Source organism: Ruegeria sp. BHSC043 (assembly GCF_059612985.1).
In genome coordinates, this window is sequence record NZ_JBXWRS010000002.1 from 1 (window position 1) to 112,288 (window position 112,288).

Sequence of the window (112,288 nt, forward strand, 5' to 3'; positions counted from 1 at the left end):
GTGGAACGGCGGCCGAGTGATGGGCATGGTCTTGCTGGCCTTCGGGCTGGTGTTGATTGTCGAGGGGCTGGCCTATGCGCTGGCCCCTTCGCTTGTGGTGCGAGTGCTCGAAGCGCTGCGCAGCCTGCCCGAACCGGCGCGGCGGCTGGTAGGGTTGCTGTGCGTGGTCAGCGGTTTCATTCTGCTCTGGGCCGCGTATCAGGCGGGGTTTTGACCCGCCGCGGTCACGCGCAGGTGAATTCCTGTGCTTACCGAGTTGCGGGGCGGTGCAAACTGACTACATTGTTTGCAAACAGGGCGCGCCAAGGCGGTCCTTATGGCGATTGTCGACAAGGAGAGACCAAGTGCAGGCATTAGCACGCAGTGTGGCCGTCCGCCGGGACGATATGGTAACGATGATGCGGTTGATGTGGCTGTCTTTTGCCACCGCGATCCTAGTGCTGGCCCAGACCGTGGCCGCGCAGGCCCGGCCCGAAAGCCTGGCGCCTCTGGTCGACAGGATCAGCCCCGCGGTGGTCAACATCACCACCACAACCCTGATCGAGGGGCAGGCCGGTCCGCGCGGCATCGTACCCGAAGGCTCTCCGTTCGAGGATTTCTTTCGCGAATTCCAGGACCGCAATGGCGGCGAGGAAAACCGTCCCCGCCGCAGCAACGCGCTGGGCTCGGGCTTCGTGATTTCCGAGGATGGATTTATCGTCACCAACAACCACGTCATCGCCGAGGCCGATGAAATCCTGATCGAATTCTTCCCGGGTGACGGACAGCCAAAGAAAGAGCTGCCGGCCAAGGTGATCGGCACCGACGAAAAAACCGATATCGCTGTGCTCAAGGTCGAGGCTTCGGGGCCGCTGAAGTACGTCACCTTCGGTGACAGCGATACGGCACGTGTCGGCGATTGGGTCATCGCGATGGGAAACCCGCTGGGGCAGGGATTTTCGGTCTCGGCCGGTATCGTGTCAGCGCGCAACCGTGAACTCAGCGGCAGCTATGACGACTACATCCAGACCGATGCGGCGATCAACCGAGGCAACTCGGGCGGGCCGCTGTTCAACATGGACGGTCAGGTGATCGGCGTGAACACCGCGATCCTGTCGCCCAATGGCGGCTCGATCGGCATCGGGTTTTCGATGGCATCGAACGTCGTGGTCAAGGTGGTCGACCAACTGCGCGAGTTCGGCGAAACCCGTCGCGGTTGGCTGGGTGTGCGCATCCAGGACGTGACCGAGGACATGGCCGAGGCGATGGGGCTGGACAAGCCCGGCGGGGCGCTGATCAGCGATGTGCCGGACGGCCCCGCGAAAGAGGCGGGCCTGCTACCGGGTGACGTGATCCTGAGCTTTGACGGGGTCGAAGTGCAGGATACGCGCGCATTGGTGCGCCAGGTCGGCGAAACCCCGGTCGGCAAGGCGGTGCGCGTCGTGGTGATGCGCGACGGGGCGACCAAGACCGTGGTGGTCACGCTGGGCCGCCGCGAAGACGCCGAGCGGGCCGAACAGGGCGTAGCTGAAGATTCTCAGGCGCCGGTCGAGGAGGACGCCACTGTTCTGGGCCTGACGATCGCACCGCTTACGGATGCGCTGCGCGAGGATCTGGGGCTGGATGCGGGTGGCGAGGGCCTTGTGGTCATGGATGTCGACGAGGCGTCCGAGGCCTTTGACAAGGGCCTGCGGGCCGGTGACATCATCACCGAGGCGGGCCAGCAGAAGGTCAGCACCATTGCCGAGTTCGAGGCCCGCATGGACGAGGCCCGCGAGGCCGGGCGCAAGTCGCTGTTGCTGCTGGTGCGGCGCGGCGGCGACCCACGGTTCGTGGCGCTGAGCCTCGAGGAGTAGGCGCTCCAAGAATGGACGGTATGGCCGGGGCTTCACGCTCCGGCCATTTTAATTTCGGTCCTGAACGCAAAAGAGCCACATGCCGGGGAGGCACATGGCTCTGGTGCAGGGAGAGGCCAGTGGACAGATATCGGGGATGATACGCTGGCCCCCTACGGTAACGTCTATCGGTGTAATGTATTGTCCGTGCCCTGTATGTGAAGCGGATCACATCGGCCGTGGTTTTCCGAAACCTCAGATCAGATCGGATTCCGCAAGCTGGCGCAGGGCATCGAAATCATGAATTTGTACCCCCCCGCGCGTTGCTTCGACCACTTTGCTGCGTTTCCAGGTGGCGATGGTCTTGGACACGGCCTCGCGTGTGGCACCGACGAATTCGGCCAGTTCGCTCTGCGACAGGGCAATTCGGGCGCTGGGTACCTCTTGCTGGTTTGCAAGGTGCAACAGCTTGCGCGCAAGGCGCACGGGCATGGGCAGGAAGACCTGCTCATTCAACTGTACCCCCATCCAGCGCATTCGCAGCCCGGCCAGCCGGATCATATCCACCGCAAGGTCCGGGTGTGCACGGATCTGGTTCATCACGTCATTGCGGCGCACGCGCAGCACCCGCGACGGCTCGGCCGCCGTGATGGTGGCGGTGCGGGGGCCGCTGTCGAACAGGGCAATCTCGCCAAACACCTCGCCCGGCCGCATCAGGCTGAGCGCCAGCTTGCGCCCGCTCATGGCCAGGAAGGAAACCTCGAGCATGCCTTCCATCAGGGCATAGAGCGCATCGCCCTCGTCGCCCTGTTCAAACAGAACCTCTCCCTGCGACAGGGATACGGGGGTTGCGAGGTTGGACAGCATGACGCGCAACCGTTCGGACGCTTCGGAAAGAAACCCGCTGTTGGGAAATGCTGTCATGGACGACACGAGGCCTCGGCCGGGAACTTGGTGGGTGGTGGTGTGTCAGCTTTCCACAGCTTGCGCGTCAAGCCAAGGATTTTGTGAGGTTTTCTACCGATGTTGGGCCCGCCGGTCGGTGTCTTAGTTCTGGTCCGGGTCGTCCATGTAGCTTTGCAGGATGCTGAATTGCAGCATCAGGAACCCCATCAAGGCGATCGGGAAGCCAAAGGTTTCGATCTTGACCCACAGATCGGTGGACAGGGTGCGCCAGACCAGTTCATTGGCCACGGCCAGCACGGCGAAACAGGCGCACAGGCGGCGGGTCAGGATCATCCAGCCCTCGTGGCGCATGGGCAGCATCTCGTCCAGCACATAGGCGAGGTAGGATTTCCCTTGCATCAGACCGATACCCAGCATCAGCGAGAAGAACCCGTAGACCAGCGTGGTTTTCATCTTGAAGAACCGCTCGTCGTTGAACCAGGCGGTCAGGCCGCCGAAAAAGATGACCATGATGGCGGTGAAGATCTGCATCCGGCTGAGTTTGCCGGTCAGGTACCACAGGATACCCATCGCCCCCAACATCAGCGGAACGAAGATGATGGTGGCCACGATGAAGCCGGAATATTCCGTGCCACCGATCAGAAAGCTGTCGTCGCGCAGGCGCAGGTAGATGAAGAAGAAGGCCAGCGGTGGTCCCAGTTCCAGCACCTGTTTCAGAAACGGATTGATCTCTTTCTTGTCTGCCATGCCTGTCGTCCTGCTGTTCACCCGCCCATTTCAACTATTACCGCGCCCAATGCAATCAATGCCATCAGGATTATGCGCCGAGGCCCCACGGTCTCTTTCAGGGCCAGCCAGCCGATCAGCGCGGCAAAGACGGTCGAGGTTTCGCGCAGCACCGCGGCTTCGCCGACCTTGTCCAGCCGGGTGGCCAGCATGATTGCTCCGAAAGACATGGGGGCGATCAGCCCGCCTGCAAGCCCCCGCAGCATCAACGGCCCGATCGCCGGGCGGTGAATCATCGCCCGCCAGCGCAGGAAGGCGTAGATCGGCATTGTCGCCCCGTCGATCATGAAGAACCAGGCCAGAAAGGTGAACGGATCGGCCGTGGCGCGGATGCCGTAGGCGTCATAGGTGGTGTAGAGCGCCACGAAGAGGCCGGTTGCAACCGCAAGGGCCAATGCGATGCCCAAAGTCTCGCGGTTGGTTTCCAGAAAGCGGAAATTGTAGGCAGCCAATCCGAAGATACCGGTCAGCAGCACGGCAACGCCCAGCCATTGGGTGGGCGAAAAGGTTTCGTTGAACAGCAGATAGGCACCGATGACGGTGAACAGCGGGCCGGTGCCGCGCACCACCGGGTAGACCACGGTGTAGGACCCCTTGGTATAGGCCATCGCCTGCAGCGTCTTGTAGGCGACATGGATCAGCCAGACCACGGCAAATATCGGCCACATGAAAGGTTCGGGCCAGGGCACGACGAAGAACGCAAAGGGCGCGGCCATCAGGCAATAGCAGGCGTCGATCGCCCCGCGCGACAGCCAGGGGTCATGCCGACCCTTCTGCAGCGCGCCGAAAACCGCGTGCAGGAAGGCCGCCATAAGGGCGAGGCCAAGGGCCAGCCTGTGTCCGGCCTCGGTGCCTTCGAGGGAGATCAGCCAGTCGCTCACGCTGCGGGTCTTTCGATGGTGGAGAGGCTGGGGGTTTTCCCCCCCAGACCCCCGAGGATATTTTGGCCCAGATGAAGGTCAGTTGGGGGCGAGTCCGGTCAGGGCGGCGGCGAATTCCTCGGGGTCGAAGGGGGCCAGATCGTCGATCTGTTCGCCGACGCCGATGGCGTGGATCGGCAGGCCGAACTTGTCGGCCAGCGCTACCAACACGCCGCCCTTGGCGGTGCCGTCGAGCTTGGTCATCACCAGGCCCGAGACATCGGCCAGCTTGCGGAAGGTTTCCACCTGGCTGAGCGCGTTCTGACCGGTAGTAGCGTCGAGCACCAGAAGCGTGTTGTGGGGCGCCGTCTCGTCGATCTTGCGGATGACGCGGACGATCTTGGCCAGTTCCTCCATCAGGTCGGCGCGGTTCTGCAGGCGACCGGCAGTGTCGATCATCAGCAGGTCGGCGCCTTCGGCTTGCGCCTTGGTCAGGGCGTCGAAGGCGAGCGAGGCGGGGTCGGAGCCTTCGGGCGCGGTCAGGACCGGTACACCGGCGCGATCGCCCCAGACCTGCAGCTGTTCCACGGCGGCGGCCCGGAAGGTGTCGCCCGCGGCGATGACCACCTTTTTGCCGGCGGCCTTGAACTGGCTGGCCAGCTTTCCGATCGTCGTGGTCTTGCCAGACCCGTTGACGCCCACCACCAGCACCACCTGCGGGCGCTTGGGGTAGATCGGCATCGGTTTGGCGACCGGCTCCATCACGCGGGCGATTTCCTGCGCCAGCAGTTGCTTGATTTCCTGCGTCGAGAGTTTCTTGCCATAGCGCCCCTCGGCCATGTTGGCGGTGACGCGCAGGGCGGTGTCGACGCCCATGTCCGAGGCGATCAGCAGTTCCTCGAGCTGTTCGAGCATGTCGTCGTCCAGCGTGCGGCGGACCACCGGCCCGGCATCGCCGCGACCGAAGAGACGCCCGATCAGGCCCTTGGACTGGGGCTGTTCCGGCAATTCCGGCGGCGGCGGGGCGGGCGTCGGATCGGCCGGCTCGGGCGACGGTGTCTCGACCGGCTGCGGTGTGGGTGCGGGTTCGGGGATTTCCGGGACGGGTTGCGGCTCGGGCTCGGGCTGGGGGATCATCGGATCGGGGGCGGTGGTTTCTTCGCCGCCGTCCTCGACGATTGCCTCAAGCCCCTGTTCGAGGCGGGACGAGGATTTGAACAGCCGGTCCTTGAGCTTGGTAAAAAACGCCATAGTGGTCTCCGCAGGTGTTCCCTTCACCTAATGCGGAATGGCGGCAGTTGCAAAGGGTCAGGTGAAGGCCAGGAAAAAGCCGAACTGTGCGCCCCAGTAGAGCGGCCAAACCAGATAGGGCGTCAGCCGCAGGGCCGGGTGGCTAGGCGGCAGCAGGAACCTTTCGGTTGCCAGGATCAGGTCCGAGGCGATGAAGGCCATCGCGGCTGGCAAAGCCCAGCGCAGCGCCCCGGCCTCGGGCAGGGTCAGAACAGTGATGCCCATGCCCAGAATGATCGGGATATAGGCAAGGACCGGTCCGCGCAGATCCCCGGCCCGAGTGGCCAGCAGCGTGGCCATCACGATCCCCAGAACGACCAGCGTCCAGGCGTATCCGGGTTTGTCCAGGATCAGCGCGGTGTCGCTTGCCGGATGGGTCAAGAACAGAGCGATGTAAACCAGATGCCCGGCGGCGAACGCCCCGATGCCGGCCATGAATGCGCCTTCTGTCTCGTGCGACAGAAGCGCGTCTCCTAAGGCGCAGAGAGAAAGCGCGAGGACCAGAAGCAGAGGGCCGGACTACACTGCGGCCTCGACGGCCAGCAGGGCGACGCTGGCGGTTTTCAGCGCCGTGCGTAGCAGACTGGCCGGACGAGCCGTCAAGGCCAGGTAGGCCAGGGCACAGGCCAGCGCTGCGAGTACGAGAATGGTCATCTTTGGCCTCCGGTTTCCGCCTGCGCCGGAAAGTTTCGCCGCAAGCGGGGCAAATCCTCAACCCGTAACGTGGGGGCATGGCATGCGGCGGCCAAACGGGCGATGGCACAGGGCGGCGGCATCTGCCAAGATACCCCCATGTTTACGCGAGCGGCGATTCTGTTTTTCGTGCTGGCCCCATCGGTGGTGGCCCAGCCCTTGTCGGGCGCCGAATTCGATGCCTACACCCGGGGCAAGACCCTGTTTTACGGGTTCGACGGCGTTGCCTACGGGGTCGAGCGGTACCTGCCGGACCGGCGGGTGATCTGGTCCTTTCTGGATGGCGACTGCAAGCAGGGCGTCTGGTATGAACAGGACGGCCAGATCTGTTTTGTCTACGAAGATCGCCCGGACCCGCAATGCTGGGTCTTTAGGCAATCGGGGGGCGGGCTGGTCGCTCAGTTCGAAGGCGACCCCGAGGCAACCGAGTTGTATGAAGCGGGCGACATCGACGAAGAGATGATCTGTTATGGCCCGGATGTCGGGGTTTGATCGCTCGGGTTTCTAGAACAGCGACCCTTGATCCGGGGCAGGTGGCTTGGATGGTTTCTTCGCGGCTGAGGCCGTTCCGGACAGCGGTGCTGCCTTCAACTTTCCATCCGCGAACTCAATAGTCAGAGTGGCGTGCTTGCTGGCCATTGCCTTTGTGGTGACCACGCCGCTTTCGGCATGCACCACGGCATAGCCGCGTTGAAGTGTGGCCTTGTAGCTGAGCGTTTCCCTAAGTCGGTCGGTCGCATCCAGTTGTTGGCGAAGCCGGTCCATCCGCAGAGTCTGCGCGGCCGTCATGCGCTGGGCCAGTTGGTTGACCCGGTCGCGCTGCTGCTGGATTTCGCGCTGGATCGGGCGGATCGACAGGCGCGAGGACAGGTTGCGCAGCGTGTCCCGCCGCGCGGCCACGAGGCTGCGCAGCGTTGACGGGCGCAGGTGCCCCGACAGTTCCACCACTTGCAGGCGGCGGTTCTGCACGCCGCGTTGCAACGCTGGAGCCAGACGATCGGCAATCAGGTCCAGCCGTTGGCGCGGACCATCCAGCAGAGTTTCGGGGCGCGGCAGTGCGCGCGACAGATCGCGAAGGCGTTGGGCGCGGCGCTGCACAGCGTCGGTGGCCGCGCGGGATAGGCGGGCGCCCTGTTCGCCGGTCCAGGCCAGCAGTTCCATCCGCACGGGCACGGCCAGTTCGGCGGCGGCTGTGGGCGTGGGCGCGCGGCGGTCCGAGACATAGTCGATTAGCGTGGTGTCGGTTTCGTGCCCAACGGCCGAGATCAGCGGGATCTCGGACGCGGCGGCGGCACGGGCCACTATTTCTTCGTTGAAACCCCACAGATCCTCGATCGAGCCGCCGCCACGGGCGACGATGATCAGGTCGGGCCGCGGCAGCGCGCCACCGGGCGTCAGGCGGTCGAAGCCTTGAATTGCGTTGGCGACCTCGGTCGCGCAGTTGGCGCCCTGCACGGCCACGGGCCAGATCAGCACCTTGCGCGGGAAACGGTCACGTAGGCGGTGCAGGATGTCACGGATCACCGCGCCCGAGGGTGAGGTGACGACGCCGATGATCTGCGGCAGGAAGGGCAAGGGTTTCTTGCGCTCGAGCGCGAAGAGCCCTTCGGATTCCAGCTGTTTCTTGCGCTTTTCCAGCAAGGCCATCAGCGCGCCCTGACCGGCCACGACGACCTCGTCGACGTTCATGTTGTATTTCGACTGCGCGCCGAATGCAGTGAGGCGGCCCGTGACCACGACCTCGAGCCCTTCCTCGGGGATCACCGCTAGGCCGGAGATCTGGCCTTTCCACGTGGTGCAGGCCAGCACGTTGCGGTCATCCTTGACGTCGTAATACAGGTGCCCCGAGCGCGCCTTGAATACGCGCCCGACCTCGCCGCGCACGCGGATTCGCCCGAAAGTGCCTTCCAGCGTGCGTTTCACCTCGCCCGAGATCTCGGACACGGTGTATTCGGGGGTATTCTGGCCGGGAATCGGATCGTCAAGCAGGTCGGACATTTCAGCGCCTTGTTTCGATTGCCCGCGCAGCTTAGAACGCCGCGCAGGCAAGGCCAAGCAGATCGGAGACTTTCATGAACATCCTCATTCTCGGCAGCGGCGGGCGCGAACACAGTCTGGCCTGGGCGGTGATGCAGAACCCCAAATGCGACCGCCTGATCGTGGCGCCGGGCAATGCCGGGATCGCGCAGATCGCCGATTGTGCGGCACTAGATATCGAGAATGGCGGCGCGGTGGTCAGTTTCGCCGAGGAAAACGCCATCGATTTCGTGATTGTCGGCCCCGAGGCGCCCTTGGCCGCCGGGGTTGCCGACCGGCTGCGCGAGGCGGGCATTCTGGTGTTCGGCCCCTCGGCCGAGGCGGCGCGGCTGGAGGCCTCAAAAAGCTTTACCAAGGAGATCTGCGATGCGGCCGGTGCGCCCACCGCCGCCTATGCCCGGTTCACCGAGGCCGAGCCGGCCAAGGCCTATATCCGCCAGCAGGGCGCGCCGATCGTGGTCAAGGCCGATGGTCTGGCCGCGGGCAAGGGCGTGATTGTGGCGATGGACGAGGCGACTGCGCTGGAGGCTGTGGACGACATGTTCGGCGGCGCGTTCGGCGGGGCCGGGGCCGAGGTGGTGATCGAGGAGTTCATGGACGGCGAAGAGGCCTCTCTGTTCGTGCTGTGCGACGGCGCGAACATCCTGTCGGTCGGCACCGCGCAGGACCACAAGCGCGTGGGCGAGGGCGATACCGGCCTGAACACCGGCGGCATGGGAGCCTATTCTCCGGCACCGGTTCTGAGCCCCGAGGTCGAGGAGCGTGCGATGGAACAGATCGTGCGCCCGACGATGGCCGAGATGGCCCGGCGCGGCACGCCGTTTCAGGGCGTGCTGTATGCCGGTCTGATGATCAAGGACGGGCAACCGAGGCTGGTGGAGTACAACGTGCGCTTTGGCGACCCGGAATGTCAGGTTCTGATGATGCGTCTGGGGGCGCAGGCGCTGGACCTGATGCATGCGGCGGCCGAGGGACGGCTGGACGAGGCGCGGGTCAACTGGGCCGACGATCACGCTTTGACCGTGGTGATGGCCGCGCAGGGCTATCCTGGGGAATATGAAAAAGGCAGCGTGATCAACGGGCTGGATGACTTGCCCGAGGACAGCAGCCATATGGTTTTTCATGCGGGTACCAAGGCGCAGGACGGACAGATTGTGGCCTCAGGGGGCCGGGTTTTGAACGTGACGGCGCGTGGAGCAACATTGCAGGAGGCGCGTGACAACGCTTATGCGATGGTCGAGGCCATCGATTGGCCGGGCGGCTTCTATCGGCGCGATATCGGGTGGCGGGCGCTTTGACCGTTTGAGGGCCTGCAGGGAAAGGGGGCTTTGCCCCCGCGGCCTGCGACCTCACCCCCAGGATATTTGAGGCCAGATGAAGCGTGCGGTCAGCAAGTGAGCGCGCGCGCGAGGGCTTTGTCGTCGGCCAGCGGGCCGAGGTCTCTGGTGCGCCAGCCGTCTTCGTGGTGGACGGCGATGATCCGTCGCCAGTCGGCGCTGGCGACGATCAGTTCGGGCCGTTCGTTGCAGGTGCGAAGGCCGCCCGAGATGAAATCCTCGCCGATCCGGTGGTTGGTCAGGCCGGGAAGCGCGGCGATTTCCGTCAGTTGGCCGTCGGCAAAGCGCCAGATGCGTAGGATTTTGGCCAAGTGGGGGCGATCGACATAGGCGATTTCGACATGTCCGTCGCCGTCGAGGTCAGCTGCGCTGACCGGGGCCAGCCAGCGGAAACGGGTGCCGATATGCGGTGTCGCCGCCATGCGGCCGTGCGGGCCGTAGATGGCAAGGCGCGCGCCGTGCTGCGCGTCACTCTCCACCGTAATGACTTCCGGAAGACCGTCGCCCGTGACGTCGACCACCCGGGGCGCGAGGTCTTCGAAGACGAGATGATCGGGCAGGGTGAAGGTGCGGTGCACGCCGTCCGAAAGCCTGAGTTCAAGCGTCCCCCATTCGATCCGGTCACCCAGAACGCCGTGTGGATAGCGGGTGGTCGGGTCGGTGTAGTGGGCGGTCGCTATGGTTTCGGCGGCCAAGGCAGGACCCGCCAGCCACAGGCATGCAGCCATCAGCGCGCCGCGCACGCGGCATGGCCAAAAGCGCACCGCCAGACGCGGCGCTTTGAAGCCGCAACGCATGCCGCCAGACGAGCGGGACATGCGCCGTCGCATCAGATCTGCTTTTCCGGCATCTGCACGATCAGCCCGTCCAGTTCGTCCGTCACCTTGATCTGGCAGGTCAGGCGCGAACGGGCCGGGTCGGGCTCGTAGGCGAAATCCAGCATGTCCTCTTCCATGTCGTCCTTGGCGGGCAGTTTCTCGACCCAGTCGGGGTGGACATAGACATGGCAGGTCGAGCAGGCGCAGGCCCCGCCGCAATCGGCTTCGATGCCGGGGATGTTGTTGTCGCGGGCGCCTTCCATCACGGTCAGGCCGTTGGCGACTTCGACGGTGTGCTCGGTGCCACCGTGCTCGATGTAAGTGATTTTTGCCATTGCTCGCGTCTTCCTCTTGCGATGTTTCGCATCTTCCTAATCAAGCCATCTAGGCGTTTCCACCCTCATTTGCGACTCGTCGTGGCGCGTCTGGACATTCGTAGCGTATGTTCTATTTTTGTTCTCATGATCGTTGCCCCGGCATCCCCCACGGTTTCAGGCCAGGACTGGCCGCGCCCGCCCGCCTGCCTGCCCGCCAACCGGCTGCAGGAGCCGCCCGAGGGCGCGCGGGTGATGGTCGCGGGGCTGGTGATCCTGCGGCAGAGGCCGGGGACGGCCAAGGGGGTGATCTTTGTCACGCTCGAGGACGAGACCGGCATCGTGAACGTAATCGTCTGGCGCAAGATCTACGAACGGTTCCGCCGGGCGGTGATCTCGGGACGGCTCTTGCGCGTCACCGGACGGATGCAGCGGGCCCATTCGGTGACCCATGTGATCGCGGAAGAGATCGAGGACATCTCGGGGATGCTGGATCTGCTGGTGCGGGGGGATGGGCAGGCCGGCTTGCCCTGATGCCTGACCTGATGCAAACTTTCCCGCGGAGGAGTTTGTCATGGCATCCAAAGCCGAAGGGTCCACGCCGGGCAACCCGGCGCCGCAGCAGGGGACTGCGCCCAAGGTCAACAAGGTTACGGCGGATGATATTGCCGAGTCGCTGAAAGCGGGGTTTTCCGACTTTCTGGCGCGCCCGGTCATGAGCGGCTTTTTCGGCCTGTTTTACGCGCTGTTCGGGATACTGTTCGTTTGGGCCCTGGTCTGGCTGGGCGCGGTCTGGATGGTCATTCCCGCCGCCGTCGGCTTTCCGCTGGTCGCGCCCTTTGCCGCCGCCGGGCTGTATGAAATGTCGCGCCGGATGCAGAAGGGCGAAGACTTTGGCTGGCGTGATATTCTCACGGTCATGGCCAATCAGCGCAAACGCGAAATGGGTTGGATGGCCTTTGTCACCCTGTTCATTTCTTGGGTGTGGTTCTATCAGTTCCGGACCGTGATGGTGATCGTCCTTCAACACTCATCCTTCTCGGATCTCGAAGGGTTCCTGAATACCGTGTTCTTTTCGCCCGAGGGCTGGATCTTTCTTGCGATCGGCACCTGTGTCGGCGCTTTTCTGTCGGCGGTGCTGTTCTCGGTGACCGTCGTCGCCATGCCCCTGCTGCTTGACCGCGAGGTGGATTTCATCACCGCGATGATCACATCCGTTCGGGTCGTCCGGGAAAACCCGGTGGTCATGCTGAGCTGGGCGGCGATCATCGCGGTCACCATGCTGCTGTCGCTGGTTCCGGCCTTTCTGGGCCTGATCTTTACCCTGCCGATCCTTGGCCACACCACTTGGCATCTGTATCAGCGAGCCGTGCAGCCGGCGGAGAGGTGATCTGGCCTGCAAATGAATGGTGTCGGTAGCGAAAGCCTCGGCCAAGACAACCCGGATACCAGCTTCACCTCTTGAACAGCACCCCCTGCGCCTCTTTGCTGCGGTGATCACCGCGCAGTTCGGCGTGCAAGCCCCGCCCCGCCTGCACCCCTGGACGGGTGGCCATGACCTTGAGCCAGCGGGCCATGTGCGGTTTGTCTTCCAGCGTCTGCTGCTGGCCCTCCCACAGGCTGGCCCAGGGCCAGATCGCCATGTCGGCGATGGAGTAGAAGTCTCCGGCGACGTATTCATTCTCCGCCAGCCGCCGGTCCAGCACGCCATAAAGACGGGCGACCTCGGTGCGGTAGCGATCCTTGGCATAGGGGATGTCCTGCGGCGGGTCGAAATATGGGGCGTATTTCAGGAAATGATGCGCCTGACCCGCCATCGGGCCGACGCCGCCCATCTGCCACATCAGCCATTCCTCAACCGCAATCCGCTGGCGCTCGGTCTGCCCATAGAACCGCCCGGTCTTGCGCGCCAGATACATCAGGATCGCGCCGCTTTCGAAAACCGAGATCGGTGCGCCGTCGGGGCCGTCGGGGTCGATGATGCCAGGCATTTTGTTGTTCGGGGCGATCTTGAGGAAATTCGGGTCGTACTGGTCGCCCTTGCCGATGTCGATCAGGTTGACGGTGTAGGGCAGCCCCATCTCTTCGAGCGCGATGGAGATTTTCCAGCCATTCGGCGTGGGCCAGTAGTAAAGCTCGATCGGGTTTGCCATCGTGTCCTCCGTGTCTCGGAGCGTGATCATGAGGCATTTGCGGCAAACGGCAAGGGGCAGGCCGCGCACCCGTTCAGGCTTGACGCAACGGGATGCGCGGCGTATGGGCAGCGCAGGAACCACGTGGCGATTTGTTACCGGATTGCGGGCCACGCTAAACAACACCGCTAAAAGGTCAGGATGAAAGCCCCCTTTCGCTTGACCGCGATTGGGGTTTTTTCTTTGCCCTCGGGTTCCGGGGCGGAAAGGGACGAGATGAGCGACAGCTGGAGCAAGCGCACAAAGGCCGTGCATGGTGGCATCCGCCGCAGTCAATACAAAGAGGTGAGCGAGGCGATCTTCCTGACACAGGGCTTCGTCTATGACACCGCCGAACAGGCCGAGGCGCGGTTCATCGAATCCGGGCCCGACGAGTTCATCTATGCCCGTTATGGCAACCCGACCGTCTCGATGTTCGAGCAGCGCATCGCGGCTCTGGAAGGGGCCGAGGACGCATTCGCCACCGCATCCGGCATGGCGGCGGTGAACGGGGCGCTGACCTCGATGCTCAAGGCCGGGGATCATGTGGTTTCGGCCAAGGCGCTGTTCGGGTCGTGCCTGTATATCCTGGAAAACATCCTTGGACGGTACGGGGTCGAGGTGACTTTCGTCGACGGCACCGACCTGGACCAGTGGAAGGCGGCGATCCGCCCCGACACCAAGGCGGTGTTCTTTGAATCCATGTCCAATCCGACGCTCGAGGTCATCGACATTCAGGCCGTGGCCGGGCTGGCCCACGCGGTCGGGGCCACGGTGATCGTGGACAACGTGTTCTCGACCCCGGTCTTTTCCAAGGCGATCGAGCAGGGTGCCGATGTGGTGGTCTATTCGGCGACCAAGCATATCGACGGGCAGGGGCGTGCGCTGGGCGGGGTGATCCTCGGCAGTCGCGAGTTCATCCGCGGCACGGTGGAGCCCTACCTGAAGCATACCGGCGGCGCGCTGAGCCCCTTCAACGCGTGGATCATGCTCAAGGGGCTGGAAACGTTGGCGCTGCGGGTCAATGCGCAGGCCGAGACGGCGCAGAAGCTGGCCGAGACGCTGGAAGGGCACCCGGCGCTGGCGCGGATCATGTATCCGGGTCTGACATCTCATGCCCAAAACGCTCTGGTGCAGAGCCAGCTGGGGGGTAAGGGCGGCACGGTTCTGTCGCTGGACATCAAAGGGGGCAAGGACGCGGCCTTCCGGTTCCTTAACGCGCTGACGATCCCGGTGATCTCGAACAATCTGGGCGACGCCAAGTCCATCGCTACCCATCCAGCGACGACCACGCACCAGCGGCTGAGCGAAGCCCAGAAAGACGAATTGGGCATCACGCCCGGTTTGATCCGCTTTTCCGTCGGGCTCGAGGATGCCGACGATCTGCTGGCGGATATACGACAGGCATTGTCGGCTGCTGCGGACTAATGGCGCAATTGGGCGGGTGAACACATCGGCATCGGCGAAAGGCAGATCGGGACAAGGGCGCAATCCGTTCGGAAGCGGCGGTTTTAAGATGGTTTTTTCAATCCGGGCTGCTATCTCAACCGTATTGGGTTAGATTGAGGCTTTCGCCGTGGTCACAGATGACCTGACGACACACTGAGGATATGCAGCCGATGAACATTCATTCGCGCGACATTGACGAAAAACCTGATCGGGACGCGGCCGCCGACGCGCTCAAGGTCCTGCGGAAATGGGCAAAGGGCGCAAGCGCTGCCGAGATCAGTCAGCTTGATCCGGCGGTGGCGCGTCTGGTGCCTGGGTTGATGCCGGAAAACTACCCTGCGATGTCGCGTGAATATCCCGCCGATTTCAAGGTCGACGACGCCTACAAATCTGCTTTGCCCGACCTTCAGAACGGTCCGTCCAGCCTGATCCGTGGTGCCAAACAGCAGATCCAGCATGTGGGCATCTCGAATTTCCGCCTGCCGATCCGGTTCCACAGCAAGAACGGTCCGGACCTGACGCTGGAGACCTCGGTCACCGGCACCGTCAGCCTCGAGGCCGACAAAAAGGGCATCAACATGTCCCGGATCATGCGGTCCTTCTACAAACATGCCGAGCGTACGTTCAGTTTCGAGGTGATGGAGGCCGCGCTGAGCGATTACCTGACCGATCTCGACAGCTTCGACGCGCGGCTGCAGATGCGCTTTTCCTATCCCGAACGGGTCAAGAGCCTGCGGTCGGGGCTGGAGGGATATCAGTATTATGACATCGCGCTGGAATTGGTTGAACAGGGCGGGGTCCGTCAAAAGATCATGCATCTGGACTATGTCTATTCTTCGACATGCCCGTGTTCGCTGGAACTCAGCGAACACGCCCGATCGGTGCGGGGGCAGTTGGCAACGCCGCATTCGCAACGGTCGGTGGCGCGGATCTCGGTCGTGGTCGACAGTGACGCCGATTGCCTTTGGTTCGAGGACCTGATCGCCTTGTGCCGCCGGGCCGTGCCCACCGAAACCCAGGTGATGGTCAAGCGCGAGGATGAACAGGCCTTTGCCGAACTGAATGCCGCCAATCCGATTTTCGTCGAAGATGCCGCGCGTTTGTTTTGCGCTGAGCTTCTGGCCGATCACCATATCGGTGACTTCCGCGTGATCGCCAGCCACCAGGAAAGCCTGCACAGCCATGACGCGGTCTCGATCCTGACCGAAGGGCCGACTTTCGCCGCATCCAGCCTAGACCCGCGCCTGTTCTCGACGCTGTTCCACGTGGGATGATCGGCGCAAGCTGCTGAAAAAATGCGCAGGAACTGTCGGTTCGGCGCCTTTTTGCCGCATCGCAGCAAATTTTGCTGCGCGTGCGGCATTTATGCGATACGATTCTTGTGAATGCAGCATCGGCGCATCCGCACGGGTGGGTGTGCCATCCCGAAAGGAAGCCGAGACGTGCATCGCCTTGGACTGCACCCCGCCTCTGATCGCCCGATGGTTCGGTGTAGCAAGGGTTTTGCCCCTCAGGTTTCCGGCTGCTTCGCATTTACAGGAGAGACATGTAATGAATCCGATTGCCCATCAGCTTGAGCTTCAAGCCGCTGCCATGCGCCTAGCGGGCCATGCCGTTGCCAGCCAGTTGAAACTTATGGAAATCGTAGCTCGTTCGGCATTCGAACTGCCATTGGCGCCGTTTGGCGTGCCAAGTGCAGGGACCAAGGCGACCGCGGCCGCACCGGCCAAGCGCCCCGCCCCGAAGCCTGTTCGCAAAGCGAAACCCGCAGCTAGTCCCAAGTTTGCCGCCAAAGTGGCCAAGCCCAAGCTGGCAGGTAAAGCCACCGCAGCGCAGGCGAAGCCCGCCGCGAAGCCGGCACCCGCGCGAAAGGCGGCCAAGCCATCGGTGGTAGCGACGCCGAAAGCCGCTGCTTCAAAAGCCACGACTCCCGCCATCGCGCCGAAAACCGACGCCGGGGCCAAGGTTTCCGAGCGGAACGCAGCGCCCAAAAGTGCGGTCTCGGAACCGGCTCGGCCTCAAAAGGTTACCGCGAAACCGGCATCGAACGTTCAGCCGAACAAGGTGCCCGCGCCGGCAGAGGTCGCCGCCCCGACCAAGCCGGTTGCCGCGACCGCCAATCCTGCGCCGCGCCGGACCCGGGCGCCGTCCAAGCCGCCGGCGATGCCGGAGCCAAAGGTCACAACCACGGACTGATCTCTCTCCGCTTGCTTGACAGTTCCGGGCGGGCGCGCCAACCCTGCGCCTCATGATTGATCTTCGCCCTGTCGGATATGTGATTGGATTGCTGGTCGCCATTCTCGGGGCGACCATGGCTCTGCCCATGCTTGCCGACGTCATCGAAGGCCGTGGCGAATGGACCGTTTTCTTTGAAAGCGGCGTCATCACGATTCTGACCGGGGTCGTTCTGGCAATGAGCTGCGCGAACGGCGTAGGTGAGGGGTTAACGATCCGCCAGACCTTTCTTCTGACCACGGCGGTTTGGGTCGCGCTGCCTGTGTTCGGCGCGATCCCCTTCATCTTCGGCGCGACCGAGCTGCGCTTCGTGGATGCCTATTTCGAGGCGATGTCCGGCCTGACCACCACCGGATCGACGGTCATTTCCGGGCTGGACGACCTGCCGCGCGGTTTGCTGCTGTGGCGTGGAATCCTGCAATGGCTGGGTGGGATCGGCATCATCGTCGTGGCCATGGTCTTCCTGCCCGAGCTCAAGGTCGGCGGTATGCAGATTTTCCGCTCGGAAGGGTTCGAGACCATGGGGAAGATCCTGCCCCGCGCGCAGGAGATCGCGGGCCAGATTTCCCTGATCTACGTCTTTCTGACCTTTGTCTGTGGCCTTGTTTATGCCGGGCTGGGGATGAGTTTCTTTGACGCGCTGGTACATGCGCTGACGACGATTTCGACCGGCGGATTTTCGAACTATGACGCGTCTTTTGGCACCTTTTCTGGGCCTGCAGAATATGCGGCATCCGTTTTCATGATCCTCGCGGCGCTGCCCTTCGTGCGCTATGTGCAATTCGTGAACGGCCGGACCACTTCCTTGTGGGAGGACAGTCAGATCCGCGTGTTCCTGGCCACGATCGCCGTGCTGGTGATGGTTATGGCGGTTTTCCTGACCTCGGTCTTTCCGCATCATTGGGAACAGGCGGTGCGCGAGTCGCTGTTCAACATCACCTCGATTATTTCCGGAACCGGCTATGCCAGCGTCGATTACATGGCCTGGGGCAGTTTTCCGATCATGATGTTCTTCATGATCGGGCTGATCGGCGGGTGTGCGGGCTCGACCGCCTGTTCGATCAAGGTGTTCCGGTATCAGTTGCTGTTTGCCTCGATCAAGGCGCAGATTCAACGCATCCGGTCACCGCATGGGGTGTTCATCCCCAAATATGACGGCCGCCCGATCAGCCGCGACGTGCTGACCTCGGTCATGAGCTTTTTCATGTTCTTCGCCCTGTCGCTGGGCGGGCTGTCATGGGCGCTGGCCCTGACCGGGTTGGATTTCATCACCGCCGTCTCGGGCGCGGCCACGGCGTTGGCCAATGTCGGCCCCGGTCTGGGCGATCAGATCGGCCCGGCCGGAAACTTTTCCGGGTTGAACGACACGGCCAAGTGGCTGCTGACCTTCGGCATGCTCACCGGGCGGCTGGAGTTGATGGCCGTCTATGTCCTGTTCACCATAAGGTTCTGGAGAGGCTGATGAAAAGACCGCTGGGCGCGCAGATTTCCCACATGCTCAGGGATCGGGGGGTCGAGGTCATCTTCGGCATCCCCGGCGTGCACAATCAGGAAATGTATCGCGGGATCGAAGAGGCAGGTATTGCCCATGTCCTGGCCCGGCACGAACAGGGCGCGGGGTTCATGGCCGACGGTTACGCACGCGCCACGGGCAAGCCGGGCGTGGCCTATGTGATCACAGGGCCGGGCCTGTGCAATATCCTGACGCCGATGGGGCAGGGGTACACGGACTCAGTGCCGATGCTTGTTTTGTCCTCGTGCCTGGACGAGTCCCAAGCCCAGCGGGGCCAGTTGCACCAGATGAAGGATCAGCGCGCCGCTGCGGGCTGCGTGGCGGACTGGTCATGCCAGGCCAACGACGCGCAAGCGGTTTATGGCCTGATCGAGCGCGCCTTCGAGGAATTCGCGCTTCAGCGTCCGCGTCCCAAGCATATCCAGGTGCCGATTGGCCGGCTCGAGGCCGAGGCCGATCCTGCGCCTTTTCCCAACCAGGACGCGCAACGGGTGCGCGCGCTGGCGCCCGACATCGCCCCGGTCCTGTCGCTTCTGAACATCGCGCGCCGGCCTTTGTTCATTTTGGGAGGCGGAGCCCGGTCGAACCTGTGGCGCCAGATCCTGATCAATCTGGGCGCGGCCTGTTTCACCACCTATGCCGGGCGGGGGCTGGTCGGCACGGGATACGCGCTGGATTTCGGCGCCATGCTGCCGCGTCCGGGCAGCGCCGAGGTCATCGGGTCCGCCGACCTGGTGATCGCAGTTGGGGCCGAGTTGGGAGAGGTGGATCTGTGGCGCGACGACCTGGGCCACAAGGCGACTCTGGTGCGGGTGGACCTTGACCCCGAGGTGCTGTCGGATCGCCACCGGGCCGCGGTCAAGCTGCAGGCCGATGCCGAGAGCTTTGCGCTGGCCCTGTGGGCGGCCACCGAAGCCGCCAAGCCCGCAACCGGCTGGAGCCCCGACGAGGTGGCCGAGGCGCGCGCGCGCTGGCGGGCCGAGGTCGATGCCGAGCGCCCGGGTATCGTGCCCGTGGCCGATGCCCTGCGCGCGGCGATGCCGGCCGACACGATGATCTATTCCGACATGACCCAGTTCGCCTATGCCGCGAAAGAGGTCTGGGACATGGCCTTTCCCCACCACTGGCATCATCCGACCGGGTTCGGCACCCTGGGCTATGCCCTGCCGGCGGGGATCGGTGGTGCGGTGGCGCGGCGCGGCAAGCCGACCGCCGTGATCGCGGGGGATTACGGTTTTCACTACACGATGCAGGAACTGGGCGTCGCAGTAGAGCTGGCTCTGTCGCTGCCGATCATCCTGTGGGACAACGGCAAGCTGAAAGAGATCGAGGACAGCATGGTCAGCAGCCAGATCGCCCCCAGCGCCGTGGTGGCGCACAACCCCGATTTCTGCAAACTGGCCGAGGCATTCGGTGCCTTGTCAGCGGCCCCTGCGTCACTGTCCGACATGCATAATGCGGTGCGGACGGCCTTTGAGGCGCCGCGGCCCACGCTGATACATGTGACGCCCGAAATCCTGAACGGTTGAACGCAAAAGGCGCCGCATGGAACTGCGGCGCCCTCGGTCGGTTCACAAGGCCCGGATCAGTCCCAGCAATTCACAAGGACCGTCATACCGATTGCCCGGCGGTTAAGTTCGTCCGGCGAGACCTGTCCGGTTTCCTGCGCGGTTTGGGCCGTGGCACCTGCTTTTGACAGAAGGTCATGCAGGTGGTCGGCGGCGGCCGCCAGGCTGACATCGCGTGGCAGGGTGCGGCCTTCGGCCCGGGTGGGCAGCAACATGCCCACGACATTGCCGTGATCGTCAAAGACCGGCCCGCCGGCGTCCCCCGGTTGCGCCGCAAGGTTCAGGCGGGTCATGCCGGTTTCGCCGTTCAGCCCGCGGATGTCTGCGACCTTGCCAAAGGTCAGCGTCGGGGCACCCAGCGCGCCTTCGTAGGAATACCCGGCCACGGCTACTTCGGACTGCAGCCGCGGAGGTGCGTCGTTCAGGGCCGCCACGGCCATCGGCGCAAGATTGCGAGCCGGTCGCAGCACCGCCGCACCAAGATCCGGGTCGCTGTGGGCCAACTCCAGGTCCTGATCGTCATCCAGGGTGATGCGGCTGCAGTTCTGGACGGCCTCGGCTACGGTCAGGACCAGCCCGCTCGGGTCGGCAAAGAAGCCCGACCGTGACAGGCGCGGCTTGCGGATGCGCAGGCCCGACATCAGATCGACGCTCTGGCTGGCCGTTGCACCGGCGGACGAGTCCAGCACTGCGTCGAGCGGGGCAAAGCTGTTGGTCATGGCGGACAGAACGCGGGTGCGGCGGGCCTCGTCCCCCTCGGGCCAGACCAGGGTGAAACCCTTGATCCGGCCATCCTTCAACTCGGCCTGGGTATGGGACACGATCCCTTTGCCCCGACCTTCGATCGAGAAGCGGTTTCGACTGATCTCGCGCGGGCCGTTCAGGGGGACGATTTCCAGCGACTGCATCACCTCGTAGAGGGCACGCAGGGTGTTGTTGTCGCCCTTTTGGCTGATCAACAGAACGCGGGCGTCCAGATCGCCCTTCGGGTTGAAATGGGCGAATGGAGCCTCGTACCGGTCAAAGGCCACGACACCCAGCGGCAGGTCCATCGAGATCCCGGCGCGGTCATCGACATGGCGCTGCATGCCAACGCTGATGAGCGGTGCGTTGTAGTCATCCATCAGCACCTTGCGCTGTGCGGTGGTCAGAACGCCGGTGGGCTCGAACCCGTTGAACCGCTGCCAGTCGGCCATCGACCGGCGGGTGCCCTGTCCGAATGCGCCGTCGATCGTGGCGTTGTAAAAGCCCGCGGCCTGCAGGGCGGTCTGCAGGTCTTTGCGCTCCTGCGCGCTCAGCCGCCGTTCGGACTGCAGAGCCTGGGCGCGGGTTTCGTCCGACGGTTGCTGGGTCAGGCTGGTCTGGGGCTGTTCGGGTTCGGGCTGGACGGGGGCCGTGATGGCGCCCCGGTTCAGGACATTCGCGCCGATGGGCCAGAACTGCTGTCCCAGCGCGGAGGAAAAGGTGATGAAACTGTCCGACGGGATCTGACGCTCGGCCCGATAGACGCGCAGTACCTGTTCGGCATCTGCACGAAGATAGGGGCCGATGACGATGGCGTACCAGCCGCTGTTCAGGCGAAACCCGTTCACGTCGGGTAGATCGCTGGCATAGGCCTGGGCGCGCTCCTGCGCCTCGCGCAGCGAGGGCTGCGCCTCGATCTGCACCCAGACGCCGGGGTCGGTGCCTTGCTGAGCGATCGCGGCCCGCAGACCGAAGGAAATCGTGAAAATAAATGCAACTAGAATACGTGTCATTTTCTGCCCGTTGGTGCGGTGTCTTGGTCAAGGAACAGGTTACGCGATTCACCAGGGCGAAAGCCATGGCCCGGCCACGGGGAATTTCCAGTGTGGCGGCACAGTGACAGCTAGCGGCCATTGGCCCGTTGACGCCCTTTGGCCCCTTGCATAGGAAGGGCCAAACCGACCGGAACCGGGCACATCCGCGCCCAAAGGGAATGTCATGACCGAACCGTCAAGCGCACCACGTTCATTTCAGGAAATCATCCTGCGGCTTCAAAACTACTGGGCCTCGAAGGGCTGCGCCATCCTGCAGCCCTACGACATGGAGGTCGGCGCCGGCACCTTCCACCCTGCAACCACATTGCGCGCACTTGGCGCCAAGCCCTGGGCTGCGGCCTATGTGCAGCCCTCGCGCCGCCCGACCGACGGCCGCTATGGCGAAAACCCCAACCGTCTGCAGCATTATTACCAGTACCAGGTGCTGATCAAACCCAGCCCGCCGGACCTTCAGGAGCTGTATCTGGGCAGCCTTCAGGCCATCGGCATCGACATGGACCTGCATGACATCCGATTTGTCGAGGATGACTGGGAAAGCCCCACCTTGGGCGCATGGGGCCTGGGCTGGGAGGTCTGGTGTGACGGGATGGAAGTCAGCCAGTTCACCTATTTCCAGCAGGTCGGCGGCCATGACTGCGCGCCGGTCTCGGGCGAATTGACCTATGGGCTGGAACGGCTGGCGATGTATGTGCTGGGCATCGATCACGTGATGGACATGCCCTTCAACGATCCACAATCGCCGATCCCGCTGACCTATGGCGACATCTTCAAGCAGACCGAGGAAGAATACGCCCGCTGGAATTTCGACGTGGCCAATACCGAGGTTCTGCTGCGCCATTTCGAAGAGGCCGAGGCCGAGTGCGCTGCGATCCTGAGCCAGGAGCATGCGGACCCCAAGACGGGCAAGCGCATCATCATGGCGCATCCCGCCTATGACCAGTGCATCAAGGCCAGCCACATCTTCAACCTTCTGGACGCGCGCGGCGTGATCTCGGTGACGGAACGGCAGGCCTATATCGGGCGGGTGCGGGCGCTGGCCAAGCAATGCGCCGATGCCTTCGTGCAGACCGAGGCGGCCGGGTACCAGGCCTGATGGGCCGCTCAGGCCAATCCCGGCAGCAGGGCCTTGAGGCCGTCCGCGATCATGCCGACCGCGATGGCCGACAGGATCATGCCCATCAGACGGCTCATGATGACGCGGGCGTTGTCCGACAGGCGCCGGCCGAGGGCCGCGGCATTCCAGAACGTGACCAGCAACAGCAGCGTCACGCCCAAAAACACCCCGGCATAAAGCATGGCATCGGCAACGTTGCTGACATGATGGGCAAACAGGATGACCGTGGTGATGGTGCCGGGCCCCACGAGAATGGGAAAGGTCAGCGGATAGAAGGCGACAGTCTCGGGCGCCGGGTAGGCCTGTTTTTCGCTGTCCGTCCCGTGATGCGCGCTGGTTTCGCCACCGTTCAGCATGTTCAGCCCGAACAGCAGAACCACCAGGCCGCCAGCGACCCGCAGATCATTGACGCTGATCCCGAACAGCCCCAGAATATGATTGCCGAGGATGGCGAAAAGACCCCCGAGAACAAGGCAGTACACGGCGGTCTTGACCGCAACCTTGCGCTGGTCGCCCAGGTCCAGGCCCTCGGTCACGGTCAGGAAAACGGGCAGGTTGGTGATCGGGTTCATGATCGCAAACAGCGCGCCGAAAAATCCGGTGGCCAGTGTCAGATCCATGCAAATAGCCTTACGATATCAGGTTCAGGTTCCGACACTGTCTCATTTTCGGACGACTTGAAAGACGCTGCGTGAACAGGAGGCGTGATCTATGACCGGAAAGCTGCTGGCAATTCTCATTGTGATCTGCGCGGTGATGGCGGGCGTGGCCATGTATTACCTGCAGGTCTACGGGTACTACTACACCGTCACGCCGACCCCCGGCCGGGATGTCGTTCTGACCGACCGGCAAAGCGGCGCGACGGTGCCCATTTCCTATGACGGGTTTCAAGCCATCGACGCCGACAGCTCTCCGATCCGGTACCGGGCCTGTTTCACGACGGATCTGACACCGGATCAACTGGCCCAGCAGTTCGAACCCGCCGAAAAGGCCGAGCCGCTGACGGCACCGGGCTGGTTCGACTGCTACGACGCCGAGGCGTTGGGAAAGGCGCTGGCAAGCGGTTCGGCCCGCGCGTTCATCGGCGTCAAGAACATCCACTATGGCGTGGACCGGGTGGTTGCGGTCACCCAGGACGGGCGCGGCTTTGCCTGGCACGTCCTGAACAACTGCGGCGAAAAGGCCTTTGACGGCACCGTGGTCGGCGAGGAATGTCCGCCCCGCCCGGAAAGCTGAGCGGCAGGATGGGGTTCACCTTGGATATCCCCGGTTTCGTGACGGCAACACTGGGTTTTGCAGTCTACCTGATGGGCGCCGAGATCAACGCCCGCGCCGAGGTTCTGCGTCGGTTCAACATTCCCGAACCTGTGACCGGAGGCCTGCTGGCCTCACTGGTGGTTCTTGCGCTGTATTTGCTGTTCGGGATCGAACTGGAGTTCGACCTGACCACGCGGGATTTCCTGCTGGTGCTGTTCTTTGCCGGGATCGGCCTGAACGCCCGGCTGTCCGACCTGATCGCAGGCGGAAAGCCCTTGCTGCTACTGCTGATCCTCACGCTGCTGACGATCGTGGCGCAGAACCTGATCGGCGCGGCGGGGGCGGCGGCCTTTGGTTATCCGGCGCAGTCCGGCGTTCTGTTCGGGTCGGCCGCCCTGATCGGCGGCCATGGCACTGCCATCGCTTGGGCGCCCGAGGTCGCGCAGGCCACCGGGCTTGAGGGCGCGACCGAGTTGGGGGTGGCCGTTGCGACCCTCGGGCTTGTTCTGGCCGCGCTGGTCGGTGGCCCCATCGCGCGTCTGTTGATCGAAGGGCGCGACCTGTCGCCAAACCGCCCGGACGAGGAACACACGATCGGCTTGCCCGACGAGCCGTCAGACGCTGCCGCGAAGATCGACCACCTGACGGTGATGCGGGTGCTGCTGTACCTGAACATGGCCATCATCGCGGGCTATGCTCTGTCCGAGGTGATCGTGGCCGCGGGTTTGAAACTGCCGTTGTTCGTGCCGTGCCTGATCATGGGCATCGTGATCGGCAACCTGCGTCCGCTGCTGGCCCCGCGCGCTGCGCCTGTGTCGCGCACGCCGTCGCTGGCGCTGATTTCGGAGTTTGCGCTGGGCGCGTTTCTGGCCATGTCGCTGATGAGCCTGCAGCTGTGGACCATCGCAGATTTGGGCCTGTCGATCGTGGTGATCATGACGGCGCAAACCTTGTTTGCAGTGGCTTTCGTGATCTGGGTTCTGTTCCCGGTCATGGGCGCCAACTACCGCGCGGCCGTGCTGGCGGCGGGGTTTGGCGGCTTCGCGCTGGGCGCGACACCGACCGCAATTGCCAATATGACCGCCGTAACCAAGCGATACGGGCCTTCGCCTATTGCCTTTATCGTGCTCCCCCTTGTATCCGCATTCTTCGTGGATATCGCCAATGCCATCGTCATCCAGACGATCGTCAATTTCTAAGGATCGAAAATGCCCGACCTGCTGATCGAACTGTTTTCCGAGGAAATCCCCGCGCGCATGCAGACCCGCGCCGGCGAGGATCTGAAAAAACGGATCACCGACGGTCTGGTAGAGGCCGGTCTGACCTATGCCCACGCCCACGCCCTGACCACGCCGCGCCGCCTGACGCTGGCGGTCGAGGGGCTGCTGGCCGAAAGCCCCACCATCCGCGAGGAGCGCAAGGGCCCCAAGGTTGGCGCGCCGGACAAGGCCATCGAAGGCTTCCTACGTGGCGCGGGGATCAGCCGCGACCAATTGGAAGAGCGCGAGACGCCCAAGGGCGCGGTCTATTTTGCCACCATCGAGAAATCGGGTCGCCCGGCGGCCGAGATCGTGGCCGAGGTTTTGGCCGACACGATCCGCAACTTCCCCTGGCCCAAGTCGATGCGCTGGGGCAGTTCCTCGCTGCGTTGGGTGCGCCCGCTGCATTCGATCCTGTGCATCCTCAGCGATGAAAGCGGTGCGCAGGTCGTGCCGATGGAGATCGACGGGATCACGGCTGGCGACACCACCGAGGGCCACCGCTTCATGGCGCCCGGCCGGTTTGCCGTGACCGGGTTCGAGGATTACGCCGCCAAGCTGAAGCGCGCCTTTGTCGTGCTGTCGCCCGAGGAACGGGCCGAGCACATCTGGAACGACGCACAGAACCTCGCCTTTGCTGCCGGTCTGGAGGTGGTCGAGGACAAGGGCCTGCTGGCCGAGGTGGCCGGGCTGGTCGAATGGCCGGTGGTGCTGATGGGGCAGATCGACGATGAATTCCTCGACCTGCCGCCCGAGGTGCTGCAGACCTCGATGAAAGAGCACCAGAAATTCTTCTCGGTCCGCAATCCCAAGACGGGGCGGATCGAGCGGTTCATCACCGTCGCCAACCGCGAGACCAGCGACAATGGCGCGACCATTCTGGCCGGAAACCAGAAGGTGCTGTCGGCCCGTCTGGCCGATGCAAAATTCTTTTGGGAAAATGATCTGCGCGTTGCCAAGGCAGACATCACGCAATGGACCCGCGCGCTTGAGAACGTGACCTTCCACAACAAGCTGGGCACCCAGGCCCAGCGGATCGACCGCATTGCCGCGCTGGCCCGCGAACTGGCCCCGGTGACGGGTGCCGACCCGGATCAGGCTGAAAAGGCCGCGCGGCTGGCCAAGGCCGATCTGAGTTCTGAAATGGTGTATGAATTCCCCGAACTTCAGGGGCTTATGGGCCGCTATTACATCGCGTCCGCCGGTGAAGACGCCGCCGTGGCCGCCGTGGCGCAGGAGCATTACTCGCCGCTGGGCCCGTCGGATGATGTTCCGGCGGCACCGCTGTCGATGACCGTGGCGCTGGCTGACAAGCTGGACACGCTGACCGGGTTCTGGGCGATTAATGAAAAGCCCACCGGCTCGAAAGACCCGTTCGCGCTGCGCCGCGCGGCGCTGGGGGTGATCCGGTTGATCCTAGAGAACGATCTGAGGCTGGATTTGAAAGAGGCCTGTGTCTGGGCCTACTTCCCGCACGCTCTCAAGCGTGAAACCTCGGCCGGTGAAACCATCGAGGAAAAGCGCGCGGAATACGCTCGGATCATGGGAGTCGAGGTCGACAAACTGCATGATCTGGGGATCGAGGCATTGGCGTCGATGATTGCCGAGCGTGGAATTCTCGGTACGTTGTGGGACACGCTGAATGACCGGAACTCCAGCTTCCGCGAAGATGCGGTGATCCTGGAAGATTTGCTTACCTTCGTCCACGACCGGCTCAAGGTCTTTCTGCGTGACGAAGGCATACGCCACGACGTGATCGACGCCTGTATCGCGATGGACGGTAATGATGACATCAACCTGCTGGTCAAACGCGCCCGCGCGTTGAATGTGGTGATCGCGACCGAGGATGGAGAGAATCTCGTGCAGGGATTCAAACGCGCCAACAACATCCTGACCCAGGCCGAGGAAAAGGACGGCGTGGAATATTCCTTCGGGGCCGATCCGAAATTTGCTGAAACCGACAGCGAAAAGGCCCTGTTCACCGCGCTGGAGGAGGCGCAGGCCAAGATCGCGCCGGCACTCGAGGCCGAGGATTTCCCGGCGGCGATGGCAGCGATGGCCGCGCTGCGCGGGCCGATCGACGCATTCTTCGAGGACGTTCAGGTCAATTCCGACAATGCCGTGCTGCGCCGCAACCGCCTGAACCTTCTCAGCCAGATCCGCCAGATCTGTTCCAGCGTCGCGGACCTGACGAAGATCGAAGGCTGAGGCCCACGGGCGCGCCGCGGCGCGCCCACTCGGCCCTTGCGCGACCGGCGCAGGCGCTTATGCTGCGGAGAAACCAAAAGGTGCCGCAGTGCAGAATAATCCAAATACAACGCTTGTCACACCCGATGCGCCCATCGCCGCGAATACGCATGGCGGGCGGGCGAAATGCCTGCAACGCTTGGTGCGGCTGAACCTGCCAGTGCCGCGGACCGTGGCGCTGTCTTTCGACGCCGTCCAGCGGATCGCCGATGGCGAGGTGCCCGACATCGAGGCGGTGCTGGAACAATTCGACGCTTCGGCGCTGCTGTGTGTTCGGCCCAGTTCCGAGGACCCCGATTGGGGTGGGCCGGGCGCGGTGTTGAACATCGGCATGAACGACGCGCGCTATGTCGAGCTGTCCGACAAGATGGGGGGCGAGGCCGCCGCCGCCCTGTATCTGCGGTTCGTGCAAAGCTATGCGATCCACGTCGCTCGGCTGGATCCGGATGTGTTCGACGATATCGAGGGCGACGGCCGCAGCGGGCTGCGCCAGACCCTGCGCGCCTACGAGGACGAGACCGACGAGGAGTTCCCACAGGACCGTGGCGAGCAGCTGATCGGGGTGCTGCGCTCGATGGCGCGGGCGTGGGACGGCACCTCGGCACGATTGCTGCGTCAGGCCAAGGGGGCGCCGGCTGATGCCGGGCTGGGTCTGGTGATCCAGGAGATGATTCCGGGCGTCGGGCAGGGCGAGTGCGGCTCGGGTGTTCTGCAACTGGTCGACCCCACGACGGGTCTGCCGCAGATCACGGGCCGCTATCTGAGCCAGAGCCAGGGCCGCGACGCGCTGGGCGAAGGCGTTTCCGCACTTTATCTGGAAAAAGACCCCCGCGGACCGTCGCTCGAGGATGTGGCGCCGCAAGCCTTTGCCGACCTCAAGGCACATGCCGCGTTGATGCGCAAAAAGCTGCGCGAGGAAATGCAGGTTGAATTCGTGATCGAGAACGGCAAGGTGCATATTCTGGACGGCGTGCGCGTACCGCGCAGCGCCCGCGCCGCGATGCGCATCGCCGTTCGGTTGGCTGAAGACGGAATCATCCCGCCGCAAGAGGCGGTGATGCGGATCGATCCGCATTCTCTTAACGAGTTGCTGCACCGGCAGGTCCATCCCGAGGCCAAGCGTGACGTGCTCACTACCGGCATCGGGGCCAGCCCGGGGGCGGCCAGTGGGCGTATCGTGTTCACCTCGGCCGAAGCGCAGGCCAGCGCCGCGCGTGGCGAGCCCTGCATCCTTGTGCGCCGCGAAACCTCGCCCGAGGATGTGCGGGGCATGCATGCGGCCGTGGCCGTTTTGACCGAAAAGGGCGGGATGACCAGCCACGCCGCCGTGATTGGCCGCGGTCTGGGGCTGCCCTGTATTGTCGGCGCGTCCGAGATGCGGTTCCAGACCAAGAAGAAACATCTGGTGGCGCCGGACGGTCGCGTGTTCAAGACCGGCGACACTCTGACTATCGACGGCACGTCCGGGCAGGTACTGGCGGGTGAGCCGGCAATGCTCGAGGCGGCGCTGGACGACTGTTTCCAGACCCTGATGGGCTGGGCCGATGCTGAACGCGACATCGCCATTCGCGCCAATGCCGACACGCCCGCCGATGCGCAGGTCGCGCGCCGGTTCCAGGCCGAGGGGATCGGCCTGTGCCGGACCGAGCACATGTTCTTCGACCCCGGTCGCCTGATCGTGATGCGCGAGATGATTTTCGCCGAGACCCCTGCCGGTCGCGCGGCGGTGCTTGCGCGGCTGTTGCCTATGCAACGCGCGGATTTCGTACAGCTTTTCGAAATCATGGAAGGGCAGCCCGTCTGCATCCGCCTGTTCGACCCACCGCTGCACGAATTCCTGCCCACGACCCGCAGCGGCCAGCGTGAACTGGCCGAGGCGCTGGACCTGCCGGTTTCGGATGTTGAGCGCCGGGTCGAGGCGATGAGCGAATACAACCCCATGCTGGGCCTGCGCGGCGTCCGCCTTGGCGTGACGGTGCCCGAAATCTATGACATGCAGGCCCGCGCGATTTTCGAGGCGACGCTCGAGGCCAGCAAGAACGGCGCCCCGGTGGTTCCCGAGGTGATGATCCCGCTGGTGTCGGCCAAGCGCGAGGTCGAGCTGGTCAAGGCCCGCATCGACTCGGTGGCCGCAGCCGTCGCGGCCGAGAGGGGGCAGGATTTTGAGTACCGCCTCGGCGTGATGGTCGAAACGCCGCGCGCCTGCCTGCGCGCGGAAGAGATCGCGCCCCATGTGTCGTTCCTGAGCTTTGGCACCAACGACCTGACCCAAATGACCTATGGCTTGTCGCGGGACGATGCCGGTCGGTTCATGTCGGCCTATGTCCGGCAGGGCGTATTTTCAGAGGATCCGTTTCATGTTCTGGATGCCGACGGGGTGGGGGAGCTGCTGAAGCTGGGCTCGGAACGCGGGCGTGCGGCCCGGCCGGATGTTACGCTTTCGGTTTGCGGTGAACATGGCGGTAACCCCGAATCAATCGCCCTGTGCCGGGACCTTGGGTTCGACTATGTGTCCTGTTCTCCGTTCCGGGTTCCGGTTGCTCGGCTGGCTTCCGCTCAATTGGCGATTGCGTCAAAACTTGGGGGTTGACCTGCCCTCCGAGCCCTAAGAATAGTGGGCTTGGGGTGGACCTGTGGCCAATTTTTTTGGCCCGACGGGCAAGATTTCTCTTGCCGAATCCTCAAAACTGGACGTTTCGCCCCGTCTGGGGTAAACCCCCCTCGCGCCCGCCGGGGGAGGGTATGGCGCGCGAAGTGCCTGTGCGAGGTTATCTGATGATACGTTACATACTGGCTGTTGCCATTGCGGCGGCAACCGTGCTGCCGAGTGCGTCCGTCGCCGAGAGAGAGACCACCGATTCCGCCAAGCGTGAACTGGTGTCCCGCAACGAGCTGCCGGGGCAAGGCTTCCGTGATTACCTGAAGCTTTTCCAACCACGCAAAGAGGTCAAGCCGGTTGAGGTTACCTACTCGAAAGGATGGCTCGATCAATTGCCCAAGGCGGCCGGCGGAGAGGACTGGAAATGCTTGGCCGAAGCGCTGTATTTCGAAGCGCGCGGTGAAAGCGTCCGCGGCCAGTTCGCGGTTGCCGAGGTGATTCTGAACCGGGTTGAAAGCAGCCGCTTCCCCAATTCGGTTTGCGGCGTGATCCGTCAGGGTACCGGCAAGAAGTATCAGTGCCAATTTACCTATACCTGCGACGGCCGCAAAGAGGTGATCCGTGAAAAGAAGGCCTATGAGCGTGTTGCCAAGGTGGCGCGTCTGGCCATGGATGGGGTTGGTAAACCGCTCACGTCGGGCGCAACGCACTATCACACCAAGGCTGTTCGCCCGTCATGGGCGCGGGTCTACAAAGAGACCGCGAGGATCGGCGTGCACATCTTTTATCGCCACAACTACCGGACAGCGAGCAACTAGCGCGAATTGACGCACCCGCGCTGTACGCTTGATGGCGCGGGGGTGAAGGCAGGCTATGTTGCGGGAAAGGAGACCCGTGATGAAACCAAGCCGCCGAGACCTATTGAAATCTGCTGCAGCGTTTGCGGCTTATCCGACGTTTGCCCAAGCTGCTCCGCCGACCCTGCAGGCGCGCGAGGGAACGCAGTTGATCGCGCCCGAGGGTTATCCGCAGACTGGTGTTTGGGGCTATGGCGGTCGGGTACCGGGCCTGCCGATACAGGTGAAACAGGGCGCGCGGGTCCAGCGCCGTCTGGTGAATGATTTGCCGCAGGCCACCTCGGTGCATTGGCACGGCATCCGCATTGCCAACGACATGGACGGTGTGCCCGGGCTGACGCAGGATGCGGTGCCGGCGGGCGGCGTTTTCGACTATGATTTCGTCGCGCCGGACGCGGGCACCTTTTGGTACCACGCCCACAATAAATCGGTCGAGCAGGTGGCGCGCGGGCTCTATGGCCCCTTGATCGTCGAAGAGCCCCAGGCGCCGGATGTTGATCAGGATCTGACCTTGATGCTGGACGACTGGCGGCTCGACCCAGAAACCGCGCAGATCACCGGTGATTTCGAAAATGGGCACGACCTCAGCCATGCCGGACGCCTTGGCAACCTTGTGACGGTCAATGGACGTTTCGACCCCTCCTACACCGTCAAGCGCCACGAACGCCTACGGTTGCGCCTGATCAACGCCGCGAACGCCCGCATTTTCGATCTGGGCCTTGATGGTTTGGCGGGGTGGATCGTCGCGCTGGACGGCATGCCGGTGTCGGATCCGATCGCGATCGAAGACACATTCCCGCTGGCCCCCGCGCAGAGGGCGGATGTGATCGTCGACGTCGTGGCCGAAGATGGCAGCCCGGCCGGCCTGTTCAGCCGAGAACGCGACGGCGCTTTTGGCGTCGTGCGCCTGGACGTTTCGGGGCAGGCCGCGTCGGTGCCCCGCAAAAGTGTTCAGCCGCTGCCGCCAAACTCTTTGCCCGAGATCAGGGGGCTGGATGGCGTTCCGCGTCACCGCATGACACTGCGGGGCGGGGCCATGCGCTGGTTGGATAGTGCCCGGCTGGGCGATACGGAATTGTCTGGCCGCGAACTGGCGCAGTTGGGCCGGTTCTGGGCGTTGAACGGTTATGCCGAACGCCCCGACGACCCGTTTCTGGATGCGTCCCTTGGCAGCCTTCACCGGATCGCCTTTGTCAACGAAACCGCCTTTCCGCACGCCATGCACTTGCATGGTCACCACTTTCGGCTGATCTTGCCGGACGGAACCCTTGGCCCGTGGCGTGACACGGTTCTGGTCGAACGCGGCGAGACTCGCGAGATCGCGCTGGTCACCGACAACCCGGGCAACTGGTTGCTGCATTGTCACATGCTGGGCCATGCCGCGTCTGGTATGATGAGCTGGTACCGCGTCACCTGACGCCGCTTTCGGCGGCTGGAATGGCGTTTGTTTGAGTGCTATAGCCGCACCCAACGAATAATTTGGGCAAACCTGTCCAAGCTGCCCGAAAAGGCCTGTGCCATGAGCTCTGAAATCCGCCTTGCCTTTGCGCATCCGTCCGAACGGTCTGAGGCGACCGCGCCACGCGGACCGCTGGATCGCATTTCCCTGCGCGATCACATCGTCGAGGTTGAGATCGGCGCCTTTCAGGCCGAGCGGGGCACCACCCAGCGTATCTGTTTCAACATCGTGGTCGAGGTGCGCCCGCTGACCGAGCAGATCGACGATGACGTCGACCGCATCCTGTCCTACGACCGGGTGACCGAGGCCATCGCCTACGAATTGGCGGCTGAGCGTCTGAACCTTCTGGAAACGCTGGCCGAACGGATCGCCGAGCGGATTCTGCTTGAACCTCAGGCGGTAAGAGCTTTTGTTCGAATCGAAAAATTGGATCGGGGCCCCGGCGCTTTGGGGGTCGAGATCGTGCGTGGCAAGGATGCCGTCCACCACGATGTCATCGAGGAAGAGCGTCCCCATCCCAGGCTGGTCTTTCTGTCGAACGCAGCGATTGAGTCCGACAATTTGTCGGGCTGGATCGACCAGTTGGAGAGCCGGCAGCGGCCGCTGATCCTGTGCGTCGGCGCGTCCGATCTGCCAGTGCCGCAGACCGGCCACGCCATGACCCAGCGCCGGATCGACCTGCTGGCGATCGAGCAGAACGCCTGGGTGCTGGCAGCGCGCGACCCGCGCTGTGTCGTCGTGTCGACCCGGACCGAGCTGAACTGGGCCATGAAGAACGGCCAGATCTGTGTCTGGGCACCGTCCAAGATCGTGCTGGATGCGGTCGATGGGCCTTCGGCGGCACCGTCCGATGCGGTGGCCTTGGCGGCCTGGTTCGCCGCCACTTTCGAAGCCAGCGAAATGCTGGTCATCGGTGGGCAACTGCCCGAGGCGCCCAAGACACCGCTGCGGGCGGTCCCGGTGGAGCAGGCGCAACTGTGACCAGTTACTATCGCCCACTGGTGCAACATGGGCCTGTGCGCCCGGACGGGGCCTCGCCGCTGGCGGGGCAGGGCTTGTGGTTCACCCATGCCGAATGCCTGCGGCGTGACGCGGCACCCCGGATCGTTGCAGCCGCCGACATCCCTGAAACGTGGCTCGACCGACTGACGCAACCGCGCGCCGCGATTGCCGGGCTGGATATGACGCAGCCGCAGATCATGGGCATCCTGAACGCCACGCCCGACAGCTTTTCCGATGGTGGCAAGCACAACACGCCTGATGCCGCGCGGGCGGCGGCCCGGGATATGGTCGCGCACGGAGCAACCATTCTGGACATCGGCGGTGAATCCACCCGCCCCGGTGCGGATTTCGTGCCCGAGGACGAAGAGATCGCCCGTACCCAGCCCTTGATCCGCGCGATCCGGGCTGAGACACCGGCGCTGATTTCGATCGACACGCGCAAATTCGCCGTGGCCAGGGCTGCGGTCGAGGCCGGTGCGGGGCTGATCAACGACGTTTCGGGCTTTACCTTCGATCCTGCACTTGGCGCTTTCTGCGCCGAGATCGATGCGCCGGTCTGCGTAATGCACATGCAGGGCGACCCGGCCACGATGCAGGACAACCCGACCTATGACGACGTTCTGCTGGACGTATACGATTTCCTGTCCGGGCAGGTGGCCTGGCTGGAAGGCCTCGGGCTGGATCGGGGCCGGATCATCGTTGATCCGGGTATCGGGTTCGGAAAGACCGAGGAACACAACCTGACCTTGCTGCGCAATCTCAGCCTGTTTCACGGGTTGGGCTGCCCGATCCTGCTGGGCGTGTCACGCAAAGGCTTCATCGGCCGGATCGGCAAGGAACCGCGCAAGGATGCCCGCGCACCGGGATCAATCGCCGTGGCGTTGGCTGGATTGTCGCAAGGTGTACAGATCATCAGGGTACATGACGTGGCCGAGACCGCTCAGGCCTTGCGCCTGTGGGCCGCTGTCCGGTAATCGGGTCGAAGTCAGGACCAACCGGAGAAAGCAGGAATGCGCAAGCTGTTCGGAACCGACGGGGTGCGGGGCACCGCCAACACCTATCCGATGACGGCCGAGATGGCGTTGCGGATCGGCGCGGCCGCGGGGCGCTACTTCCGCCGGGATGGCTCGGGCGTTCACCGGGTGGTGATCGGCAAGGACACGCGCCTGTCGGGCTATATGCTGGAAAGTGCGCTGACGGCGGGTCTTACATCGACCGGCATGAACGTGCTGCTGTTGGGGCCGGTGCCGACACCGGCGGTCGGGCTGATGACCCGGTCGATGCGGGCTGATCTGGGTGTGATGATTTCGGCCAGCCACAACCCGGCCGAGGACAACGGGATCAAGTTCTTCGGCCCCGATGGGTTCAAACTGTCCGACCAGGCCGAACTTGAGATCGAACAGCTTATCGAAGCGGGTGTCAAACCCGCGCGGGCGCAAAATATCGGGCGCGCCCGGCGTGTCGATGACGCGCGGTTCCGCTATGGCGAGCGGGTCAAGTCATCTCTGCCGCGCGATCTGCGGCTGGACGGTCTGAAGGTGGTGATTGACTGTGCCAACGGGGCCGCACACCGCACCGCGCCCGAGGTGCTGTGGGAATTGGGGGCCGAGGTGATCCCGGTGGGAACGGCGCCCAACGGCACGAACATCAATCTGGGCTGCGGCTCGACCCAGCCGCGCGTGGCGGCCGAGGCCGTCGTGGCGCATGGGGCGGATGTGGGCATCTGCCTCGACGGTGATGCCGACCGGGTGGTGATCGTGGATGAGACCGGACAGGTCGCCGATGGTGATCAGCTTATGGCCCTTCTGGCCACCGCCTGGGCCACTTCCGAACGGTTGAAAGGCGGCGCTCTTGTTGCGACCGTCATGTCGAACCTGGGTCTGGAGCGGTTACTGGGCGCGCGCGGGCTGCGGCTGGAACGGACGGCGGTCGGTGACCGCTATGTGGTCGAGCGTATGCGGGAAGGCGGGTTCAACCTTGGCGGCGAGCAATCCGGCCACATCGTCATGAGCGACTATGCCACCACCGGTGATGGCCTGATGGCGGGGCTGCATTTCCTGGCCGAGATGGTCATTTCCGGACGCAAAGCCTCGGATCTGGCGCAGCAGTTCGAGACCGTGCCGCAACTGTTGAAGAACGTGCGCTATGGCGAGGGGCAGGCCCCGCTGGAAACGGACACGGTCAAGGCCGCGATCGCCGAAGCCGAGGCGCGGCTGAACGGGCAAGGGCGGCTGCTGATCCGCAAGTCGGGTACCGAGCCGTTGATCCGTGTGATGGCTGAATGCGAGGATGACGCCCTTTTGGCGCAGGTGGTCGATGGGATCGTGGCCGAGGTCGAAGCTGCAGCGCGTCAGTAGCCCAAGAGCAATTTGCGCAGGCTGAACCATTGGCTGATCGCCATTCCGGTCAGGATCAGCGCCAACGCGATGTAGAACCGCAACGGCAGCGCCTCGGACAGGATCCACGCGCCGAAGATCATTGACCAGACCGGTACCTGATAGTTCACCAGCGTCATGAAGACCGACCCGGCGCTGCGAATGATCGACACCCGCAGCAGGGTGGCAAAGGCCGTGGGCACAAGCCCCAGTACGATCAGCGCAAGAGTTGGGCGCAAGCCCTGCGGGTCGGGCACGCCCTCGGTCGCCATCATGACCGGCAGCAGGATCACTGCGCCCACCGCCAATGTCAGCGCGGCCAGAACCACCGGGTCAATCGGCGGGCAGCGCCGGGTCAGGATCGACGCCACGGAATAGCAGAATGCCGCCCCGATGCAGGCCAGCTGTGCCAGCGGTTCGGCCCCGCTGCCTAGTTGCGCCAGCCCTGGGCCGATGAGCGTCAGCGCTCCGGTGAATCCCAGCGATACCCCCACGAACCGGCGTGCGTTCAGGGGTTCATCCGAAAAGAAATGCGCTAGCGGCAGCACCATCAGCGGAATTGCCGCCATGGACAGCCCGGCAAAAGCCGAAGGCACATATTGCTGCCCCCAGCTGAGCAGCACGAAAGGCAGCGCGGTGGACAGGATGCCGATCAGGATTACCGACCACGCCAGACTTGGTGTCAGGCTGGGGATGCGCCGCCCGGCCAGCCCCATCAAAGCCAGAAGCATCACCGCCCCCAGAGTCGTCCGCGCCGTGGCCACCGTGATCGGGCCATAGCCTTCCAACGCCATCGCGACAACCATGAAGGTGCCGCCCCAGATCAGGCCCAGGGCAATGACGCCGCTCCAGTCGCGTATGTCGGGTTGATGCACCATCGCTGGCCGTTCATCCGTTGTGCATGAAAAGGGCGGCCACTGTGGCCGCCCTTTGGTTTCAACCGTTCCGGCTCAGTTCTTTTCCTGATCGACCAGCTTGCCGGCCGAAATCCAGGGCATCATGCCCCGCAGCTTTTTGCCGACTTCTTCGATCTGGTGTTCGTCATTGGCCCGGCGCGAGGCCTTCAGGAAGGGTTGGCCCACCTGGTTTTCCAGCATGAAGTCACGCACGAACTTGCCCTGCTGGATGTCCGACAGAACCTCTTTCATCGCCTTCTTGGTCTGCTCATAGGGCAGGATGCGTGGCCCGGTGACGTATTGACCGTATTCCGCAGTGTTCGAGATCGAGTAGTCCATGTTGGCGATACCGCCTTCATAGATCAGGTCCACGATCAGCTTCACCTCGTGCAGACACTCGAAATAGGCCATCTCGGGCGCATAGCCGGCCTCGACCAGAGTTTCAAAACCGCAGCGGATCAGTTCGACCAGACCGCCGCACAGAACAGCCTGCTCGCCGAACAGGTCGGTCTCACACTCTTCGCGGAAGTTGGTCTCGATGATGCCCGAACGGCCGCCGCCGATGGCCGAGCAGTACGACAGGCCGATTTCCAGCGCCTTGCCGGTTGCGTCGGTGTGAACGGCCACCAGGCAGGGCACGCCGCCGCCTTTGACATATTCGCCGCGCACCGTGTGGCCGGGGCCTTTGGGCGCCATCATGATGACGTCCACGCCCTCTTTCGGCTCGATCAGGCCGAAATGCACGTTCAGGCCGTGAGCAAAGGCGATGGCCGCGCCGGGCTTGATGTTGTCATGCACGTATTTCTTGTAGGTCTCGGCCTGAAGCTCGTCGGGCATGGTGAACATGATGACGTCGCACCAGGCGGCGGCTTCGGCGATCCCCATCACCTGCAGGCCTTCGGCTTCGGCTTTCTTGGCCGAGGGCGAGCCTTCGCGCAGGGCGACGACCAGGTTCTTGGCACCCGAGTCGCGCAGGTTCAGCGCGTGGGCGTGGCCTTGGGAGCCATAGCCCAGGATGGCCACTTTCTTGTCCTTGATCAGGTTGATGTCGCAATCGCGATCGTAATAGACGCGCATTTTGCCGGTCCTTTCTGTTTCGATTGATGCGGTTCTATCTGTGACGATTGCTATTGGCGAGAGCGTTGGGATTGGATATTGACGAAAGATGTAAACAATAATTCTTGGAAATAAGAAAAAACAAAAAATTCATGCTTGACGATATCGACCGCCGCATCCTGCGCCATTTTCAGGCCGAGCCAAGCCTGAGCACCGCCGAACTGGCCGAGCGGTGCCGGATCAGCAATGGCGTGTGCTGGCGCCGGATCGAGAAGATGCAGGCCGCCGGGATCATTCATGGGCAGCAGGCCGTGATTGACTGGTCCGCCATGGGCTATGCGGTCGAGGTGTCGCTGCGGGTGACGCTGGACAAGACCCAGCCGCGCGCCTTCGACGAGTTTACCGCGGCGGCCCGAAAGGTACCCGAGGTGATCGAGATCCAGACCTTTCTGGGGCGGGTAGATGTCCGCCTGTCCGTCATCGCGCGGGACATGGCGCATTATCAGCTGGTCTATCGCGACCGTATCCTGACCTTGCCGCATATCGCCGACATCGAGGCCCTGATGCACATCGCGCGGGTCAAACGGGACGAGGTGCTGCCGGTATGATCGAACTGGACGATCTTGACCGCAAGCTGCTGCGCGCCTTGGCGCAGGACGCCACGCAGAGCGCGGGTGCGCTGGGGCGGCGTTTCGGGCTGTCGCAGCCCGCGACATGGCGCCGGATCCGGCGGCTGGAGCAGGCGGGCATCATCAAGGGGCGCAGACTGCGCCTGAACGCCGAGGCGCTGGGGTTCGGTGTCACCGTATTTCTGGGCGTCAAGCTGGCGCGCAAAGGGCAGGTCAGCCTCGAGGATTTCGAACGCGCCGTCAGCGCCATCCCCGAGGTGCAGACCGTGGAACACGTTCTGGGCCTGTATGATTATCGGCTGAGAGTGGTGGCGCGTGACCTGGCGGATTTCGAGCGTGTTCTGCGCCGCCGCATCATGACACTGCCCGGGGCCGGAGATGTCGAAGCCAACGTGCTTCTGAGCGAAGAACGCCGACCGGGGCCCATCGGCTAGGTTTCAGTACTGGGTGCGGATGCAGTATCCGGGGTGGAAGGTCATGCGCGCAAAGGACAATGGCACTCCGTCCTTCCAGGTGGTTCGCTCCAGTTGCATCATCGCCGCTGCGGTCGTTGTACCCATATAATCGGCAAGGCCGCTGTCGGCGGAAATTGCCCTGAAGGCGATTTCGGCAACCGAAAACGGCGCGGCGTCCAGCAACCATTCATGCGGCGATGTCCGCTCTAGGTCGGCCGCTTCAATTTCGGGGACGGCGGCGATGTTGACCCACCGTTCTTCGTGCTGAAAAGGACGGTTGTCTGCATAATGCATGCAGACCACGTGCAGCACCCGCGCATTTGCCTGCAGGCTGAGTTGCGAGCTGAGCCAACCGGGGCTGGGCACCACATTCCGTTCCACAAGTGAATAGCGATAGGCGGCATTCTGGTCTTCAACGACTTGCTTGACCACAGACAGCTCGAGCTTGGCCTGCTTGCTGGGCAATTTCTTGACCCGAGTGCCACTTTTGCGTTTGCGTTCGACAAAGCCCTGTTCGGCAAGTTCGCGCAGCGCCCGGTTCACGGTTGCCCGCGCGCAGTTAAATTCCTCGGCCAGCTGTGTCTCGGTCGGCAGCAATGCGCCTTGTGGCCAGACACGGGTTTCGATCCGCCTTTTGACTTCGTCACGAACAAACTGAAAACTGATACGCTTGTGAGCATTCACTGTCGGGAAATTCCTGTTCAGGTTCCGGCTGAGCGTATCTGTTCAGAAACACGCCAGAGTGTAAAGATCACCTGATACTGGTTGGCGTCATTTTTGCCGTTCCGGCCGATACTGTTGCATTCGAGAATATCAAAATGACATTTTCCTTGGGTCAATCGTTGATATTGGCCAGCCCATTCCCATAGTTTGTGTCTTATTTCTAAAAAATCAAAACTTGAAAGGAGCCTCCATGCCCGCATTGTTGGCAACCGTCGATCCACAGGGGCTTGAGGAGTTTTCGGTTGTGTTCACCGACCGCTCGCTCAATCACATGTCGCAGGCTTTTCAGCAGGTGATGCGCGACATCTCAGGGATGCTGCGGAGCGTCTATGGCGCGGATGGCGTGGCCATTGTGCCGGGTGGCGGAACCTACGCGATGGAGGCTGTGGCCCGCCAATTCGCCCGTGGCGCCAATGTGCTGGTGGTACGCAACGGCTGGTTCTCGTATCGCTGGAGCCAGATTATCGAAACCGGGGGCCTGACGGCGTCAGCCACCGTGTTGAAGGCCCGTCAAACGGGGAATTCCAGCCCGTCGCCCTTTGCGCCCGCGCCGATCGACGAGGTGGTCGAAACCATTCGCAGCCAGCGACCCGGCGTGGTGTTCGCGCCGCATGTGGAAACCTCGGCCGGGGTCATTCTGCCGGACGACTATGTCAGCGCGATGGCTGCCGCAGCGCACGAGGTCGGCGCGCTGATGGTGCTCGACTGCATCGCCTCGGGCTGTGCCTGGATCGACATGAAGGCCACCGGCGTGGACGTTCTGATCTCGGCCCCGCAAAAGGGTTGGAGCGCCTCGCCCTGTGCTGGTCTGGTCATGCTGTCTGAACGCGCCGAGGCGCGGCTGGCCGAGACCACCTCGGACAGTTTCGCGCTGGACCTGAAGAAATGGCGCCAGATCATGCAGGCCTATGAGGGCGGCGGCCATGCCTATCACGCCACCATGCCCACCGATGCGCTGCGGGCGTTCCGGGACACGATGCTGGAGACCCGTGACTATGGGTTCGACAAGCTGCGTGACGCGCAATGGCTGCTGGGGAATGCGGTGCGGGCGATGCTGCGCGACAAGGGGGTCGTTTCGGTCGCGGCCGAAGGCTTTGGGGCACCGGGGGTGGTGGTCAGTTATACCGACGACCCCGAGGTGCAGAACGGCAGGAAGTTCGCCGCGCTGGGCATGCAGATCGCGGTCGGGGTACCTTTGCAATGTGACGAGCCCGAAGGGTTCAGCACCTTCCGTCTAGGCCTGTTCGGGCTGGACAAGCTCTATGATGTCGATGGCACGGTGGCCCGGCTGAAGCGGGTGCTGGATCAGGTGCTTTAGGCCCGAACGGGCCTCAGCGCACGCCGAGGCCCATCTGCATCAGCGTCTTGCGCACCACCGGCATCGAATAAAGCGCGTTGAGCCCTGCGGCGCGCGCATCGCGCAACGGCCGTGCCTCGACCATCGAGGCGCGGTTCAGCAGGTCGATCCCCTTGACGCGCAGCTCGATCTCGGAATGACGGGCCTTGTGATAGGCGTCGAGCATTTGGGCATCTCCCAGACCCTCGGGCCGGGCCTTGGCCAGGTCCAGCAGGCTGCGCAGATCACTCAGTGACATGTTCAGCCCCTGCGCCCCGATCGGGGGCACCACATGGGCGGCCTCGGCCATCAGCGCCACGCGCTGGGCCGACAGGCGCTCGGCCGATTGGCTGATGATCGGCCAGATCGTCCGGCGTGAGGCCAGTTTCAGCGGTCCGAACAGGCCGCAGGACCGCTCGGTCATCGCGGCTTCGAACTCGGCCTCGGGCAGGTTTAGCAGTTCGACCGCGCGTGGGCCGCGCTCCATCCACACGATCGCCGACGAGGGCTGGCCCTGCCAGTCAGGCAGGGGGACCAGGGTGAACGGCCCGCCGGACCGGTGGATCTCGGTCGAGACGTTTTCATGGGCGATCGGATGGGTCACCGCAAAGGCCAATGCCTTTTGCCCGTATCGCGTGGTATGGACCTTGATCCCCGCAGCCTCTCGCATCGGCGAGTTGCGGCCGTCGGCGGCGATCACCAGCTTGGTGCGGATGCGCGTGCCGTCGGACAGACCCACACGCGCCTCGGCGGTGCGGGTGAGCAGGCTGACGGTGCCGGTGCCGGGGCGGAAATCGACATTCGGCAGTTCGTGCAGCCGGGCCACCATCTCGCGCCGTAGCAGCCAGTTGGGCAGGTTCCAGCCAAAGGGTTGATCCGAGATATCGGCGGCGTTGAAATCGCGCACCACGCGCGGCTCGGGGATGTCGCCGCCCGCGTCCACGATGCGCATGATCTGCAACGGCGCGGCGTAAGGTTCCAGCCGGTCCCACAATCCGCAGTGCTGCAGCAGGCCGTGCGCCGGCTGCAGAAACGCGGTGGTGCGTAGGTCGGACCCGTCGGCGTCTCGGTCGGTGACGGGTGGGGTCGGGTCCACGCAGATCACGTCGAACCCTGCGGCGCCGAATACGGCCGCCGCGGTCAGCCCGGCGATGCCGCCGCCGGAAATCAGGATGTCACAACTGTCGGTCATCGCGTCACTCTCCGTTGCCTGCGGACCCTAGTGCGGTTCTGGGGCCTGCGCCAAGTGACATCCTGTCCCGTGGTCTAGCCGCGTGAAATCAGGACCAGAATCAGGAACATCACCGGCACCATCGCCAAGGCCGGCAGATACAGGCCCGGCAGGCCGAACAACAGGGCGGAACAGCCCCACATGCTGACCAGCGCCGCAACGGTATAGCCCAGATCCTCGGGCTTTCCATTGGCCGCATCGCGGGCCAGCCAGCCAAACAGGGGAATTGCAAAAAGCAGGCGCTGCCAAAAGGGCAGGCGGCCGGGCATCTCGATTGCGGTCATCGGGGTCTCCATTTCTGTTCGTCGCTGAGCCTGATGTAGGAACGACTTTGCATCTGCAGAATGCGCGGATCGTCGCAGTTTCGGGCTGCGCGCAGGCGCATTTCGTCGCAATCTCGGGTGGTTCAGATCAGGCGCGCGAGAAAGGCGGTCAGGTCATCCGTGTGGTGGTGGATGTGATCCGCGTCATGAGGATCGGGCGCAACATGCACCGTACGCATGCCCATGTCGTGCGGGACCTTCAGGTTGCGCGGCTCGTCCTCGAACATGGCGGCGCGGTCGGGGTGGATGCCGTCGCGGGCAAAGACCGTTTCAAACGCGGCCTTGTCGGGTTTGGGGCGATACCCCGCATGTTCGACCCCATAGATCGCGTCGAACAGCCCATCCAACCCGCGTGAGGCCAGAACCCGCTCGGCGTAGGGCGCGCTGCCGTTGGTGTAGACGATGCGCCGCCCGGGCAGGGCCCGGATATGCGCGGCCAGCGCAGGGTCGGGCTCCATGTGGCTCAGGTCGACCTGATGAACCGCGTGCATATAGGGCTCGGGGTCCAGATCATGTTCGGCCATCAGCCCGGCCAGCGTGGTGCCGTGTTCACGCCAATAATGTTGACGCAGTCGGTCGGCCTCGGCCCGGTCGACGCGCAGGGCTTCGACCACGTATTCCGTCATCAGCACCTCGATCTGATCGAACAGGCGCATGTGCGGCGGATACAGGGTATTGTCCAGATCGAACACCCACTGAGTGACATGCGAAAACGCAGGCTTGACCATGGGGTTGGGTTTAGGCCGTGGCCACCGGGTTTTCAATGGCGCACTTGATTGCAGACCCATGGCCCGGATAGACAGGTCCGAACGAGGAGAGACCTGCCCCAATGAACCAGTCCCGACAGCCCCAGACCGATGCATACAGCCTGATCCTCGAAGCGATCGACGTAGGGGTGTACAAACCCGGTGACCGGCTGGTGGAAAGTGAACTGGCCGAGCGGTTCGGCGTGTCGCGCACCCCGATCCGCGAGGCGCTACAGCGGCTTGAGACGCAGTCGCTGCTTGAACGTGACGGGCGGTCGCTGATCGTGGCCTCGCTGGACCACAACCAGATGGCCGAGCTGTATGTCGTCCGGCGTGAATTGGAGGGGCTGGCGGCCCGGCTGGCCGCGCGGCATGCGACCGAGGAAGAAATCAAGGTATTGCAGGACATGGTCGCGGCCGACGACGCACTTGTGGGTGACCCGGTCGCCCTGTCGCGCGCCAATCGACGGTTCCACGAACAGATCCACCTGGCGTCGCACAACCGCTATCTCGTGCAGCAGCTGGATCTTGTGCATCGCACGATGGCGCTTATGGCCACCACGTCGCTGGCAGCGCAAGGTCGGGGCGAGATCGCCCAGAACGAGCACAAGGCGATCGTTGACGCCATCGCGGCCCGCGACGAGGAGGCCGCGGACCGGGCGCTGAAAGAGCATATCTCGGTCGCGTTCATGACCCGTCTGAAACAGGACGCAATCCGGCGCGAAAAGTAGGCTTGGGCAGGTTTTCTTCGGCTGCCTGGCCATGCTGGGTCTTGTCCCAGAAGAACGGGTTGGCCGCCAGTTCCCACAATGCCTTGTAGGCGGCTATCACGCCCAGCGGATAATACAGCGCCATGGTGGGTACCCATGGGATAAGGAACCGACGGCCGCCCGAGACCACGCCCAGTGTGCCCACGATGATGTTCGCGGCTTCGGCGGTCAGGAACAGATAGACGCAACCGCGCAGGATTTCCGGCGCTATGACGCCCTGGAAAGGATGCGGCCACCCGACCGAGGCCAGCCAGAAGGCCCAGAGCACCGGGGCAAGCAGAAATTGCCCGACCGTGCCCAGAAAGAAGGCCTGAACCCCGAAAAACCGCCACGCCCCAAGGTCGCGCAGCAGCCGCGTCGGAGACCGCATATGCACCAGGTAGGTGACCATGAAGCCTTTGAGCCAGCGTGACCGCTGCTTGATCCAAGGCCAGGCGCGGAAATTCGCTTCTTCATAGGTCGTGGTGTCCACGATCTGGGTGCGATAGCCAGCGCGGGTCAGGCGCAGGCCCAGATCCGCGTCCTCGGTGACGTTGTGTGCGTCCCAGCCGCCAAGCTCGATCAGCTTGTCGCGGCGGAAGAAGAATGTCGTTCCTCCCAGCGGCACGACCAGCCCCAGCCGGGCGATTCCCGGCAGGATCACTCGGAACCAGCCGCTGTATTCGATGGTGAAGCAACGGGCGCGCCAGTTGGTTCGCGGGTTGTAGAAATCCAGTGCCCCCTGCAGGCAGACCACGTCTTCGGGCGCCTTTGTGAAATGGCGAGCCACGGTCTCGAGCTGGTCCGGCACGGGGGCGTCTTCGGCATCCCAAACGCCCACGATCTCGCCCCGGCAGAAATCCAGCGCATAGTTCATGGCGCGGGGCTTGGTGGTCAAATCGCCCAGGGCCGGTACCTCGATCGTGCGCATCCAGCTTGGCAGATCGGCTTTTTCCAGCGCCGCGCGCGTGACGCCATCCTTCTCCTCCAGCACGAGGACGACATCCAGCAGCGCCTTGGGGTATGTCAGACGTTGCAGACGCTGGACCAGAGCGCCAGCGATTTCCCGTTCCTTGTACAATGGAACCATGATCGAAACGCTGGGAAGCCGGGCAGGCGATTCCATCAATTCGGTCTGGCGTGTTCTTCGCGGAGCGAAATAGGCCGCCACGCCAGCCAGACGCAGGACCAGAAACAACGTCAACGTGCCGACCGCGGCCCAGAACAGCAGCGAAAGACCAAGCTGCGGGATGGCGGCAAGCCCGGCGACGGCCATCAGAAACGCAACAGCCGGCTTGAACCGCGAACCGAGATTCCACCCACGGCAACTCTGGCTCAGTGGGGCGCGGGTTTCTGCAGCCTGGGCCAGCTGCGTCTTGTACCGGTCCGCGATCGCATTGTCGATCTGGTCCGCTTGGGCCAAGACCGGCAGGACCGTCTGCGCGCAGTCGCGCAGGCGATCGGCCACCACGTCGAACCGATCGGGGCGGGCGGTGGCCACCATAAGGATCGGCCCGACCCGCATCCACGGAACGACGTTGTGTTCGATCCAGAATTGCACCGGGCGCAGGGCGCATAGTTCGGCAGGCGGAGGGGAGGTCTCGAGATCGGCGAATTGCAACCGGCGTTGATGCCGCAAAGCGCACAGAACATCTTTGCGCGTGGCCCAGTTTTCGCTGACGAGAATCTCGCCCAACGGTGCCTTCTGTCGCTTTTGCGATTGCAGCGCCGCGTCCAGTTGTTGGGGCGTAATCGTTCCCGCATCGACCAAACAGGCGCCAAGGGGCTTCCAAATCTCCGATCCGGCCACTGCTGTCGCGGGGCCCTGATCCGAAAAACTCAACTCAACCATATTTATACCCTGCCCGAAGTCACGCGGGCAGAGTTGCTCAATCAAGGTTAATCCCAGGTTAACGGCTGCGCATATCGCAGCCAACGTGGTTTAAGCGTGGGCTTTTCTGTCCGCCATGGCCTGCGCGAACCGTTCGAACAGGTAGAAACTGTCCTGCGGACCGGGGGACGCCTCGGGATGGTACTGAACCGAATAGACGGGACGGTCGGTCATGCGGATGCCGCAGTTCGAACCGTCAAACAGGGAGCGGTGGGTTTCGATCACGCCTTCGGGCAGCGATTGCGCGTCCACGGCGAACCCGTGGTTCATCGACGTGATCTCGACCTTGCCGGTTTCTAGATCCTTGACCGGGTGGTTCGCGCCATGGTGGCCGTGGTTCATTTTGACCGTTCGGCCGCCCAGCGCCAGCGCCAACATCTGGTGGCCAAGGCAGATCCCGAAGACCGGAAGGTCGGTGGTGTCGAGAATTTCGCGGATCATCGGCACAGCGTATTCCCCGGTGGCGGCCGGATCGCCCGGACCGTTGGACAAGAACACGCCATCGGGGTCATGGGCCAGAACTTCGGCAGCGGTGGCGGTTGCGGGCAGCACGGTCACGTCGCACCCGGCCGAGGCCAGACAGCGCAGGATGTTCCGTTTGGCGCCGTAATCCAGGGCGACGACCTTGTGCAGGGGTGCCTGTTGCCGCTGATAGCCGTCGGGCCAGGCCCAGCGCATCTCGTCCCAGCGGTAGCTTTGGGCGCAGGTCACCTCCTTGGCCAGATCCATCCCTTCCAGCCCGGCAAAACCACGCGCCGCGGCGATCAGCGACTCGATGTCAAAATTGCCGTCGGGGTCGTGGGCCAGGGCCACATGCGGGGCGCCCTGCTGACGGATCGCGCGGGTCAGCCGGCGGGTATCGACCCCACCGATGGCGATCCGGCCGCGCCGGGCCAGCCAGTCGGTCAGCCGCTCGGACGAGCGCCAGTTCGACGGCTCGGTCGGGTCCCATTTCACGACCATGCCTGCCGCCACCGGATCGGCGGTTTCGTCATCCTCGGGATTGACGCCGACATTGCCGATATGCGGGAAGGTGAACGTCACGATCTGACCGGCATAGGACGGGTCGGTCATGATCTCCTGATAGCCGGTCATCGCGGTGTTGAAACACAGCTCGGCTACGGTCTGGCCCGTGGCGCCGAAACCGGTGCCGAAGAAGAGCGTTCCGTCGGCCAGTGCCAGACATGCGGTGGGCTTGGACGTGGCGTTGTGGGCCATGGCGCGACTCTCCTTTTGGGTAAATCGGCGCATAACTAAGGGGGTTGGTGCCTCGGGTCAACCCTGTTCAATTTTCGGGCTTTTGTTGTTTTTCAATGGCTTAACAAAAGTTCAAGGGTGTTGTGTCATGAAAACTGTTTGGATATGTTCGGGGTTCCGTTGCCATGGGGATGAATTGAGCAGATGGATATGCGAACGCGGATCACCACCGCCCTGAAGCAAGCAATGAAAGACAAGGACACCGAGCGCCTGTCGACCCTGCGGCTGATCAATGCCGCCATCAAGGATCGCGACATTGCCAAGCGCGCCGAGGGCAACGAAGAGGCCAACGGCTGCGGCGATGCGGATGTACTTGAGATCCTTGGGAAAATGAGCAAGCAACGCAAGGAGAGCGCCCGCGCCTACGAGGAGGGCGGCCGCCTCGACCTGGCTGAACGCGAACTGCGCGAGGTCGAGGTGATCGAGGAATTCCTGCCCAAGCAACTGGATGACGACGAAGTCGCCGCCGCGATCGAGGCGGCGATCAGCGCGACCGGAGCCGGTTCGATCCGCGACATGGGAAAGGTGATGGGCGCTCTGAAATCGCGCTATGCCGGCCGGATGGATTTCGGCAAGGTCGGGCCGTTGGTCAAAGACCACCTGTGCAGCGTTTCGAACGGCGGCTGAGGCTGTCTCAGCCGACCGCCGGATCGCGCAAGCGTTTCACCAGGTCGTCGGAGGGAAACGCGCTCTTCCTCGGACAGGAAGGCACCGATTTCGACGACGCGGCCTTCGCCCGACAGGGTGACATAATTTGGCACCGGCCCGCCGGTCGGGTGGATCTCGGGGCGGGCCCAGTATCGGTTGCACTGCCATTCCTGCCGAGGGGCTCGTGGGGCATGGCGCACCAGATGGGCCTGGGTGCCGGAAAGGGTCAGAACCTCGTGGACGCTGCGGGCGCGGTAATTAGCCTCGAACGCCAGCCACAGCCCGGCCACGGTCAGCAGCAGAAACGGCAGAAGCCCCCACAGAAGGACTGATCCCAGAACCGCCAGCAGGGGGATCAGGCCAAACAGAAAGACCGCCAGAACGACGGCCATCGCACCGCGCGGCGGCAACGAGTTGTGCGGCCACAGGCGCAGGCGCTGCTCGGCATCTGATGTGTCTTCCCAGTGATACGGCATCACGACAAAAAATAGCGGCCGTGCCCGTGTTGTCGATGGGCAATTTCACACGACATGCCCGACCCGCGCCCACGAGAGCGCGTCTTCCAGCCGGTCATCGCCCCAGAACACTTCGCCACCCACGACAAAGCTTGGGGCGCCGAAAATGCCCAGGCGGATGGCGGTGTCGGTTTCGGCCTGCAGCGCGGCCTCGGCCTGCGGGGTGCGGGCGCGGGCCAGTACCGGCAACGGGTCCTGCTGACAGCGGAAAAGGGCCTCGGAGATGGCGTGCTCGCTGCCGGCCTCGACCCCCTCTTCGAACCAGATCCGGTACAGCGCCTGGGTAAAGCCCTTGCCCCAGCCTTCGGACATGCCCAGCAGCGCGACCTGATTGGCCAGCTCCAGATCCGAGATTGGATAGGGCGCGGGCAGGCGCGCATGGATGTGGTACTTGGACGCCCTGCGCTGGATATCGCGCCACATATAGGCCGATTTCACGGGTTTGCCCGCAAAGGGAATGTTTCGCTGTTCGGACATCACGGCCCGCACGTTGAACGGGCGCCATTTGACCGTCGCGCCGTTTTCCTCGCACCACGCGTCCAAGCGCATGATGGTCAGGAAGCTGTAGGTGCTGCCGATCGAGTACCAAAAATCAATATTGGCCATGGCATCCCCCGAGGTTGCCGCAGTTGTCGGGCAGGGACCAGATTACCCGATTTTTACCAATCTGGCGATGGCGGCCGTGGGGGCAAAGAAAAACCCCGCCGAAAGGGCGGGGTTCTGTCATTTTGACACCGGGGTCAGTGCGCGTGGCTCTTGTCCCAGTCTTCCTGCTTGGGCAGCTGCTCGAACGTATGCTCGGGCGGCGGCGAGGACAGGGTCCATTCCAGCGTGTCCGCGTATTCGTTCCACGGGTTCGGGCGCGTTTCCTTGGCACCACGGAACAGGGCGTAGAACACGATGCCGAAGAACAGCAGGAACGAAGCGAACGAGATGAACGCACCGATCGACGAGACGAAGTTCCACTGGGCGAATGCCTCTGGGTAGTCGATGTAACGGCGCGGCATGCCCTGACGGCCCAGGAAGTGCTGCGGGAAGAAGGTCAGGTTTGCACCGATGAAGAACATCCAGAAGTGCACCTTGCCCCAGAACTCCGAGTACTGACGGCCCGTCATCTTCGAGAAGTAGAAGTACACGCCTGCAAAGATGGCAAAGACTGCGCCCAAGCTCATCACGTAGTGGAAGTGCGCGACGACATAGTAGGTGTCGTGATAGGCGCGGTCGATACCGGCCTGCGACAGAACCACACCGGTCACACCGCCGACGGTGAACAGGAACAGGAAGCCGAAGGCGAACAGCATCGGCGTCTTGAACTCGATCGAGCCGCCCCACATGGTGGCGATCCACGAGAACACCTTCACGCCCGTCGGAACCGCGATGACCATCGTGGCCAGCATGAAGTAGGCCTGCTGACGCAGCGACATGCCTACGGTGTACATGTGGTGTGCCCACACGACGAAGCCCAGCACGCCGATTGCGATGATCGCCCAGACCATCGGCAGATAGCCAAAGATCGGCTTGCGCGAGAAGGTGGCGATCACGTGGCTGATGATGCCGAAGCCGGGCAGGATCACGATGTACACTTCGGGGTGACCGAAGAACCACAGGATGTGCTGATACAGAACGGGGTCACCGCCACCGGCCGGGTCAAAGAAGGTGAAGCCGAAGTTGCGGTCCATCAGCAGCATGGTGATCGCGCCCGCCAGAACGGGCAGCGACAGCAGAATCAGCCACGAGGTGACGAAGATCGACCAGCTGAACAGCGGCACCTTGAACAGGGTCATGCCCGGGGCACGCATGTTCAGGAAGGTGGTGATCATGTTGATCGCGCCGAGGATCGAGGAGGCGCCCGATACGTGCACGGCAAAGATCGCCAGGTCCATGGACATGCCGCCTTCGGTCGTCGACAACGGCGGGTACAGAACCCAGCCCACGCCCGAGCCGGCTTGGTCGTTGCCTCCGGGGGCCAGCAGCGAAGCGATGCCCAGCGAGGTGCCGGCGACATACAGCCAGAAGGACAGGTTGTTCATCCGCGGGAAGGCCATGTCCGGCGCACCGATCTGCAACGGCATGAAATAGTTGCCGAAACCGCCGAACAGCGCGGGGATGACCACGAAGAACATCATCAGAACACCGTGATAGGTGATCATCACGTTCCAAAGGTGTCCGTTCGGGGTGCAGGGATCGGCCATGAAGCCTTCCAGGCACATGTACTGAACGCCCGGATGCATCAGTTCTAGCCGCATGTAGATGGTCATCGCGACCGAGATGAACCCGGCAAAGGCCGAGAAGATCAGGTAAAGGATCCCGATATCCTTGTGGTTGGTCGACATGAACCACCGGGTAAAGAACCCGCGCTGGTCTTCATGATCGTGACCATGAATGGCTGCGTCTGCCATTTAGGTGCCTCCTGTTGCAAATAGACCGCGCAGCCGGACCTCTCCGGCGCGCGGGATTCCTGCTGGTTTTAGAATGCAAGGGGGCGGCCTTCAATGGCCGAGTTTGATCTGGATCAAGAATAATTGTCGCGGGGCAGGAGGTCACCCACACGAATTTGGCCCTGACCAGGCGGTAGCTGGGTATGATCGGGTGAATTGCAAGGGCTGGGGCTGCCCGAGGGCGGAATCGCGCCTTGACCCGCCGCGGGCTTGGCCGCAGAACAACACGCAGCCCCATTCCCGGAGACCTGTCATGTCCACTTATGATCCCGAAAACATCTTTGCCAAGATCCTGCGGGGCGAGATCCCCTCGACCCGTGTGTACGAAGATGATGAAACGCTGGCATTCATGGATATCATGCCGCGCGCCGACGGGCATCTGCTGGTGATCCCCAAGACCCCCTGCCGCAACATCCTTGACGCCAGCCCCGCGCAATTGGCCGCAGTCATGGCCACCGTGCAGAAACTGGCGCGCGCCGTCATGAAAGCCTTTGACGCCGACGGTGTGACCGTCCAGCAATTCAACGAGGCCGCAGGCGGGCAAGAGGTGTTTCACCTGCATTTCCATGTTCTTCCGCGCCGTGAAGGCCTGCCCATGCGGCCGCCGGGCAAGATGGGCGATTTGGACGAAATCGCCGCGCATGCCGAGCGGATCCGGGCGGCGCTGGACTGATCCGGCGCTCAGTGCGGCCCTGAACAGTCGTCATGGGCGCCAAAGGCGTGCAGAACCGCGCAGACATGATCGTGCTGCCCGTCACAGGCAGTGGCGATCCGGGCCAGTTCGGACTCGAGCCTTTGCAACTTGCCGATGCGTTCCCGCAGATCATGCAACTGCCGCCGTGCGATCTCATGCGCCCGGTTCAGGTCGTCGCCCTGCGCGCCCTCGAGCGACAGCAGCGCCTCGACATCGGCCAGCGGCAGTCCAAGGTCGCGCGTGTGGCGGATGAAGCGCAGGCGGTCCAGCGCCGCCTCGTCATAGCGCCGCTGATTGCCCGCTGTGCGTTCCGGTTGCGGCAGCAGGCCCTTGTCTTCGTAGAACCGGATGGTGGGCACCTTGGCGCCCGTGCGGCGCGACAGTTCTCCGATCGTGTACATTTTCGGCCCCTCCCCCCCCCTTGAACCTCTAGTCACTAGAGGAATTAGGTGTTGGTCATGACCCAGACAAGGACCGATTTCCATGGCGCATGAACACGACCACGGGCATCATCACCACCAGATCGACCCAAGCACGGGGAATGCGCGGGTGGCCTGGGCCATCGCCGTCAACCTGGCCCTCACGATAGCTCAGATCGTCGGCGGCATTCTGTCCGGGTCGCTGGCGTTGATCGCCGACGCGCTGCACAATTTCTCGGACGCGGTCGCACTGATCATTGCGTTCTTCGCCCGCAGGATCGCGCGCCGCCCGTCAGACCCCCGCATGAGTTTCGGCTATGGTCGGGCCGAGGTGGTGGCAGCTCTGGTCAACTATACCACGCTGGTCGTGCTGGCGATCTACCTGATTTACGAAGGCGTGATGCGCATCGTTCAGCCCGAGCCCATAGACGGCTGGATCGTGGTCTGGATCGCGGTGCTGGCCTTTATCGTCGATGCGGTCACCGCGCTTTTGACCTTTTCGATGGCCAAAACCAGCATGAACATCCGGGCGGCCTTCCTGCACAACCTTGCCGATGCCCTGGGGTCGGTGGCGGTGATCCTGGCCGGCAGCGCCGTGATCTTGTTCGGCTGGACCTGGGTCGACCCGGCCGTGACGATCCTGATCGCGTTCTACATCCTGTGGCACGTCAAGGCGGAAATCACCGGGGCGATCCGCGTTCTGATGCTGGGCGCGCCGCCCGGGCTGGACCCCGAACAGGTCGCCTCCGCCATCGAGGAGGCCGAGGGCGTCGACGGCGTGCACCATGTCCATCTGTGGAGCATGCAGGAGCGCGAGCCGGCCCTGACCGCGCATCTGGTCATTGCGGCCAACGCCTGGCCCGCGGCCGAGCGCATCCGCGTTTCGGTCAGGCAGATCTTGCAGGAGCGATTTGCCATTGGCCACACGACGCTCGAGATGGAACGGACCGGGCAGGGTTGCGAGACCCCGCCGCGGTTCGGGCATGATTGACGGTAGGGCTTGAAACGAGAATTTTTGAAGGTTGGGCCTGAAACGAGAATTGCCGTTCCGATTTGGGGTCGGAACGGCAGACTCGTAACCAAACACTTGATCGATTTTCGCGGGCTGGCCGCGATCACCGGTTAACATACCACTCACTCTTGAACGGTCTCTTCATAATACCTCAGACTGAGGCCATTGTGTGAACCGAAAGTGGTGTTTGGGTTAATTAACCCTGATTTTTAGACACATTTGGGAAAAAGCCGTCTGCTTTGCGAAACAGCGGCCACGTGACAAAGGCATTGTTGTTGCCCTGTGTCACTATCCGGCATGCCGGTGCCGAGAATCACCCGGCGGGTGCTGCTTCGAAAACCTCGTCGAAGGTTTTGCGCAAGGCGACATCAACATCGGCCATCGTCACGGGCAGGCCCAGATCCACAAGCGATGTCACGCCATATTCCCGGATGCCGCAGGGTACGATGCCCGAAAAATGCTCCAGGTCCGGTTCGACATTGATCGAGATCCCGTGGAAACTGATCCACTTGCGCAGGCGGATCCCTATGGCGGCGATCTTGTCCTCGGTCGGTTTGCCTGACGCGGTCAGGGGCTTGTCCTTGCGCGGCACCCAAACGCCGACGCGGCCTTCGCGGATTTCTCCGTGGACATTGAACTCACCCAGAGCGGCGATCACCCAAGCCTCCAGCTGCTTGACGAAGCGGCGCACGTCATGGCCACGTCTGCCGACATCCAGCATGACATACACCACCCGCTGGCCGGGCCCGTGATAGGTGTATTCGCCCCCGCGCTTGCTGGGATAGACCGGAAAACGGTCGGGGTCCGTCAGGTCTTCGGGCTTGGCCGAGGTCCCGGCGGTGTACAGCGGCGGGTGTTCCAGCAGCCAGATGCACTCGTCCGCCTGTCCGGCGGCGATTTCGGCCACGCGCGCCTCCATGAAGGCGACGGCGGCGTCATAGTCGGTCAGCCCGTCTTTGATCTTCCATTCCATGCGTGCCTCTTACCCCGGTTCCCGGCGAAGGGAAAGCGTCAGGCGGCCTCGGACAGGCAGCGTCTCAGCACCTGGGCGTAGGTGTCCGGGCCTTGCGCGCCCGTCAGCAGGTATTTCCCGCCGAAGACCATGGCGGGAACGCCGCTGATGCCGCGGCTTGTCCAGAATTGCTGTTTCTGACGGACGGGTCCCGCATGCGCGCCCGAGGTCAGCGCTGCGCGGGCCGCATCGCCGTCCAGCCCGACGGACCGGGCCGCATCCACCAGAACCTGGGTGTCCGAGACATCCTTCTGATCGGTGAAATATGCGCTGAACAATGCCAGCTTAAGCAGGTGCTGGCGCCCTTGCTCTTCGGCCCAGTCCAACAGCTGATGAGCGGCGAAGGTGTTCACGATGCGACTGTCATCAGTGAAATTGAAGGCAAAGCCCAGATCGGACCCCAGCGCCTTCAGCTGTGCGCGCGCCTGTTGGCTTTGCGCGACGGTAGTGCCGTATTTTTCGATGATATGATCGCGCAGATTCTGGCCCTCGGGTCCCATTGCCGGGTTCAGCTCGAACGGATGCCAGCGCAACCGGGCCTGGACGCCCTCGCGCGTCAGGGCCTGATCGAGTTGCAGAAATCCGACGATGCACCAGGGACACACGACGTCCGACACGATGTCGATCTGTACGGTGGGGCGAGGGTCGAGCGAAGTCATGTCAAGCTCCTGTCGGGCTGGTCGTCGGTTTCCAGATGGCACAGATATGGTCGAAACAGGGGATTTCCAATGCGGTTGTTTTTGCCTCTTCACATCCATTCGCCAAACGTCTATACGCCGCCGTACCAAGTCATTGGCAGTGCGGTCGTGGCGGAATTGGTAGACGCGCAGCGTTGAGGTCGCTGTGGGGTAACTCCCGTGGAAGTTCGAGTCTTCTCGACCGCACCAATCTCAATACACCAATCATCTTTGCCGCGACATTGTTGGGCTGATCGCTTTCAGCTGCCTTAGACTTGGCGTTTGCGGTCGATACGGCTTACTGCTGAACATCCTCCAGAAGCGGCAGTGTCCTGTCGGCTCGGGTGTGCTACACGATGGCAACGCAGAATCGAAAACCGCCGAATTCGCCAGAAATCTGGGGTAGCCGTGCTGTAACGGGTGAGGGAAACTTGGAGCTAACGCTTTGAAAAATAACGCACAAAAAGCGGCGCGTTTAAGCGTGGCGCCCATGATGGACTGGACGGATCGTCATTGCCGGTACCTGCACAGACTGCTGAGTTCCAATGCGCTTCTCTATACCGAGATGGTGACCGCGCCCGCTCTTGTCCGAGGTGGGGCGCTTCACCTGCTGGAGTTCAGCCCTGAAGAACACCCCGTGGCCCTGCAACTGGGTGGGTCCGACCCCGAGGAACTGGCGCAGGCCGCCATATTGGGGGCCGAGGCGGGGTATGACGAGATCAATTTGAATTGCGGATGCCCGTCCGACCGGGTGCAGTCGGGCACCTTCGGCGCGGTCTTGATGAAGGACCCGGCGCGCGTGGCGGATTGTGTCGCGGCGTTGCGCGCGGCCGTGCGCGTCGAGGTGACGGTGAAATGCCGCATCGGAGTGGACGAGCAAACCCCCGAGGAGGTGCTGCCCGACTTTCTGGACAGGATTCGCGCCGCCGGATGCCAGCGCGTCACGATCCACGCCCGCAAGGCTTGGCTGCAGGGGCTGAGCCCCAAGGAAAACCGCGATATCCCGCCGCTGGACTATGACCTGGTGCATCGGATGAAGGCCGCGTTTCCAGACATGCACATCTCGATCAACGGGGGGATCGCGTCTCTGGCCGAGGCGCGCGCGCATCTGGAGGCCGGACTGGACGGGGTGATGATCGGGCGGGCCGCCTATCACCAACCCACCGACATTCTGGCCGAGGCCGATCCGCTGATCTTTGGCACCGGGGCTGCCGCCGATCCGGTGGACGTCGTGCATAAGATGCTGCCCTATATCGACCGACACCTTGCCGCGGGGGGGCGGTTGCACCAGATCACCCGGCACATGCTGGGTCTGTTCGCGGGCCGACCGGGCGCGCGGGGGTGGCGCCGGGTCCTGTCGGAAGGGGCGGTCCGGGACCATGCCGGTCCCGAGGTCGTTTTGGAGGCGCTGGCCCGCGTGGCTCCGGACGCCGTCGCGGCACAGGCAATTTGACAGGGCCGAAGGGCCGCAATCCAAGGGGGACGGATGCCCGAGACTTTTTTGCTGGTCCAGATGCTGGGCCTGTTGCTTGTGATCGGAGCGCTGGCCGGGGTGCTGGCGGGCCTGCTGGGCGTGGGCGGAGGGATCGTTCTGGTGCCCGCGTTCTTCTATACGTTCCAGACATTGGGCTATGGCGGCCCGCAACTGATGCAGATGTGCCTGGCGACCTCACTGGCCACGATCATCGTGACCTCTGTCCGCTCGGTTCTGAGTCACAACAAGAAAGGCGCGGTGGATTGGCAGATCCTGCGCGGCTGGGGGCCGGGGATCGCTGCGGGGGCCATCTTGGGCGTCATGGTCGCGTCCGCCCTACGGACCGAGGCGCTGCAGGCCTTGTTTGGCATTCTCGGCATCTGCATCGGGGCCTATCTGGGCCTGGGAAAATCCGAATGGCGGCTGGGCGATGCCATGCCCGGCGGGCTGCGGCGATTGCTGATTTCCCCGATGGTCGGGTTTCTGTCGGTTTTGATGGGGATCGGCGGGGGCAGTTTCGGCGTGCCGCTGATGAGCCTGTACAACACGCCCATTCACCGGGCCGTCGCAACCGCAGCCGGGTTCGGCGTCATCATCGCGGTGCCGTCGGTCATCGGCTTCCTGTTCCTGCCCATCGCGCCGGACTATCGCCCGCCATTCACAATCGGGGCCGTCAACCTGATCGCTTTTGGCGTGGTCGTTGCCATGACCATGATCACCGCGCCCTGGGGCGTGAAGCTGGCCCATGCGATGGATCCCAAACCGCTTAAACGCGTCTTTGCGGTCTTTCTGACCCTCGTGGCGTTGAACATGCTGCGCAAGGCCTTGGGGTGGTGAGGCCATTCTGGGCGCGCGGGTGGGAGGTTTTCCCGGCCGAGCTCTCCGTCGCCGACTGGGTGGCGCATGCGCTGCCCGCCGCCCGCGCGGCGGTGCGGGACCCGGCCCATCTCCACTGGCTTGACTGTGAAGAGACGTGGTTCATCGGCGTCGATGCCCTGCCCAACGACGTGGCGGGGCGGGTTGGCGGCTCGGAGCCGTTGGGCGGCGCGGCGCTTGACTTCCTGCGCGCGCAATACGGTCCGGTCGCGCTGCACCCAGGGCAGGTCTCGGTGGTCTACCCGGGCTATCCACGTCCGCGCCGCGGCGAAAGCGAAGCCGCTGCCCGATACCGGGTCCGGCGCGATGGGGCCCATGTGGACGGGCTCAAACCCAATGGGCCGGATCGGCGCCGCCATATCGACGAGCCGCACGCCTGGATTCTGGGGCTGCCGTTGACAGCGGCCAGCGCCGAAGCGGCGCCGCTGGTCGTCTGGGATGGCAGCCACCGGATCATGCAGGCGGCGTTTCGCCGGGTATTGGCCGGCGTCGCGCGCGCGGATTGGGCAATGGTAGACATTACCGAAGCCTATCAGGACGCCCGCCGAGAGGTGTTCGAAACCTGCCTGCGGATCGAGATCCCAGCCCGGCCGGGAGAGGCCATCGCACTGCACAGGCATTGTCTGCACGGGGTGGCCCCCTGGCGTGACGGAGCAACGGCCGGACCCGACGGACGGATGGTCGCCTATTTCCGGCCTGAACTGCCCGGCGGTGTGGCCGAATGGATCGAAACGCCGTAACCTCGGGCCATTCTCTGATTTGGAGGGCATTCGATGATTACGATTCACAAGACGTCTGACGGTGCACTGCTTGAGATCGAATTGACGGGCGAAGTCACCAGTGCCGATTATACCAACTCCTTGGTTCCCGCGATTGAAGCTGCGCTGCAAGAGCACGACCAGGTCCGGATGCTGGTGATCGCCGGCCCCGACTTCGAACGTTATGACCTTGGCGCCGCGTGGGAGGACACCAAGCTGGGCCTCAGCCATTGGCGCGGGTTCGACCGAATCGCGGTGGTCACCAACAAAGCTTGGGTGAAGACCAGCGCGCGGCTCGCGGCTCCGCTGATGCCATGCCCTGTGCAGGTGTTCGAGATGTCGCATCTGGACGAGGCGCGCTTGTGGCTGCGCGAGTCCCTCGGGGCCATTCACGTCGTCGATCTGGGCGGGCCTTGTGTGCAGATCAGCCTGTTGGGCAAGGTGGACCCTAGGGAATACGAAGAGGCCGAGCAGCGCCTGGACACGTTGCTGAGCCAGAAGGAGGGCTTCCGTCTGCTGATCGATCTGCGCGAGTTCGACGGCTGGCAGGGCCTGTCGGCGCTCGCGGCGCATTTCCGTCTGGCGCGCAATCATATCGGCATGCTGGACCGGGCCGCCATCGTGGGCGACAAGGCCTGGCAGCACATGGCGCAGCGCGTCGCGCGGCACATCCTGGGCACACGTACCCAGTATTTCCCGTCCGAAGCGTATGAAGAGGCCAAGACCTGGCTGGCGTCCGGCTGATCCGCTCGGGGCCGCGATTCGCGGCGCGGCTGATGGGCCTTGATTTGCACCGGCTGACCTTGGGTCACCCCAGGCTGTGCCGAAGGTATTGGATTTGTTACGCTACGTCCGTTTCGCGCACTCGTGGACAGGGGCGCGCGTGCAAGCGCCCGGACTTGAAGGATTTTTTGTCCTGTTGGACAAATTTTTGCGTTTCGCGGCGGGGTTTTCCCCCTTATTCAAAGCTACTCGAGACGGTAGGAATAGGTCGCTGCTGCAATCTATCCGTGTGTTTCGGTATAGGCCTTGCCCCGCGGGGGCGGCTGGATCGCAACGGCGCCGAGCTGTTCAAGGGGGCTGTCATGCGACTGTTCAAACTGTTTTCCGGCAAGGTCAAAACCAAGCGCCGTTCCTCGGTGGACACGTCTCAAGCCGACGCCGCGGCGGAAGTCCGAGCAAAAACCAACCGTGCCGAGATCACACGACTTTTCCAGCGGGAACTCTTGGCCAAAAAGGCGGGCGACAGAGTGACCAATCGGCAAATGGCCGCCGTGCGCGAGGCAAAATCCTTAAAAAAAGGCTCTGACGGGACGATGGCCTTATGACCGGACCAGCCGGGCTGCGCGCCCGCCGCGCCGTTTGGCCAGGCGGGGCTTACGGCTGGGCAGCTCTTCCATGATGGCGGCGCGTTCGGTGCTGTCCATCTTCGACCAGCGAGAGATCTCGTCCATGGTGCGGTAGCAGCCGGTGCAGATCCTCTCGGTCGGATGCACCACGCAGATCTGCACGCAGGGGCTTTCGACCTCGTTCCGTTTCCAGATCATGTTCGTCATGCGCGGTCTCCGACCCGTTACAGAAAGCGCAGCCTGTCCAGCGCCCCTTGCAGAATATACCCCGCCGCGACGTGATCGATCACCTGTCCGCGACGTTTTCGTGTCGTATCCGCCTCCAACAGTGCCTTTTCCGCCGCAACCGTGCTCAGGCGTTCATCCCAGAATCCGATTGGAATATCGGTTAGCTGCGACAGGTTGCGCGCAAAGGCGCGGGTGGATTGGCACCGCGGTCCCTCGGACCCGTCCATGTTGCGCGGCAGGCCCAGGACGATCCCGCCGATTTCCCGGTCGGTCGCGATTTCCAAAAGGCGCGCAGAGTCGAGCTTGAATTTCTTGCGCCGCACGGTTTCCAGCGGGCTGGCCACGCCGCGCATCCGGTCCGACACGGCGACGCCGATGGTCTTTTTGCCCAGGTCCAGCCCCATCAGTGCCTGCATCGGGGGCAGGGCGGCGGCAAACTCCTCGAACCCGTCGTGGATCATTGCGCGATCCCAGCCCGGCGGGCGGCCGAGGCGATCATCTCCAGCGCCTCGGGGTTGTCGGCGAACTTGGTCAGCGCCTCGTCGCGGATCGCGCTGGCGCGTTCGGTTTCGCCCAGAACACCCAGCGCCGAGATCAGCCGCGCCCATTCCTGAGGTGAGCCGCCCTCGGTCGCCAGTCTGTCGGACAGCCCGTCAACCATGCCGCGGATCATCTCCTGCCGTTCTTCGGCCGTCATCTCGGCGGCGGCCTCCATGTCGGCCTGGCTGGGGCCGGGGGCCGCCGGAGCGGTCGAAAGATCGGGGGCGTTGAACACGCCGGCGCGCCAGGCCAGATCGTCGATCTGGGCGCGGATCGCCTGCGCCCAAGGTGACTGAGGCGGCGAACTGCGCAGCGTATCCGCCCACACCCGATAGGCCAGATCGGGTCGGCCGATCTGGGCCAGCATCTGCCCCCAGTAATACCGCGCCGGGCCATGGTTGGGGGCGCGTTTCAGGGCTTCGCGCAGGGCGTCCTCGGCCTCGGGCGAGACATAGCCGCCGGCCGCAAGGATCAGCATCTCGGCCAGGTTCGAATAGGCATCCGCAGGGGCATCCGCGCCCGACAGCTCGATGACCTTTTTCTGCGCCTCGTACCCGGCCTTGAAGTTGCCGGCATTGGTTTCGTGCTGGGCCAGCAGCATGTGCCCCTGCAGGTCGTCGGGGCGGCTTGCCACTGTTTCGCGCAATTGGTCCAGCAGCTTGGCATAGCTTTCTTCCAGCTGGGGCGGCTCGACCGGGGGGGCGGCCCTTTCGGCCTCGGCTTGGCTGGGGCGGTTTTCGCGCAAGTCGTCGGCCATTTCCAGGCGGGCCGACAGCGGTTGATCGGGGTAACCAGCAGCGCCAAGTTGTCGATACAACGCCAGGGCGCCGCCCACCAGCAGTAGGGCCAAAACCACCGGTGCCGCCACGCGCATCACCCGTGACGGGCCGGATACTGTCGCGGCCGCCTGCATCTGCGCGTCCGCGGCCAGAATGCGGCGCGAGATCTCGGTCCGTACCCGCTCGGCATCGGCCTGGTCGATCACGCCGCGGGCCAAGTCACGGTCCACGCTGGCCAGCTGTTCGCGGTAGACGCGCAGGTCATAGGCCGCCGCCGGTTCTTCCCGGCGGCGTTCCCGCAGCATGCCATAGGCCAAAAAGACCGCGATCAGCAGCGCGAACAAGATGAGCAGAACCCAGAACGTCATGGTCCCTCCGACAATGGTTGCCCTGACTTAGACCTGCTTGCGGTCCGACAAAAGGGACAAAAGGCCGCGAATGGCCTACATGTCGCAATAGTGCGATATTGCGGCGCTGCATGGCAGGGGTATTCTGCCGCTGCACGGCATATCTTCGGCCAAACACGAACCGGACGGATTCGCTCATGAAACACTATTCAGCCTTTGCTGTGGCGCGCGAGGCGCTGCGCTATCACACCGGATGGGAGCGCGCCTGGCGTTCGCCCGAACCCAAGAAGCGCTATGACGTCATCATCATCGGCGCGGGCGGGCACGGCCTGGCGACGGCGTATTACCTGGGCCGGAACTACGGCATCCAGAACGTTGCGGTGATCGAAAAGGGCTGGCTGGGCGGCGGCAATACTGGCCGGAACACGACCATCATCCGCTCGAACTATCTGCAGGACCCGTCGGCGGCGATCTATGAAAAGTCGCGCGGCCTGTACGAGGACCTGAGCCAGGAGCTGAACTACAACATCATGTTCAGCCCGCGCGGCGTGATGATGCTGGCCCAGACCCAGCACGAGGTGCGCGGCTACAAGCGCACGGCGCACGCCAACGCGCTGCAGGGCGTCAAAACCGAGTGGATCGGACCCGAACGTGTCAAGGAACTGGTGCCGATCATCAACATTGACGGCCCGCGCTATCCGGTTCTGGGCGCGCTGTGGCAGGAACGCGGCGGCACCGCGCGCCACGACGCGGTGGCCTGGGGCTATGCCCGGGCCTGCTCGAACATGGGCATGGACATCATCCAGCAATGCGAGGTCACGGCCATCCGCTCGGCCAACGGCCGCGTCACCGGGGTTGAGACGACCAAGGGCGCCATCGAGTGCGACAAGCTGGGCATCGTGGTGGCGGGTCACTCGGGCCAGCTGGCCGAGATGGCGGGCTTCCGCCTTCCGGTCGAGGCACTGGCCCTGCAGGCGCTAGTGTCCGAGCCGATCAAGCCCTGCATGGACGTAGTGGTGATGGCCAACACCGTGCATGGCTACATGTCGCAATCCGACAAGGGCGAGATGGTGATCGGCGGCGGCACCGACGGGTTCAACAACTACACCCAGCGCGGCAGCTTCCACCATATCGAGGAAACCGTCCGCGCCCTGGTCGAGACCTTCCCGATGATCTCGCGCCTCAAGATGCTGCGCCAGTGGGGTGGCATCGTGGACATGACCGGCGACCGTTCGCCCATCCTGTCCAAGACTCCGCTGGGCGGCTGTTTCATCAATTGCGGTTGGGGCACCGGCGGGTTCAAGGCCATCCCGGGCTCAGGCTGGGGTATGGCGCAGCTGATGGCCACCGGGCATTCCCCGCTGACCGAGGCCTTCTCGCTGGACCGGTTCAAAGAGGGCCGTTTCATCGACGAAAGCGTTGCCGCCGGGGTCGCGCATTGATGGACATCCAATCCCTTCCCACCGCCATACCAGACCGGCCGCGCCGCAGCCGGCTTGCGCTGCTTGACTTTCTGCTGGCGTGTTTCGACGCGCAGTCCGACAGCGTTCAGGTGGTGCAGGTCGGGGCCAATGACGGCAAGCTGGATGATCCCATATTGCCGTACTGGTCGAAACCACATTGGAAAGGTGTCCTGATCGAGCCGCACCCGCTGTATTTTTCGGCCCTTGCGTCGCTGCATGCGGCCAATCCGAACGTTAAGCTGGTCAATGCCGCTGTATCGCAGGTTGCGGGCAGCATCACGCTGTATCACCTCGACGAGGCCTATTCCGGTGCCTATCCGGGCTGGTTGCGCGGCTGCGCGTCGCTGGACCGTGGCCGGATGGTGGCCGCAATCGACCGCGCCAACCGCAAGACGGGGGCGGACGTACCCCATTCGGCCGTGGCCGAGACAACCGTCGCCGCGCGGCGGCTGGACGACATTCTGGCCGAAACGGGTGTTTCCGCCGCCGATATCCTCGTGATCGACGTCGAAGGGCACGAACGCTCTGTCCTCGACAGCTTTGATCCCGCACGCCTGGGGCTGTCGCTGGCCATCGTTGAATGCAACGCCGGCGACCCGGCCGAACAGGATGCGATCGTCTCGGCCCTGAACGCGGCCGGGCTGGTCGCATATCGGCTGGCCAACGACATCGTCGCCCTGCGTCCGGGCCGCGTGACCATCCCGATCGAGGCGATGTTCCACTTCAACAACCTTGTTCCGCTGACCGTCCAAGAAACGGTCGAACTGAATCCATGACCAAAGGTGTTTTGACCCGATGCTGATCCTGACCTGCCCCTATTGCGGCGTCGACGCCGAAGAGACCGAACTGACCGCCGGCGGCGAAGCGCATCTGAAACGCTTCGGTCCCGGCTCGTCGGATGACGAGTTCCACGACTATCTGTTCATGCGCGAAAACCCCAAGGGCGTACATTTCGAACGCTGGCGCCACAGCAACGGCTGCGGCAAGTGGTTCCACGCCGCACGGTGCACTGCCACGCTCGAGGTGTTCGGCACCTATTCGGCCCAGGTCACCGAGCCGCCCCAGGAGATCCGCGATGCGATCTCGGCCAAACGCCCGGGCTGGAGTTGGAGAGAGTTCTCCTGATGCCCCGCCCATTCAAGAATATTCCCGCCGGAGGCACCATGCCCTCTATCCGCGAAAGGTCCGAAACATGAGCACCCGTCTCGCCAAGCAAGGCCGACTGATCGACCGGTCGAAACCGGTCACCTTCACTTTCAACGGTACTGCGATGCAGGGCTATCAGGGCGACACGCTGGCGTCGGCCCTGCTGGCCAACGATCAGATGATGGTCGGCCGGTCGTTCAAATACCACCGTCCGCGCGGTGTCGTGGCCAGCGGTGCCGAGGAGCCCAACGCGCTGGTCGGTCTGGGGCAGGGCAACCGTTTCGAACCGAACCAGCGCGCCACCACGACCGAGCTGTTCAATGGCCTGACCGCGATCTCGCAGAACCACTGGCCCAGCCTGGAATACGACATCGGCGCGGTGAACACGGCGCTGGCGCGGTTCCTGCCGGCAGGGTTCTACTACAAGACGTTCATCCACCCCAAACCGTTCTGGAAACATGTTTACGAGCCGTTCATCCGCCAGTCAGCCGGTCTGGGCAAGGCGCCCGACAAGGACAGCCGCGACGCGGATACGTATGAACACTTTTATGCCTTCACTGACATTTTGGTGATCGGCGGCGGTGTTGCAGGCCTGCAGGCGGCTAAAGCCGCGGCGCAATCGGGCGCCAAGGTCATGCTGATCGAACAGACAGCCCATTGGGGTGGCCGCGCGCCTGTCGATGGGGGCACAGTCAACGACGAGCCTGTGGATAAGTTCGTGGAACAATTGGTTTCCGAACTCGAAACAATGAGCAATGTCACCCTGCGGTCGCGCTGCATGGGGGCCGGGGTCTATGATCACGGTTACGTGCTGGGATACGAGCGTCTGACCGACCACAAACCGGGCACCCAAGGCCCGCGCCATCGTCTGTGGCGCATCCGCGCCAAGCAGGTCGTTACGGCGACCGGCGCGATCGAGCGCCCGCTGTCCTTTGCCGGCAATGACGTGCCGGGGGTGATGCTGGCCTCGGCCATGCGCGACTATGTGGTCAACTGGGGCGTGACCCCGGGTGAGCGCGTGATCGTCGCCACCAACAATGACGACGCCTACCGCACCGCGATCATCCTGAAACAGGCGGGTGTGGATGTGTTACGCGTCGTCGATGCCCGTCCCTCGGCCGGGCCGCTGGCGGACGAGGCGCGCAGCCTCGGCATCCGGGTCGACCCCGGCAAGGCCATCGCCAAAGTCAAGGGTGGCAAGCGGGTCAAGAAGGTCGCGATCTGCAACCAGGAAGGCATCGGCGGTGCTCGGGAAGAGGTCGAATGCGATGCGGTCGCCATGTCGGGCGGCTGGTCTCCGGTGGTGCACCTGTGGTCCCATTGCGGCGGCAAGCTGATCTGGGACGAAGCCAACGCCCATTTCCGCCCCGACCCCGACCGTCCGCCACTGGGCGCGGATGGCGCAGGCTTTATCGTGCCGGCGGGGTCGGCCAACGGGCCGCTGGCGTTGGGCGAGGTCCTGGCCGATGCCCACGCCGCGGGCAAGGCCGCGGCCAAGGCAGCCGGGTTCAAGCCGAAGAACACCAAGGCACCGCAGGGCGAGGCCGAGACCGAGGCGCCCATGCAGGCCGTCTGGCTGATGCCCGCCAAGGCCGAGGTGCAGCTGCGCATGAAGTCGTGGCTGGATTTCCAGAACGACGTCAAAGTGTCGGATGTGCAACTGGCTGCGCGCGAAGGCTACGAAAGCGTCGAACACACCAAGCGCTACACCACGCTGGGCATGGCGACCGATCAGGGTAAACTTAGCAACATCAATGGCTTGGCGATCCTTGCCGACTCGCTTGATGCCGAGATTCCCAAGGTCGGCACCACCACCTTCCGCCCGCCCTATACCCCGATCTCGATGGGGGCCATCGCGGGTGAGGCGCGCGGCGAGGTTTTCCAGCCAATCCGCCGCACGCCGATGCATGACTGGCATGACCGGAATGGCACGGATTGGGAGCCGGTTGGCCAGTGGCGCCGCCCCTTCGCCTATGTGCGCCCCGGGGAATCCGTGCATGACGCCGTGAACCGCGAGGTCAAGAACACGCGCGAGAACCTCGGTCTGCTGGATGCCTCGACCCTGGGCAAGCTGATCGTCAAGGGGCCGGACGCGGGTAAGTTTCTGGACATGATGTACACCAACATGATGTCCACGCTGAAGGTCGGCAAATGCCGCTATGGCCTGATGTGCTCGGAAAACGGTTTCCTGATCGACGACGGCGTCGTGGCCCGGATCGACGAGGACACGTGGCTGTGCCACACAACCACCGGCGGGGCTGAGCGCATCCATGCCCACATGGAGGAGTGGCTGCAGACCGAGTGGTGGGACTGGAAGGTCTATGTCGCCAACGTGACCGAGCAATACGCTCAGATCGCCGTGGTGGGCCCCAACGCCCGCAAGGTGCTGGAAAAGCTCGGCGGCATGGATATCAGCCGCGAGGCGCTGCCCTTCATGGAGTGGCGCGACGGCCTGATCGGCGGCTTTGACTGCCGCGCCTACCGCATCTCGTTCTCGGGCGAGCTGTCCTATGAGATCGCGGTGCCGGCCAGCCAGGGTCAGGCCTTCTGGGATGCCCTGATGGAGGCCGGGAAGGAGTTCGGCGTGATGCCCTATGGCACGGAATGTCTGCACATTCTGCGCGCCGAGAAGGGCTTCATCATGATCGGGGACGAGACCGACGGCACCGTGATCCCGCAGGACCTGGGGCTGCACTGGGCGATCTCGAAAAAGAAAGAGGATTTCCTGGGCAAGCGCGCGCAGGAACGCTCTCACATGACCGACCCGGACCGCTGGAAACTGGTGGGTCTCGAGACTGTGGATGGATCGGTTCTGCCCGACGGTGCCTATGCGGTGGGCGAGGGCGTGAATGCCAACGGTCAGCGCAACGTGATCGGGCGCGTCACCTCGACCTATTACTCGGCCAACCTGGGCCGCGGCATCGCCATGGGGCTGGTCAAGAACGGGCCGAACCGCATGGGAGAGGTGATCGAGTTCCCGGGCACCGACGACAAAATCTACAAGGCAAAGATCGTGGACCCTGTGTTCTACGACAAGGACGGGGAGAAGCAGAATGTCTGAACCCATCAGCGCACTGAACCACGCAAGCTATGACGGCATCGCCCGGATCGAGGAATGCGGCCTGCAGGGGATGATCACCCTACGCGGCGACCTGTCCGACAAGGTCGTGATCAAGGCGGTCAAGGACGCCACCGGCCAGAAGATGCCCGGCCAGCGTGAGGCTTTCGTCGATGGCGAGACCGGCGTCTGCTGGATGTCGCCGGACGAGCTGCTGGTGCTTGTCCCCTACGCCGAGGTCGAGGCCAAACTGGCGGCTATGAACAACGCGTTGAGCGGCGTTCACGCGCTGGCGGTCAATGTCTCGGACGCGCGCGCGGTATTCCGGGTTTCCGGCGCTTCGGCGCGCGAGGTGCTGGCCAAGGTGGCGCCCGTCGATCTGTCGCGGGATGCGTTCCAGCCCGGCCAGATCCGCCGCTCGCGGCTGGCGCAGGTGGCCGGCGCCTTCTGGATGGATGGCGAGGATGACTTCCGCGTGGTCTGCTTCCGCTCGGTGGCGGATTACGTCTTCAAGCTGCTCAAGGTGGCGGCGCAGCCCGGCAGCGAAGTCGGGATCTACTAACCAAGGCGGCGGGGGCTCTGCCCCCGTCGCGTTCTGCGCGACTCCCCCGGAGTATTTTCGAAAAGATGAAGATGCCGGTCAGCCGGTGAACAGGAAGCTGCGGAAGCGGTCCTGCGCGTCCGTGGCTGCGAGGTCGGCGGGGTGGCCGGCTTCGTCAAGGCAGATGTCGTAGAAGGACAAGGCTTCGCCGAGGCGGGCCATGGCCGCGGCGCGATCTGCGGCGGGCAGGAACGGCGCGTGGGTGGACAGGTAGAGCGCAGGGCGGTGTTCGCGCAACCAGTCGATCAACGTGGGCAGCACGGCGAACTCCGCGCCTTCTATATCCATCTTGACCAGCGACACACCGGAAAGGTCAGTGGCAGAGGCAAACTGATCCCATGCGATGGTCAGGGCATCGGTTCCATGCGCGCCGTCATGCAGCAGCGAGCTGGTGGAGTCGCCCGGCTCTCCGCGCATCGAGGCCATGCGGGCCACGCCGAACCGGTCGGACAATGCCACGCCAAAGGCCGAGACGTTTCGGATGTCGTTCAGGTCCAGGTTCCAGGCCAGGTGGCGATAGGCGGTCGGGTCGGGTTCGAAGCACCAGACATGGCGCGCCTTACGGGCACCATAGAGAACGGTCGGGCCGATCCATGCGCCGATGTCCAGATAGTTGCGGTCTGGCGAAAGGTGGCGGTCGAGCACCGCGAATGTCTCGGGCTCCCAGTTCCCGGCCGAGGCCTTGCGCCAGAATTTCGAATGATAGGGATCCAGCCGGAAGGCTTCGCCATTCAGCTGACCCGCGTAGTATCCTCGGGCGCGGTAGAACATCTTGCGCGCTTTGGTCAGCATCGTCCTGCCTCCGGGTTCATTGTTTTGTCCTGTCGGCCCTTGACCTCAACTGGCTGCCAAAGCATGTAAACGTGGGAACGCAACACATATTTTGACAGGGGGCCAAGATGGCTTTTGAACTTCCAGACCTTCCTTATGCACATGACGCGCTGGCATCCAAGGGCATGTCGGCCGAAACGCTGGAATATCACCACGACCTGCACCACAAAGCCTATGTCGACAACGGCAACAAGCTGATCGCCGGCACCGAGTGGGAAGGCAAGTCGCTGGAGGAGATCATCGTCGGCACCTACCAGGCCGGCGCGGTGGCCCAGAACGGCATCTTCAACAACATCAGCCAGCTGTGGAACCACAACCAGTTCTGGGAAATGATGGGGCCGGGCGAGTCCAAGATGCCGGGCGAGCTGGAAAAGGCTCTGATCGAGAACTTCGGCTCGGTTGACGATTTCAAGTCGCAGTTTGCTGCCGCCGGTGCCGGTCAGTTCGGCTCGGGCTGGGCATGGCTGGTCAAGAATGCCGACGGTTCGCTGGCCGTCACCAAGACCGAGAACGGCGTGAACCCGCTGTGTTTCGGGCAGACCGCGCTGCTGGGCTGCGACGTGTGGGAGCACTCGTATTACATCGACTTCCGCAACAAGCGCCCCGCTTACCTGGACAACTTCCTCAACAACCTGGTGAACTGGGAAAACGTCGCCTCGCGCATGTGACGGCACGGCCCGGAACGTCCGGATCACGGCCCGCCAGCCTGAACGCTGGCGGGCTTTTCGTTGTGTTCCGGTAGTGGCCGGACAAGTTTGGCCCTTTGGCGTTGCAAGTCGCTTTTTGATATATAAGTGGAATATTGCACGGTCCGCGACGGTCGCGGACCCAGGCATTGGGATCGACAGGAGGACGAAATGGTGAAGCTGGTACCTGGAACCTGGGTTGTGATCGCGGATGGCGAAAAAGCCTTGTTCACCGAGAACACCGCCGCAGGCTGGGAGCCGAAGCTGAAGGTTTTGTCGGTCGAGCAGCAGGATCCCGACGCGGTGCAGCCCCGTCCGAACGACCGGCCCGGGCGCCGGACCGACGGTGGGCCGAACCAGAAGTCGGCCGTTGAAGAAGACACTTGGCGCACCCACGCTCGCGCGTTGTTCGCGCAGGACTTGGCCGATCTGCTGAACCGCGAAGGGCACAAGGGCGCCTTTTCGCATCTGGTGCTGATCGCAAGCCCTCAGGTTCTGGGGCTGCTGCGCCGCAGTCTGCATGACGGTGTTCAGACAAAGATCGTGGCCGAGATCGACAAGACCCTGACCAATCATCCGCTGGGGAAGATCGAGAAAGTGCTGGCCGATCACACGCCCTGAGCTTCAGGCCAGCATCTGGCGCAGCGCCGCCATGGCCGAGGGCGCATCGTCGACCCAAGTGATGAACCGCGCTAAGGAACCGTCTGCAAAGCCCTGGTCGATCACTTGATCCAGTAGGCTGTGCAGATTGTCCCAGTACCCTTCGACATTCATCACGAGAATGGGCTTGTCATGCAGGCCCAGTTGGCGCCAGGTCAGGGCCTCGAACAGCTCGTCCAAAGACCCCGGTCCGCCGGGCAGCACCACCACCGCGTCGGCGTTCATGATCATCACCTTCTTGCGTTCGTGCATGGTTTCGGTGACCACGAAACGTGTCAGGTCGGTCTTGCCGACCTCGCGGCGCAGCAGGTGCACCGGAATCACGCCGAATGTGTCGCCTCCGGCGGCCTGCGCGGCGCGGGCAACCTCGCCCATCAGGCCCACGTCGCCCGCACCATAGACCAGCCGCCAGCCTTCGCGGGCCAGAAGTGTACCAAAGCTCCGGGCCTGTTCGGAATAGGCGGGGCGGGCGCCATTGCGTGACCCGCAGTACACACAGACGGATTTCTGGGGCATGGAAAGGCGACTCCGGGGTTGTGTCAGAGGTTTTGACCCGTGATAGCGGGATTGATAGATTGGCTCAACCGCCCGCAGGAATGCTTTTCAGACAAAGCGGTTGCGCGGCAGAGTGAAAGGGGAAACATGGACGCCAAATCGGGAAGCGGACGGTCAGGATCCTTCATCCTGGGGGTTCTGGCCGGTGTTCTGGCGATCCTGGTTGCTGCCGGGCTTTATCTTTTGGGTGTGTTCTCTGGGTCTTCGCCGTCGGCGCCCGAAGACGCCTCGGTTTCGACGGAGGAACAGCCCCAGCAAGCCGGATCTGTGCAGCCGAAGCCGCTGACCGAAACGCCGCAGAAACAGGACGAGGACGCAGTCGCCGTCGTACCGTCAGAGGCCGACGAAACGACGCCCGACGATACACGGGTCGAAGCAGCGGCCAAAAGCGCGGAACAGGCGGGCGCGACCGAAACCGAATCCGAAAACGAGAACACGCAGGCTGACTTGCCCCACCCCGTGCTGGACCAGATCTTCGTTGAACCCGATGGCACCGCCCTGCTGTCCGGCTCGGCCCAGCCCGGCAGCCGGGTTCGGATCCTGCTGGACGGGGCGCCGGTGCACAGTTTCACCGTCGATGGCAGCGGACAGTTTGCCGAATTCGTAGCCATTCCCTTCAGCGAGACCGCGCGCGGCCTGGTACTGGAAACCACCGATGGTGACCGAACGGCGCGGTCGGACGACTATCTGATCGCGGCCCTGCCAAAACCGGCAGAGGCGGCCCCGGTCGGCGACGATATCGCCAGCGCCGATGGCTCGACCACCAACGAAACCGAAGAGCACCCGGTCCCCGCTGCGACGGGTGCGACCCAGACCGAGGACACGACCGCCGAGGCAGCCCAGCCTGCGGATCAGGCCCCCGAGGCACCGCCTGCGGTGACGCCCGAAGATGCCGACGAAGAGCGGCAGGTTGCGGTTCTGCGCTCGGGGGAAGAGGGGGTATCGGTGGTGCAATCGCCTTCGGTCCGAAGTCAGGCGCCCGATCAGGTTGCCTTGGATACGATCGGTTATTCCGAACTGGGCGACGTTCAATTGACGGGCCGCGTCGCCGAGGGTGCCGCGGTGCGACTGTACCTGAACAACCGCCTGGTCGCCGATATCACGCCAGAGCAGGACGGCGATTGGCGCGGCCAGATCGAGGGGATCGATCCCGGCCTATATACCCTGCGCGTCGACGAGGTGGACACGGACGGCACGGTGCTTAGCCGCGTGGAAACTCCGTTCAAGCGCGAGCCGGTCGAAGCTCTGCGCGCGGCAGGTGCGCAAGGGCCGGAAGCCGGTGTCGAACCGTCGGCTCCGATCCGGTCCGTCACGGTGCAAAAGGGCGACACCCTGTGGGCGATCTCGCGCGAGCGGTTTGGCGATGGGATACTGTACGTGCGCCTGGTCGAGGCCAACCGCGACCTGATACGCGACCCGGATCTGATTTACCCGGGGCAGGTCTTCACCATTCCCGAATAAAGGCGTAGGTCTGGTGCCGGCCGGGGCTTCCCGGCCGCAACCGTGTTTAAGTAGCCACATGAGAAGACTTGCGCCGATGCATTCCGATGACCTGCCACAGATGGACGAACGCAAGTCGGGATGGATAACCATCCGCAAGGTCGCTCCCTATCTGTGGCCGGCGGACGAGCCCTGGGTCAAGCGGCGCGTGGTGTTGGCCATGGCCATGCTGGTGCTGGCCAAGCTGATCGCGGTCTATACGCCGATCCTGTATAAGGGCGCGGTCGATGCCTTGGCGGGCGAGGGTGTGCCGCCGCTGGCGCTGGGCGCCGTTGGGCTGACCGTGGCCTATGGTATGGCGCGGATGATGACCGTGGGGTTTCAGCAGTTGCGCGATGCGCTGTTCGCGCCGGTGGGGCAACGCGCTCTGCGGGCTCTGGCGCTGGAAACCTTCCAGCACATCCACCAGCTGTCGATGCGCTACCATGTGACCCGCCGGACGGGCGGCCTCAGCCGGATCATCGAGCGCGGGGTCAAGGGCGTGGAGTTCCTGCTGCGCTTCCTGCTGTTTTCGATCGGCCCGCTGATCCTTGAACTGCTGCTGGTGGCGGTGGTTTTGATGTGGCTGTTCGACGTCTGGTATCTGGTCGTGGTGGCTGTCACCATCGCGCTTTACATCTGGTTCACCTTCACAGTCACCGAATGGCGCGTGAAGCTGCGGCGCGAGATGAATGACCAGGACACCGAGGCCAACCAGCGCGCCATCGACAGCCTGCTGAATTTCGAAACCGTCAAGTATTTCAACGCCGAGCGGCGCGAAGCTGAACGATATGACGTGTCGATGAAGGCTTATGCGCAGGCCGCGTTGAAAACGGCATATTCGCTGGCCTTCCTGAATTTCGGTCAGTCCTTCCTGATCACCTGTGGGTTGATCGGGGTGATGGTTCTGGCCGCGATCGGCGTTCAGAACGGGTCGCTAACTGTGGGCGATTTCGTGATGGTCAACGCCTACATGATCCAGATCACCGTGCCGCTGAATTTTCTGGGCACCGTCTACCGCGAGATCCGTCAGGCCCTCGTTGACATGGGCCAGATGTTTCAGCTGCTGGAGCAGCCGGCCGAAGTGGTGGACAGGCCAGACGCCAAGCCCCTGCAGATCACCGAAGGCCGGGTCGAACTGGACCATGTGCATTTTGGCTATGACCCGGACCGCGAGATCCTGCGCGGTGTCTCTCTGGTGGTGCCGGGGGGGCAGACCGTGGCTATCGTGGGCGCGACCGGCTCGGGCAAATCCACCATAGGGCGCCTGCTGTTCCGGTTTTATGACGTGACCCAAGGCGCGTTGCGGATCGACGGGCAGGATGTGCGCGACGTGACGCAGGAAAGCCTGCACGCCGCCATCGGCGTGGTGCCGCAGGACACGGTGCTGTTCAACGACACGATCCGGTACAACATCGCCTATGGCCGCGAGGGGGCCTCGCAGGCCGAGATCGAAGCCGCCGCACAGGCCGCCCAGATCCACGAATTCATCACCTCGCTGCCCGAGGGGTACGATACCAAGGTGGGTGAGCGTGGCCTGAAGCTGTCAGGCGGCGAGAAACAGCGCGTGGGCATTGCGCGTACACTGTTGAAGAACCCTCCGATCTTGCTGTTGGACGAGGCCACGAGCGCGCTGGATACCGACACCGAGCAGGACATCAAGGATGCCTTGGCCCGCGCAGGCGAGGGGCGCACGGTGATCACCATCGCCCACCGCCTGAGCACGATTGCCGAGGCCGACCAGATCGTTGTTCTGGAAAAGGGCGAGATCATCGAGCAGGGCACCCACGACGAACTGTTGCGCCGTGAAGGGCGTTATGCCCAGCTGTGGAACCGCCAGCAATCGGATACTCAAGCGGCCTGAAACCCCTGCGGTTATGGATTAAACGAAAACGGGCCGGCAGAACCGGCCCGTTTCCTGTGTTACTCTGCCGCTTTCAGCGGATGCCCCGGTGTGTCGCCCGGGTTTTGCTCGGCATCTGCATCGGCACCCTCATCCTCGGTCCAGACGATTTCCGTCGCCTGCATCCGGCGGGCCGTGTCTCCGATCGCCATGTCCTGCGCGATCTGGCTGGATCGGCCGGCGGTCACGCGGGCCAACAGCTTGCCCAGCCATATGGCATAGGTGGTCACCCACACCCGCAACGCCAAGAACGAGGGCGTCACGATCAGTGTCAGAACCGTGGCGATACCCAAGCCGAACACCACCGCCGTCGCCAGCTGTTTCCACCACAACGCGGTGGGGCTGTCGATCGAATAGCCGCCATTGATGAAGTCCAGCGACAGGCCGAACATCATCGGTGTCAGGCCGGCCATCGTGGTCAACGTGGTCAGCAGAACCGGACGAATTCGCGCCTCGGCCGTGCGCACGATGGCGTCGATCCGGGGCATGTAGCGGCTGTATTCCTGGTAGGTGTCGATCAGAACGATGTTGTTGTTCACCACGATCCCCGCCAGCGCCACGATGCCCGTCCCGGTCATGATGATCGAGAAGGGTTGTTGCATCACCATCATCCCGATCAGCACGCCGGTGGTGGACAGAACCACCGCCAGCAGCACCAGCACCGAGTTGTAGAACGAGTTGAACTGTGCCAGCAGGATCACGAACATCAGACCCAGCGCGGCCAGGAAGGCGCTGGATAGGAAGGCCTGGCTTTCGGCCTGGTCTTCCTGATCTCCGGTCCATTCCCAGGTGATCGTGTTGGCAAAGGGCTGAGTGTCCAGCCACTCGGTCAGTACCGCGATCCGTTCGTTCGGGTTGATCAGCGTTAGGCGGGCGTCGCCGTCATCAATGGCGGTCTGCACCTCCTGCAAGGTGTCCGCGCCGGTCAACTGAACCAGAGAATAGGCCGTACCATTGGCACCGTTGATTGTCGCACCTTCAGGTTCCGAGCCTTCGGTCACTTCGCGTACAACGGTCAGCCGCTGTTCTCCGTCCGGGGTGTCGATCACCACTTTGCTCAGACCGGACTCCACGTCGGCCTTGACGTCGTAGTAGCGCTCTTGATCCACCCGATTGATCTGGGCCAGCTTTGCCACCGGTTTGCGGGTGATGAAGTTCGACAAAGGCACCAGCCCGTCCGGAGTACGCACCTTGAGCGTATCCAACGTGGACAGGACCCGATCCTGATCGGGCAGACGCACGCGGATCTCGATTTCTTCATCCACGCTTTCGGGGCGCATTTCGCCCAGCAGGATGCCACGGGTCACCAACTGCACCATCGCTCCGACGGTGGCCACGTCGGCACCGAACCGGCCGGCCTTGGCCACGTCGACGTCGATCTGCCAGTCGATGCCGGGCAGGGGCAGGGTGTCCTCGATCTTGATCAGGCCCGGGGTGTTTTCGAACATTTCGCGCGCGGTCAGCGTCGCGCTGGTCAGGTCATCCCAGTCGTCACCCTTGATCCGCAGGTGCACGGGCTTGGCCGAGGCCGGACCCTGTTCCAGAGGCAGGATCTCGACCACGAAACCCGGCAGCTTGGCCAGTTCGGCGTTCAACTGGTCGATCACGAAATCGCCGTCATACTCGGGTGCGACAGTGTGCTTCTCGAACAATCCGCCTGCGACAGGTTCTGACACGTTCGGGCGATCCTCCCACGGGATGATCTCGAACTGCACGCGGCCCACCGTGTCCGCCGGAGCCTGCGCCCCGCCGGTGTTCTGGTTCAGGCCGCCTTCACCGGCGAACGAGAACACGTTGATCACCGCCGGATGCTGGCTGATCACCTGTTCTGCTTCGAAGACCAGCGCGTCCTTTTCGGCCAGCGACAGGTTGCCCCGTGCGCGGACATAGGCGGTGGCCTGTTCCGGCTCGCTTTCGACGAAGAATTCGACACCGCGGTTGTTCTGGCCGTACATGGTCATCACTGTCATCACCGCGAATCCTACTGCCACGATCGAGACGATGGGCATGATCGGATTGCCGACAAGAAACTTGATGACATAACCAAAGGGCGTATGTTCCTTGGCCGTTTGCACGCGCTCATCCGGCTTGCGCTCGATCCGGGCCGCGCTGAGCGTGACCGATCCGGCAAAGGCGCCGAACAGGAATAGCACCACGCCCAGCAAGAACCCACCGCCTGCGCCTTCCGGCAACAGATACGTGGGATTCAGCAACTGCATCGCGCCCAGGAAGATCATGTAGACCGCCGGCGGCACCATGATGGCACGCACCCACCAGGGCGTCCGCGCGCGCAGCCAGTTCGAGCTGCGGTCGAACACGCGGCTCAACCGGCCAGATACACCGCCCATCACCGGCAGATAGATCAGCGCCACGATCAGCGAGGCCGACAGAACGAAGATCAGCGTGACCGGCAGCATCCCCATGAACTCGCCCGGAATGCCGGGCCAGAACAGCATGGGCAGAAAGGCGCACAGCGTCGTCGCGGTGGACGAGACGATAGGCCAGAACATCCGCTGCGCGGCCTCGACATAGGCGTGCATGGGGCCGACACCCTCGGCGATGCGCTTGTCGGCATATTCCACCACCACGATCGCGCCATCGACCAACATCCCCACGGCCAGGATCAGGCCGAACATCACGATGTTCGAGATGCTGACCCCCATGATCGCCAGGAAGGCAAAGCACAAGAGGAACGAGGTCGGAATCGCGAAGCCCACCAGCAGCGCCGCCCGGGTACCCAAAGAAGCCAGAACCACGATCATCACCAGTGCGATGGCCGTCAGGACCGAGCCTTCCAGCTGGCTGACCATCGAACCCACGATGCGGCTCTGGTCGTTCGACGTGCCGACATCCACCGCCGCCTGCAACTCGGGGGGCCATTTCGTTTCGGCCTTGGCGACGGTTTCCTTCACTTGGGCCACGGTGTCGATCAGGTTGAAGCCTTTGCGCTTGACCACCTGCAGCGCCACGGTCGGTTCGCCGTTGAACCGGGCGGTCCCTTCGCGGTCTTCGAAGGTGTAGTTGATCTCGGCCAGTTCGCCCAGGGTCACGACCCGGTCGCCATTGACCTTTATCGGCAGGCCGTAGACGTCTTCGGGCGTCTTGAACGACGATGGGATCTTGACCGAAAACGCACCTTGTTCGGTTTCGACTTCGCCCGCGGCGATCAGCTGGTTGTTGTTCCGTACCACGTTGATCAGCTCTGCTGCGGTGACGTTGTACGCCTCAAGCCGCAGCGGATCGATGATCACTTCCAGCATCTCGTCCCGGTTGCCCGCGATCCCGGCCTCGAGCACGGAATCCAGTGCTTCGAGGTCATCCTGCAGATCTTTCGCGATGCGCGCCATGGTGCGTTCGGGCACCGGGCCCGACAGGTTCACGATGACGATCGGGAATTCCGAGAAGTTGATCTCGGTCAGCGTGTATTGCTCGGCGCCTTCGGGGAACTTGGCCTGGGCGCTGTTCATCGCGTCGCGCACGTCTGCGGTGATGGCGGTCTTGTCCCAACCAAAGTCGAACTCGAGCGCGATCCCGGCGTAACCTTCGGCGGCGGTGGCGGTCATTTCCTTCAGGCCGTCCAGATCCGCAAGCTCGGTTTCCATCGGCTTGATCAGCAGGTTTTCACTGTCCTCGGCCGATATGCCGGGAAACTGCACCGACACGAACAAGGCGGGAATCTCGATGTCCGGCTCGCCCTCTTTGGGCAGGCCGACATAGGCATAGCCGCCGATGATCAGCGAGATTGCGATGAACGCCAGAACCATGCGGGCCCGATCGGCGGCCCAGGAGACGATACCGGTCATTGCGACGCATCCCGATAGGTCGGCTCGACGGCAACGCCGGCGGTCACGAATTCCTGGCCGACCACGATGACGTCGGCGGTTTCAGGCAGTCCGCCCACCCAAACCCCGTCGGCGCTGTCGCGCAGCAGGCGGATGGGCAGGAAGTTCACGATGTTGCCCGATCCGACGGTGCGCACGCCCAATTGACCCTCGTTGTTGAGGGTCAGCGCCGATTGCGGCAGCAGATGCGCCTTTGCACCTTCGGCGGCGATCTGGATGCTGGCGGTCTGCCCGTCGCGGATCAGCAGTTCGGGGTTGGGCACGGTGATTTCCACCTCGAAGGTGCGGGTGGTCTCGTCGGCGGACCTGCTGAGGAAGGTCACGCGGCCCTCGACCTGCAGGCCGGTCACCAGCTGCGCCTGCGCGGGGGCGCCGACCGTGATGCGGTTGACCGAGGTTTCGGGGACGAACCCGACCAACTTGATCGGGTCCAGCTGGATCACGGTTGCGCACAGCGATCCGGGTTGCATCAGACTGCCCAGCTCGGCGGCGTCGCTTTCCAGCAGGCCCCGGAACGGCGCCTTGATCGTCAGGCGGTCCACCTCAAGCTGGGCCGCGTCCACCGCGGCTTCGGCGCCCTCGATGCTGGCTTGGGTCGATTTCAGTTGTGCCTCGGCCGATTTAACTCCGGCCAGAGCGGCGGCCATTTCTGCTTCGGCGGAAATCTTGCGGGTTTCCGATCCAAATCCGGTCTCGGACAGTTTGCGGGCGGCGCGCAGATTGATTTCAGCCTCGGCGACGCGCGCAGTGGCCTCTTGCAACTTGGCCTCGGCCTCGGGGATGCGGCTTTGCGCCTCGGCCAGGGCGGCCTTGGCCTGCTCCAGTTGGGCCGGGCGCGGGCCGGGATCAAGCTGGCACATAACGTCGCCGGGCTCGACGAAGGCGCCCTTGCGCATCGGTTCCGAGATCACGGTCGACGTGGTTTCGGCCAGGACCTGCACCTGGCGGTTGGCCTTGGTCTGGCCACGCAGCAGAACGGCGCTGTCGATCTCGCGGGCGGTCGAGCGCAGGGCCACGACCCGAATGGCCTTGGTCGGGGCGGTTTCAACGGCCTCGGCCGAGGCCTCGGTCTGAGTGGCCGGACCTTCGCGGCCGGCAAAGGCAAACAGGGCATCGCGTTCAAATACCAGAAAATACAACGCTACTATGACCAGAACGGCGTTGATCAGGGATATCAACCGCATGCCGTGTCTCTCCTTGAAATTGGGGCGTAAAATCCACAAACGTGTGGCAAGAGATGGGGTGGACCGGGCCACTTGTCCATACTGAACTGAATAGTTCGGTTCAATTTCTTTCGCAAGAGGGGCCGCACGCCATGCATTTGTGCATTTGTGCCACTTGGCTTGATGGTGGCGGCGGGGTATGACATGTCGCCAGACAGATGACGAAATCCCCCGGGGGCAGGAATGAGCGACGTCGACAGTTTCATTGATGAAGTCACCGAAGAGGTGCGCCGCGACAGGCTTTACATGCTGTTGCGCCGGTGGGGCTGGGTCGGCGTGGCCTTGGTGGTGCTGATCGTCGGGGGCGCCGCCTTCAACGAATACCGCAAGGCCCGCAGCACCGCTCAGGCCCAGGACCTGGGCGACGCGATTGTGGCGGCGATGGTTCAAAACGAACCCGCGGACCGCGCGGCGACGCTCGAGGGGATCGAGGCCCATGCGCCCGGCGGCGACGCGGTGGTGAACTTCCTTCTGTCGGCCTCGCGGGCCGAGGCGGGGTCGGTTCCCCAAGCGGTCGAGCGTCTGAACGCCATCGCCGTGCAGGGTGACCTGCCAGAGATCTATCGCGCGATCGCTAGCTTCAAGGCGCTGTTGCTGCAGGCCGATACCTTGCCGGCGGCGGATCGGCGTCAGCAGTTCGAGGCGCTGGCCGTGCCGGGCGCGCCGTTGCGCCTGCTGGCCCAAGAGCAGCTGGCCCTGATCGACGTCGCCGAGGGTGACGTACAGGCCGCGCTGGACCGGCTGCAGGCTTTGCGCCAGGATGCCGAGGCCGGAACCGAAATCCGGCAGCGGGCCGGGCAACTGATCGTTGCACTGGGCGGCACGCCCGAACCGGTCGTGGCTCAACAGGGTTGAGGCGCGACAGCCAGCACGCAACGCAAGACAGGCGAGTACCGATTTCCATGTCAAAACCACTTATTTCCCGCGTTGGCTTGACGGTTGCGGCAATCGCCCTGACTGCTTTGAGTGCCTGCGAAGAGCCCGAAGTCATTCTGCCCGGAGAGCGCGAAGACATCCGCCCGTCCCAGGATCTTGAAACCGTCCAGCGCGGCGGGGCCAAACCGATCAGCCTGCCTGCATCGCAGCGCAACACTGCCTGGGCGCAAACCCCCGGCACCCAGTCCTTCCGCACCACGAATGCGGCGCTGTCGGCCACACCTCAGCGTGTCTGGTCCGTCGATATCGGCAAAGGTGATGGGCGCAAACAGCGTATCACAGCCGAGCCGGTGGTGGCGGGCGGCCTGATCTACACGTTGGATTCCGGTGCGACGGTCTCAGCGGTGTCTCCGCAGGGGCAGGTGGCGTGGAGCACCAACCTGGTACCGCCGACCGAGCGGGACGATCAGGCCACCGGTGGCGGTCTGGCCCATGCCGACGGCGTTCTGTACGTCTCGTCGGGCTTTGGCCGGCTGACGGCGCTTGACGCCAAGACGGGCGCGATCCGCTGGCAGCAGAAACTGGACGCGACCGGCAGCGGCGCACCGCTGGTGTCCGGCGGTCTGCTGTATCTGGTCGCCGGAGACCAGACCGGCTGGGCCATCGACATAAAGGACGGGCGCGTTCTGTGGCAGATCGAGGGCATCCCCAGCGTTGGCAACGTTTTGGGGGCGCCGGCGCCGGTGCTGGCCTCGGAATTCGTGGTCTTTGCCTTCGGGTCCGGCGACGTCGCCGCGGCCTTCCGCAAGGGCGGCATCCGCCGCTGGAACAGCTCGGTCGCCGGTGGGCGGCGCGGGCGCGCCGCGGCGCAGATCCTGGATGTGACCGGCGGGCCGATCGTGGCAGGAAACACGATCTACATCGGCAACCATTCCGGCCGCACCGTCGCGCTCGAGGCCGAATCCGGCGAGCGCAAGTGGACGGCTTTCGAGGGCGCGGTCGATACCGTCTGGCCGGCCGGCAACAGCGTGTTCCTGATCAGCGACCGCAGCCAACTGGTGCGGCTCGATGCCGCCGACGGTTCGGTGATCTGGGCCGTTGATCTTCCGGGCTTCGTCAAGGACAAGCCCGGCAAGCGTGGCCCGATCTTCGCGCATTACGGCCCGATCATGGCCGGCAGTCGGATCGTCGTCGCTTCGAATGACGGGTATTTGCGGTTCTTCAATCCGGTGGAAGGTGCCCTGGTGCACCAGGTCGAGGTGCCGGGCGGCGCCACCACGACCCCGGTCGTTGCCGGGCAGACCCTCTATGTGGTTTCGACCAAGGGGCAACTGCACGCTTTCCGTTAACGGCAAGATGCGCTAAAGGGCGCGTCTGAGTCTTGAAAGTTGAGTATCATGTCTTTGACCCTCGCCATCGTGGGGCGCCCCAATGTGGGCAAATCCACCCTGTTCAACCGCCTTGTGGGTAAGCGCCTTGCGCTGGTCGATGACCAGCCCGGCGTCACCCGCGACCTCCGCGAGGGCGAGGGGCGGCTGGGCGACCTGCGCTTTACCGTGATCGACACCGCGGGGCTGGAGGACGCCACTGACGACAGCCTTCAGGGCCGGATGCGGCGCCTGACCGAACGCGCGGTGGATATGGTCGATGTCTGCCTGTTCATGATCGACGCGCGCACGGGCGTCACCCCCACCGACGAGCTGTTCGCCGAGATCCTGCGCAAACGCTCAAAGCACGTGATCCTGGCGGCCAACAAGGCCGAGGGCGCGGCGGCCGATGCTGGCGTGCTCGAGGCCTACGGCCTTGGACTGGGCGAGCCGATCCGTTTGTCGGGGGAACATGGCGAGGGCATGACCGACCTCTACGCTGCGTTGATGCCTTTGGCCGACGCTATGGAGGAAAAGCAGGCCGAGGAGGCCCCCGATACCGACGTTGATCTGGACGAGGCCGGAGAGACCGAGGGCGAGACCCCCGCGATCACCGCCGCGAAGCCTCTGCAAGTGGCCGTGGTCGGCCGACCCAATGCGGGCAAGTCCACGTTGATCAACAAGATCTTGGGCGAAGACCGTCTGCTGACCGGCCCCGAGGCCGGGATCACCCGCGATGCAATCAGCCTGCGCATCGACTGGAACGGTACGCCCATGCGCATCTTTGACACTGCAGGCATGCGCAAGAAGGCCAAAGTGCAGGAAAAGCTGGAAAAGCTGTCGGTCTCGGACGGGCTGCGCGCCGTCAAATTCGCCGAGGTCGTCGTGGTGCTGCTGGACGCCGCGATCCCGTTCGAACAGCAGGATTTGCGCATCGCCGACCTGGCCGAGCGCGAGGGCCGCGCCGTGGTGGTCGCGGTCAACAAGTGGGACGTCGAAGAGCACAAGCAGGAAAAGCTGCGCGAGCTCAAGGAGGCCTTCGAGCGCCTGCTACCGCAACTGCGCGGCGCGCCGCTGGTGACGGTCTCGGCCAAGACCGGGCGCGGGCTGGACCGCCTGCACGACGCGATCCTGCGCGCCCATGATGTCTGGAACCGCCGCATTCCGACCGCGGCCCTGAACCGCTGGCTGACGGCGATGCTGGAACAGCACCCGCCGCCCGCCCCGCAGGGTCGCCGGATCAAGCTGCGTTACATGACCCAGGCCAAGACCCGCCCGCCGGGGTTCGTGGTGATGTGCTCGCACCCCGACAAGATGCCGGCCAGCTATACGCGCTATCTGGTCAACGGCCTGCGCGATGATTTCGACATGCCGGGCACCCCGATCCGTCTGACCCTGCGCGGCCAAGGGGACAAGAACCCGTACAAGGGCCGGCGAAAGAAAAATGCCGGCGCGCTGGCCAAACATCTCAAGGGCAGGGCGTAACCGCGCCAATTTTATGCATTTTCAGGTGTGGGACGTGACAGGCCCCACACATCGCGCTAGCATTTGCTGGTGCGCACCCATTTCGCGTGCAGCTTGTGCGCGGGACTCGCGTGCTTGTTTTCGAAGGAACTATTGAACCGGACCATCGTGGGGAGCGGGCTGGATGGATCTGAGAGAGTACACAAGGCAATATGCGGTGCAGGACAATCGGCTTGCTGCACTGAGTTACTTTGGAACCTTTGCGGTTTATTTCGCGTCGCTGGCGCTGGCGATCGCCCATGTCGACCGCTGGTACATCCTGATCCCGGCCGGGGTGGTGTTCGCGTTTTCCGCCGTTCGGCTGTACGTGCTGCAGCACGACTGCGGGCATCATTCTCTGTTTGAAACCCGACGGCAGAACGAATGGGCCGGCCATGTCCTGTCGCCGTTCACCTTTGCGCCGTTCGAGGTGATGAAACAGAACCACAATCTGCACCATGCGGGCATCGGCAATCTGGAACATCGCGAAACCGGTGAGATCCACACCATGACCCTGCGCGAATGGAACGCGGCCGACTGGAAGACGCGGCTGTTTTATCGTCTGTACCGAAACCCGTTCATCCTGGTGCCGGTCGGGGCGTTGTTCACCTATTTCATCCGCTATCGCTGGCCCAAGAACACGATGCGGTTCGGGGTACGCGGCGTGCTGCTGCACAACCTATCGATCGTGGTGTTCCTGGGGTTGCTTTACTGGATTGCCGGACTGACCGGCATTCTGGTCTGGCTAGTGTTTTCACTGTTGGGCGGCATGCTGGGCGTGTTCCTAGTTTATCTGCAGCACAATTTCGAGGATACCTACTGGGATCGCCGCCCGGATCTGGATCCGCAGCTTGCGGCGCTGCAGGGGTCGTCGGCGCTGGATTTCGGATGGTGGTTCGACATGGCGGTGGCTTGCATCACCTTGCACGACATCCACCACTTCAACGCGCGCATCCCGTCCTATCGGTTGCGAGCCTGCCACTACAACCTGCCGGAGGAATACACGCCGCGCCGGATCAAGTTCCCCGAGGCCCTGGCCGCGCTGAACCTGAAACTTTGGGACGAAGATGCAAAGCGTTTGGTTCCATTCCCAAAAAAGAACAACTCGGGCAGCTTCGCACCCGTCAATTGATATTCGGGCCGCAGATGCCATCCGTTGGGCGTAGTGTTTGGCATGGCGCGCGGACTGGATCGCTGCCCTCGAACTTGAAAGGACATTTGAATGACATCAGTGACGAACGTGCGTGGTGTGGGCAAGGCTTTGGGTCAGGAGCTGTCACGTCAGGGAATCAAGACCGCGCAGGACCTTGCCAGCGCTGATCCTGAAAACCTGATCGCTGTTCCGCGTATCGGCAAACGGCGCGCGCAAGCACTGATCTTGGCTGCAAACCAAGCGGTTTCAGATGGCGCAACGCCCGCCAAGCCAAACGCCCGAACAACAACCAAGCCGAGGCCGAACTCGGGCCGCGCGGTTTCAGGCAAGTCACAGGCACCGACGCAAGTCGCTGAAGACGACGCCGAGAAAGCCGCCGCGGACGCCAAGGCCCGCAAGAAAGCCAAGGCCAAGGCCAAAGCCGAGAAAGCCGCCAAAAAGAAGAAGGAGATGGAGGCGGCAATCCAGAATGCCAAAGAAAAGATCAAGTCCAAGACAAAAAAGGACAAGAAGTCGAAGAAAGACGGCAAGGCGTCAAAAAAGGACGGTAAGTCCAAGAAATCCAAGAAAGAAAAGAAAAAGGCGAAGAAGAAATAACTTCTCCGCCTTCTGTCGTCAGGTCGCGATCCGTGTCGGATCAGGCCAGCGTGCCGTCCTTTTGCAGGGTCAGCTTGCCACCCAGATAGGGGGCCAGCACCTGGGGCAGGACCACGGTCCCGTCGGCCTGCTGGCCGTTTTCCAAAACTGCGATCAGGCAGCGTCCCACGGCCAGCCCCGAGCCGTTCAGTGTGTGCACGTATTCCGGCTTGCCGCCGCCCTCGGGGCGGAAGCGCGCATTCATCCGGCGGGCCTGGAAATCACCGCAGGTGGAAACCGAGCTGATCTCGCGATAGGTGTTCTGCCCCGGCAGCCAGGCTTCGATGTCATAGGTGCGGCGCGCGCCAAAGCCCATGTCGCCGGTGCACAGGATTACGGTACGATAGGGCACGCCCAGCTTTTCCAGGATGCCCTCGGCGCAGCGCAGCATGCGCTTTTGCTCTTCGTCCGACTTGTCCGGATGCGTGACCGAGACCATCTCGACCTTTTCGAACTGGTGCTGGCGCAGCATCCCGCGCGTGTCCTTGCCCGCCGATCCGGCCTCGGACCGGAAGCACAGCGAATGCGCGGTGTAGCGGCGCGGCAGATAGCTTTCCTCGACGATGGTATCGTTGACGATATTGGTCAGCGAAACCTCGGAGGTCGGAATCAGCCACCACCCCTCGCGGGTCTGATAGCTATCCTCGCCGAATTTCGGCAACTGGCCGGTGCCCATCATCATCTCGGACAGAACCAGAACCGGAGCGTTTACCTCGGTCAGGCCGTTCTCGTTGATATGCGTGTCCAGCATGAATTGCGCCAGCGCCCGATGAATGCGTGCGACGCCCCCCGAAAGCAGCACGAAACGCGAGCCCGCCAACTTGGCCGCGGTTTCGAAATCCATGCCGTTCTGGACCGCTTCGATCTCGAAATGCTCTTTGGCGTCGAAATTGAATTCGGGCGGGGTGCCCCAGCGGTTCACCTCGACATTGTCGTTTTCGTCCTTGCCGTCCGGCACGTCCTCGGCCGGCAGGTTGGGAATGCGGATCAACTGGTCGGTCAGCAGCGCGTCCAGATCCTTGGCCTCGGTCTGCATGCGGGCGATCTCGGCCTTCTTCTCGGCCACCAGCGCGCGCAGGCGCTGGAACTCGGCCTCGTCGCCGCGGGCCTTGGCGGCGCCCACTTCCTTGCTCGCCTTGTTCTGCTCGGCCTGAGCGGTTTCGGCGGCCAGGATCTTGGCGCGGCGGGCTTCATCCAAGCGCAACAGCTCGGCCGAGATCGGCGCTTCGCCCCGGCGGGCAAGGGCAGCGTCGAAAGCGGCTGGGTTTTCGCGGATTGCGCGGATGTCATGCATGGCTCAGATCCCTGGCAAATGAATCACTTTGCCCGCTTATGCACCATCTGGCGCGCGGGGTGTAGCACCGGATTGGCCTCAATCCTCTGTGTCTTCGCGCGCTTCATGCGCAAGGTGGCCATCCCATGGCGCCGAGGGAATCTTGGGTTCGGGCGGATCGGCCATGTAGGACGGGGTCATGATCTGCACGCCGTTTTCATTGAACACCGCCACGATGTTGCGGTGGAGATCCGAGCGTATCCTGGGGATCGAATTGCCGCGGGTCGTATAGGCGTTGATCTGGTAGTTGATGGCATAGTCGGCCAGCGCGGCCCACAGAACGAACGGGGCTGGGCGGGCCTTGAGCCCCTTGGTGCGCCGCGCCGCCTCGATCAGCATCGCCTCGATCATTTCGGGCGGTTCCTCATAGCCGATCCCTACGGTGGTGTGCACCAAAAGGCCGTTGCCGTCTGTCGGTTTGGAGAAATTGATCACGTCTGAGTTCATCAATTGCGCGTTAGGGATCGAGATCAATTCGTTCTTGATGGATTTCAGATGGGTTTCCATCAGTTTGATCTGCACGACGTCGCCGATATGGTCGCCGATCTGGATGCGGTCCCCGATCGAGGTCGACCGGCGGTAGATCACGAACAGCCCCGCCAGCATGTTGCTGACCACAGAATTCGCGCCCAGCGACAGCATCGCGCCCACCAGGATCGTCAGCCCCTGGAAGGCAGCCGAATCCGAGCCCGGTATGTAGGGCACGGCAAAGACCAGCGCGATCAGGATCACCACGACGCGGGCGATATTGAACGTGGGGTTGACCCAGTGTTTCTCGAAATCGCCCAAGTCGAAGGTTCCGGCCTCGACCGCGTCGAAGAACACGCGCATGCCCTTGATGATGTACATCGTCACCCAGGCGATCAGCGCCAGCATGATCAGGTTCGGGACATAGCTGATGATACCCCTGAAGATCAGCAGCACGGGTTCGGTCAGATAGGTGAGCAGCAAATTGGCGAAATACCGGGTCTCGGCAAAAGCCAGAAGGACGAAGGACAGGTAATAGTAGAAGCCCAGGAAAAAGATGACCAAAAGCACGAAGCTCAGCGCGTACCGGATCAGGGCGGCGATGGCCTCGGCCTGTACGCTTTTGGCGGTGGCTTCCTCGACATCGCGCAGATAGCGCCGGACAACACTCAAGGTGCGGCGCCGGATGCGCCGGTGTAGCCACAGGATGGTCACGACAAACACCGCAAAGCCCAGCGTCCAGGCACCGGCCTCGATCGCACTGGACACGCGCGCCTCGTCGGTGCGGTTGGCGCGATAAGACCGGATCGCCTCGCGGATCGCGTCGGCATGCAGGGCGGTCAAGACCTTCAGGTCAATCTGGTCCAGTTCGGCATCGGCCTCGGTGACGATCGTGACAATCACCCCATCGGCCAGGATGCGGGTGCCTAGCTCGGTTTCTTCGAAGGTGATGCTGACGTCAGGCCGGTCCGACGACTCGGCCACGGTGACGATGGTGTTCTGGATGTTCTCGGCCCGTTCGGGGGCGGGCAGGGCGCTGGACCCACGAATGTGAAACAGCGTATCGCCGTCCACGATCACCGGGGCCCGGAATGCTTCGGCCTGTGCGATCTCGGCATCGGTAGGCTGGGGCGGGGCCTCTTGCGCGGTGGCAGGGGGCGACTCCACCGCTGTCAGGGTGAGGGTGCACAGCAAAAGAGCCAATCTGAACAGCGGTTTGAAAAAATGTCGCATGGGCCCTCCACTCGGCTCGAATATAGCTGAGGCGAATGGTGTTCATAGTGTATTCCTGCAACGTTTTGCCTTGGTGTGCCCTGCCGTTGCCCCATGACCGCGCGAATCCGGGGCGGCGTTGCTTGCAAAGGTCGATTGCAGGGCATAGTTTCCCGCCAAATTCGCGGCGCTCCGACCGCGACCTCAAGAAAAAAGGAATATCCCATGGAAGGTGGCGCAATCGCCCAGTTTCTCCCGCTCATTCTGATCTTTGCGATCATGTACTTCCTGCTGATCCGTCCGCAGCAGAAGAAGATGAAGGAACATCAGGCCATGGTCGAGGCCGTGCGCCGTGGCGATCAGGTGGTCACGCAGGGCGGCCTGATCGGCAAGGTGTCGAAGGTCAAGGAAGGCGAGAACGAGATCGAGGTCGAAATCGCCGATGGCGTGAAGGTCCGCGTGATCAAATCGACCATCGCTCAGGTTCTGAACAAGACCGAGCCGGCGAAGTAACTTCGCGCGACAATCGACGGAAAAGGCAGGGTAATGCTGCAAATTGACACCTGGAAGCGGGTCCTGATCTGGCTGGTCTGCGTGGTTGGCTTGCTGTTGGCCCTGCCGAACGCCTTCTACACGCGGGTCGAGCAATCGAACGACGCCAAGGCGGCTATTGAGTTGGGTAACGACACCCCTGAGATGCAGACGCAGGCCGCGCAATGGCCGAATTGGATGCCCTCGTCGCTGGTCAACCTTGGGCTTGATCTGCGCGGCGGTGCGCATCTGTTGGCCGAAGTGCAGGTCAGCGACGTGTACGAAACCCGGATGGAGGCCATGTGGCCGGAAATCCGCAACGCGCTGCGCGACGTGCGCTCCGAGGTCGGCACCATCCGCCGGCAGCCGTCAGAGCCCGATCAGATTCGCATCCGCATCAGTCAGCCCGAAGGCATGCCCCGCGCTTTGGAGGTGGTGCGTGGCCTGGCCCGCCCGATCCAATCCCTGACCGGGGCGGGCGCCACCGATATCGACGTACGCGCCGAGGGCGACACCATCGTGGTGCAATTGTCCGAGGCCGAGAAACTGGCCTCTGACGACCGCACCGTGCGCCAGGCGCTGGAGATCGTGCGCCGCCGGATCGACGAGGTCGGTACCCGCGAACCCACGATCCAGCGCCAGGGCACCGACCGAATCCTGATCCAGGTGCCCGGAATCGGCAGCGCCAGCGAACTGAAAGAGATCATCGGCACCACCGCACAGTTGACCTTCAACCCCGTGGTCTCGCGCGGGACGGACCCTGACGCCCCGGCGGGCATCGGCGAAAAGGTCGTGCCCTCGATCGACGAAAACGGCGTTTACTACACCATCGAGGCCGCCCCCGTCGTGACTGGCGAGGAACTGGTGGACGCGCAGCCGTCCTTCGACCAGAACGGCCGCCCGGCCGTCAGTTTCCGGTTCAATACTACTGGTGCACGCAAGTTCGGCGACTATACCCGTGACAATATCGGTGCGCCCTTCGCCATCGTGCTGGACGACGAAGTCATCTCGGCCCCGGTCATCCAGAGCCACATCCCCGGCGGCTCGGGCATCATTACCGGCAATTTCACCGTCGAGGAAAGCACCAACCTGGCCGTCCTGCTGCGAGCCGGTGCACTGCCCGCGGGGCTGGAGTTCCTGGAAGAACGCACCATCGGCCCCGAATTGGGGCAGGACAGCATCGAGGCGGGCAAGGTGGCCACCATCGTTGCCTTCGCGGCGGTACTGGTCTTCATGGCCCTCAGCTATGGCTTATTCGGCATCTTCGCCAACATTGCGCTGCTGATCAACGTGGGCTTGATCTTTGGCCTTCTGTCCCTGATCGGGGCAACGCTGACCCTGCCGGGCATTGCGGGCATCGTTCTGACGGTGGGCATGGCGGTGGACGCCAACGTTCTGATCTTCGAGCGCATCCGCGAGGAACTGAAATCGTCGAAAGGCCCCGCCCGCGCGATCGAGCTGGGCTATGAAAAGGCGCTGTCGGCCATTCTGGACGCCAACGTCACCACTTTTATCACCGCCGTGATCCTGTTCGCCATGGGCAGTGGTCCGGTACGCGGCTTTGCCATCACATTGGGCCTCGGCATCCTGACGTCGGTGTTCACCGCGATCTTCGTGACGCGCTTGATGGTGGTCATGTGGTTCGAACGCCGCCGCCCGAAAACGATCGAGGTTTGACATGAGACTGAAACTCGTACCCGAAAGCACCTCGTTCGATTTTTTCAGCCGCTGGAAGCTGTGGCTGGGCATCTCAGGGCTGATGATGGTCATCGCCTTCACGTCGTTCCTGCTCCAGGGCCTGAACTTTGGCATCGACTTCCGCGGCGGCACCACGATCCGTACGCAAAGTGCGCAGGAAATCGATGTGGGTCTGTACCGGGATGCGATCACCCCGCTGGGCCTGGGCGACGTGTCGATCACCGAAGTGTTTGATCCCACCTTCGGCCCGGATGAAAACGTGGCCATGATCCGCATTCAGGCACAGGACGACGCCGAGGCCGTCTCGGCCGCGACCATCACCGCGGTCGAAGATGCGTTGCGGGCCGTCGTGCCCGATATCCAGTTCGTGTCAGTCGAATCGGTGGGTCCCAAGGTCTCGGGCGAGTTGATCCAGACCGCCGTGATCGCCGTGGTTCTGGCGATCGGGGCGGTGCTGGTCTACATCTGGCTGCGCTTCGAATGGCAGTTCGCGCTGGGTGCTGTGGCCGCGCTGGTGCATGACGTGCTGCTGACGATCGGCATCTTCTCGGAACTGCAGATCCGCTTCGATCTGGCGATCATCGCCGCCCTGCTGACCATCGTCGGCTATTCGCTGAACGACACCGTAGTCGTTTTCGACCGGGTGCGCGAAAATCTGCGCAAATACAAGAAAAAAGACCTGAAAGAGGTTCTGAACCTCTCGATCAACGAGACTCTCAGCCGGACGGTAATGACCTCGGTCACCACCCTGTTGGCGCTGATCTCGCTCTATGTCCTGGGCGGCGACGTGATCCGTGGGTTCGTCTTCGCAATGATCTGGGGCGTGATCGTGGGGACCTATTCGTCGGTCTTCGTTGCCTCGACCATCCTGCTGTGGCTGGGGGTCAAACGTGACTGGTCCAAGCCGTCGAACACGGCCGGAAACCAGTTTGCCAATATCGACGCTTGATCTGTTCGGCCAGCCCCCTGCGGGGCTGGCCATTGTCGTTTTTGCGGCGCTTCTGGGCGGCATCGTACGCGGGTTCACTGGGTTTGGCACCGCGCTGGTTTTTCTGCCCCTCGCAACGCCGCATCTGGGTCCTTTCGGCGCCCTGATCGCCCTGACCTGCATGGATGTGTTTGGCCCTCTGCCGAACCTGCGCCGCGCCTGGGCCCATGTCGAACGCTCCGATCTGACACGCCTGATCACGGGATGCGCCCTGACCTTGCCGGTGGGTCTGTGGGTGCTGTCGCAGGTCCCGCCCGAGGTGTTCCGATATACTGTGAGCACGCTCAGTCTTTCCATGCTGGCGGCGCTGGTCCTTGGCCTGCGCTACACCGGACCGGTCCGGCGTGGCATGGTCACGGCCATCGGCGCGGCGGCGGGCTTCCTCGGTGGTGTCGCGGGGTTGCCCGGGCCTGCCGTCATCCTGTTCTACATGTCGCGGCCGCTGCCGGTGGCGGTCATTCGCGCGACGGTTCTTCTGTTTCTGTTTGCCTTCGATTTCCTGATCTTCGGATATCTCGGCTTGATGGGCCGCCTCACGGTTGCAACGACCGCGCTGGGCCTGGCGCTTGCGATCCCGAACTTGCTGGGCAATTGGCTGGGCGGATGGCTGTTCCGTCCGACGCGAGACCGCCTCTACCGCGCTATTGCCTATGTCGCCATCGCCGCATCGGCCTTGTCGGGCCTGCCGCTTTGGGGCTAAAAGACCTTATGCGCTTGAACGAGATCACTTTCACCGACGCCGCCCCAATAGACGGCTACGGCCCCGGATTCTTCCGCATCGGCGGTCAGGTGTTCCACGGCGCCGTCCTGACGGGCCCCAGCGGAACCGGCCCTTGGTCAGGCCTGCAGGACCCGGCGCCCTTGCTGGGACTCGCCGCGCAGATTGACGTGCTGTTCATCGGCACCGGCGCCGATCTGTCGCAGATCCCGTTCGAATTGCGCACAGCCCTCGAGGAGGCCAGCATCGGGGTTGAGATCATGAACTCGCCCGCCGCCTGCCGCACCTACAACGTGCTGTTGTCCGAAGGCCGCCGGATCGCTCTGGCCCTGTTGCCAGTCTGACCCCTTCATTTGGCCCCAAATATCCCGGGGTGCGTGAGGGGCTGGCCCCTCACATCCCACCCGCCAACAGGCCCTGCGGCAAATCCGTCCTTTTTCCCCCGCAACCAATCGGATAAGCGGGTCTCATGACACTGACCGTGACCGATCTTGCCATCGCCCGAGGGGGCCTCCCCGTGCTCGAAGGCCTCAGTTTCGCGCTGCCCCCGGGGAAGGCGCTGATCCTGCGCGGCCCGAACGGAATCGGCAAGACCACCCTTCTGCGCACGCTGGCCGGGCTGCAACCGCCGCTTTCGGGACGGATTGAGGGGGCAGAGGACCGGATCGCCTATGCCGCCCATTCCGACGGGCTGAAACCCACCCTGACCGTGACCGAGAACCTGACCTTCTGGGCCTCGGTCTTTGGCACGCGCGACATCCAGCCCGCGCTGGATGCCTTTGCGCTGAACGAACTGGCTGATCGTCACGCAGGCAACCTGTCGGCGGGTCAGAAACGCCGGCTGGGTTTGGCCCGAATGCTGGTGACCGGCCGCCCGATCTGGATGCTGGACGAACCCACCGTGTCACTGGACAAGACCGCGGTGGCGATGTTCGCCGATGCGGTGCGGGCGCATCTGGGGCAGGGGGGCTCGGCCCTGATTGCCACCCATATCGACCTGGGCCTCGATGGTGAGGTCTTGGATGTCGGCCCCAACAAGGCGCGCCCCAAGGCGCTGGATGACTTCGACGGAGGCTTCCTGTGATCGCCCTGCTGTTGCGTGACCTGAAACTGTCCTTCCGCGCGGGGGGAGGGTTCGGCCTCGGGCTGGCCTTCTTCCTGATCGTCACCGTTCTGGTGCCGTTCTCTGTAGGTCCGCAATCATCACTGCTGGCGACCATCGCGCCGGGGGTGCTGTGGCTGGGTGCATTGCTGGCCTGTCTGCTGTCGCTCGATCGCCTGCTGGCCTTGGATTGGGAGGACGGGTCGCTCGACCTGCTGGCCACCGCGCCGCTGCCGCTGGAGTCGGTGGCCGCGATCAAGGCCTTGGCACATTGGATCACCACCGGTCTGCCGCTGGTGCTGGCCGCGCCGGTGCTTGGGGTGCTGCTGAACCTGCCTGGCCCCGGTTTTGGCTGGCTGGTCGTCTCGCTGTTGATCGGCACGCCCGCGCTCAGCGTGATCGGCACTTTCGGCGCAGCCCTGACCGTGGGGCTCAAGCGCGGCGGCCTTCTGCTGTCGCTGCTGGTGCTGCCGCTTTACGTGCCCACGCTGATCTTCGGAGCCGAGGTGGCCCGTCGCGGCGCCACCGGGATGGAGACCGCCACGCCTCTGCTGATGCTGGCCGGGATCACCGCCGCAACCATCGCCCTGCTGCCCTTTGCCAGCGCCGCGGTTCTCCGCGTCAATCTGCGTTGACCGATGTCAATTGAGAACCGCCCCGAGACGGACTAGATAAGCGACATGTCCATAGCATCCAAAGCCAACGCCCTCTGGGAATACGCAAACCCCAAGAAGTTCCTCACCACGACCGAGCGCGTGCTGCCGTTCTTCTGGATCAGCTCTGCCGTCTGTCTGGTGATCGGTCTTGTCTGGGGTTTTTTCTTCACGCCTGACGACTACAAGCAAGGGTCGACGGTCAAGATCATCTACCTGCATGTGCCATCGGCCCTGATGGCGATCAATTGCTGGATTATGATGCTGGTCACGTCGCTGGTCTGGCTGGTGCGCCGTCACCATGTCAGCGCGCTTGCAGCACGCGCCGCCGCGCCGGTAGGCATCGTAATGACGCTGATCGCGCTGGCGACCGGGGCCATCTGGGGACAGCCCATGTGGGGCACCTGGTGGGCCTGGGATCCGCGCCTGACCTCGTTCCTGATCCTGTTCCTTTTCTATTTGGGCTACGTCGCCCTGTGGGAGGCGATCGAGGATCCGGATACTGCGGCCGACCTGACCTCGGTTCTATGTCTGGTCGGTTCGGTCTTTGCCTTCCTCAGCCGCTATGCGGTCAATTTCTGGAATCAAGGCCTGCATCAGGGTGCCTCGGTCATGCGGGTCGGGGCGGTCACCGGCGCGGATACCGAGGAAAAGGTCAGCAACGTGTTCTTCTACCCGCTGCTGACCTGCATCATCGGCTTCGTGCTGCTGTTCATCGCGCTGGTCCTGTATCGGACCGGCACCGAAATCCGTGCGCGGCGCATCAAGGCGCTGCTGGCACGGGAAAGGGTAAACGGATGATGCCTGATCTGGGAAAATACGCCGAAACGGTTCTGTCCTCCTACGCGGCCTCGATCGTCCTGCTGGTGGCGCTGGTGGTTTTCAGCATACTGCGTGGGCGCAAGGTTCGGGCCGAGATGGAAAAGATCGAACAGAGGATGTCGCGCAATGGCTAAGATCTCGCCCTTGATGATTGCTCCGCCCCTGATTTTCGGCGCCTTCGCCGTGCTGGCGGCCATCGGCATGTTCCGCGAAGATCCCAACGCGCTTCCCTCGGCCCGCGAAGGCCAGCCCGCGCCGACCGTTGTCCTGACCGAGTTTCCGGGCAAACAGGGGTTCGACGACGCAACCCTGCGCGACGGTCAGGTCAAGCTGGTGAACTATTGGGCCAGCTGGTGTGCACCCTGCCGTGCCGAGCATCCGAACCTCGAGAAACTGGCGCAGGAAGGTATTCCGGTCTACGGCATCAACTACAAAGACAAGCTTGCCAATGCCGATGCGTTCCTGGCCGAGCTGGGCGATCCCTATGCCGCCATCGGGCGCGATGAAAACGGCCGCATGGGGTTGGACTGGGGCGTCTACGGCGTGCCCGAGACCTACGTGATCGACGGTGACGGCACGATCATCCTGCGGTTTGCCGGCCCGATCACCCAGCGCGTGATCGAAAACACCATTCGCCCGGCGCTGGAGAAAGCCGCCGCGCAGTAGCGCCGGGGCTACAGGCGATACCCGCCAGAGACGGTCAGCACCTCTCCGGTGATGAAGGACGCGTCTTCGGATGCGAGAAAGCGAACTGCGCGCGCTATGTCTTCTGGTGTCCCAACACGCCCCAGCGCCGTGTTCTGAACGAACAGGTCGGTCAGATCGTCGGGTCTGGGGGCTTCGGGGATGTTGATCGCTCCAGGAGCCACCGGGTTGACGCGAATGCCGTCAGGACCCAGTTCTTTCGCCATGGCGCGGGTCCACAAGTTCAGCGCAGCCTTGCTGGCCCCATAGGTCGCGGCGTCGTGCGGGGGAAGCGCGGCGTTGACTGACGAGATACTGACGATCGACGCTCCCCGCTGCAGGTAAGGCAACGCGGCGGCCAGCAGGGCGGCCGGTACCAACAGGTTGAGATCAAGAATGGCCTGGTGATCCTTTTGGCTGAACCGGTCCTTCGGGGTGGCCTGAACCAGCCCGGCATTGTTGATGATGACATCCAGCCGGCCGTATCTGTCGATGACGCGGCGCACCACGTCTTCGGGCTGACCTTCTTGCGTCAGATTGCTGTGCAGGGTCAGCGCCGGTCGGTCATCGGGCAGGGGCTGTGGTTCGGTCGTGTGCCACGTCAGGGCGACACGATGATCCGCGGCCAGATCAACCGCGATGGCCCGGCCAATTCCACGCGCGCCGCCGGTTATCAATGCAACTTTTTCCATGTCGCAAACAGACCGGCAGTCTGCAGAAAACACAACGCGATAGTTGAAATGCCTGAAATGAAAAAGGGCGCCCGGTCGGGGCGCCCTTGTGTTCTTGGCTTTGTGCCGGCTTAGCTCGCCTTGGCCAGGTTCCGCAGCACGTAGTGCAGCACGCCGCCGTTTTCGATGTATTCGATCTCGGGCGCGGTATCGATGCGGCACTTGAGCGTGATGGTCTTCTCGGTCCCGTCCGCATAGGTGATGGTGCAGGGCACCTCCTGCAGCGGCTGGATCGTGTCCAGACCGTGGATCGAGAAGGTCTCGTCGCCTTTCAAGCCCAGCGTCTTGCGGTTGTCGCCAGCGGTGAACTCGAACGGGATGACACCCATGCCCACCAGGTTCGAACGGTGGATACGCTCGAAGCTTTCTGCGATCACGGCCTTGACCCCCAGCAGCGCGGTGCCCTTTGCCGCCCAGTCCCGCGAGGAACCGGCGCCATACTGCTCGCCACCGATCACGACCAGCGGCGTGCCTTCTGCCTGATAGGCCATCGATGCGTCATAGATCGAGGTCTGCTGACCATCGGGGCCTTTGGTGTAACCACCCTCGACGCCGTCCAGCATCTCGTTCTTGATGCGGATGTTGGCGAAGGTGCCGCGCATCATGACCTCATGGTTGCCCCGGCGCGACCCGTACGAGTTGAACTCGCGCGGTTGCACCTGGCGCTCCAGCAAGTATTTGCCTGCGGGGCTGGTGGTTGCAAACGAACCAGCCGGCGAGATGTGGTCAGTGGTGACCATGTCGCCCAGAATAGCCAGAACCTTGGCGCCTTCAATGTTCGAGATGGTGCCCGGCTGTGCCCCCATACCTTGGAAGTAGGGCGGGTTCTGGATGTAGGTCGACGTCGGCGGCCAGTCATAGGTCTCGGCATCGGTGGTTTCCACCGATTGCCATTTCTCGTCGCCCTTGAAGACATCGGCGTATTTCGACTGGAACGCCTCGCGGGTCACGGTAGCTTCGACCAGATCCGAGATCTCTTTCTGGCTCGGCCAGAGATCCTTCATGTAGACGTCGTTGCCGTCCTTGTCCTGACCGATCGGTTCCGAGGTCAGGTCGATGTCCAGCGTGCCGGCCAGCGCATAGACCACCACCAGCGGCGGTGAGGCCAAGTAGTTGGCGCGCACGTCGGGCGAGATCCGGCCTTCGAAGTTGCGGTTGCCCGACAGGACCGAGGTTGCCACCAGGTCGCCTTCGGAGATGGCTTCCGAGATCTCTTTCTGGATCGGGCCCGAGTTGCCGATACAGGTGGTGCAGCCGTAACCCACCAGGTTGAAGCCGATGGCGTCCAGATGCTCCTGCAGGCCGGCGGCCTCGAGGTATTCGGACACGACCTGCGATCCCGGCGCCAGCGAGGTTTTCACCCAGGGCTTGCGGTTCAGTCCCAGCTCATGCGCCTTTTTCGCAACCAGACCGGCGCCGATCATCACATAGGGGTTCGAGGTGTTGGTGCACGAGGTGATCGAGGCGATCACGACCTTGCCCGATTCCATCGTGTAGTCTTCGCCCTTGACCGGCACTTCCTTGCCCATCGGGCGTTTGAAAGTGTTTTCCATTTCCTTGCGGAAGGCGGCCTTGGCGTTGGTCAGCGGCACATAGTCCTGCGGGCGCTTGGGGCCCGAGATGGCAGGGACGATGGTGCCCATGTCCAGCGACAGAGTGTCGGTGTAGACCGGGGCATAATTCTCGTCGCGCCAGAAACCGTTTTCCTTGGCATAGGCTTCGACCAGCGCGATGCGGTCCTCGTCGCGGCCGGTGTTGCGCAGGTAGCGCAGGGTTTCGTTGTCGATCGGGAAGAAGCCACAGGTCGCGCCGTATTCAGGCGCCATGTTGGCGATGGTTGCGCGGTCAGCCAGCGGAAGACGGTCCAGGCCTTCGCCGTAGAATTCTACGAACTTGCCCACCACGCCTTTGGCGCGCAGCATTTCCACGACCTTCAGAACCAAGTCGGTGCCGGTGGTGCCTTCGACCATCTCGCCGGTCAGTTCAAAACCGACGACCTCGGGGATCAGCATCGAGATCGGCTGACCCAGCATCGCGGCCTCGGCCTCGATCCCGCCGACGCCCCAGCCCAGAACGGCCATGCCGTTGACCATGGTGGTGTGGCTGTCGGTGCCGACCAGCGTATCGGGATAGGCGACCTCTTCACCGTTCTGGTCGGTGTCGGTCCAGACGGTCTGGGCTAGGTACTCCAAGTTCACCTGGTGGCAGATGCCGGTTCCCGGAGGCACGACGCGGAAGTTATTGAACGCGTTCTGGCCCCATTTCAGGAACTGGTAGCGCTCCATGTTCCGTTCGTATTCGCGGTCCACGTTCATCTGGAAAGCGCGCGGGTTGCCGAACTCGTCGATCATGACCGAGTGGTCAATGACCAGGTCAACCGGGTTCAGCGGGTTGATCTTCTGCGGATCGCCACCGAGGTTCTTGATGCCGTCGCGCATCGCGGCCAGGTCCACCACGGCGGGGACGCCGGTAAAGTCCTGCATCAGCACGCGGGCCGGGCGATAGGCGATCTCGCGCGGGTTCTTGCCGCCGTTTGCGCCCCATTCGGCAAAAGCTTTGATGTCATCGACCGAGACCGAGAAACCGCCGTCCTCGAACCGAAGCATGTTTTCCAGCACCACTTTCAGCGCGGCGGGAAGCTTGGAGAAATCGCCCAGACCGGCCTCTTGCGCGGCGGGGATCGAGTAATACGAGATGGACTTGCCATTCACGCTCAGGCTGCGGCGTGTCTTGGCGGTATCCTGTCCGACTTTGATGGGCATCTGTGGCCTCCCTCTCAAATGACGTGGAATTGGGATTCGCTGAGCGGTATCTGCATCACCAAGGCCTGCGGTTCAAGGTCCAACAGGGCGGGTGCGGCAATTTTTGTATACCATTGCACACATTTTTGCGGATTGCCGCCGAAACCGGTCTCAAGAAACCTTGATTGGCCCTTGACGCGGACGGGCCGTAAACCGGTTCCCGTAAACCACGAGCCTTGAGCCGACCATGCCACGACATCGACTGACCGCCACCCTTCTGTCCCTGTTTCTCGCCGTCCCGGCCGCGGCCGACGGTCCGGTGGTGGTCGAGCTTTTCACCTCGCAGGGCTGTTCTTCGTGTCCGCCGGCGGATGCGATCATGCACGATCTGGCCAAGCGTGATGACGTGATCGGCCTGGCCCTGCATGTGGACTACTGGGACTATATCGGCTGGAAGGACGAATACGCCAACCCGTTCCACACCACACGCCAGCGCACCTATGCGCGCCGGGGCGGGCGCGACATGATCTATACGCCGCAGATGGTGGTCAACGGGGAGCAGGATATCGTCGGGGCCAGACGCGAACAGTTGGAACGGGTGATCGATAGCCATCTGAGCGCGCCGCCCATGGCGCAGGTGTCGGCGACGCGAACCGGTGATACCGTTTCAGTCCAAGTTGCCCCGGTCGATCTGCCATCGGGCACAGTCTATGACGTCCGGGTCGTGCAATACACGCCATTGCGTCACGCTTCGATCCACCGGGGTGAATTGGCCGGACGCGAGTTGGACTATGCCAACGTGATCGACGCCTGGCATGTCGGCGGGCAATGGGATGGGGCCGGGCCGCAGGTGTTCCAGGTCTCGGTGGCGTCTGAGTTGCCGGCCGTGGTCTTGCTGCAACAGGCCGGGCACGGGCCGATCATCGCGGCCGCGCGGGTGGATTGAGGGCTCAGGGCATGTCTTCAGGCTGAACGCCCAGGCCGTTCCAGGCTTTCCAGCGCCGGTGAATCCAGAACCACTGACCCATGTGCTGGCGCACCATCCCCTCCAGATCATCATTGATGAACTGGGTCATGGTCTTGGGGTCGGAATGCGGCACCGGGTCATGCAGAACGATCTGGAAATCGATGCCATTGGGTTGGCGCACCGCATAGCAGGGGATCAGCACTGCATCGTATTTCATGGCCAGTTCAGCATTCAGAACCGAGGTCACCGCCGGTTTGCCGAAAAACGTCAGCTCTTCGCCGCCATGGGCGTGCAGGTCGGACACGATGGCGATGATGCCGCCATTCTTCAACGACCGCACCATTTCCACCATGCCCCGGCGCCCCTGTTCGAACATCGGCTTGCCGGTCCTATGAAAGGCTTCGACATACATCTCGTTGAAATAGGGGTTGGCCATGCGCCGGTACAAGCAGCCGATCGGTTTGCCGCTGTGCGCCTGCAACGCGATCCGCGCGGCTAGGTAATGCCCGAAATGCGCGGTGATCATCATCACCGGGCGGCCCTCGGCGACGGCACGGTCAAATGCGGCCAAGCCCGGCCCGGTCACGACGGCAGCCTTTTGCCTTTTGGTGAAATCCTCGGGCGAGAAATGCTCCATGATCGCGCGGCCCGCATTGTCGGGTACTGCACGGCAGATGCGTTTGACTTCGCTCTCGGTCAGTTCGGGGCAGGTCAGTCTCAGGTTGCTGCGCACCCGCTTGGTGAACCCCACCAGCGGCGACAGCGCTCGTGCAATCGCGCCCATCGTGGCGATCCGCCGCTCGTAGGGCAGCAAGCGCATGGTACCGATCACGCCTTTCAGAAACAGGTTGGCGACATAATATTTTGCAAGCTGAACGCGGCTCAGTTCCGACTTTTCGGCGGGCATGCGAGGGTCTCGACGGGTTATGTGATTTGCGGGGCCAGACATACAGAGGGCGCCGGGCAACCACAAGCACCGTATGGGCGGACGGTCGGGCAGGGGATCAGTCCCCGCCCTCGGCCTCCTCTTCGTTCAAGGTGATCGTGCCTTCATCGACCAGCGCGCGGATGGCGCCCACGACCTGGGTCATGGCTTCTTCGGCGTCGGCTTGCTTGACCTTGCCACGCTCGGCGATTTCTTCGCGCAGGTTGTCGGCCATGCGCGACGACATGTTGGAAAGCAGGAACTCGGCAGAGGCTTTGTCTTCGTCGCTGTTTGCACCAGCCAGCGCGGTGACAAGAACGGGCTGGTCAATCCCGCGCAAGACCGCGGGAACATCCCGCGGCGCGATGCGTTTGGCGATGTGGGCAAAGGTGAAGATCGAGCGGCGCACCGCTTGTGCAAAGCTCTTGTCTTCTTCTTCGAGGGCGCTCAACAACTCGTCCCGGGTGGCCGCCGAGGATTGATTCAGAATCGCCCCCACCCGCGCTCCGGGGTCGTCTCCGAAGGCCGGGGTCGGGCGCTGATCCAACTGCGCGGCCAGCGACCAGCCGATACGTTCGACCGCCTCGGGCGAGACATTGGTGGTTTTCGAGACCGCATAGGTGATCCGGCGTGCCACCGGGCCGGGAAGATGCCCCAGCAGTTTCGCGGCCGTCGCTGTATCCAGCTTGGAAAGCATGACCGCCGCCACCTCGGTGCTTTCGGCCTGGGCCATGCGGGCCAGATCCTCGACCGGCACGTCGCGCAGGCGCTGCCACGGGTCACCGACCTGGCGCATGCCCGCCACCTTGCGCAGCCGTGCGGCCGTCGTGGGGGCGATCTTGCCGTTCACCGCGTCCAGCGCACCCGCCAGCCCGTGCGGAAACGCCAGGCCGATACTGTCGAGCGCATCGGCGAATTCCTGAGCCACCGCCGCCAGCGTCACCCGATCGACCAGCCCCATCTGACCCAGTTGCACGGTCAGCCGTTCCTGCAGTTCGTCGGGCAGTTCCTCGAGCGGGAAATCCGCACCCTCGTTCAATAGCAGGCGCACGATGATCGCGGCCTTTTGTCCGGGTGTCAGGTGACGGGGAACCACGCGCGGCGCGTCGTCCTGTTGTTCGGCCGCCAGCGGCGCGGCGCCCAGGGCCTTCTGAACCAAAGCGTTGGAGTCTTGCATCTGCCTGTGCTGTCAAATTCGTTGCGCAGGCAGATTAGCGAGAGTCGCGTAAAGAAAAGCTGAACTCTAGTAACTGTAGGTCAACCCTGTGCGGATCGCTTGTCGCAGCGACGCTTCGGCCCAGCTGCCTTCACCGCCCCGGGCCTTGATCTCGCGCCATTGGGCGATGGCCAGGTCGGTCTTGCCCTCGGCCACGAAACCTTGGCCCATGTAGCTGCGTGCCAGGATGTTGTCGGGGTTCGCCGCAATCGCGCGCATGTAATGGGCGTTGGCCAGATCGACCTTGCCCATCTTGCGGTAGGTGAAGCCCCAATAGGTCAGGACGCGGTCGTCGTCTTGATCCATGATGCGCAACACGGATTGGGCGTTTTCGTATTGGCCGGCATAGGCCATCTCGCGCACGGCCTGATACAGTTGGTCGTCGGTGAAATTGGTCTTGTTGGGTTTGACGCAGCGGCCCGCCGCCTCGTCATAGACTCTGCCGAACAGGCATTTCTTGGTGGTGTTTGTCGGTTTCGGGGGGCTGCTGTCCCCGCCTGCGGCACTGACCGCGGGGGCAAAGGCAAAACTTTGAAGGGCAATCGCCGAGGCCAACAAAAGGCGCATGTCAAACTCCATCTCGAAATTCGCTTGGGCAAAGCATAGCGCGTTCCGAGGAAAAGCTAACAGGAAATCGCCCGGATCAGTTCACAACTGGGTCAGATGCTCAGCTGCTGGCGTTTTTCACACAACTTTCCGAGGCCGAATCCCAAGTCGTGCCGGGCGCACAGGATTGCGATTGCTTGCTGTGGGCTTGGCAGGCGAATGCGGACGAGGCGGACAGGGCAAGGGCAAGTGCGCAGAGGGTCGTGCGGATCATGGTGGGCTCTCCTTGAACGGAAATTGCCCATCCAGCATAGCCGATTTCGGATGTTTTCGCAAAAGACAGGGGCCCGGATCGTACTGTGCGATCCGGGCCCCAAAAAAGCCGTTCATGCATCGAGGGTTACTCGCCGAACACCCGCTCGAAGATCGTGTCGACATGCTTGGTGTGATAGCCGAGATCGAATTTTTCTTCGATCTCTTCCTTGCTCAGCACTGCCGTCACGTCCGGGTCTGCCAGCAGTTCGGTCTTGAAGTCCTTGCCTTCTTCCCAGACCTTCATCGCGTTGCGCTGCACCAGGCGATAGGCGTCCTCGCGGCTGACGCCGGCCTGGGTCAGGGCCAGCAGCACGCGCTGGCTCATGACCAGACCGCGGAACTTGTTCATGTTGGCCAGCATGTTGTCCGGATAGACCACCAGCTTGTCGATCACCCCGGTCAGGCGGTGCAGGGCGAAGTCTAGCGTTACGGTTGCGTCAGGGCCGATGTTGCGCTCGACCGAGCTGTGGCTGATGTCGCGCTCGTGCCACAGGGCCACGTTCTCCATCGCCGGGATCACGGTCATGCGCACCAGCCGGGCCAGGCCGGTCAGGTTTTCGGTCAGAACCGGGTTGCGCTTGTGCGGCATCGCCGACGAGCCCTTCTGGCCTTTGGAAAAAAACTCCTCGGCTTCCAGAACCTCGGTGCGCTGCATGTGGCGGATTTCGATGGCGATGTTCTCGATGCTGCTGGCAATCACGCCCAGCGTGGCAAAGAAGGCCGCGTGGCGGTCGCGCGGGATGACCTGCGTGCTGATCGGCTCGGGCACCAGGCCAAGTTTTTCGCAGACATGTTCTTCGACACGCGGGTCGATATTGGCGAAGGTGCCGACCGCGCCGCTGATGGCGCCGGTGGCGATCTCGGCGCGGGCGTCGCGCATCCGAGACAGGTTGCGGTCCATCTCGGCGTAGAAGCGCGCGAAGGTCAGGCCCATGGTGGTGGGCTCGGCATGAATGCCGTGGCTGCGGCCGATGCGGACAGTGTCCTTGTGCTCGTAGGCGCGGCGCTTGAGCGCGGCCAGCAGGCCTTCGAGATCGGCGATCAGGATGTCAGCGGCGCGGGTCAACTGCACGTTGAAGCAGGTGTCGAGCACGTCCGAGCTGGTCATGCCCTGATGGACGAAACGGGCCTCTTCGCTGCCGACGTGCTCGGCCAGATGGGTCAGAAAGGCGATGACGTCATGCTTGGTGACGGCCTCGATCTCGTCGATACGGGCCACGTCGAATTCCACGTCCTTGGCCTTCCAGACGGCCTCGGCGTTTTCGCGCGGGATGACGCCCAGGTCGGCCATCGCGTCGCAGGCATGGGCCTCGATCTCGTACCAGATGCGGAACTTGGTCTCGGGCGACCAGACGGCGACCATTTCGGGGCGGGAATAGCGGGGGATCATGGGCGGCAGGACCTTCGTGATTGGCAATGGGTGTCGGCGCGGGTCATAGCCTTGTCCGGCACATCCGGCAAGCCGCGAAGGACCTACTGAGACGGTTTGCCCCCGCACAAGCGCCGTTCTGGCCGACCGTCCGCCGATCCCCGGTCTGTCTGTGCCCTGTCGCGGCCTTGGGCCGGGTCAGACCGTAACGACCGGGTCCTGGGCCGGCAGCAGTTCGGTCGTGATATGGGCCGAGTTCTCGAGCGTGCGGTGCACCGGGCATTTGTCGGCGATTTCGAGGAGCTTGGCCCGCTGGGCCTCATCCAGAGGCCCAGCCAGGCGGATCTTGCGGCGGAACTGGTCCACCTTGCCATCGCCGGCCAGCCCCGCATCCTGCGCGTGCAATTTGTCGTGGCAGACATCCACGGTGACCCCGGTCAGCGGCCATTGTTTGCGCCGGGCGTACATGCGGATGGTCATTGAGGTACAGGCGCCCAGCCCGGCCGACACGAACCCATAGGGTGACATGCCGCGATCGGTGCCGCCGTAGGAAGCCGGTTCATCGGCCACGGCATGATGGTTCGGGCCTGACTGGATGTCTTGCAGGAATCCGTTCGGGTCCACCTCGGTTACGCGCACGACGCCTTCGGGGGCGCCCGGCGGTGGTGCGGGTGGCGACAGTGGCACATAGCGCGACACCCAGGCGGCAATGACGTCGGCGGCATAGTCCGCGTCCCTGGGGCGGGTGATCAGGTGGTCGGCATCATCCAGCGTGACAAAGCTCTTGGGGTGCTTGGCGGCCAGAAAGATCGTGCTGGCATTGTTGATGCCCACGGTTTCATCGAGCGGGGCATGCAGGATCAGCAGAGCGGCCTTCAGGCGCTCGATTGCCGGGATCAGCGCCGATTCCGATATGTCGCGCACGAAGTCGCGCCCGATGCGGATCGGCCGTCCGCCCAAAAGCACCTCGGCGCTGCCATCCTGTTCGATCTGCGTGCGTGCGCCCTCGAAGTGATGGGCCACATGGCCGGGGTCGGCCGGGGCGCCGATGGTGACCACCGCCTTGACCGAGGGGATCCCGGCCCGAGCCCGCAACACGGCCGCCCCACCCAGGGAATGCCCGATCAGCAGATCCGGCGCCATGTTCCGCTCGGCCAGATACTGAGCCGCCGCGATCAGGTCCTGCACGTTCGTGGTAAAGGTGGTGTTGGCAAACTCGCCTTCGGAATGGCCAAGGCCCGTGAAATCGAACCGCAGCACCGCAAAGCCCATCGCCGCCAGCCGCGCGCTGATCCGCCGGGCGGCGGGGATGTCCTTTGAGCAGGTGAAGCAATGGGCAAACAGCGCCGTCGCCAGCACCGGCCCGTCGGGCAGATCCAAGCGTGCAGCCAATTGACTGCCGTCGTGTCCGGCAAAGGTGATGCGTTCGGTGGGCATGGCCGCTCCTTCCGTTGATCGGGTTCCGGCAATACTGGGGGCCGGGCGCGGGGGCCTCAACCCCTGTGTCAGGCGCGTCACGCCAAGGTGAGAGGGGAGCGTTGAATCTTGAAGGTGTTGCGGCTTGCTTGTCTCGGGAAGGTAAAACTTCAGGGATTGTGGTGTCGCAGCGATCGGATATTCGTTTCGTAAATGGTTCGGATATCCCCATGCTCATGTTTCGTCGAACAATGAAACAGGATTTCTACGATGACACATGTTGAACCGATCCATCACTGTCACCGCCATCACCTCGGGCTTCTGCCGGGGCTGCTGCTGACTGCTACGCTGGATTTTGCCGCGGGCCAGACCTGGCCGCTGGACTCCGAACAAGCCGGCATCGAGCAGCCCGCGCCCGAGGATTGGCGCGGAAATGTGCGCCGCTCGTACTGGACGGATTGAGACCTATTCGAGCCCCATGAGAGCGGCATCGAACGGGTAGGTGGTCAGGTTTTCGTATCCATCCTCGGTGATCAGCACCTGATCCTCGAGCTTGATCGAGAAATCGCCGCCGACTTCGCCCACGGCTGCCTCGACGCACAGCACCATGCCGGGTTCCAGCGGATAGTCATAGGCGCCGGGCACCGCCTTGTCGGGATAGGCCACCAAAGGCCACTCGTCGCACAGGCCCACGCCATGCATCAGGCAGCCGTATTTCTGCGCCTGGAACTTGTCGTCCAGCCTGTGGCAGTTGGCGGTCAACTCGGGGATCATCACGCCGGGCTTCAGCATGTCCATGTTGGTCATGATGTGCTCATGCGCGTGCTGCATGGCATAGACCATGTCGGGCCGGGGTTTTTCATCCCCGATCCACCAAGTGCGCGAGATGTCGACGCAAATGCCGTAGCTGCCGATCAGATCGGTGTCAAAGGCAATGATTTCATTCTTCTGAGTGATCCGCGGCCCGCATTCCTGAAACCACGGGTTGGTGCGCGGCCCCGAGGCCAGCAGGCGCGTTTCGATCCACTCGCCGCCGCGCTTGATGTTTTCGGCGTGCAAAACGGCCCAGATGTCATCCTCGGAGGTCTTGCCGTCACCAACATAGGTGCGGGCGAACTTCTCCATCTTGGCCACGGCGGTTTCGCAGGCGTTGCTGGCGCAACGCATGGCAAGGATCTCGTCAGGGCCCTTGATGGCGCGGGTCTTTTCGGTGACTTCCTCGCCCTCCATGATCTCGAAGCCCTGTGCCTCGAGCGCGCGGAGGCCGTGCAGCATGATCTTGTCCACCGCCAGCCGGGTGTGGCCGGGGGCGTGGTCCTGCATCAGTATGCGCACCTCGTTGGCGAACACGTCCGCCTGTACGTCCACCTTGTCGCCCCTGTCGAAATAGAACAAGTCCGCGCCCGAGCGCTGTTCCCGCACCAGCGGGTTGAATTTCGACAAAAAGGGCGAGTTCTTGTAGTCCCAGATCACCATGTAGCCATCGGCGCACAGCAGCACCGCCCGGAACGGGTTGTGTGTGTTCCACAGCTGCATGTTGGTGCTGTCGGTCGCATAGCGGATGTTGAGCGGGTCGAACATCAGCAGCCCGCCATAGCCTCGATCGACGATTGCCTGGGTCAGCCGTTTCCAGCGATATTCGCGCATCCGGTCCAGGTTGGGCAGTTGCAACCCGGCGGCGGCCCATTCGCTGAATGCAAGTTGGGTGGGGCCGATCTCGATCCGGTCATTGTCGTTCGGCGTACCGTCGCCAAGCGTCGCGCCGCGGCTGGGGTCGATCTTGCGGGTGTCTCGGTAGTGGTGGTTCACGGCGCGCCTCCCTGCTTGCCGGTTCAGCCTGAAGGGGCAGGGCGGCCCCGTCTGGGTGAATTGCGACGATTTGCCAGTCGCTTTTTGACCGACAAGGCCTGTTTGGAGTGCTAACCCAAGGCCATGACAGCCATTCTGCAACAGACTCTGCCCTACGATCCGACCCAACAGCGACCGCTGCCGGGGATCGCGCCGACCACGATGGAGGACTGGCTTCATCGCGATGATGCCTTCGCCGCGCAGATGCGCCACCGCCAGCACCTGCTTGAAACCCGTCGGGACGACGTGCTGGCGCTGGACCCGCACGCCCACCCGGCCGCCGTCGAACTGCTGGATCTGGTCTTGGCGCAGGCCTATCCCGAGGCGGCCGACACCGCGCAGCGCCCGGATGGGGCCGCCGTGCCGATTGACCGCGACAATCCTTTGGATACGCTTTGCCTGCTGGCGCAGGAGGATTTCTGCATCCTGCAGAAACGGGGCGACGAGCATGTGCTGACCGGGGCCATCCTGTGCTTTCCCGCCAGCTGGCGTCTGTCCGAGAAATTCATGCGACCACTGATCGCCATTCACGAGCCGGTCGACAGCTATGATCCCAACATCGCGCGCCGGGTGCAGCGCCTGTTTGACGGGATTCAAATTGCTCGGCCTTTGTGGCGGTTCAACGCGCTGTGGTACGATGACCCCGAGTTGCACCAGCCCCGCAGTGCCAGCGCCCCGCGCGAGATCCGCAACCGCGGAACTGCACGGTACCTGCGCAGCGAGCGTCAGACCTTGGTGCGGCTGCCGCAGTCGCAGGCAGTTGTGTTCTCGATCCACACCTATGTCTTGCCGGTCGAGCGGCTGCCAGAAATGGAAAACCCCGCCTGACGGCGGGGCCTCCAAGGAGGGTTCTTTGAATTTCGGCTACATGCCCAGCGCGTTGGCCGCTCCGGCGAACACCTTGCTGGAACTCAGCGAAACGATGGCCACGGTAAAGACCATTACCTGAGTGTTCAGGCGGAAATCCTCGCCCTTGATCAGGTTCACAGCTGCCAGCGACAGGGCAAGAGGCGCCGACATGCTGGCCACGATTCCGGTCATGGCCCAGCTGCTCAGGCGCAGCGCATCGCTGGGGCGGTCCTCGTCCTCGGTCACCTGTTCTTGCGGTTCGTTGGCCTCAGTCCTGAAGGCGATGCTCAGCAATTGATCATCCGTCAGCTGGATCGGGCGGCCGCTGGTTGCCTTCGGGGCTGGCACTTCGTCGACCTCGACGTCGGTGTTTTCGGTCCGTAGACCGGCGAACGGGCCGCTGACGACGCGAAATGCGTCGTGCCGACTGCGGATCTTGCGCGGCATGAACGTATCAAACGCGCTCATGAACTGCTCGGTCGTCAGAACGGTTTTCGGCGACAGCCATTCCACGCGCTGGGTGGTGCAGATGTCGACCATCCGGTACAGCATCACCACCAGCATCAGTTCCGAGATCTCGGAATCGTCGAGCAGCCCGGACACGGGCAACAGTGATACAGTCAGACGGTTTCTGGGACGGGCCGCGGCGGGACGGATGATCGTTTTCAGCCCGGCCATCTGATCGCGACGGCATTGCGGGGGCGTTTCCGGGCTTTCCGTTTCGACGATGAGGGAAACCAGATATTGGCTGGTTACGATACTTGCCTCGGTCGCGCTGAGCAGAGCCTTGCGCTCGACCAGATGGCCGTAATCCTCGAGCGTGGCGGCAACGATCTCGCCGAAGCGTTCGAGCGCGCCATCCGGGTCTCCCTGGAACTGCAGGCCGCCGTGATATGAGTGCTTCGAGGTCACAAGACTTTCCTTCAAGTCGGCATCGTTGAAAACAAATGTAGCAGGACATCGGGGAGGAAATTTGACCATTCTGCAAAAAAGAACGGAAATCCGATGATTGATTACGCTTTGGAAACCAAGAAATTAGACCAAAATCTTAGGTACTGTGGCGACATTATGGCGAAATTGGGGGCGCGGTCGGTAGCGCCCGCCGGGTATCATTTATCGATTCGGGCAGCCATGATCGCGATGGCCTGCTGATAGACGCTGGCCGCGTTCCACTGCTGCAACACCGCGAAATTCGGCTCTCCCGGTTGGTAGCCGCGGCCGGGTTTCCACCCTTTCTTGCGCAGGAAATTCGCGGTCGAGGCAAGCGCGTCGGTCGGGTTATAGAAATCGACCCTGCCGTCTCCGGTGGCGTCTACGCCATAGCGCAGGGCGTTCCCGGGAAGAAACTGCGTGTGGCCCAACTCGCCATGTTTTGCCCCTTTTGTTGCCATCGAAATACTGCCTTGGTCGACCAGTTTCAGGGCGCCGATGGCGTGTGGAATGAAGAACTCGGATCGGCGACAATCATAGGCCAGTGTTGTAATTGCGGAAACGACCTGGCTGTCTCCCATAAAGCGGCCAAACCCGGTTTCCATGCCGTGAATGGCGATCAGAACACCGGCCGGCACGCCGTATTGGCGTTCGAGCGCGGCATAGAATTGCGGGTTGCGAGCCTTGCGTTTGCGGCCCTGCGCGACGATCGTGTCGGCGCCACGGATCTGCAGGAATTTGCCCAGCGAATATCTGAAGCTTTTTTGATTGCGGTCGGCGGCGATCGTGCCGGCCGCATACCGGGTCTGGGCCAATGCCTGCAGCCCCTTCTTCCTGACGCCAGCCCTGCGGGCCTGTTGGGCGAAACTGGTTTTCCACGTTTCGAAACCGCTGCCGTCATTGCCGCAGGGGGCGGCCAGAGCAGTCGCCGGAGCGAGGGACAGGGCCGAAACAAGCAGGGCTGCGCGCATCATAGCATCAATCCGTTCAAAAAATGACTGAGACCAAGGTTAGAGCCTGTCGGCAACACTACAAAGCGCTTTGCTGAACCCGGAGCGCCCAAATCAAAAAAAGGGCGCCCCGCAGGGCGCCCTTGAAAAGGTAGCATCAACCTGCTGCGATCAGCAGCTGTAGTACATGCCGTACTCGACCGGGTGCGGGGTGTGCTCGTAGGTTTCGACCTCTTCCATCTTCAGCGCGATGTAGCCGTCGATCTGATCCTTGGTGAACACGTCGCCCTGCAGCAGGAAGTCGTGGTCGGCTGCCAGGCTCTCCAGAGCTTCGCGCAGGCTGCCGCAGACGGTCGGGATACCGGCCAACTCTTCGGCGGGCAGATCGTAGAGGTTCTTGTCCATCGCCTCGCCCGGATCGATCTTGTTCTTGATGCCGTCCAGGCCGGCCATCAGCAGGGCTGCAAAGGCCAGGTAGGGGTTTGCCGACGGGTCGGGGAAACGGGCCTCGACGCGCTTGGCTTTCGGCGATTCTGTCCACGGAATACGGACACAACCCGAACGGTTGCGGGCCGAGTAGGCGCGCAGAACGGGGGCTTCGAAGCCCGGGATCAGGCGCTTGTAGCTGTTGGTCGACGGGTTGGTGAAGGCGTTGAGGGTTTTGGCGTGCTTGAGGATGCCGCCAATGAACCACAGGGCCTCGTCCGACAGGTCGGCATATTTGTCGCCAGCAAACAGCGGCTTGCCGTCTTTCCAGATCGACATGTTCACGTGCATGCCAGTGCCGTTGTCGCCCGCGATCGGCTTGGGCATGAAGGTGGCCGATTTGCCGTAGGCGTGCGCCACGTTGTGGATGACATACTTGTATTTCTGCAGCTCGTCGGCCTGTTTGGTCAGGCTGTCAAAGATGAGCCCCAGCTCGTGCTGGCACGAGGCCACTTCGTGGTGGTGCTTGTCGACCTTCATGCCCAGACGTTTCATGGTCGACAGCATTTCCGAACGCAGGTCCTGGGCTTCGTCGATCGGGTTCACCGGGAAGTAGCCACCCTTGACGCCCGGACGATGGCCCATGTTGCCCATCTCGTATTCGGTGTCGGTGTTCCACGATGCGTCGGTAGCATCAACTTCGTAGGATACCTTGTTGATGCTGTTCGAGAAACGCACGTCATCGAACAGGAAGAATTCTGCTTCGGGGCCGAAGAACGCCGCGTCGCCGATGCCCGACGACTTCAGGTAGGCCTCGGCCTTCTGCGCGGTGCCGCGCGGGTCACGCTCGTAGGGTTCGCCGGTGTCGGGCTCGACCACCGAGCAGTGAATGCAGATGGTCTTTTCCGCGTAGAACGGATCGACATAGGCGCTTTCGGTGTCGGGCATCAGTTTCATGTCCGATGCTTCGATCGACTTCCAGCCGGCGATCGACGATCCGTCGAACATGAAGCCTTCGTCCAGGAAGTCCTCATCGACCTGATCCGCCATCACGGTCACGTGCTGCAGCTTGCCGCGCGGGTCGGTGAAGCGGATGTCGACATATTCGGCACCCTCTTCCTTGATCAGCTGAAGAACTGCGTCCTTGCTCATAATACTGTTCCTCTAGATTTGCAGAATTGCGATTACAACGCGTCCGGGCCGGTTTCTCCGGTGCGGATGCGAATGGCTTGTTCGACGGGCGAGACGAAGATCTTGCCGTCGCCGATCTTGTCGGTCTTGGCGGCCGCGACGATGGCCTCGATGGCGGCATCGACCTGATCGTCTTCCAGAACGACCTCGACCTTCACCTTGGGAAGAAAGTCGACGACGTATTCGGCGCCGCGGTACAGTTCGGTATGCCCTTTCTGACGACCGAACCCCTTGACCTCGATGACGCTGAGGCCCTGCACGCCCACGTCTTGGAGCGCTTCTTTCACTTCATCCAGCTTGAACGGCTTGATGATCGCTTCGATCTTTTTCATTCCGGCTCACCTCGCATGGTTGTCAGAACCGCAGTCACCACGTCTAAGATCACGGGGCAATCCGAATGCGGGTTTGCGAGCCAGCCGGGCGGTGCAAAACGAAGGGCGGTTTAAAAAATGGGCGACTTGCACAAAAAATGGACGAAACTGAATCGGCAGGAGGCATGACATGGCGGAATTGCTGACGGCAGCGCAGATGCGGGCGATCGAGCAAGAGGCAATCGAGTCTGGTCAGGCCACCGGGCTGGATCTGATGGAGACGGCCGGGCGTGGCATTTTCGAGGCGATTTTAGAAGAATGGCCCGATCTTGCCAAAGAACCCCAGCGTGCGGTTGTTCTGTGCGGCCCGGGCAACAATGGCGGCGACGGATTCGTGGTGGCGCGTCTGATGCGGGACTGGGGGTGGGAGGTCGGTGTGTATCTTTTTGGCGAACCTCGAAAACTGCCGCCGGACGCCAAGGTGAATTTTGACAGGTGGACGGCGCTGGGCGGGACCGTTCAGGCCGTCGAGGCCTTTACTGGTCCGCCACCGGAGCGTCCCTCGGTGGTGGTGGATGCCCTGTTCGGAACGGGCTTGTCCCGCAGGCTCGACTCGGCAGTCACGCAAGTGCTCGGGTTGCTGGGAGTGATGCGTCAGGGGCCTTCTCCGGTTCGGGTGGTCGCGGTGGACATGCCGTCGGGATATTGCGCAGACAGCGGCCGCCCGTTGTTCGAAGCGCACGCCAATTCGGGCGCCGACCTGACGGTGACCTTCGAATGCCCCCGGCTGGGGCATCGGTTGGCCGAAGCGGCGGCCGTCTCGGGCAAGGTGGCGGTCAAGCCGCTGGGGATCCGGCGCCGCGAAGGCGGTGCGCTGTACAACAGCAAGACGCCGATCGCGCGAGACTGCCGAGTGCTGCCGCATCTGCTGACCAAGGCCGGTGCCGGGCACAAATATGCGCATGGTCATGCACTCGTCCTGACTGGTGGCTCCGGCAAGACCGGAGCCGCGCGGCTGGCCGCGCGCGCGGCACTGAGGATCGGGGCGGGGTTGGTGACTCTGGCGGTGCCGCCGTCTGCCCAGTCGGAGGTGGCCGGCCAAATCACCGCGCTGATGTTGCGGCGGGTCGACGGGGCGGCGGGCCTGACCGAGGTTCTGGGGGATGAGCGCCTGAATGCGCTCTGCATCGGGCCGGGGTTGGGGCTTGAGCGTGCGCGCGAACTGGTGCCGGTGGCTCTTGGGGGCGGCGATGTATCGCCTCGGCCGGCAGTACTGGACGCGGATGCGCTGACCGCCTTCGCCGACGCGCCCGCAGCACTGTTCCGCCTTCTTCGCGAGAATTGCGTTCTGACCCCCCATGGTGGCGAGTTCGCGCGCCTGTTCCCGGATCTTGCGGTCCGGCTGGCCGAAATTCCGATCAAGGGGCCGGCCTATTCCAAGGTCGATGCCGTGCGCGACGCTGCAAAGCGTGCGGGTTGCACAGTTCTGTTCAAGGGCGCGGATACGGTCATCGCCGCGTCGGATGGCCGCTGTATCGTCAATTCGGCC

General features: G+C 63.2%; 107 protein-coding genes, 1 tRNA gene, 1 pseudogene and 1 riboswitch (1 of these 110 cut by a window edge). Of the genes and pseudogenes, 62 read left to right on the plus strand and 47 right to left on the minus strand.

Annotation, left to right across the window (positions count from 1 at the left end):
* The first annotated feature begins 19 nt into the window (after positions 1-19).
* Together AC2FMM_RS05050 and AC2FMM_RS05055 are read left to right on the plus strand one after the other, a co-directional pair.
* Complete coding sequence (locus AC2FMM_RS05050) at positions 20-214, plus strand: DUF2065 domain-containing protein (RefSeq protein WP_496713500.1); 195 nt, start codon at positions 20-22, stop codon at positions 212-214.
* Positions 215-386: 172 nt separating this feature from the next.
* The gene (locus AC2FMM_RS05055; protein ID WP_496689012.1) at positions 387-1,835 is read left to right on the plus strand and encodes a DegQ family serine endoprotease; all 1,449 of its coding nucleotides are present in this window, start codon (positions 387-389) and stop codon (positions 1,833-1,835) included.
* A 234-nt stretch (positions 1,836-2,069) separates the two neighbouring features.
* On the opposite strand, the gene AC2FMM_RS05060 is transcribed toward AC2FMM_RS05055, so the two are convergent.
* The 5 genes and pseudogenes from AC2FMM_RS05060 to AC2FMM_RS05080 all read right to left on the minus strand — a co-directional run bounded on the left by AC2FMM_RS05060 (position 2,070) and on the right by AC2FMM_RS05080 (position 6,310).
* Positions 2,070-2,738 carry a Crp/Fnr family transcriptional regulator gene (locus AC2FMM_RS05060; RefSeq protein WP_496795963.1) on the minus strand — a complete coding sequence of 223 codons (669 nt, stop codon included), beginning with the start codon at positions 2,736-2,738 and terminating at the stop codon, positions 2,070-2,072.
* Positions 2,739-2,861: 123 nt separating this feature from the next.
* Positions 2,862-3,467, minus strand: a complete 606-nt coding sequence (locus AC2FMM_RS05065; protein WP_496795964.1) for an inner membrane-spanning protein YciB — start codon at positions 3,465-3,467, stop codon at positions 2,862-2,864.
* Between the two features lie 17 nt (positions 3,468-3,484).
* Positions 3,485-4,387 (minus strand): EamA family transporter, encoded by a 903-nt coding sequence (locus tag AC2FMM_RS05070; protein ID WP_170366474.1) that lies wholly within the window; start codon positions 4,385-4,387, stop codon positions 3,485-3,487.
* 78 nt (positions 4,388-4,465) lie between these two features.
* A complete protein-coding gene (gene ftsY, locus AC2FMM_RS05075) occupies positions 4,466-5,617 on the minus strand; it encodes a signal recognition particle-docking protein FtsY (RefSeq protein ID WP_496795965.1) in 1,152 nt (383 codons plus the stop codon).
* Positions 5,618-5,674: 57 nt separating this feature from the next.
* Positions 5,675-6,310, minus strand: a pseudogene (locus tag AC2FMM_RS05080) (lysoplasmalogenase).
* Positions 6,311-6,448: 138 nt separating this feature from the next.
* Here AC2FMM_RS05080 and AC2FMM_RS05085 point away from each other — a divergent pair.
* Entirely contained in the window at positions 6,449-6,841 is a 393-nt protein-coding gene (locus AC2FMM_RS05085) for a hypothetical protein (RefSeq protein ID WP_496795966.1), read from the plus strand.
* Between the two features lie 12 nt (positions 6,842-6,853).
* On the opposite strand, the gene xseA is transcribed toward AC2FMM_RS05085, so the two are convergent.
* Positions 6,854-8,347, minus strand: coding sequence for an exodeoxyribonuclease VII large subunit (gene xseA, locus AC2FMM_RS05090; protein WP_496795967.1), 1,494 nt, complete (start codon positions 8,345-8,347; stop codon positions 6,854-6,856).
* 74 nt (positions 8,348-8,421) lie between these two features.
* Between xseA and purD the strand changes: the two genes are divergently transcribed.
* Positions 8,422-9,684 carry a phosphoribosylamine--glycine ligase gene (gene purD / locus AC2FMM_RS05095; protein WP_496795968.1) on the plus strand — a complete coding sequence of 421 codons (1,263 nt, stop codon included), beginning with the start codon at positions 8,422-8,424 and terminating at the stop codon, positions 9,682-9,684.
* An 89-nt stretch (positions 9,685-9,773) separates the two neighbouring features.
* On the opposite strand, the gene AC2FMM_RS05100 is transcribed toward purD, so the two are convergent.
* Together AC2FMM_RS05100 and AC2FMM_RS05105 are read right to left on the minus strand one after the other, a co-directional pair.
* Positions 9,774-10,541 carry an FG-GAP repeat domain-containing protein gene (locus tag AC2FMM_RS05100; RefSeq protein WP_496795969.1) on the minus strand — a complete coding sequence of 256 codons (768 nt, stop codon included), beginning with the start codon at positions 10,539-10,541 and terminating at the stop codon, positions 9,774-9,776.
* An 11-nt stretch (positions 10,542-10,552) separates the two neighbouring features.
* Positions 10,553-10,876 (minus strand): 2Fe-2S iron-sulfur cluster-binding protein, encoded by a 324-nt coding sequence (locus AC2FMM_RS05105; protein WP_149776058.1) that lies wholly within the window; start codon positions 10,874-10,876, stop codon positions 10,553-10,555.
* 126 nt (positions 10,877-11,002) lie between these two features.
* Between AC2FMM_RS05105 and AC2FMM_RS05110 the strand changes: the two genes are divergently transcribed.
* Complete coding sequence (locus AC2FMM_RS05110; protein WP_496680314.1) at positions 11,003-11,389, plus strand: OB-fold nucleic acid binding domain-containing protein; 387 nt, start codon at positions 11,003-11,005, stop codon at positions 11,387-11,389.
* A gap of 40 nt (positions 11,390-11,429) precedes the next feature.
* Positions 11,430-12,245, plus strand: coding sequence for a DUF2189 domain-containing protein (locus tag AC2FMM_RS05115; RefSeq protein WP_496680315.1), 816 nt, complete (start codon positions 11,430-11,432; stop codon positions 12,243-12,245).
* 64 nt (positions 12,246-12,309) lie between these two features.
* Here AC2FMM_RS05115 and AC2FMM_RS05120 read toward each other — a convergent pair whose 3' ends face one another.
* Positions 12,310-13,008, minus strand: a complete 699-nt coding sequence (locus AC2FMM_RS05120) for a glutathione S-transferase N-terminal domain-containing protein (protein ID WP_496795970.1) — start codon at positions 13,006-13,008, stop codon at positions 12,310-12,312.
* Between the two features lie 113 nt (positions 13,009-13,121).
* A riboswitch (SAM riboswitch) is annotated at positions 13,122-13,199 on the plus strand.
* 64 nt (positions 13,200-13,263) lie between these two features.
* Here AC2FMM_RS05120 and metZ point away from each other — a divergent pair.
* The 5 genes from metZ (at position 13,264) to AC2FMM_RS05145 (ending at position 19,752) form a co-directional block, all read left to right on the plus strand.
* Positions 13,264-14,454, plus strand: coding sequence for an O-succinylhomoserine sulfhydrylase (gene metZ / locus AC2FMM_RS05125; RefSeq protein WP_496795971.1), 1,191 nt, complete (start codon positions 13,264-13,266; stop codon positions 14,452-14,454).
* Between the two features lie 191 nt (positions 14,455-14,645).
* Positions 14,646-15,749 (plus strand): GTP cyclohydrolase FolE2, encoded by a 1,104-nt coding sequence (gene folE2, locus AC2FMM_RS05130; protein WP_496795972.1) that lies wholly within the window; start codon positions 14,646-14,648, stop codon positions 15,747-15,749.
* Between the two features lie 520 nt (positions 15,750-16,269).
* On the plus strand, positions 16,270-16,671 hold the full coding sequence (locus AC2FMM_RS05135; RefSeq protein WP_496795973.1) for a hypothetical protein: 402 nt from the start codon (positions 16,270-16,272) through the stop codon (positions 16,669-16,671).
* A 52-nt stretch (positions 16,672-16,723) separates the two neighbouring features.
* A complete protein-coding gene (locus AC2FMM_RS05140) occupies positions 16,724-18,172 on the plus strand; it encodes a TrkH family potassium uptake protein (RefSeq protein ID WP_496682232.1) in 1,449 nt (482 codons plus the stop codon).
* Complete coding sequence (locus AC2FMM_RS05145) at positions 18,172-19,752, plus strand: thiamine pyrophosphate-binding protein (protein ID WP_496795974.1); 1,581 nt, start codon at positions 18,172-18,174, stop codon at positions 19,750-19,752. The genes AC2FMM_RS05140 and AC2FMM_RS05145 overlap by 1 nt, the downstream gene beginning before the upstream one ends.
* A 56-nt stretch (positions 19,753-19,808) precedes the next feature.
* On the opposite strand, the gene AC2FMM_RS05150 is transcribed toward AC2FMM_RS05145, so the two are convergent.
* Entirely contained in the window at positions 19,809-21,548 is a 1,740-nt protein-coding gene (locus AC2FMM_RS05150) for a serine protease (RefSeq protein ID WP_496795975.1), read from the minus strand.
* Between the two features lie 205 nt (positions 21,549-21,753).
* Between AC2FMM_RS05150 and AC2FMM_RS05155 the strand changes: the two genes are divergently transcribed.
* A complete protein-coding gene (locus tag AC2FMM_RS05155; RefSeq protein ID WP_496682224.1) occupies positions 21,754-22,683 on the plus strand; it encodes a glycine--tRNA ligase subunit alpha in 930 nt (309 codons plus the stop codon).
* An 8-nt stretch (positions 22,684-22,691) separates the two neighbouring features.
* Here the strand turns inward: AC2FMM_RS05155 and AC2FMM_RS05160 are convergent, their stop codons facing one another.
* Positions 22,692-23,324: a MarC family protein gene (locus AC2FMM_RS05160; protein ID WP_496682221.1), complete on the minus strand. Its 633-nt coding sequence runs from the start codon at positions 23,322-23,324 to the stop codon at positions 22,692-22,694.
* 91 nt (positions 23,325-23,415) lie between these two features.
* Between AC2FMM_RS05160 and AC2FMM_RS05165 the strand changes: the two genes are divergently transcribed.
* From AC2FMM_RS05165 to glmM, 9 genes are all read left to right on the plus strand, one after another.
* The gene (locus AC2FMM_RS05165) at positions 23,416-23,940 is read left to right on the plus strand and encodes a DUF6446 family protein (RefSeq protein ID WP_496795976.1); all 525 of its coding nucleotides are present in this window, start codon (positions 23,416-23,418) and stop codon (positions 23,938-23,940) included.
* 8 nt (positions 23,941-23,948) lie between these two features.
* The gene (gene gltS / locus AC2FMM_RS05170) at positions 23,949-25,160 is read left to right on the plus strand and encodes a sodium/glutamate symporter (protein ID WP_496796132.1); all 1,212 of its coding nucleotides are present in this window, start codon (positions 23,949-23,951) and stop codon (positions 25,158-25,160) included.
* A 9-nt stretch (positions 25,161-25,169) separates the two neighbouring features.
* The gene (glyS, locus tag AC2FMM_RS05175) at positions 25,170-27,428 is read left to right on the plus strand and encodes a glycine--tRNA ligase subunit beta (RefSeq protein WP_496795977.1); all 2,259 of its coding nucleotides are present in this window, start codon (positions 25,170-25,172) and stop codon (positions 27,426-27,428) included.
* An 88-nt stretch (positions 27,429-27,516) separates the two neighbouring features.
* A complete protein-coding gene (locus AC2FMM_RS05180) occupies positions 27,517-30,057 on the plus strand; it encodes a putative PEP-binding protein (protein WP_496795978.1) in 2,541 nt (846 codons plus the stop codon).
* Between the two features lie 152 nt (positions 30,058-30,209).
* Positions 30,210-30,884 (plus strand): cell wall hydrolase, encoded by a 675-nt coding sequence (locus tag AC2FMM_RS05185; RefSeq protein WP_496682209.1) that lies wholly within the window; start codon positions 30,210-30,212, stop codon positions 30,882-30,884.
* 79 nt (positions 30,885-30,963) lie between these two features.
* Positions 30,964-32,340 (plus strand): multicopper oxidase family protein, encoded by a 1,377-nt coding sequence (locus tag AC2FMM_RS05190; RefSeq protein ID WP_496795979.1) that lies wholly within the window; start codon positions 30,964-30,966, stop codon positions 32,338-32,340.
* A 102-nt stretch (positions 32,341-32,442) separates the two neighbouring features.
* Positions 32,443-33,363 carry a dihydroneopterin aldolase gene (locus AC2FMM_RS05195; protein ID WP_496682204.1) on the plus strand — a complete coding sequence of 307 codons (921 nt, stop codon included), beginning with the start codon at positions 32,443-32,445 and terminating at the stop codon, positions 33,361-33,363.
* Positions 33,360-34,358, plus strand: coding sequence for a dihydropteroate synthase (gene folP, locus AC2FMM_RS05200; RefSeq protein ID WP_496795980.1), 999 nt, complete (start codon positions 33,360-33,362; stop codon positions 34,356-34,358). The genes AC2FMM_RS05195 and folP overlap by 4 nt, the downstream gene beginning before the upstream one ends.
* 36 nt (positions 34,359-34,394) lie before the next feature.
* Entirely contained in the window at positions 34,395-35,741 is a 1,347-nt protein-coding gene (gene glmM, locus AC2FMM_RS05205) for a phosphoglucosamine mutase (protein WP_496795981.1), read from the plus strand.
* Here glmM and AC2FMM_RS05210 read toward each other — a convergent pair.
* A complete protein-coding gene (locus AC2FMM_RS05210) occupies positions 35,735-36,637 on the minus strand; it encodes a DMT family transporter (protein ID WP_496795982.1) in 903 nt (300 codons plus the stop codon). The genes glmM and AC2FMM_RS05210 overlap by 7 nt on opposite strands.
* A gap of 72 nt (positions 36,638-36,709) precedes the next feature.
* On the minus strand, positions 36,710-37,732 hold the full coding sequence (gene ilvC, locus AC2FMM_RS05215; protein ID WP_496682193.1) for a ketol-acid reductoisomerase: 1,023 nt from the start codon (positions 37,730-37,732) through the stop codon (positions 36,710-36,712).
* A 131-nt stretch (positions 37,733-37,863) separates the two neighbouring features.
* On the opposite strand from ilvC, the gene AC2FMM_RS05220 reads away from it, so the two are divergent.
* Positions 37,864-38,319, plus strand: a complete 456-nt coding sequence (locus AC2FMM_RS05220) for an Lrp/AsnC family transcriptional regulator (protein ID WP_496795983.1) — start codon at positions 37,864-37,866, stop codon at positions 38,317-38,319.
* Positions 38,316-38,774 (plus strand): Lrp/AsnC family transcriptional regulator, encoded by a 459-nt coding sequence (locus tag AC2FMM_RS05225; RefSeq protein WP_496686637.1) that lies wholly within the window; start codon positions 38,316-38,318, stop codon positions 38,772-38,774. The genes AC2FMM_RS05220 and AC2FMM_RS05225 overlap by 4 nt, the downstream gene beginning before the upstream one ends.
* A 3-nt stretch (positions 38,775-38,777) precedes the next feature.
* Here AC2FMM_RS05225 and hutC read toward each other — a convergent pair whose 3' ends face one another.
* Positions 38,778-39,479, minus strand: coding sequence for a histidine utilization transcriptional repressor HutC (gene hutC / locus AC2FMM_RS05230; RefSeq protein ID WP_496795316.1), 702 nt, complete (start codon positions 39,477-39,479; stop codon positions 38,778-38,780).
* Between the two features lie 229 nt (positions 39,480-39,708).
* Here hutC and AC2FMM_RS05235 point away from each other — a divergent pair, with 229 nt between their 5' ends.
* The gene (locus AC2FMM_RS05235) at positions 39,709-40,836 is read left to right on the plus strand and encodes an aminotransferase class V-fold PLP-dependent enzyme (protein WP_496795984.1); all 1,128 of its coding nucleotides are present in this window, start codon (positions 39,709-39,711) and stop codon (positions 40,834-40,836) included.
* A gap of 13 nt (positions 40,837-40,849) precedes the next feature.
* Here the strand turns inward: AC2FMM_RS05235 and AC2FMM_RS05240 are convergent, their stop codons facing one another.
* The 3 genes from AC2FMM_RS05240 to AC2FMM_RS05250 all read right to left on the minus strand — a co-directional run bounded on the left by AC2FMM_RS05240 (position 40,850) and on the right by AC2FMM_RS05250 (position 43,136).
* Positions 40,850-42,046, minus strand: coding sequence for a UbiH/UbiF family hydroxylase (locus AC2FMM_RS05240; RefSeq protein ID WP_496795985.1), 1,197 nt, complete (start codon positions 42,044-42,046; stop codon positions 40,850-40,852).
* Positions 42,047-42,120: 74 nt separating this feature from the next.
* Positions 42,121-42,369, minus strand: a complete 249-nt coding sequence (locus AC2FMM_RS05245) for a hypothetical protein (RefSeq protein ID WP_093962490.1) — start codon at positions 42,367-42,369, stop codon at positions 42,121-42,123.
* Between the two features lie 122 nt (positions 42,370-42,491).
* Positions 42,492-43,136 carry a pyrimidine 5'-nucleotidase gene (locus AC2FMM_RS05250; RefSeq protein WP_496795986.1) on the minus strand — a complete coding sequence of 215 codons (645 nt, stop codon included), beginning with the start codon at positions 43,134-43,136 and terminating at the stop codon, positions 42,492-42,494.
* Positions 43,137-43,237: 101 nt separating this feature from the next.
* On the opposite strand from AC2FMM_RS05250, the gene AC2FMM_RS05255 reads away from it, so the two are divergent.
* A complete protein-coding gene (locus AC2FMM_RS05255) occupies positions 43,238-43,885 on the plus strand; it encodes a GntR family transcriptional regulator (protein WP_496682172.1) in 648 nt (215 codons plus the stop codon).
* Here AC2FMM_RS05255 and AC2FMM_RS05260 read toward each other — a convergent pair.
* Positions 43,842-45,755, minus strand: coding sequence for a glycosyltransferase family 2 protein (locus AC2FMM_RS05260; protein ID WP_496795987.1), 1,914 nt, complete (start codon positions 45,753-45,755; stop codon positions 43,842-43,844). The two genes, AC2FMM_RS05255 and AC2FMM_RS05260, sit on opposite strands and share 44 nt — an antisense overlap.
* A gap of 90 nt (positions 45,756-45,845) precedes the next feature.
* Entirely contained in the window at positions 45,846-47,012 is a 1,167-nt protein-coding gene (gene carA / locus AC2FMM_RS05265; protein ID WP_496795988.1) for a glutamine-hydrolyzing carbamoyl-phosphate synthase small subunit, read from the minus strand.
* A 183-nt stretch (positions 47,013-47,195) separates the two neighbouring features.
* Between carA and AC2FMM_RS05270 the strand changes: the two genes are divergently transcribed.
* Positions 47,196-47,678: a GatB/YqeY domain-containing protein gene (locus AC2FMM_RS05270; RefSeq protein ID WP_496682166.1), complete on the plus strand. Its 483-nt coding sequence runs from the start codon at positions 47,196-47,198 to the stop codon at positions 47,676-47,678.
* On the opposite strand, the gene AC2FMM_RS05275 is transcribed toward AC2FMM_RS05270, so the two are convergent.
* The 3 genes from AC2FMM_RS05275 to ctaD form a co-directional block, all read right to left on the minus strand.
* Positions 47,600-48,175 (minus strand): DUF2244 domain-containing protein, encoded by a 576-nt coding sequence (locus AC2FMM_RS05275; RefSeq protein WP_496795989.1) that lies wholly within the window; start codon positions 48,173-48,175, stop codon positions 47,600-47,602. The genes AC2FMM_RS05270 and AC2FMM_RS05275 overlap by 79 nt on opposite strands.
* Before the next feature lie 45 nt (positions 48,176-48,220).
* On the minus strand, positions 48,221-48,820 hold the full coding sequence (locus AC2FMM_RS05280) for a 2-hydroxychromene-2-carboxylate isomerase (RefSeq protein WP_496795990.1): 600 nt from the start codon (positions 48,818-48,820) through the stop codon (positions 48,221-48,223).
* Between the two features lie 134 nt (positions 48,821-48,954).
* Positions 48,955-50,613, minus strand: coding sequence for a cytochrome c oxidase subunit I (ctaD, locus tag AC2FMM_RS05285; RefSeq protein ID WP_496795991.1), 1,659 nt, complete (start codon positions 50,611-50,613; stop codon positions 48,955-48,957).
* Positions 50,614-50,905: 292 nt separating this feature from the next.
* Between ctaD and AC2FMM_RS05290 the strand changes: the two genes are divergently transcribed.
* Positions 50,906-51,325, plus strand: a complete 420-nt coding sequence (locus AC2FMM_RS05290) for an HIT family protein (RefSeq protein ID WP_496795992.1) — start codon at positions 50,906-50,908, stop codon at positions 51,323-51,325.
* 8 nt (positions 51,326-51,333) lie between these two features.
* On the opposite strand, the gene AC2FMM_RS05295 is transcribed toward AC2FMM_RS05290, so the two are convergent.
* On the minus strand, positions 51,334-51,747 hold the full coding sequence (locus AC2FMM_RS05295) for a MerR family transcriptional regulator (RefSeq protein ID WP_496795993.1): 414 nt from the start codon (positions 51,745-51,747) through the stop codon (positions 51,334-51,336).
* 82 nt (positions 51,748-51,829) lie between these two features.
* On the opposite strand from AC2FMM_RS05295, the gene AC2FMM_RS05300 reads away from it, so the two are divergent.
* A complete protein-coding gene (locus AC2FMM_RS05300) occupies positions 51,830-52,756 on the plus strand; it encodes a cation diffusion facilitator family transporter (protein ID WP_496795994.1) in 927 nt (308 codons plus the stop codon).
* A gap of 334 nt (positions 52,757-53,090) precedes the next feature.
* Here the strand turns inward: AC2FMM_RS05300 and lipB are convergent, their stop codons facing one another.
* Positions 53,091-53,750: a lipoyl(octanoyl) transferase LipB gene (gene lipB, locus AC2FMM_RS05305; protein ID WP_496795995.1), complete on the minus strand. Its 660-nt coding sequence runs from the start codon at positions 53,748-53,750 to the stop codon at positions 53,091-53,093.
* A 38-nt stretch (positions 53,751-53,788) separates the two neighbouring features.
* The gene (locus AC2FMM_RS05310; RefSeq protein WP_496711934.1) at positions 53,789-54,448 is read right to left on the minus strand and encodes a DsbA family oxidoreductase; all 660 of its coding nucleotides are present in this window, start codon (positions 54,446-54,448) and stop codon (positions 53,789-53,791) included.
* A 141-nt stretch (positions 54,449-54,589) separates the two neighbouring features.
* Between AC2FMM_RS05310 and AC2FMM_RS05315 the strand changes: the two genes are divergently transcribed.
* From AC2FMM_RS05315 to AC2FMM_RS05340, 6 genes are all read left to right on the plus strand, one after another.
* Positions 54,590-54,676: transfer RNA gene (locus AC2FMM_RS05315), tRNA-Leu, on the plus strand.
* Between the two features lie 235 nt (positions 54,677-54,911).
* Entirely contained in the window at positions 54,912-55,919 is a 1,008-nt protein-coding gene (gene dusA, locus AC2FMM_RS05320; protein ID WP_496795996.1) for a tRNA dihydrouridine(20/20a) synthase DusA, read from the plus strand.
* Between the two features lie 33 nt (positions 55,920-55,952).
* Positions 55,953-56,777, plus strand: coding sequence for a sulfite exporter TauE/SafE family protein (locus AC2FMM_RS05325; protein WP_496795997.1), 825 nt, complete (start codon positions 55,953-55,955; stop codon positions 56,775-56,777).
* Positions 56,771-57,556 carry a hypothetical protein gene (locus AC2FMM_RS05330; RefSeq protein WP_496795998.1) on the plus strand — a complete coding sequence of 262 codons (786 nt, stop codon included), beginning with the start codon at positions 56,771-56,773 and terminating at the stop codon, positions 57,554-57,556. Before AC2FMM_RS05325 ends, AC2FMM_RS05330 begins: the two co-directional genes overlap by 7 nt.
* Positions 57,557-57,589: 33 nt before the next feature.
* Positions 57,590-58,318: a SpoIIAA family protein gene (locus AC2FMM_RS05335; protein ID WP_496795999.1), complete on the plus strand. Its 729-nt coding sequence runs from the start codon at positions 57,590-57,592 to the stop codon at positions 58,316-58,318.
* Between the two features lie 341 nt (positions 58,319-58,659).
* The gene (locus tag AC2FMM_RS05340) at positions 58,660-58,902 is read left to right on the plus strand and encodes a hypothetical protein (RefSeq protein ID WP_496711939.1); all 243 of its coding nucleotides are present in this window, start codon (positions 58,660-58,662) and stop codon (positions 58,900-58,902) included.
* Here the strand turns inward: AC2FMM_RS05340 and AC2FMM_RS05345 are convergent.
* From AC2FMM_RS05345 to ccmI, 3 genes are read right to left on the minus strand one after another with little or no spacing between them, the layout of a single operon-like run.
* On the minus strand, positions 58,897-59,130 hold the full coding sequence (locus AC2FMM_RS05345) for a DUF1289 domain-containing protein (RefSeq protein WP_496686609.1): 234 nt from the start codon (positions 59,128-59,130) through the stop codon (positions 58,897-58,899). The genes AC2FMM_RS05340 and AC2FMM_RS05345 overlap by 6 nt on opposite strands.
* Before the next feature lie 17 nt (positions 59,131-59,147).
* Positions 59,148-59,612 carry a Holliday junction resolvase RuvX gene (gene ruvX, locus AC2FMM_RS05350; RefSeq protein WP_496796000.1) on the minus strand — a complete coding sequence of 155 codons (465 nt, stop codon included), beginning with the start codon at positions 59,610-59,612 and terminating at the stop codon, positions 59,148-59,150.
* Positions 59,609-60,838 (minus strand): c-type cytochrome biogenesis protein CcmI, encoded by a 1,230-nt coding sequence (gene ccmI, locus AC2FMM_RS05355; protein WP_496681215.1) that lies wholly within the window; start codon positions 60,836-60,838, stop codon positions 59,609-59,611. Before ccmI ends, ruvX begins: the two co-directional genes overlap by 4 nt.
* Before the next feature lie 176 nt (positions 60,839-61,014).
* On the opposite strand from ccmI, the gene AC2FMM_RS05360 reads away from it, so the two are divergent.
* The 5 genes from AC2FMM_RS05360 (at position 61,015) to AC2FMM_RS05380 (ending at position 67,046) form a co-directional block, all read left to right on the plus strand.
* Complete coding sequence (locus tag AC2FMM_RS05360) at positions 61,015-62,259, plus strand: sarcosine oxidase subunit beta family protein (protein WP_490360667.1); 1,245 nt, start codon at positions 61,015-61,017, stop codon at positions 62,257-62,259.
* A complete protein-coding gene (locus AC2FMM_RS05365) occupies positions 62,259-63,056 on the plus strand; it encodes an FkbM family methyltransferase (protein ID WP_496681218.1) in 798 nt (265 codons plus the stop codon). The genes AC2FMM_RS05360 and AC2FMM_RS05365 overlap by 1 nt, the downstream gene beginning before the upstream one ends.
* A gap of 19 nt (positions 63,057-63,075) precedes the next feature.
* Positions 63,076-63,405, plus strand: coding sequence for a sarcosine oxidase subunit delta (locus AC2FMM_RS05370; protein ID WP_496686601.1), 330 nt, complete (start codon positions 63,076-63,078; stop codon positions 63,403-63,405).
* Positions 63,406-63,472: 67 nt separating this feature from the next.
* Positions 63,473-66,487 carry a sarcosine oxidase subunit alpha family protein gene (locus AC2FMM_RS05375; RefSeq protein WP_496796001.1) on the plus strand — a complete coding sequence of 1,005 codons (3,015 nt, stop codon included), beginning with the start codon at positions 63,473-63,475 and terminating at the stop codon, positions 66,485-66,487.
* Positions 66,480-67,046, plus strand: a complete 567-nt coding sequence (locus AC2FMM_RS05380; protein ID WP_496796002.1) for a sarcosine oxidase subunit gamma — start codon at positions 66,480-66,482, stop codon at positions 67,044-67,046. The genes AC2FMM_RS05375 and AC2FMM_RS05380 overlap by 8 nt, the downstream gene beginning before the upstream one ends.
* Positions 67,047-67,124: 78 nt before the next feature.
* On the opposite strand, the gene AC2FMM_RS05385 is transcribed toward AC2FMM_RS05380, so the two are convergent.
* Entirely contained in the window at positions 67,125-67,877 is a 753-nt protein-coding gene (locus tag AC2FMM_RS05385; RefSeq protein ID WP_496796003.1) for an FkbM family methyltransferase, read from the minus strand.
* Between the two features lie 107 nt (positions 67,878-67,984).
* Here AC2FMM_RS05385 and AC2FMM_RS05390 point away from each other — a divergent pair, with 107 nt between their 5' ends.
* Both AC2FMM_RS05390 and AC2FMM_RS05395 read left to right on the plus strand, forming a co-directional pair.
* Positions 67,985-68,584, plus strand: a complete 600-nt coding sequence (locus tag AC2FMM_RS05390) for a superoxide dismutase (RefSeq protein ID WP_496686593.1) — start codon at positions 67,985-67,987, stop codon at positions 68,582-68,584.
* Between the two features lie 189 nt (positions 68,585-68,773).
* Positions 68,774-69,223, plus strand: coding sequence for a host attachment family protein (locus tag AC2FMM_RS05395; protein ID WP_496796004.1), 450 nt, complete (start codon positions 68,774-68,776; stop codon positions 69,221-69,223).
* Positions 69,224-69,226: 3 nt separating this feature from the next.
* Here AC2FMM_RS05395 and AC2FMM_RS05400 read toward each other — a convergent pair whose 3' ends face one another.
* Positions 69,227-69,778, minus strand: a complete 552-nt coding sequence (locus AC2FMM_RS05400; protein WP_496740862.1) for an LOG family protein — start codon at positions 69,776-69,778, stop codon at positions 69,227-69,229.
* Between the two features lie 126 nt (positions 69,779-69,904).
* On the opposite strand from AC2FMM_RS05400, the gene AC2FMM_RS05405 reads away from it, so the two are divergent.
* Positions 69,905-71,278 carry a LysM peptidoglycan-binding domain-containing protein gene (locus AC2FMM_RS05405; RefSeq protein ID WP_496796005.1) on the plus strand — a complete coding sequence of 458 codons (1,374 nt, stop codon included), beginning with the start codon at positions 69,905-69,907 and terminating at the stop codon, positions 71,276-71,278.
* A 76-nt stretch (positions 71,279-71,354) separates the two neighbouring features.
* Positions 71,355-73,160, plus strand: a complete 1,806-nt coding sequence (locus tag AC2FMM_RS05410) for an ABCB family ABC transporter ATP-binding protein/permease (protein ID WP_496681322.1) — start codon at positions 71,355-71,357, stop codon at positions 73,158-73,160.
* 59 nt (positions 73,161-73,219) lie between these two features.
* On the opposite strand, the gene AC2FMM_RS05415 is transcribed toward AC2FMM_RS05410, so the two are convergent.
* A complete protein-coding gene (locus AC2FMM_RS05415; protein WP_496796006.1) occupies positions 73,220-77,002 on the minus strand; it encodes an efflux RND transporter permease subunit in 3,783 nt (1,260 codons plus the stop codon).
* A complete protein-coding gene (locus AC2FMM_RS05420; protein ID WP_496796007.1) occupies positions 76,999-78,225 on the minus strand; it encodes an efflux RND transporter periplasmic adaptor subunit in 1,227 nt (408 codons plus the stop codon). Before AC2FMM_RS05420 ends, AC2FMM_RS05415 begins: the two co-directional genes overlap by 4 nt.
* A 222-nt stretch (positions 78,226-78,447) precedes the next feature.
* On the opposite strand from AC2FMM_RS05420, the gene AC2FMM_RS05425 reads away from it, so the two are divergent.
* From AC2FMM_RS05425 to AC2FMM_RS05445, 5 genes are all read left to right on the plus strand, one after another.
* Positions 78,448-79,119, plus strand: a complete 672-nt coding sequence (locus AC2FMM_RS05425) for a hypothetical protein (protein ID WP_496681244.1) — start codon at positions 78,448-78,450, stop codon at positions 79,117-79,119.
* A gap of 47 nt (positions 79,120-79,166) precedes the next feature.
* Complete coding sequence (locus tag AC2FMM_RS05430) at positions 79,167-80,489, plus strand: PQQ-like beta-propeller repeat protein (protein ID WP_496796008.1); 1,323 nt, start codon at positions 79,167-79,169, stop codon at positions 80,487-80,489.
* A gap of 48 nt (positions 80,490-80,537) precedes the next feature.
* Positions 80,538-81,992 carry a ribosome biogenesis GTPase Der gene (gene der / locus AC2FMM_RS05435; protein WP_496740855.1) on the plus strand — a complete coding sequence of 485 codons (1,455 nt, stop codon included), beginning with the start codon at positions 80,538-80,540 and terminating at the stop codon, positions 81,990-81,992.
* Positions 81,993-82,155: 163 nt separating this feature from the next.
* Positions 82,156-83,142, plus strand: coding sequence for a fatty acid desaturase (locus AC2FMM_RS05440; RefSeq protein ID WP_496681249.1), 987 nt, complete (start codon positions 82,156-82,158; stop codon positions 83,140-83,142).
* A 90-nt stretch (positions 83,143-83,232) separates the two neighbouring features.
* Entirely contained in the window at positions 83,233-83,760 is a 528-nt protein-coding gene (locus tag AC2FMM_RS05445) for a helix-hairpin-helix domain-containing protein (protein ID WP_496796009.1), read from the plus strand.
* Positions 83,761-83,800: 40 nt separating this feature from the next.
* Here AC2FMM_RS05445 and serS read toward each other — a convergent pair whose 3' ends face one another.
* Both serS and AC2FMM_RS05455 read right to left on the minus strand, forming a co-directional pair.
* Positions 83,801-85,093 carry a serine--tRNA ligase gene (serS, locus tag AC2FMM_RS05450; protein ID WP_496796010.1) on the minus strand — a complete coding sequence of 431 codons (1,293 nt, stop codon included), beginning with the start codon at positions 85,091-85,093 and terminating at the stop codon, positions 83,801-83,803.
* Positions 85,094-85,171: 78 nt separating this feature from the next.
* A complete protein-coding gene (locus tag AC2FMM_RS05455; protein ID WP_496681253.1) occupies positions 85,172-86,833 on the minus strand; it encodes a mechanosensitive ion channel family protein in 1,662 nt (553 codons plus the stop codon).
* A 204-nt stretch (positions 86,834-87,037) separates the two neighbouring features.
* Here AC2FMM_RS05455 and yajC point away from each other — a divergent pair, with 204 nt between their 5' ends.
* From yajC to AC2FMM_RS05505, 10 genes are all read left to right on the plus strand, one after another.
* Positions 87,038-87,325, plus strand: coding sequence for a preprotein translocase subunit YajC (gene yajC, locus AC2FMM_RS05460; RefSeq protein ID WP_073279584.1), 288 nt, complete (start codon positions 87,038-87,040; stop codon positions 87,323-87,325).
* Positions 87,326-87,358: 33 nt separating this feature from the next.
* Positions 87,359-89,020: a protein translocase subunit SecD gene (gene secD / locus AC2FMM_RS05465; protein WP_496796011.1), complete on the plus strand. Its 1,662-nt coding sequence runs from the start codon at positions 87,359-87,361 to the stop codon at positions 89,018-89,020.
* A gap of 1 nt (position 89,021) precedes the next feature.
* Entirely contained in the window at positions 89,022-89,990 is a 969-nt protein-coding gene (secF, locus tag AC2FMM_RS05470) for a protein translocase subunit SecF (RefSeq protein ID WP_496681258.1), read from the plus strand.
* A complete protein-coding gene (locus tag AC2FMM_RS05475; RefSeq protein ID WP_496796012.1) occupies positions 89,971-90,729 on the plus strand; it encodes a TSUP family transporter in 759 nt (252 codons plus the stop codon). Before secF ends, AC2FMM_RS05475 begins: the two co-directional genes overlap by 20 nt.
* Positions 90,730-90,737: 8 nt before the next feature.
* Positions 90,738-91,091, plus strand: a complete 354-nt coding sequence (locus AC2FMM_RS05480; protein ID WP_496796013.1) for an Mth938-like domain-containing protein — start codon at positions 90,738-90,740, stop codon at positions 91,089-91,091.
* Between the two features lie 125 nt (positions 91,092-91,216).
* A complete protein-coding gene (gene ccmA, locus AC2FMM_RS05485; protein WP_496711954.1) occupies positions 91,217-91,831 on the plus strand; it encodes a heme ABC exporter ATP-binding protein CcmA in 615 nt (204 codons plus the stop codon).
* Complete coding sequence (ccmB, locus tag AC2FMM_RS05490) at positions 91,828-92,484, plus strand: heme exporter protein CcmB (RefSeq protein ID WP_496681267.1); 657 nt, start codon at positions 91,828-91,830, stop codon at positions 92,482-92,484. Before ccmA ends, ccmB begins: the two co-directional genes overlap by 4 nt.
* Before the next feature lie 45 nt (positions 92,485-92,529).
* Positions 92,530-93,303: a heme ABC transporter permease gene (locus tag AC2FMM_RS05495; protein WP_496796014.1), complete on the plus strand. Its 774-nt coding sequence runs from the start codon at positions 92,530-92,532 to the stop codon at positions 93,301-93,303.
* Positions 93,300-93,458: a heme exporter protein CcmD gene (ccmD, locus tag AC2FMM_RS05500; RefSeq protein WP_005982370.1), complete on the plus strand. Its 159-nt coding sequence runs from the start codon at positions 93,300-93,302 to the stop codon at positions 93,456-93,458. Before AC2FMM_RS05495 ends, ccmD begins: the two co-directional genes overlap by 4 nt.
* Positions 93,451-93,990 (plus strand): DsbE family thiol:disulfide interchange protein, encoded by a 540-nt coding sequence (locus AC2FMM_RS05505; RefSeq protein WP_496796015.1) that lies wholly within the window; start codon positions 93,451-93,453, stop codon positions 93,988-93,990. The genes ccmD and AC2FMM_RS05505 overlap by 8 nt, the downstream gene beginning before the upstream one ends.
* Before the next feature lie 8 nt (positions 93,991-93,998).
* Here AC2FMM_RS05505 and AC2FMM_RS05510 read toward each other — a convergent pair whose 3' ends face one another.
* Both AC2FMM_RS05510 and acnA read right to left on the minus strand, forming a co-directional pair.
* On the minus strand, positions 93,999-94,700 hold the full coding sequence (locus tag AC2FMM_RS05510) for an SDR family NAD(P)-dependent oxidoreductase (RefSeq protein WP_496796016.1): 702 nt from the start codon (positions 94,698-94,700) through the stop codon (positions 93,999-94,001).
* Positions 94,701-94,810: 110 nt separating this feature from the next.
* Positions 94,811-97,501 carry an aconitate hydratase AcnA gene (acnA, locus tag AC2FMM_RS05515; RefSeq protein ID WP_496796017.1) on the minus strand — a complete coding sequence of 897 codons (2,691 nt, stop codon included), beginning with the start codon at positions 97,499-97,501 and terminating at the stop codon, positions 94,811-94,813.
* A gap of 226 nt (positions 97,502-97,727) precedes the next feature.
* Between acnA and AC2FMM_RS05520 the strand changes: the two genes are divergently transcribed.
* Positions 97,728-98,426: a DUF1223 domain-containing protein gene (locus tag AC2FMM_RS05520; RefSeq protein ID WP_496796018.1), complete on the plus strand. Its 699-nt coding sequence runs from the start codon at positions 97,728-97,730 to the stop codon at positions 98,424-98,426.
* A 4-nt stretch (positions 98,427-98,430) separates the two neighbouring features.
* On the opposite strand, the gene AC2FMM_RS05525 is transcribed toward AC2FMM_RS05520, so the two are convergent.
* From AC2FMM_RS05525 to AC2FMM_RS05550, 6 genes are all read right to left on the minus strand, one after another.
* On the minus strand, positions 98,431-99,354 hold the full coding sequence (locus tag AC2FMM_RS05525) for a lysophospholipid acyltransferase family protein (RefSeq protein WP_496796019.1): 924 nt from the start codon (positions 99,352-99,354) through the stop codon (positions 98,431-98,433).
* Positions 99,355-99,451: 97 nt separating this feature from the next.
* Complete coding sequence (locus AC2FMM_RS05530) at positions 99,452-100,549, minus strand: flagellar motor switch protein FliG (RefSeq protein WP_496796020.1); 1,098 nt, start codon at positions 100,547-100,549, stop codon at positions 99,452-99,454.
* Between the two features lie 66 nt (positions 100,550-100,615).
* Entirely contained in the window at positions 100,616-101,155 is a 540-nt protein-coding gene (locus AC2FMM_RS05535) for a tetratricopeptide repeat protein (protein ID WP_496681283.1), read from the minus strand.
* A 100-nt stretch (positions 101,156-101,255) separates the two neighbouring features.
* Positions 101,256-101,408: an adenylosuccinate lyase gene (locus tag AC2FMM_RS05540; protein ID WP_496686545.1), complete on the minus strand. Its 153-nt coding sequence runs from the start codon at positions 101,406-101,408 to the stop codon at positions 101,256-101,258.
* A 126-nt stretch (positions 101,409-101,534) separates the two neighbouring features.
* Positions 101,535-102,839 (minus strand): adenylosuccinate lyase, encoded by a 1,305-nt coding sequence (gene purB / locus AC2FMM_RS05545; protein ID WP_496686542.1) that lies wholly within the window; start codon positions 102,837-102,839, stop codon positions 101,535-101,537.
* 177 nt (positions 102,840-103,016) lie between these two features.
* Positions 103,017-104,255, minus strand: coding sequence for a bifunctional alpha/beta hydrolase/OsmC family protein (locus tag AC2FMM_RS05550; RefSeq protein WP_496686540.1), 1,239 nt, complete (start codon positions 104,253-104,255; stop codon positions 103,017-103,019).
* A 249-nt stretch (positions 104,256-104,504) separates the two neighbouring features.
* Here AC2FMM_RS05550 and AC2FMM_RS05555 point away from each other — a divergent pair, with 249 nt between their 5' ends.
* Positions 104,505-104,696 (plus strand): hypothetical protein, encoded by a 192-nt coding sequence (locus AC2FMM_RS05555; protein WP_496796021.1) that lies wholly within the window; start codon positions 104,505-104,507, stop codon positions 104,694-104,696.
* A gap of 3 nt (positions 104,697-104,699) precedes the next feature.
* On the opposite strand, the gene dddP is transcribed toward AC2FMM_RS05555, so the two are convergent.
* Entirely contained in the window at positions 104,700-106,043 is a 1,344-nt protein-coding gene (dddP, locus tag AC2FMM_RS05560) for a dimethylsulfonioproprionate lyase DddP (protein ID WP_496796022.1), read from the minus strand.
* Positions 106,044-106,166: 123 nt separating this feature from the next.
* Between dddP and AC2FMM_RS05565 the strand changes: the two genes are divergently transcribed.
* Positions 106,167-106,910, plus strand: a complete 744-nt coding sequence (locus AC2FMM_RS05565; protein ID WP_496796023.1) for a heme-dependent oxidative N-demethylase family protein — start codon at positions 106,167-106,169, stop codon at positions 106,908-106,910.
* A gap of 36 nt (positions 106,911-106,946) precedes the next feature.
* On the opposite strand, the gene AC2FMM_RS05570 is transcribed toward AC2FMM_RS05565, so the two are convergent.
* The 4 genes from AC2FMM_RS05570 to AC2FMM_RS05585 form a co-directional block, all read right to left on the minus strand.
* Entirely contained in the window at positions 106,947-107,843 is an 897-nt protein-coding gene (locus AC2FMM_RS05570) for a hypothetical protein (protein WP_496796024.1), read from the minus strand.
* Between the two features lie 197 nt (positions 107,844-108,040).
* Positions 108,041-108,835, minus strand: a complete 795-nt coding sequence (locus AC2FMM_RS05575; RefSeq protein ID WP_496796025.1) for a lytic murein transglycosylase — start codon at positions 108,833-108,835, stop codon at positions 108,041-108,043.
* A gap of 147 nt (positions 108,836-108,982) precedes the next feature.
* On the minus strand, positions 108,983-110,389 hold the full coding sequence (gene glnA, locus AC2FMM_RS05580) for a type I glutamate--ammonia ligase (protein ID WP_496681303.1): 1,407 nt from the start codon (positions 110,387-110,389) through the stop codon (positions 108,983-108,985).
* Positions 110,390-110,421: 32 nt separating this feature from the next.
* A complete protein-coding gene (locus tag AC2FMM_RS05585) occupies positions 110,422-110,760 on the minus strand; it encodes a P-II family nitrogen regulator (RefSeq protein WP_005982402.1) in 339 nt (112 codons plus the stop codon).
* A 169-nt stretch (positions 110,761-110,929) separates the two neighbouring features.
* On the opposite strand from AC2FMM_RS05585, the gene AC2FMM_RS05590 reads away from it, so the two are divergent.
* A protein-coding gene (locus tag AC2FMM_RS05590) for an NAD(P)H-hydrate dehydratase (RefSeq protein ID WP_496796026.1) crosses the window boundary here: on the plus strand, positions 110,930-112,288 show its 5' portion. 219 nt of this gene lie beyond the right edge of the window; the window shows 1,359 of its 1,578 coding nt (coding positions 1-1,359); it begins with the start codon at positions 110,930-110,932; the stop codon falls past the right edge of the window.

Excerpts from the sequence above, each read along its gene's own strand:
- AC2FMM_RS05050 (WP_496713500.1), top strand. The coding sequence starts at position 20 with ATGGGCATGGTCTTGCTGGCCTTCGGGCTGGTGTTGATTGTCGAGGGG.
- AC2FMM_RS05055 (WP_496689012.1), top strand. The coding sequence starts at position 387 with ATGGTAACGATGATGCGGTTGATGTGGCTGTCTTTTGCCACCGCGATC.
- AC2FMM_RS05060 (WP_496795963.1), bottom strand. The coding sequence starts at position 2,738 with ATGACAGCATTTCCCAACAGCGGGTTTCTTTCCGAAGCGTCCGAACGG.
- AC2FMM_RS05065 (WP_496795964.1), bottom strand. The coding sequence starts at position 3,467 with ATGGCAGACAAGAAAGAGATCAATCCGTTTCTGAAACAGGTGCTGGAA.
- ftsY (WP_496795965.1), bottom strand. The coding sequence starts at position 5,617 with ATGGCGTTTTTTACCAAGCTCAAGGACCGGCTGTTCAAATCCTCGTCC.
- AC2FMM_RS05085 (WP_496795966.1), top strand. The coding sequence starts at position 6,449 with ATGTTTACGCGAGCGGCGATTCTGTTTTTCGTGCTGGCCCCATCGGTG.
- xseA (WP_496795967.1), bottom strand. The coding sequence starts at position 8,347 with ATGTCCGACCTGCTTGACGATCCGATTCCCGGCCAGAATACCCCCGAA.
- purD (WP_496795968.1), top strand. The coding sequence starts at position 8,422 with ATGAACATCCTCATTCTCGGCAGCGGCGGGCGCGAACACAGTCTGGCC.
- AC2FMM_RS05100 (WP_496795969.1), bottom strand. The coding sequence starts at position 10,541 with ATGTCCCGCTCGTCTGGCGGCATGCGTTGCGGCTTCAAAGCGCCGCGT.
- AC2FMM_RS05105 (WP_149776058.1), bottom strand. The coding sequence starts at position 10,876 with ATGGCAAAAATCACTTACATCGAGCACGGTGGCACCGAGCACACCGTC.
- AC2FMM_RS05110 (WP_496680314.1), top strand. The coding sequence starts at position 11,003 with ATGATCGTTGCCCCGGCATCCCCCACGGTTTCAGGCCAGGACTGGCCG.
- AC2FMM_RS05115 (WP_496680315.1), top strand. The coding sequence starts at position 11,430 with ATGGCATCCAAAGCCGAAGGGTCCACGCCGGGCAACCCGGCGCCGCAG.
- AC2FMM_RS05120 (WP_496795970.1), bottom strand. The coding sequence starts at position 13,008 with ATGGCAAACCCGATCGAGCTTTACTACTGGCCCACGCCGAATGGCTGG.
- metZ (WP_496795971.1), top strand. The coding sequence starts at position 13,264 with ATGAGCGACAGCTGGAGCAAGCGCACAAAGGCCGTGCATGGTGGCATC.
- folE2 (WP_496795972.1), top strand. The coding sequence starts at position 14,646 with ATGAACATTCATTCGCGCGACATTGACGAAAAACCTGATCGGGACGCG.
- AC2FMM_RS05140 (WP_496682232.1), top strand. The coding sequence starts at position 16,724 with ATGATTGATCTTCGCCCTGTCGGATATGTGATTGGATTGCTGGTCGCC.
- AC2FMM_RS05145 (WP_496795974.1), top strand. The coding sequence starts at position 18,172 with ATGAAAAGACCGCTGGGCGCGCAGATTTCCCACATGCTCAGGGATCGG.
- AC2FMM_RS05150 (WP_496795975.1), bottom strand. The coding sequence starts at position 21,548 with ATGACACGTATTCTAGTTGCATTTATTTTCACGATTTCCTTCGGTCTG.
- AC2FMM_RS05155 (WP_496682224.1), top strand. The coding sequence starts at position 21,754 with ATGACCGAACCGTCAAGCGCACCACGTTCATTTCAGGAAATCATCCTG.
- AC2FMM_RS05160 (WP_496682221.1), bottom strand. The coding sequence starts at position 23,324 with ATGGATCTGACACTGGCCACCGGATTTTTCGGCGCGCTGTTTGCGATC.
- AC2FMM_RS05165 (WP_496795976.1), top strand. The coding sequence starts at position 23,416 with ATGACCGGAAAGCTGCTGGCAATTCTCATTGTGATCTGCGCGGTGATG.
- gltS (WP_496796132.1), top strand. The coding sequence starts at position 23,949 with ATGGGGTTCACCTTGGATATCCCCGGTTTCGTGACGGCAACACTGGGT.
- glyS (WP_496795977.1), top strand. The coding sequence starts at position 25,170 with ATGCCCGACCTGCTGATCGAACTGTTTTCCGAGGAAATCCCCGCGCGC.
- AC2FMM_RS05185 (WP_496682209.1), top strand. The coding sequence starts at position 30,210 with ATGGCGCGCGAAGTGCCTGTGCGAGGTTATCTGATGATACGTTACATA.
- AC2FMM_RS05190 (WP_496795979.1), top strand. The coding sequence starts at position 30,964 with ATGAAACCAAGCCGCCGAGACCTATTGAAATCTGCTGCAGCGTTTGCG.
- AC2FMM_RS05195 (WP_496682204.1), top strand. The coding sequence starts at position 32,443 with ATGAGCTCTGAAATCCGCCTTGCCTTTGCGCATCCGTCCGAACGGTCT.
- glmM (WP_496795981.1), top strand. The coding sequence starts at position 34,395 with ATGCGCAAGCTGTTCGGAACCGACGGGGTGCGGGGCACCGCCAACACC.
- AC2FMM_RS05210 (WP_496795982.1), bottom strand. The coding sequence starts at position 36,637 with ATGGTGCATCAACCCGACATACGCGACTGGAGCGGCGTCATTGCCCTG.
- ilvC (WP_496682193.1), bottom strand. The coding sequence starts at position 37,732 with ATGCGCGTCTATTACGATCGCGATTGCGACATCAACCTGATCAAGGAC.
- AC2FMM_RS05220 (WP_496795983.1), top strand. The coding sequence starts at position 37,864 with ATGCTTGACGATATCGACCGCCGCATCCTGCGCCATTTTCAGGCCGAG.
- AC2FMM_RS05225 (WP_496686637.1), top strand. The coding sequence starts at position 38,316 with ATGATCGAACTGGACGATCTTGACCGCAAGCTGCTGCGCGCCTTGGCG.
- AC2FMM_RS05235 (WP_496795984.1), top strand. The coding sequence starts at position 39,709 with ATGCCCGCATTGTTGGCAACCGTCGATCCACAGGGGCTTGAGGAGTTT.
- AC2FMM_RS05240 (WP_496795985.1), bottom strand. The coding sequence starts at position 42,046 with ATGACCGACAGTTGTGACATCCTGATTTCCGGCGGCGGCATCGCCGGG.
- AC2FMM_RS05245 (WP_093962490.1), bottom strand. The coding sequence starts at position 42,369 with ATGACCGCAATCGAGATGCCCGGCCGCCTGCCCTTTTGGCAGCGCCTG.
- AC2FMM_RS05250 (WP_496795986.1), bottom strand. The coding sequence starts at position 43,136 with ATGGTCAAGCCTGCGTTTTCGCATGTCACTCAGTGGGTGTTCGATCTG.
- AC2FMM_RS05255 (WP_496682172.1), top strand. The coding sequence starts at position 43,238 with ATGAACCAGTCCCGACAGCCCCAGACCGATGCATACAGCCTGATCCTC.
- AC2FMM_RS05260 (WP_496795987.1), bottom strand. The coding sequence starts at position 45,755 with ATGGTTGAGTTGAGTTTTTCGGATCAGGGCCCCGCGACAGCAGTGGCC.
- carA (WP_496795988.1), bottom strand. The coding sequence starts at position 47,012 with ATGGCCCACAACGCCACGTCCAAGCCCACCGCATGTCTGGCACTGGCC.
- AC2FMM_RS05270 (WP_496682166.1), top strand. The coding sequence starts at position 47,196 with ATGGATATGCGAACGCGGATCACCACCGCCCTGAAGCAAGCAATGAAA.
- AC2FMM_RS05275 (WP_496795989.1), bottom strand. The coding sequence starts at position 48,175 with ATGCCGTATCACTGGGAAGACACATCAGATGCCGAGCAGCGCCTGCGC.
- AC2FMM_RS05280 (WP_496795990.1), bottom strand. The coding sequence starts at position 48,820 with ATGGCCAATATTGATTTTTGGTACTCGATCGGCAGCACCTACAGCTTC.
- ctaD (WP_496795991.1), bottom strand. The coding sequence starts at position 50,613 with ATGGCAGACGCAGCCATTCATGGTCACGATCATGAAGACCAGCGCGGG.
- AC2FMM_RS05290 (WP_496795992.1), top strand. The coding sequence starts at position 50,906 with ATGTCCACTTATGATCCCGAAAACATCTTTGCCAAGATCCTGCGGGGC.
- AC2FMM_RS05295 (WP_496795993.1), bottom strand. The coding sequence starts at position 51,747 with ATGTACACGATCGGAGAACTGTCGCGCCGCACGGGCGCCAAGGTGCCC.
- AC2FMM_RS05300 (WP_496795994.1), top strand. The coding sequence starts at position 51,830 with ATGGCGCATGAACACGACCACGGGCATCATCACCACCAGATCGACCCA.
- lipB (WP_496795995.1), bottom strand. The coding sequence starts at position 53,750 with ATGGAATGGAAGATCAAAGACGGGCTGACCGACTATGACGCCGCCGTC.
- AC2FMM_RS05310 (WP_496711934.1), bottom strand. The coding sequence starts at position 54,448 with ATGACTTCGCTCGACCCTCGCCCCACCGTACAGATCGACATCGTGTCG.
- AC2FMM_RS05325 (WP_496795997.1), top strand. The coding sequence starts at position 55,953 with ATGCCCGAGACTTTTTTGCTGGTCCAGATGCTGGGCCTGTTGCTTGTG.
- AC2FMM_RS05335 (WP_496795999.1), top strand. The coding sequence starts at position 57,590 with ATGATTACGATTCACAAGACGTCTGACGGTGCACTGCTTGAGATCGAA.
- AC2FMM_RS05340 (WP_496711939.1), top strand. The coding sequence starts at position 58,660 with ATGCGACTGTTCAAACTGTTTTCCGGCAAGGTCAAAACCAAGCGCCGT.
- AC2FMM_RS05345 (WP_496686609.1), bottom strand. The coding sequence starts at position 59,130 with ATGACGAACATGATCTGGAAACGGAACGAGGTCGAAAGCCCCTGCGTG.
- ruvX (WP_496796000.1), bottom strand. The coding sequence starts at position 59,612 with ATGATCCACGACGGGTTCGAGGAGTTTGCCGCCGCCCTGCCCCCGATG.
- ccmI (WP_496681215.1), bottom strand. The coding sequence starts at position 60,838 with ATGACGTTCTGGGTTCTGCTCATCTTGTTCGCGCTGCTGATCGCGGTC.
- AC2FMM_RS05360 (WP_490360667.1), top strand. The coding sequence starts at position 61,015 with ATGAAACACTATTCAGCCTTTGCTGTGGCGCGCGAGGCGCTGCGCTAT.
- AC2FMM_RS05365 (WP_496681218.1), top strand. The coding sequence starts at position 62,259 with ATGGACATCCAATCCCTTCCCACCGCCATACCAGACCGGCCGCGCCGC.
- AC2FMM_RS05370 (WP_496686601.1), top strand. The coding sequence starts at position 63,076 with ATGCTGATCCTGACCTGCCCCTATTGCGGCGTCGACGCCGAAGAGACC.
- AC2FMM_RS05375 (WP_496796001.1), top strand. The coding sequence starts at position 63,473 with ATGAGCACCCGTCTCGCCAAGCAAGGCCGACTGATCGACCGGTCGAAA.
- AC2FMM_RS05380 (WP_496796002.1), top strand. The coding sequence starts at position 66,480 with ATGTCTGAACCCATCAGCGCACTGAACCACGCAAGCTATGACGGCATC.
- AC2FMM_RS05385 (WP_496796003.1), bottom strand. The coding sequence starts at position 67,877 with ATGCTGACCAAAGCGCGCAAGATGTTCTACCGCGCCCGAGGATACTAC.
- AC2FMM_RS05390 (WP_496686593.1), top strand. The coding sequence starts at position 67,985 with ATGGCTTTTGAACTTCCAGACCTTCCTTATGCACATGACGCGCTGGCA.
- AC2FMM_RS05395 (WP_496796004.1), top strand. The coding sequence starts at position 68,774 with ATGGTGAAGCTGGTACCTGGAACCTGGGTTGTGATCGCGGATGGCGAA.
- AC2FMM_RS05400 (WP_496740862.1), bottom strand. The coding sequence starts at position 69,778 with ATGCCCCAGAAATCCGTCTGTGTGTACTGCGGGTCACGCAATGGCGCC.
- AC2FMM_RS05405 (WP_496796005.1), top strand. The coding sequence starts at position 69,905 with ATGGACGCCAAATCGGGAAGCGGACGGTCAGGATCCTTCATCCTGGGG.
- AC2FMM_RS05410 (WP_496681322.1), top strand. The coding sequence starts at position 71,355 with ATGCATTCCGATGACCTGCCACAGATGGACGAACGCAAGTCGGGATGG.
- AC2FMM_RS05415 (WP_496796006.1), bottom strand. The coding sequence starts at position 77,002 with ATGACCGGTATCGTCTCCTGGGCCGCCGATCGGGCCCGCATGGTTCTG.
- AC2FMM_RS05420 (WP_496796007.1), bottom strand. The coding sequence starts at position 78,225 with ATGCGGTTGATATCCCTGATCAACGCCGTTCTGGTCATAGTAGCGTTG.
- AC2FMM_RS05425 (WP_496681244.1), top strand. The coding sequence starts at position 78,448 with ATGAGCGACGTCGACAGTTTCATTGATGAAGTCACCGAAGAGGTGCGC.
- AC2FMM_RS05430 (WP_496796008.1), top strand. The coding sequence starts at position 79,167 with ATGTCAAAACCACTTATTTCCCGCGTTGGCTTGACGGTTGCGGCAATC.
- der (WP_496740855.1), top strand. The coding sequence starts at position 80,538 with ATGTCTTTGACCCTCGCCATCGTGGGGCGCCCCAATGTGGGCAAATCC.
- AC2FMM_RS05440 (WP_496681249.1), top strand. The coding sequence starts at position 82,156 with ATGGATCTGAGAGAGTACACAAGGCAATATGCGGTGCAGGACAATCGG.
- AC2FMM_RS05445 (WP_496796009.1), top strand. The coding sequence starts at position 83,233 with ATGACATCAGTGACGAACGTGCGTGGTGTGGGCAAGGCTTTGGGTCAG.
- serS (WP_496796010.1), bottom strand. The coding sequence starts at position 85,093 with ATGCATGACATCCGCGCAATCCGCGAAAACCCAGCCGCTTTCGACGCT.
- AC2FMM_RS05455 (WP_496681253.1), bottom strand. The coding sequence starts at position 86,833 with ATGCGACATTTTTTCAAACCGCTGTTCAGATTGGCTCTTTTGCTGTGC.
- yajC (WP_073279584.1), top strand. The coding sequence starts at position 87,038 with ATGGAAGGTGGCGCAATCGCCCAGTTTCTCCCGCTCATTCTGATCTTT.
- secD (WP_496796011.1), top strand. The coding sequence starts at position 87,359 with ATGCTGCAAATTGACACCTGGAAGCGGGTCCTGATCTGGCTGGTCTGC.
- secF (WP_496681258.1), top strand. The coding sequence starts at position 89,022 with ATGAGACTGAAACTCGTACCCGAAAGCACCTCGTTCGATTTTTTCAGC.
- AC2FMM_RS05480 (WP_496796013.1), top strand. The coding sequence starts at position 90,738 with ATGCGCTTGAACGAGATCACTTTCACCGACGCCGCCCCAATAGACGGC.
- ccmA (WP_496711954.1), top strand. The coding sequence starts at position 91,217 with ATGACACTGACCGTGACCGATCTTGCCATCGCCCGAGGGGGCCTCCCC.
- AC2FMM_RS05495 (WP_496796014.1), top strand. The coding sequence starts at position 92,530 with ATGTCCATAGCATCCAAAGCCAACGCCCTCTGGGAATACGCAAACCCC.
- ccmD (WP_005982370.1), top strand. The coding sequence starts at position 93,300 with ATGATGCCTGATCTGGGAAAATACGCCGAAACGGTTCTGTCCTCCTAC.
- AC2FMM_RS05505 (WP_496796015.1), top strand. The coding sequence starts at position 93,451 with ATGGCTAAGATCTCGCCCTTGATGATTGCTCCGCCCCTGATTTTCGGC.
- AC2FMM_RS05510 (WP_496796016.1), bottom strand. The coding sequence starts at position 94,700 with ATGGAAAAAGTTGCATTGATAACCGGCGGCGCGCGTGGAATTGGCCGG.
- acnA (WP_496796017.1), bottom strand. The coding sequence starts at position 97,501 with ATGCCCATCAAAGTCGGACAGGATACCGCCAAGACACGCCGCAGCCTG.
- AC2FMM_RS05520 (WP_496796018.1), top strand. The coding sequence starts at position 97,728 with ATGCCACGACATCGACTGACCGCCACCCTTCTGTCCCTGTTTCTCGCC.
- AC2FMM_RS05525 (WP_496796019.1), bottom strand. The coding sequence starts at position 99,354 with ATGCCCGCCGAAAAGTCGGAACTGAGCCGCGTTCAGCTTGCAAAATAT.
- AC2FMM_RS05530 (WP_496796020.1), bottom strand. The coding sequence starts at position 100,549 with ATGCAAGACTCCAACGCTTTGGTTCAGAAGGCCCTGGGCGCCGCGCCG.
- AC2FMM_RS05535 (WP_496681283.1), bottom strand. The coding sequence starts at position 101,155 with ATGCGCCTTTTGTTGGCCTCGGCGATTGCCCTTCAAAGTTTTGCCTTT.
- AC2FMM_RS05540 (WP_496686545.1), bottom strand. The coding sequence starts at position 101,408 with ATGATCCGCACGACCCTCTGCGCACTTGCCCTTGCCCTGTCCGCCTCG.
- purB (WP_496686542.1), bottom strand. The coding sequence starts at position 102,839 with ATGATCCCCCGCTATTCCCGCCCCGAAATGGTCGCCGTCTGGTCGCCC.
- AC2FMM_RS05550 (WP_496686540.1), bottom strand. The coding sequence starts at position 104,255 with ATGCCCACCGAACGCATCACCTTTGCCGGACACGACGGCAGTCAATTG.
- AC2FMM_RS05555 (WP_496796021.1), top strand. The coding sequence starts at position 104,505 with ATGACACATGTTGAACCGATCCATCACTGTCACCGCCATCACCTCGGG.
- AC2FMM_RS05565 (WP_496796023.1), top strand. The coding sequence starts at position 106,167 with ATGACAGCCATTCTGCAACAGACTCTGCCCTACGATCCGACCCAACAG.
- AC2FMM_RS05575 (WP_496796025.1), bottom strand. The coding sequence starts at position 108,835 with ATGATGCGCGCAGCCCTGCTTGTTTCGGCCCTGTCCCTCGCTCCGGCG.
- glnA (WP_496681303.1), bottom strand. The coding sequence starts at position 110,389 with ATGAGCAAGGACGCAGTTCTTCAGCTGATCAAGGAAGAGGGTGCCGAA.
- AC2FMM_RS05585 (WP_005982402.1), bottom strand. The coding sequence starts at position 110,760 with ATGAAAAAGATCGAAGCGATCATCAAGCCGTTCAAGCTGGATGAAGTG.